Below are 115,343 nucleotides of genomic sequence, written 5' to 3'. Positions count from 1 at the left end.
AGAGCCTCCGGCGTCGGGGCATGAATTTTCAATGGAAGTTGATGCTTCGCATCGAAAATCCAGCCGGAGAAACGCTTTAATCAACGTTTCCCTGGAATCGGTTTCCCTAAGTGTTTCCAGGCCTTCGCCCGGATTCCTGTAACAACTGAATAGTTATTTCACGAGCGGAGACAATTCTCCGTCTGACAGGATGATAAGCTTCTCTGTAGCTCTCGACATGGCAGTGTAGAGTCTGTGTCTGAAGAGCTCTCCTTCAGGATAGTCTCGCTTCGTTACATCCGGAAGGATAACCGTGTCGAACTCAAGTCCCTTTGCAAGCTTAAGTTCCATGAGTACAACTCCCGACTTCGGAAGTGCTTCATAAGAGCGGACGGTGTGAGGGGCATCCTCACCAAGAACGCGGTTCAGCATGTTGAGTCCGGTCCAGTCTTCGCAGATGACGGCTGTGAGTCCCTCATCTCTTGTGTTCTCGGCGATAACTTGTCTTAGCTTTACTTCATAAGCCTCATGCGTATCACAGGCAAGAATTTCCGGTTCAATGCCCTCGCGCTGTACAGAATTGGTCTGGACTCTTATCTCCTTCGGCAGCAGGCTTGTGAAAAGACCTGTGATCTCAGGTGATGAACGGTAACTCGTCAGAAGGCTGAGATTGGTTACTTCCTTGCCGAGAGATGTGAACCATCTGTCAAGATCTCCGAAGGTAGCGGTTCCGCTGTGGATAGACTGGAACTCATCTCCCAGCATCATGAAGTGAGCATTTTTGAAATACTTTGTCATGAGCATGATCTGAGCCTCGGTGTAATCCTGAACCTCGTCCACTATGACATAACGTGTATTGTGGTCGCTGATACCGGTAAGTGAAAGCTTGAGATATGTATACTCAGCCGGAGTCAGGTCATCCTTTCCGAGGATGTGCTTTCCGATAGCATTTATGTCAAGCCAGTCAAGATTGCGTATTTTCTCGGCTGCGCCACCGAACTGGTTCACATCAGGATCCTGGTCGTCGAAATTGACGCTGTCCAGATCCAGTTCCTTGTTTTTCTTTTCCATCTTTCTGGCATTCTTTCTTGCCAGTTCCTGAAGCTCTTCCACCGCTGTCTGAATGATCCAGGAAGTTGAAGAGGTATTCTTGTACTTTCTGAGGACACCGGCAATCTGCTTTTTATCAAGAACCTTTGCGTGTTTCAGTGTGATGCCGTGAATATAACGCTCATCCAGTCTGAAACCAACCAGGCCCTCGTCTATCAGGTGAAGTGAGTCGGCTTCGGTAATGTCGGCCTCTCCGAGACTGTCAACTCCCATGGAATCAAGAAAATCCGACCATGTCATGGTGGTGGGATTGGCTTCACCCATCTCGGGAAGTACGTGATCTATGTACTGCTGGAATACCGGATTCAGTGTCACGAGGCATACCTGGTTGGGACGTAATGTATGGCGCCTTCTGTAGAACAGATATGCGATTCTCTGAAGCAGAACAGAAGTCTTTCCGCTTCCTGCGATACCCTGAACCAGAAGAACAGGTACGTCCGGATGTCTGATGATAGCATTCTGTTCCTTCTGGATAGTCTCGGTGATGGACTGCATCTTGTCGGTACGCTTTCTGGTAAGCGAATGAATCAGAAGCGGATCCTCAAGGGCAATCTTTGTATCGAAGTAAGCCTTCAGAACATTCCCTTCGATATCGAACTGTCTTCGGAGCTTAAGGTCTACAGGAATCTTTCGACCGTCGACCTCATAGGATGTCTCGCCCATCTGCTGATTGTAGTACACCTCTGCTATAGGGCTTCGCCAGTCAATGACAACAGGTTCGTGTTCCTCATTGGATACAGAAGTGGTTCCTATATAGTAGGACTCCTCTTCCGGTTCATCCGGGAACTGTACATTGATACGGGCAAAATACGGTCTGGGAAGAAGTCTGTTAACCTTGGAAAGGGCTGTACTTACGGTACGGCTGCTGATATTAAGCTCCTCTACAGCACGGCTCATGGTTTCAAACTCGATAAGAGTTTCCTGAGACTCTTCGATGCCCACAAAGTCGTATTGGAGATCGTCACTGACAGTATTCTTCTCTTCGCTTGCCTGATTCTGGAGGTCAATAAGTTCTGCCTCCATCTGTGTCTTCATATTGATGAGCCTGTCATAGAGCTCAGTGAGATGATTCTGTTCGTCTGTAAAAATATTATCCTGCATTATAAAAATCTTTCTTAAAAAATGTTTTGATCGTAACTGTTGTTTGATGTCAAATGCGTATATACGTACTATGGAAGAACAAATCAGTACCTGGGTACTGTGCATCATCAGTGAGTGGCAAATGCTTTTGAAACTCACTGCACCATATATTCCGGGGAATCCGTTATCCTATACTGTAACGGCTCCGGGGAAATAACCCGATATTATATTTTTATCGAGCTTTTCTCCGATGATTATAAGGACTTCCTGTGACGGTTTTTCGGTTGATCTGATGTTTAGTCCTTCTTTTGTGGCATTGACTTCCATGAAATGACCGGTTTTCATGATGTCTGAAATACTACGGTTCTCTCCGGGACTTTTTACGCCTGAGACGGTTTCGTCGAGAGTGTATTCAAGAGAAACACCTCCCGTGGATTCGGATAAAGCCACAAAGCCCTTTATTCTGATAATGTTTCCGGCGGAAGTATCTGACAGAAGTTCAGATATCCGCTGCCGGAGATCCGTTTCTGTGGTCCGGAAGTTTATGTAAAAAAGTGACTGAAAATCATCGCCATCGGTTAAAGGAAGCTTCACAATGGATGCGTGTTTATATCCTGCGCTTTTAATGGCCAGAAAATCCCGGTCAGTGAGTTCGTCCCAGCTTTTGGCGATGATGTCCTTCTCCAATAAAAAGCTTCGTTTACAACCGAAAAGCTCAAGTGACGAATTAAGATACTCTATGGTGGCTGAAATAGCATCATGCCGGGCGGTATCCGGACTATGCCTGTAATCACTGCTGTTATCAGTCAATGATCGAATGTCATCTTTCGCATGAAATGCATTTTCCATAGAGTCTATCCTGCTAAGAACTATCTTTCCGGCGCAGGCACTTTCCGATGCAAGCAGATATCTCGCCTTCTTGGAAAGACCTGTGTCTGTGTGTGCATCAACTATGGTGATAATTGAGCCTATCTCATACCATCTGTCCAAAGGACTTTCACACAGTGTATCGAAGAACTCGTCCATATCGTAGATTCCGCTTGGCTCGATAATGACTCTGGTGTAGCCAAGCATCCCCATACTGATGAGCTTGGTGCGAAATCTTCTCTGATGAGCTGCGGCACCGTCTCCGCCCACTACCATCTCAAGTTCGCAGTTAGGTCCCAAAAGATCATTGAGCAGTACCATGTCAATGTTTATGGCGCCGTAGTCATTCTCCAGGATACAGATTCGTTCCCCCTGAGATATGAGGTACTCAGCATATTTCTTTATAAAAGTGGTTTTTCCGGAACCTAAAAATCCGGTTATAAGGTCAATTTTGATCATAAGATTTTTCTTTTAATCCAGCTCTCTTCGAAGCTTCTTCAGAGCTCTGATTTCCCTTTGTCTTATGGCTTCAATGGAAACCTCGTTAAGTGTGGCAATTTCTTTCAGTGTATGCTGTTGTCCGTCGTAAAGTCCGTAACGGAGAACCAAAGTGTCGCGTTCATCGTCGCTTAGGACACTTAATGACCGGTAGAGCTCCTGATGAAGCTCCTGCTCCAGCACAGTGTCTTCGACATTGTCAGGCGATATCTCCATATCACCAAGCTCTGTGGAATCGTCATCATCAGAGCTGATCTTCTTGTTTAGTGAAGTGGTTCCCAAAACAATGTTGTTGAGACTCAGGCACCGGCGTACTTCCTCTTCGGAGAAGCCGGAATCCTTCATGATGGCGTGTATCATGTCCGTGCCCTCAAGATGCTCGAGATCGTACTTTCTCAGAATGGACTGCACCTTAAAGATACGTTCAAGCTGATGGTTGGACAGACGAATGCCGAAGCCTGCATTGTAGATTTCCTTTACGATACTGTCACGAATCCAGTAAACAGCATAGGTCGAGAACTTCACTCCGAATCCGGGATCGTAATTCTTGGCAGCTCGTATCAGGCCGATCTTTCCTACGCTTTCCAGATCTTCAGCGCTAAGTGTGTGGTTCGATATATTAACATAATTTCGTACGATCTGAATGATGAGCCCTTTGTTTTTGTCACAGAGTTCAGCTTCTGCATCAGAAGTTCCGGTGCTGTGCTGAATGAGTTCCACCAGTGCTCTGTTTTCTTTTTCAAGCGTTTCATAGTTTGCCGGTGATTTGTCCAAAATTCGCCTCCAAGACTCTTAACCTCAGATGATGAGCAGCACGCACACATTCGTGCGCATAAAGCCGGAATCCTTACAGATTCCTTTGAAGCGCTCAAATCAACGTGCAAGCACGTGATTCGGCACTTTTGACCCTTGTCATCAGATAAGTCTATCTATTGTAGCATTTTCGCAGGAACGGGTCAAAAGTATTTGCCAAACACTGACATAATCAGTGTTTCCTTAGATATTTTATGCAACGGTGCCACATGAGTTTATGCATGAACTGTGCTATGATGTCATGGATGAAAATTATTTTTACCGTAAATATGTTATATGTGTGTCGGAGCCGGAATTAAAGTACTCAAAGAAAGCGACATGCACAGTGACAGGATTGAATGGTAGTGATTAAAATCTGTATGAGATAAAAAGAATGATTTAGAAAAACGTTTTTAAGGAGACTTTATGAAATATAAGATGATAGCCCTGGACCTTGACGGTACACTTACAAATTCCAAAAAAGAGGTTTCAGAGAGAAATAAGGAAGCATTGAAAAAGGCGGCTGAAAAAGGTGTTAAGATAGCGCTTGCCTCAGGAAGACCTTTGGTGGGCATACTGCCGGTGGCAGAGATGGTTGATCTCAAAGAAATCGGAGGTTACATACTTGCCTACAACGGTTCTCATATCGTTGACGGGCGGACAGGTGAGACGATCATGCAGACAACATTACCTGAAGAATACTATGAAGATATCGTGAAATACGGCTCCATGTATGATGATGTGACTATAGTGACATATAACAGCAAGGGAGCTGTGGCACTGGATGATACAAATCCCTATGCCATACTCGAGGCCAAGATCAATAAGGTGCCGCTTCAGAAGGTAACTGATCTCTGCTCTTCTCTTGACGGTCCGGTGTGCAAGTTCCTTTGTGTGGGCGAACACAGTCATCTTCGTGAAATTGAAAAGCAGTTGAAGGAAAAGTATGGATCAAAGATCAATGTTTTCTTTTCGGAAACCTATTTCCTTGAAATCTGTCCTCTCGGGATTGAAAAAGCAGCCTCTCTCAGCAAACTGCTCGATAAGTTGGGACTTGACCGCGAAGAGCTCATAGCTTGCGGTGACGGATTTAATGATATCACAATGATCGATTTTGCGGGTCTTGGTGTAGCCATGGAAAATGCTCAGGATGCTCTGAGATCTCGTGCTGATTACATTACCGACACCAATGACAATGATGGCGTTGCGGAAGTGATAGATAAATTTATACTGATGTGATTGTAAATAAGTTGTTGCCAACTGTTAATCACTAATACAGCATCTTACAATCACCCTGACTGATTAATTTACGGTGTTTCAAGGTTACTTAGACAAGAACAAAATAACCTGCAGTAAGGAAGTACATCCCTTGCTGCAGGTTATTTTTGTAATACATTTTTATATACCGGTAAATACCGTTTATTTGTTATTTCTTCTTTCGTTAAGGCTGATTACATTGGAATCAGATGCTTCTGCAGGTGTTTTCTCCGGAGCCTGTGGCTGAGGTGCAGCAGGAGTCTGTGCCTTAGGAACCTGAGGTGCCTGAGGTGCCTGACCCTGAGGAGCGGCCGGTGCCTGTCGACGCTCGATAACCATGCCCTGACCCTGAGGGTTGATAACGATGCCGCTGTAGTTAGGCATGAATCTGTTAACTGCCTTGAAATCAGCGCGGATAGGTCTGAAGTTTGTCTCGCCGAAATTCTTTGAGAACTCAAAGATATCAGTGAAAACAGGAAGCATATTCTTGCCGTTAATATTTATAACAGGAAGCTGAACGCGGTGGTTGTTCTTCTGAGCGTCCGCTGTTGCTGTGTCAGCATCCTCTGTTTTTTCATTGGCTGCATTGGTATTTGCAGGTACGTCAGATGGATTGGCAGGTGCATCATTGGTTGTTTCATTGCTTTCTGCCTGCTTGCCCTCTTCTTCTGTACGGAGAGGTACTATGAATGTTGACTTGGGAACAAGCTGCATAATGCGGTTGAACTTGCCCTGAAGAATCTCCTGACGCTTGCCATAGTTTACAGGCCACTTGATCTCACCGACATAATCAATAAGTGCAAAGCTGAGTGCAGGGTTGTATGGAGGAATCTTCTCAGGATCCTCATTGATATAGAACGGAGCTGAAATCTCGCTTCTTCTGAGGAAACCCTTGTACCATCCGTTATCAACTATAACATTCTCAAGACCAAGGAAGAACATGAAGTCAAAGATCTTGAGCTGAATCTTTCCATCAGGTCTTTCTGCATTGACCGACATGCCCGGAACCTCGATGACACGGGTTCTGCGGAGCTGCTCATCATAGAGTCTGGCTGCAATGTTTGCATGCTCCTCGTCGAGATACATCTGTGCATATCCGCCGTCGAGAAGAGGATATCCTGTTCTCGCATCATAGATAACGTAAAGCTTCTCAGCCGCACGAACGAGATTGAGGAACTGATTACGTATCTTCTGGTGATTCTGCTCGTAGTTATCAAGGGCCTTCTGGCGATTGGCTGTTACAAGTGCCACCTCAAGGAAAAGAACTTCCTGAAGGCTTAAATCCTTAAGCATATCAGGCTTGATCTCCGGCTCGAATATGATCCTTCCAACTTCAGCCTTGCGCTCAGCTGAAAGAGGATCTTCGATCTGTGATGCAAACTTTAATGCTTCTGCCTCAGCTTCCTTCGCTTCAGCCTCAGATCCGCTTGTTTCAGCGGGCTTCACTGTCTCCGGTGCAGCAGCCTCTGTCTCAGACTCATCCTTGCCGGCGCTTCCGTTAACAACAGTAAGATGAGGCTTCTCCTCAGGCTTACGAACGAAAAGGTTGATAGGCATGATACCGGGCCACTGGAGATCCTTGTGCTCTTCTTCCTGTCGTTTTACCTGAAGATCATGCTGCTCCTGCTTCTGTTCCTCTATCTTCTGCTGCTCAGCTTCAGCTTTTTTCTTGTTTCCACCTAAAAAGTCAAATAATGCCATTTCATATGCTCCTGTAGATTTATTTTGCGGATGTCGTTGCATATCTCGTAAGGTGCAAGCATCTCATCCAGCATTTGTACTGTGTGAATAAGATTTACATATTTCCGAAGGTTGCCTTTGGTTATCCACCAGTCACGCTGCGCTTTTCTGCCTTCCGTTCGTCCTAAACGGATATACTCAAGATGCAGTTTTCCGGCTTCACGGCGCAGAGTTTCCAACTCCCGCTTCTTTCTGTCATAAAAATCTCTGGTCATCCTAACCTCACATAAGTCCCTATTATAGCAAAAAAGCCCAAAGCTTGCATTAACTTAATGAAAGCTTCAGGAAATATATGCTTCTGAGTGGTAACCGTATAGCGAAGCACGCGTTTTTAGCCGGAGCGTAGAATCAATACTCCAGCTGTATAACTTGATATAATCAGTGTTTCCTCAGATTAATCCAAGCTCCTTCATGGCGTATGCGATACCGTCGTCTTCCACGTTTTTGGTGATGAAAGGATCAAAGCGTTCCAGCTCCTTGGCGTGCTTTCCCATGGCGATATTGTTTTTGCAGGTGCTGAACATCTCGATATCGTTGGTGCTGTCGCCAAAACCGTAGGCGTCATCGGGTGTGAGTCCCAGGTACTGAAGCATACGGTCTACAGCATTACCCTTGCCGTGTCCTTTCGGGAACATCTCATAAAATCCTGAACCGCGGTCAATGATATGATACATTCCGGAAAAATGCTCCCGAAATCCCTCCATATCAGATGGATGATGGCTCGCAAACTCCGGGCCTTTTCCGTTGCCCTCTCCGTCATCAGTGTGAACGCAGAACTTGGAAATCTCAAAATCACTGTCGAAAGGCGCGGTGTCAAGACCTCCTTCGGAAACGATAAATCCTGACATATAGTCAAGATAGGCTTTGAACTGAGGATGATCCGCGAGAAGCTTTTCCGAAGGATTACAGTGCCATCCGTTCCGGCCTTCGAGGTAGACAAGCATTCCGTATCTGTCAGAAATCTCTTTTATGAGATCTGTCTGTTCCTTAGATATCCTGTAATAGTAAACCGGAGAACCATTATATATAAGCTCTGTCCCGCAGCCGCAAAGGAATCCGTCAACTTCGACTAGTGACATGATCTTTTTCAGCATTCCGGAGGTGCGTCCGGAATTGATAAAGACCTTATTGCCGAGTTCTCTGGTGCGTTTGATGGCGGAAAGTGCACTTTCCGGAATGATATGTGTTTTTTCGTCAAGGAGTGTGCCGTCTACGTCAAAAAATAATGCTTTCATTGGTGTCCTCATGTATATTGTTCAGCAGCAGAACTGCATATGTATATGTGCATGGCATGGAAAATGAGTGGTAAATGCATTGGAAACTCACATCAGTTATATGCCCTATATCTCTGGTGATGCCGCTTACGGCATGAATGTTAACAGTGTAGAACCGGGTGCAGCATAAAAACTGTACCCGGTTCATTTATAAATTTAAGTTTATCTTATGTCAATGTAAACTTTCCGGCTAAGATTTCACCTCTGCTATCTTTATGCAGCCATGTCGATTCTTCTTTGCTTCATACAGAGCTTTGTCTGCGCCCTGGAAGAAATCCCATTCTCTGTCGGAACCTGAGGGTGTCTTGATATACAGCCCCTGAGAAATGGTTATGGGAATCTCAAGTGAAAGAGCAGACCCGGCTATATGCTTTTCCAACAGGGTTTTTATCGTTTCAGTGTAACTCTTCATCTCCTTCGGATGCATGCCATAGTAAAGTATGAAGAATTCATCGCCGCCGAATCGTGAGATAATGATCTCTGAATCTTCAAGGAGCTGCGGTTTTTTGCCGGAGGATTCTTTGGTGCCGGCAGTTGCATTTTTGGCAGCAAACCGATCGGCCTTTCTTTGCGCATGAGTGATGATCAGTTCTTTCAAAGCCTTACCAAGAGTTTTCAAAACCATGTCTCCGGTCTGATGTCCATAGGTATCGTTGATATCTTTGAAGCGGTCAAAATCAAGCATTTCAACCCCAAGAGGTTTAAGGTTATAGGAAGATTCAAAATATTTGGTGAGCTTCTCTTCCATGACACGACGGTTGGGAATCTCTGTCAGGGTATCCATTCTGACTTCCAGCTCAAGGTACTTCTTTTCCTTACTGATTTTTGCAATCTGATTCATCGAGTCAAAATATGAAAGAAGCATTTTTCCGCTGGCTGCCTCTGCGAAACTCTGCAGTTTCCAGTAGCGTTTGAGTTCGGGCAGAAGCTTTTCCGTATCGCCATTCTCTTCGTAGTAGTTGATCCTTTTTCTGCAGATGTCCGTAAGATGCCAGTAATACCGGGTGTCCTTCAGGGTTCCTTCAAACATATCCGCAACCTTAAGCATGTTGTCATAATGCTTTATTTCGGAAAGCCGGTTCAGGAAATCGTTGATGATCATAAGGTACTCTCCTGCGTGATCAGCAACAGAGATGCAATTCTCAACGGCAATTCGCTCGGCAGTATATGCATCAGGTGCATTGGTCCAGTACTTCAGAAAAAACTTTGGAACATACTCGTATGGCGAATGCTTAAAGTTTGGCTTAAGACCAAGTGCTTTTTCGAAGGGAGCCAGATAGTTCTGAGCCTTTTCATATTCCTTCAGGCATGTCAGCGTCATGATAAGCGTTGCATAGTGTATAGGCATGGAATCAGTCTGGTTTACAAACTCCGGATACTTCTGAACTATCTCATCAGCCATGAGCGAATACTTTAAGGACTCTGAATAAAGATTCTTAAAGTACAGACATTGGGCAAAGTGCATGTAGCTTTTATAGATGGAAAGAGGAAGATTAAGACGCTCAGCTATCTCAAGCTCCTCAGAGTAAGCCGAAAGAGCATTCGCGGTATTGCCCTGATTCATGTAGGAAACACCGAGCATGGAGATGGCGTGACAAGCGAGATCATAGTCCTTGCAGTGGATGAGAAAATTCTTCGCGGTATTGAAACATCTGATGGTGTTGTCTGTATCAGACAGGATAAAGTAGGCATATCCAAGAGAGTAATATAACTGTCCCAGAACATCGTATTCATTATTCTGGTTTGCTTCTCTCACGATTTCAGAAATCAACTGTATGCATTTATTGGGATCTGAGCGGGAAATCTTTTTGATTTTAAGATATTTTTTTCTGAATGATTCTGAGTATTTTCCCGGGGTCATGGTTCACCTTCTAAAAAACATAAGGATTCAATGGCTTAAGTTGCAACATATCAAGAAGTCTATCTTTCGTTATTCTTTAATATTTCGACGAAAATGTATAAAAATAATAGTGTTTCGGGTAAAAATGAAAAAATTTTTCTGACTCATTTGTCGGGCGACTCATATGATGTTCAGCAGCACAACTGCCTTCGATTTTTAATCGAAGGAGCCACGCGGCTTTGAGCGCTTTAAAGGAATATGTAAGGATTCCTGCTCTATGCACACGAATGTGTGTTGGTGCTAATCAGTGAGTGGCAAATGCTTTTGGCACTCACATCATAAACAGAGATAACTTGTAACTGTAAGGCTCGAGGTATAAGGATTTTAGGACGGGCTTTAGGAAGGCCTTGAAAGAATGTTTCAGTTGATGTATGCACGGAATACGTGAATAACGTTAACAGGATTGAAGTAGAGCGAAAAATAACATTATAAAATATCCCGGAGGATGATCTGGCATATCACCCTCCGGGATTATAAAGGAAAAGATTTGTAAAAGCTTTGGTTTAACCGAAAAGCATATTCGGTATGAATAATGTGAGCCCGGGGAAGTAGGTGACTATCAAAAGCGCAACAAGCAGCGCTACGATAAATGCGATATCTTCCTTTACGAACTCAGGAATGGTACATTTTGTGATACTGCAAACGGTAAACATCATGGAACCGAAAGGCGGTGTCAGACCACCGATCATGATGTTGACGATGATGATAAGACCGAAATGTACAAGATCAACGCCCATGGTTGAAACTACGGGTATGAGCAGCGGTGCAAGGATAATCATGGCTGCTCCGCCCTCCATGAACATACCAACAACGAGAAGTATGCAGTTAATGATGAACAGCATAATGTATTTGTTGGAGGTGATGCCGAGAAGTGCTTTGGAAATGATTCCCGGGATGCCTTCCCATGTCATGTACTGGCCGAAAACATTGGCAGCAACGATGATAAGTACTACTCCGGCTGTACCCTCTACAGTCTCTTTGAGGATAGGAGCTATATGCTCCGGCTTAAGTTCTTTGTAGATAAATACTCCAACGATAATGCAGTAAAGAACTGCTACTGCTCCACACTCTGAAGGTGTGAAGATACCGATACGCATACCTCCGATGATTCCGAATGGGAAGAAAATAGCCCAGATGGAATCAAGTGCCTGATGACCTATCTCCTTCGCAGATGCCGGCTTCTCTCTTGTCGGTTTATAGCCTCTCTTTTTTGATATGATGTGTACCGTTATCATAAGGCATATCGCCATGAAGATGCCGGGAATGTATCCGGCCATGAACATCTTTCCTACTGAAACATTGGCGATAAGTGCGTAGATAATGAGGTTGATTCCGGGTGGAATGACAGGAGTAACAGCGGATGATGCGGCAGTGATGGCAGCGGCAAAGCCTCTGTCATAGCCACGGCGTTCCATCTCGGGAACAAGCATCTTCGCTTCCATGGCGGCATCTGCGTTGGCAGAACCTGAAACACCGCCCATGAGCATGCTGAGGAGTACGTTTACCTGAGCTAGAGCTCCCGGCATGTGTCCCGTGAGAACATCTGCAAAGGACATAAGTTTCTTACTGATACCTGCGTAGTTCATGATGGAGCCTGCCATAACGAAGAATGGAATGGCAAGAAGCGAAAATGACTGTGCGCTGGTGATGAACTTCTGAAGGATAAGATGTGGCGGTGAGCCGGTATTTTCAACTCCGAAGTAGTAAAGTGTTGCGCCAAAAAGTGCATAGGCGATGGGAATGCCGGTGAAGTATAGTATAAGCACTATAAAAAGCGGGATAAGTCCGGTCATTTCGTGGGTCTCCTTTCGGGTTACGTTAATAAAATGATGTAATGGTCAAAGGTATATACCGCCAACATCAGTCCGGGCGTTTTTTTGAAAAATCTCTGATCATATTTATAAGATGAAGTATGGTGTAAAGTGTGGTGAGTCCAAAGCCCACGATAAGTGAAGAACTTACCCAGGCTGAGGAAACACCCAGAACAGAGGTTGCAATCTTGTGTGTCTTGTCAACGTAAATGCATGCAAGATAAAGAATGTAGGCATTGACGATGAAAAGCACGATCTGTACCAGTATCTTCACGATCTTCTGGAGAATCTCCGGCAGCATGTTGACCAGAAGGTCGATGCCTAACTGTGTGTTATTCCGATATGCTCCGGCGCCTCCGATGAATATCGCCCATACAAAGCTGGTTGTGGCGACTTCTTCGCTCCAATAGATACCTTTGTTCAGAAAATATCGGAAAAATACATTGATGAGGACCAGTACGGTTGTAATGACTATCAGGAGAGCTGCAATGGCTTCCTCGGGATTCTTAAGTATGAACTTTTTCATGTGAGCTCCGATCCTGTTGTGTTTTGTGGATTTAATGCGATGAGGATCCGTCGGGATCCGTATATCATCGATAGAAGAACCACAGACGAGCAGGAGCTGTTAAACTCCTGCTCCGGGTTCATAAGTTTAGGTCTAAACATTAGCCCTGACTATTTCAGCAGCACAACTGCCTTCGATTTTTAATCGAAGGAGCCACGCGGCTTTGAGCGCTTCAAAGGAATCTGTAAGGATTCCTGCTCTATGCACACGAATGTGTGCGTTAGCGCTAATCCGTGAGTGGCAAATACTTCTGACACTCACGTCATTTCATGACATCACTTCATGTTCTTGATGTAATCCTGGAACTTGTCATAGAGACCCGGTGTAACACCCTTGTTCTCTTCCATGTCCTTGTAAAGAGGTGCGATCTTCTCCTGGAATGCAGCAGAATCAACTTCATTAAACTTGATTCCCTGATCCTTCTCGAGAGCTTCCATCTGAGACTTCTCGTTCTCTGTGATCTCCTTTACCATCTCAACTGCGCCCTTATCGAACTCCTCCTGGAGGATGGTGCGATACTCTTCAGGAATATTGTTGTATACGTCAACATTGATGTATGCGCCGCAAACACCGAGAAGGTGCTTTGTAAGAGCCATGTTCTTGGCAACTTCTGCAGAACCGTTTGAGCCGTAGGCATCGATGGTTCCTTCAAGGCCGTCAACTACGCCCTGCTGAACTGCGGAGATAGTATCTGCAAATCCCATAGGTGTTGCTGTAGCACCCATAGCATTGATTGTATTTACATAAAGCTCTGACTTCGGTGTACGGATCTTCATGCCAACCAGATCCTCAGGCTTTTCGATAACCTTGTTTGTCATCATGGAACGGAATCCGAAGATGTAGCCGAGGTTAAGGATCTTGATGCCCTGCTCCTCAAGCTTTGTCTCCATATCAAGCACCTCAGGTGTTGTGAGAAGGTACTGATACTGATCGTAGCTTGTAACAAGCATAGGTCCGGCAAGAACATTGAAATCCTTTACGTAGTCTGCCAGATAACTTGGATCTTCAACGGAAATGAAGTTTGCTCCCTGAGCAACCTGTGCAACACCGTCCTGGTATACAGGAAGCTGTGACTGAGGGAAGCACTGGATATCGATGGCGCCGTTTGTTCTCTCTCTTACATTGTCAGCAATCTTCTGCATGTTCTTTGTGAGAGCTTCGTTAGGTGCGAATACATGACTCAACTTTAATTCGAGATGATAGTCATCTGGTGCAGCCTCTGCGGCCTTGGTCTCCTCTGTTTTGGCGGCTTCTGTCTTTGCCTCTGCCTGAGTCTCGGTCTTGGCAGCTTCTGTTGATGCTCCGCCTGAACCTGAACTTGAACCGCCACAGCCGGCGATAGTAGCTGCTGTCATGGCTGCTGCCATGATAACTGCAAGTGCCTTGTTAAGTTTTCTCATAAAACCCTCCTTGAAAAATGTGGAACTTCAGCCTGCTTGATTTTCGCTTTGCGACAGGCTGATTCTACCAGGTGGCAGATTCCTGTTGGAACGGCCACATATTCTATACTCCAGGCCCCTTTAGGAGCCAAAGATTCGGAATTAATGTATAAATCCGGTAATATGCGGATCTATAGCCGTAAAAGCTGAAAAAACGAGAAAAATGTCTATAGGATTGCTTCAACAATGAAATCACCTAAACACGTTCTGATGCTGATGGTCACGTTTCGTCAGCACATCTCCTCACGGATCTTTGTGATTCTGTCAGGGAAGTTACCGATGATGGTATCAACGCCAACACGGATCATCTCTCTGATATCTTCTTCTCTGTTGACTGTCCAGGTATTGATCTCGATGCCCTCTTTCTTCACGCCCTCAACGATTTCCTTTGTGTTGTTGTAGAAAATCGGATGATAACATTCGAGACCGGCTGCCTTGACATACTTTCCGGCATCAAGGAGCCAGGATTCTGTCAGCAGTCCGCACTTCACTTCCGGACACAACTTCTTGGCACGGATGACACTGTAGTGATTGAAGGATGAGATGATGATTCTGTCCACCATGTCAAATTCACGAATCAGGTCGACAACCTTTTTCTCTATACCTTCATATACGAAGATGCCTGTTTTGAGCTCAATGTTGGTGATGAGTTTTGTTGGCTCCAAAAGTTCCAGATATTCACGGAGAGTCATGATCTGCTGGGGTTCCACCTCTCCTGCAAATCTGAAGGAAAGATCTGCGTGTCTTAGCTCGTCTAATGTATAGTCTTTTACGTAACCTTTCATGTTTACACAGGTTCTGTCCAAAAGTTCATCGTGGATGATAACAAGTTCGCCATCCTTTGTCAGATGAACATCCATCTCGATACCGTCACACCCCGGTGTTTCTATGGCTTTCTGAAAAGCCAGCTTTGTATTCTCCGGATACATTCCGGAAAAACCTCTATGCCCGAAATTTCTGACCATTGCTTACTCCGTTCCGCCGTATTTTCACGACCATTAAATGCGGTGTGCTGTGAAAGTGATTAAATCGAAAATTGTAATACAATCCATAATAATCGCAAAAAAATAACGCCGAACATAAAAATCACATGCATAGGCAGGTGACTATCAGCTGAACGTCTCATTTCTCCAACAACCGCAAAATATTTTGATGATGAGCTGCACGTTGCACATGAATGTGTGCGTTGGCGCTAATTGATGAGTGGCAAATACTTTTGACACTCACATCTTTTCATAGAACAATGATAACTCAAAAAGAGATATTTAACAACAAATAATTGTGCTAATTGCACAATAAAATCGAAGAATGTTAAAAATTAGACATGTAAAGTACACAACAGACAGTAGGCAGAATTTGTCTAAACTTGAGAATAATAGACAATGAGGTTTGGCGTATTTTGATGATATAAGCGTCAAAAGTATTTATCTCTTACATCATGGGATAAATAGATGTGCGGGGGGATGGTAAAAGGATGGGTAAAAATACGATAGAATAAACATATCTTTTGCCTTTGACAAAATCATGAAACTTATTTTTTATCATGTTTCGCCGATAGGATATTTGGGATGGATTACGATGAACACTTTGCAAAGGAAGGCGTACAGACATTTCTTCGGGAGGCTTTTCTGTGTGACACATATTGAAACATTTTTTCAGTGTTTCAAAAGATTCTCTTTGAAAGTCCGTGCTGTAAGCAGGTGTTTTATACCAAGGAAAGGAGACTTTTTATGACCGGGAATTTTATGAAAAAAACAGCTATCACACTTTCACTTAGTGTGGTGATGTGTATGATGTCACTGACTGCCTATGCCAAATTCAATATCTTTGGGCAAAATACCGGCGGCGGACAAATGACTGTTGGTGAAGTAAAGAATGATGTATATGAAAATGAATATTGCGGATATAGTGTGGGACTCCCAAAGGGATTTAAATATCTGGATGCCAAGGGCGTGGCTGAAATCGATGGAAGTTCCGAGGAATTCATTAAAGATAAAGATGCAGTGCTTAAGAGTATAGATAAAGGTAATACCGTTATTGTAGCCTATGCTGAGGATTCGGGCGGATACAATAATGTAAATATAGGACTGGCCAAGTATGGTACGAGTCTTGGAATCAGCGAAAAAGAATTATATGATGAAACGATAAGTGATATTAAGGCAGAGTTTGAGGAAATGGGGTTCACCATTACGGACATTGATGTTGTTAAAGCAACTATTGCCGGAGAAGAACATTACATCATAGACACAAAAGCAAAACTGAGTGGTTATAATATGTATCAGAAGCAGGCAATGCTTATGGGTGAAGACTATGCTATGTGTGTAACAGCAACAAGCTTCGACGATGACATAACTGATGATATGCTTGCAAAGATAGAAAAGATAAAGTAGATTCTGCGAGGCGGAATTCATTGATTGAATGATAGCTTATGAAGCGGGAATCAGGCTTATGATGCCAAAAGCGTAATACGTAAAATGAATCGGGCGGCAAAACATTTGCCGCCCGGTCAGTTTATGAAATCTTTCTGATATCCCTTGTTGCGATAACAGCGATGCCTGTGCCGGCCGCGTTCTCGATAAGTACATCTCCTATTTTGACAGGTGCCTTGCAGACTGCATGATTTATATCATGCATAACAGCAAAGATCTTGTCCTTTGGAATGTCGCTTGCGGTCTTGCAGGAAACTCTATCTTTATCGCCATCCTTTACAGCAATGGTTGAGGTAACGATCCTTGTGGGATTGGTAACCTCTTTTCTTGCGTATATATCTCCTCTCTTACAGGTGTTGCCTGAAACTGAGAGGACTTCTCCCTTATCCATCTCGACTGTGAGCTGGCAGCCCATAGGACAGCCGATACAGGTCAAATGTCTCTGCTCCATGATCTATTCTCCTTTTCAGTGGAAACTTTCTAACTTCTCTATACTATCCGGATGATCAGATTACCGTTAATGAAACACTGATTATATCAGCGTTTCCTTAAGCTTTTGTGCCATGAGTTGAATGTTAACATGACACAAAGATATCGGATTAAAAAGCTGATTTAACAGGTTATTCTCACGGTTACGCTTTTCTCGATCTTTATGGTTATGCTGTCAAGCTCAGGCCTTGCTAAAAGGTCTTCCTTTTTGACTATGATCTGTTCCATCTCGCCCGGAGCAAGTATCTGGCGCTTTCTGTGCTGAACCCTCTCTTCTCCGTAGTAAACACTTACGTAGGAATCTTTATAAACATCTCCTACGCGGAAACGAACTGTAAGGTTGTCATCCATACGACCGGGATCGATAGTTGAAGGAACTGTGTATCTTGCGCCGTCTGTGGCATTAAGTCGGATTATCTTTCCGGATGAGCTGTCATTCAGAAGTCCCTTTACGAACTTAACGGCATTATCTCCTGCACGGCCGGCTTCTTCTGAAACATAGTCAACGAGATCGTGAACGTGGAGAACATTACCACAGGCAAATATTCCCGGAATACTGGTCTCCAGACTCTCATTTACAACAGGACCTGAAGTGATTCGGCTCATTTCGATGCCGGCAGACTGTGAAAGCTCGTTCTCAGGGATAAGTCCGCAGGAAAGAAGCAGTGTGTCGCAGGTGTAGCGCTCTTCTGTTCCAGGAATAGGCTTACGGTCAGGACCAACCTCAGCGATGGTTACGGCACTGATATGCTCTCTTCCCTCGATATCGATGACAGTGTGTGAAAGCTTCAGCGGAATTCCGAAATCATCAAGACACTGAACGATGTTTCTCTTTAGACCGCCAGAGTAAGGCATGAGTTCGGCAACCACCTTGACCTTTGCTCCTTCCAGAGTCATACGACGTGCCATGATGAGGCCAATGTCTCCGGAACCAAGTATCACAACCTCGCGGCCGGGCATGTAACCCTCGATGTTAACAAGTCTCTGGGCTGTACCTGCGGAGAAGATTCCTGCCGGTCTGTAACCAGGGATATTGAGGGCGCCTCTCGGACGCTCCCGGCAGCCCATGGCGAGGATGACTGCCTTTGCCTGTATCCGGAACATACCGTCTTCGCGGTTCATGGCGGTGATGACTTTCTCAGGAGAAATGTCCATAACCATGGTGTTGAGCTTATACTCAATGTTAAGATCCAGCGCCTGCTGAATGAAACGGCCTGCGTACTCGGGGCCTGTAAGCTCTTCTTTGAATGTGTGGAGTCCGAAACCATTGTGAATGCACTGGTTGAGGATTCCGCCAAGCTCTCCGTCTCTCTCAAGGATGAGAATGCTGTCGCAGCCCGCCTTCTTTGCGGCTACTGCTGCGGCGAGACCTGCGGGGCCTCCACCGACTATAACGATATCTACTGAATTCATTCTGCTACCTCCTTGGAGTGTTCTAATACGATGTTTGATTTTCCGCCGCTCTTTGTGATCTCTGTAAGTGGAAGTCCAAGTTCTCTTGAAAGGATATCCATGACACGCGGACTGCAGAAACCTGACTGGCAGCGTCCCATTCCGGCTCTGGTTCTCCTCTTTACTCCGTCAAGTGAACGTGCGCCCAAAGGTCTTCTGATAGCATCAAGGATTTCGCCTTCCGTGACGGATTCGCAACGGCAGATGATCTGGCCGTAAGCGGGATTCTGTTTGATGAGTTCATTTCTTTCTTCAAGAGATAGTTTCTTTGGATCCAAAACGTCTTTTCTTGTTGAGATCCAGTTTTCCTTTGCTGTAAGACCCATCTTCTCACGGAGAAGTTCAGCGATATATTCTCCGATGGCAGGTGAACTTGTAAGTCCCGGAGACTCGATACCTGCGCAGTCGATAAATCCCGGTGCATCGGATACTTCACCAAGTATAAACTCGTGATGATCCTCATGGGCACGAAGGCCGGAGAAGGAAGTGATAACAGATCTAAGCGGCAGGTTCCTGACATTCTCGGAAGCCTTTGCTGTGATCTCATTCATACCGAGCTGGGTTGTATTGGTTGCGTCCTTGTCCTCCTGATCGATGGCTGTAGGACCAACAAGAAGATTGCCGTGTACTGTAGGTGCTACCAGAACTCCCTTTCCGTACTTTGTAGGCTGAGGAAAAATGGTATGACTTACGTGGTTTCCAACGGTTCTGTCCAAAAGATAATACTCTCCGCGACGTTCGATGATATTGATCTTCTGCTCACTTACCATGTTGTGAAGCACGTCTGCGTAAACTCCGGCAGCATTAACAACATAACGGGTCTTGTATTCTCCGTTGCAGGTGCGGATATGCCAGAGACCGTCTGCTTCCTTTGTGATCTTCTCAACGCGGGTGTTGAAACGGAAGTCAACGCCGTTTACATTGGCATTCTCTGCCATGGCGATGTTCAGCTTGAAAGGACAGATAATGCCGGCGGTTTCCGCGAAAAGCGCACCCTGAACATCGTCAGAAATGTTTGGCTCCATAGCAAGTGCCTCTTCTCTTGTGAGAAGCTTCATGCCGGGAACGCCATTTTTGATGCCTCTGTCGTAAAGCTCTTTAAGTCCCGGGAGTTCTTCCTTGTGTACGCATACAACCAGAGAACCGTTTCTCTTGAACGGAATATCAAGGTCCCTGCAAAGCTCATCCATCATTTCGTTTCCGCGGACATTCATCTTTGCCATGTTGGAGCCGGGTTCCGCATCATAACCTGCATGAATGATGGCACTGTTTGCCTTTGAAGTTCCGCAGCATACGTCCTCTTCTTTTTCAAGAACGCATACTTCAGTCTGATAGCGGGAAAGCTCTCTCGCAACGGCTGCACCGGTAACTCCGGCGCCGATTATTATCACATCGTAAGTCATATTCTGTACTCCTTGTTGGTTGGAAACGTCGGTCCGTTTGGATTTCGCTGTGCGAGGGGCTGACGCTGTATTGTCATATCTTGCGGCGAATCAGTCAGTGTAGATATATCATCCACTCACCGATTCTCTTTGATGCACACATTTATCGCTTAATCCCATTCATAGCTGAATGATGATCAACACATTTCTTTGTCCCATCCGAAGGTGGCTTTGACTGCCTGATTCCAGCCGCGGATTTCTTTCTCTCTGTCCACGTCTCTCATCTCGGAATGGAACTCTTTGTCTATCTGCCAGTTCTTTCTGACATCTTCTTTGCTCTCCCAGAAACCTGTAGCAAGGCCCGCAAGATATGCGGCACCCATGGCTGTGGTCTCAACGCATTTCGGACGATGCACCGGAGCATCAATGATATCCGACTGGAACTGCATCAGGAAATTGTTCTTGCAGGCTCCGCCGTCAACCTTAAGTGATGTAAGGTGGATGTTGGAATCCTTTTCCATGGCTCTGAGTACATCATTGGTCTGGAATGCAAGGGACTCAAGAGTTGCACGGATAATATGGTATTTATTGACACCTCTTGTAAGTCCTGTGATGACGCCTCTTGCAAACGGATCCCAGTACGGTGCCCCAAGTCCTGTGAAGGCGGGGACCACATAGCAGCCGTTTGTGTTTTTGACTCTTGTTGCAAAGTACTCTGAGTCGGCTGAACTGTCGATGACTCTAAGTTCGTCACGGAGCCACTGGATAGCTGCACCGGCAACATAAACTGACCCCTCAAGGGCGTAATTGACCTTTCCGTCGATGCCCCAGGCAATAGTGGTGAGAAGTCCGTTCTTTGAGAATACAGGCTTTTCTCCTGTGTTCATCAGCATGAAGCAGCCTGTTCCGTAAGTATTCTTGGCCTCGCCGGAATCAAAGCAGGTCTGTCCAAACAGTGCGCACTGCTGATCTCCGCCCGCACCTGCGATCTTGATAGGGCCGCCGAAAAACTCGGAATCGGATTCTCCGTAGATGTAGCTTGATGGCTTGACCTCCGGAAGCATGCACTTTGGAATATTCAGCTTCTTTAAGATATCTTCATCCCACTCAAGTGTATTGATGTTGAAGAGCATGGTTCTTGAAGCATTGGAATAATCGGTTACATGAACCTTTCCTTTGGTGAGTTTCCAGATGAGCCATGTATCTACTGTTCCGAAAAGAAGCTCGCCTTTTTCTGCTCTTTCCTGTGCATTAGGCATGTGGCGAAGTATCCACTGAAGCTTTGTGGCTGAGAAGTAAGGGTCAATGATGAGACCGGTCTTTTTCTGGAATGTTTCCTCCAGTCCTTCTTTCTTCAAAGCCTCTGCTTCATCAGCTGTTCTTCTGCACTGCCAGACTATGGCATGGCAGATGGGCTGACCTGTGAGTTTATCCCATACAATTGTGGTCTCACGCTGGTTTGTGATACCGATCGAAACGATATCTTCAAATGTAGCGCCGATCTTCTGCATAGCCTGACGGGCTACGGACAGCTGTGACTGCCATATCTCTGTGGCGTCATGCTCTACCCAGCCGGGCTGAGGGAAGAATTGAGTGAATTCTTTCTGGACTACAGAGCAGATGTTTCCTGCTCTGTCAAAAAGGATGCAGCGGTTGCTGGTTGTGCCTGCATCCAGGGCCATTACGTATTTAGACATATATGTAAATCCTCCGTATCACGTATCATTTTTATGACCAGCACGAATGTGTGTCACATTTCCCATATTTTCTGGTTGGTTGTTGAAATAGAAATAACTCCATTGTTCAAAGCATTTAGCACTTCTTCCTTGCTGCTTATGAGTCCGCTTGCCATGATGCGTACTCTTGATATCCTTCGGATCTTTTCGAAAAATTCCGGAAGAAGGATGCCGGGAAGCACTTCAATGATGTCAGGCTGAACATCTGAATGGCTCTGCTTTTCCACGTTTTGAAGAGCAATGGTATCCAACATAAAAAATCTCAGTATTGTATTCAGGCCAAGTTCCTTGGCGTGGCGTATGAGATTCGGCTTTGTGGTTATGATGCCGTCCGCATCGGTGTGGGCTTTGATGTAATCAAGGGAGATTTCCTTCGAAGAAAGACCGTTTATCAGATCTACGTGAACAACAACTGTCTTTCCCGCATCCTTGATGCGTTTCACAATGTCTGTGATACTGCACACATCGCCATACAGGACAAATATGACGCTTATATCGGTCTCGAGGCAACGCTCAAGTCCTGCGTCATCTTTGATGGCAGCGATAACCGGATTGCTTTCGATTTGTTCGATAAATTCCTGTCTTAGCATATTCAAATATCCTTAATCTAAAATCTGTTTCGCTGCCTTTACATGCTTTCCGATTTTAAGCATAAAAAAAGAGAGTACACGCAATAAGCAGCTTGATAAACTGCTCACTGCCATACTCTCTACTCTCTACGGCGCAATATTTATATGGTCATTTTAGCACTTGAAGATGGATAATACAACAAAAACAGTTTAAAAATGAATAAATAAATCACATTTATAATAGCTTATATGTGCAAAATCTCCAAGCGGACATTTTAAGACAACAATAAAAATCCATCAAGTTTAAGAATAGGGAGGACAAACTTGACGGATTCTTATCACGGATTGATGCCATTGGATTGGTCACATCAATCTTTGTTATCTTTGTGACTTCAGTATATCAGGTGATATATCACAATAGTGTCACAAACAAGGGCGTTTTTTGCATTTTGTTTAAGAAAATGACAAAATATTTACCTTGTGTTAATTATGTCGACAGATATGCTTGATGCATAAGCAGATACAGGGGCGAATTATGTCAGTAAGTCAGATTCTTTAGAGCCTCCGGCGTCGGGGCATGGATTTTCAAAAGAAGTTGATGATTTGCATCGATAACCCGTCCAGGGAAACGCTTTAATCAGCGTGTCCCTTAAGATTTATAAAACAGAAGCGAGGCAGTCACTAAGACTGCCCCGCTAAAGGTATATGAAAGCATATATGTTAGTTCTGTAGGCATTAAGCTGTTAAAGCTTGAACTTGTTGACTTCGGAATTGAGGATTCCTGCCTGTCTTGTAAGCTCCTGACTCGCTGCGGCACTCTCCTCTGCCGTTGCGGCATTGGTCTGTACAACGCTGGAGATCTGATCGATACCCTGCTTAACGTCATTGAGTGACTGCTGCTGGTGCTCGGTAGCCTGAGTGATCTCTGCAATAAGATCAACGGCCTTTTCTGTAGATTCCTGAGTGCTCTTCAGGTAGCTTGCGGTCTGTTCTGTGAGCTTATCACCATTCTGAACCGCAGCTATAGTCTCAGTGATGAGATTGGAGGTATCCAATGCAGCGGTTGAAGACTTACCTGCGAGGTTACGTACTTCATCTGCAACAACGGCAAATCCCTTACCTGCGGCGCCTGCACGTGCAGCCTCGACAGCGGCATTGAGTGCGAGGATGTTGGTCTGGAATGCGATATCATCGATGGTCTTGATGATGGATGATATACGCTGTGACTTATCGGTGATATCCTCCATTGCTTTTCGGAGGTCGATCATCTGGTCATTACTTGTATTGATCTGCTCTTCTGCACTGTGGATCTGCTGCTCAACAACCTTGGCATTTTCAGCCATTCGTATGGTTGCATCATTGATCTGGTTGATCTCTGCGGAAAGCTCTTCAATAGAACTTGCCTGCTCGGTAGCACCCTGTGCGAGGCCCTGAGCACCGGCAGAAATCTGATTTGCACCGCCTGCAACAAGCTTGGAGGAGTCCATGATGGAACCGATAACGCCATGGAGCTGGCTGATAAGGTTGTCCATGTTATCCTTCAGCTTTCTGAACTGACCTACATAATTTCTTTCGAGCTTGACATTGAGCTCACCCTGAGAGATATCGGAAAGTGCTTCTGAAATCTCATCGATATAACCCTGATAGTTCTGGAGTTGCTCGGTTGTCTTACTGAATGCAACTGCCAGCTGTCCGATCTCATTCTTTGACTCAGTAGGAAGAGATACATCGAAATCTCCGACGGAAATCTTCTCTGCGGCAACAGTAACCTTACGAAGAGGTACAGTGATGACTGTGCTGATAACCACAAGAAGTGCAACTACGATTATGACTATGATGATAACCATGATGATGTAGCAGATCTTCTGGAATGCTCTGAGGCTTGAAAGAACGCTGGCCTCGGATACTGTTGAGTAAAGAATCCAGTTGGTATTAGGAACCTCGGATGCAGCCACATAGTAGGTGTCTTTTCCGTATTTGATGGCTGTATGATGTCCCGGAGTCACAGTGGATACTGCCTCCTGAAGGAGATCATTGCCTGACTCTGCAACTGCCATGCCGTTCACTGAAGTATCGGGGTTACCAAGGATCATTCCGTCGGCAACGACAGCTGTCATACCGGTTCCCATAGGAGTAAGCGCGGCGGTTTCGGATGCTATCTCATCCAGGAATATATCAACACCGCAGGCACCATAGGAACCGTCTTTAAGTGTGATCTTTCTTATAAAGGAAACACAAAGCTTATTTGCAAGCGCATCTACGTATGGCGCAGTTCCTGTAAAGGTTTCATAGTTATTATTCAGTGCGTCATTATACCAGTCTCTTGATCTCGGGTCGTAACCTTCCGGAACCTCTGTATAGTCTGCGTAGTACATTTCACCGTCAGAGAATCCGGTATATATTCCCTTGTTATCCAGATCGCCCATCTTATTGGAAGCATTCATGAAGTCCTGATATGCTTTCCGGTCAGGGAAATCCGCTAATTCTGCCGATTTTGCAAATGATTCTGCTCTGGCAACAACATTGATGATTCTGGCGCCAAAGCGCTCTGCATTATAATCCGACTCAGACTGAAGAATACTGATGGAAAGCTCCTTGATCTGAGATTCGGCCTGTCCGCTCAGGAACAGGATGATGAATACAATGCTGAGTACAGTGATAGGTACGAGTATAAGAAGCAGGGTTGAACTTATGCTCTGCTTAGGGCCGTTTCGAGTGTTCGAGTCATTTTTGGGTTTAAAAATATTCATCTTATTTCTCCAATCTTTGCGTAGTTCTTATAGAAGATTTACACGATCCTTTTTGCACTAAGGTTATCTTCGGCAAGTTTTCTGTTTTTATAAAAATATATGTCGGAATTATTTTTAGTGAGGATTTTTAAGATGATGTGTGCGTTTGGCGCTAATCAGTGAGTGGCAAATACTTTTGACACTCACGTCTTACGATGATAGGGATTGGATACCTGATAGGGAAATATGAAAGGATTTTTTTGCGGGTTTTCAGCGCGGTTTAAGAATAATGGTCTAGTATATGCCCATCAGATGGGGCATGCATCATCCATCTGATACTCGCCTATATAGTGATGTTGATATCAAAACTACTCGCCAACTGTTTTGAACATACATCTTCATAATGAATGCAAAAAAGCCGGTGAATGTGATGTCACCGGCTCTCATCAAAAATCAATACCATCTGAACTCAGCCTTCATCCTGATATACCGTCCTTCCACTACAGATTGTGGTTTTGACTTTGCCGTACAGACTCATTCCGATGAAGGGAGAATTTGTCGCTTTTGAGTGGAAGTGATCTGGAACGGTCCACTGCTCTTCTGCATCAAAGATTACAATGTCGGCAGGGGCTCCGATTGACAGGGTTCCTGCATTAAGCTTATAAAGCTGTGCAGGATTCACGGTTAATGCCTTTATGATCTGTGAAAGTGTCAGATCCCCGGTACGTACCGTATGGGTAATAATGAGGCCGAGAGCTGTTTCAAGACCTATCATGCCGCTTGGGGCTTCAGATATGGGTTTGGCTTTTTCTTCTGCACTGTGAGGTGCATGATCGGTTGCTATCATATCTATGGTTCCGTCGGCGAGGCCACGGATAAGTGCCTTTCGGTCCTCTTCTGTACGGAGAGGAGGATTGACTCTGGCAAGGGATCCTTTAGATAGAACAAGATCCTCGGTTGAGGCAAGATGCTGCGGAGTTACTTCGCCGTATACCCTTATGCCCATCTTCTTCGCAGCTCTGAGCACATCCACAGTTACACCGCTTGAGATATGCTGGATATCGAGCTTTGCGCCTATCTTACGGTTAAGCATTATATCTCTTGCGGCCAGAACGTACTCGGCTTCGTCAGGAGCGCCACCCAGGTTGAGGGCTTCTGAAACCGCTCCTTTATTGACTCCTGCGCTTTGCATGAGAGCCGGATCTTCTTCGTGAAGAGAGATGGGGACATCAAGCTTCTTACAGGTTTTTAATGCATTGACCATGAGGCGCTCGTCAGAAATGGGAACACCGTCATCTGTGAAGCCCACGGCTCCGGCAGTGAGCAAAGATTTCATATCCGTGAGTTCTTTCCCCTGCATACCCATGGTGACATTGGCAGTCTGCAGGACGTGTACAGGTAACTGTTTTTCGCGGGAGACAAGTTCTTTGAGAGTTTCTGCGGAATCAACAGGAGGCTTGGTGTTTGCCATGCAGATAACTGTGGTGTAACCGCCCGCAGCAGCAGCTGAAGCGCCTGTTGTGATATCCTCTTTGTAAGTGAGACCGGGATCACGGAAATGTACATGAACGTCTACAAATCCCGGAGCCACGACTTTACCGGTGGCATCATAGATATAGTCATATTCTGTTTCGGTGCTGCTTTCAGCAATGTTTCCGATTTCCTTTATGTATCCATTATCATCGATAACAATATCTGCGATTTCGTCAATGTTGTTTGCCGGGTCGATGACTCTTCCGTGTTTTATGAGTTTCATGTGGGCCTCCGTGTAAGATGATTTTTATTTTGCTTATCATAACACAACTCACAGATGTCTGCGAGTTTGGGCGAACATAGTGTGATGGTAGAAAGAAAGCATTTCGATGAAAAATGATTTATGGCAAACAAAAAGAGGTAAGCCATTGTATTGGTCACTTACCTCTAACTTGCTGTAGGTTTCATAGCCTACCTCCACTGTCGAGACGTTAATCAGTAACACTTTTTCATGAAACTGACTAACACTAGATATCAAGTTTTTTTGGATTCTTAATACTATAATCTCGTAGGTTTTTGCTTAAATATAGTATAGATTATTGTGAGGGTTTTAGCAAGAATTTCGTAAGAAATAAGTTATAAAAAATATATATGGCGAGTATATATACTTTCGATTTGACTTTAAGGAGGATTTTGATGCTATGAAATTCCATGAAAGAGGCAATAAAAATAAGCAGGCAGATGATCTTCTGTCCGCTTATCATAAGTGCATTTATATATGATGCTTGAATGAAGCAAACTATGACGAATTCAGTGATTCTTCAGCTTGCAGATGCCTTGTGTCATGGTACCCATAGGGCAGAATGTACACCAGCTTCTCGGTTTAAAAAGAACCATAACGATAATGCCTATGAGAGTTGATGTAAGCATCAGGCTGTAAAAACCAAAGCTGAACTGTGCAATCCAGTCAAGGGTGGTTCCCTGTGTATAGGCCCAGCCCCATGGAACCTTGAATGTCCAAAACAGCTTTACTACTTCACGGAGACTGTTTGCTCCGGAAAAAACCAGATATGTCTGATAGATGATATTGGAAAACATGGTCAGGAAAAATATAAGGAATCCGTATCTGAACCACTTTGATACCATCCATTTAGGTGTTTTGTGGTTGGATGAGCACTTCAGGTCAGTACCAAGCTTGTTGAGAAGCTGTCCTCTTCCGCACATATTGTTGCAGAAAAATTTGTTGCCGCCGAATATTGCAAAGATCAGGGGCAGGAAAAAGTCTATCATTCCAAGCCAGGCAAAAAGTATATTAAAGAAGCCCAGGGCGAAATATATGATGGACCAGATCCAAAGATAGTCATACCATTGTTTTTTCAAAATGTTTCTCCTTTGCAGGTGGTGAGATTTGATGGTAAAAACATTGCCACTTACCCGGATATACGTAATGACAACATGAAGTGTAAAGTTATGAAGCCGGGTGGTGTTCAATGAACTGTATTCTATTATTTTAAACGGCAATGCGAGGGGTAATGCTGATGCAGTCTGCGGGACAGGTCCCGGCACACTTGCCGCACCCTACGCAAAGGTCTGCATTAACAAAAGAAAAACATCCGTTTTTGATGGAAATAGCCTGCCGAGGACACACCTTGGTGCAGGCGCCACAGGCAACACAAATGTCTTTGTCAACTGAAGCTACGTTTTTTGATGCCATGTTAATCTCCTGAAAAAATATTTCCGAAGGTGGCAAGACCTTCGGAAATGAAATAATCATGTGAAGTGAAACTCCTGTGGCTGTCCGAGTATGCTTTTGATACTCACGTCAACTTATGTGATATGTATGTCATGTTTTGTAAAGCAGAATCAAGGAGTACATCACTCTTTTGCGATATCGGTGCTGAGTCTATATCATCCGAGAAGGCCGTTAAGCTTCTCTTCAAGAGCCTCCTTGGGAAGTGCGCCGACAACATTGTCTACAACCTTGCCGCCCTTAATGAAGAAGAATGAAGGGATGCTGCGTACACCGAAAGTTGTTGCGAGTTCCATCTCCTCATCAGAGTTAACCTTACCGATCTTGATCTTTCCGTCGTACTCTTCTGCAAGAGCCTCAACGATAGGCATCATCATCTTGCAAGGTCCGCACCAGTCTGCATAAAAGTCAATCATTACAGGTACGTCGCTCTCTAAAACTTCCTTTGTGTAATTATCCTTTGTGAACTTGTATTCCATGTTTATATCCTCCGTTTTTTACTTTGATTATGATCCGGGAAAATATGCAGCACATTGCACACGAATGTGTGCGTTGGCGCTAATCGGTGAGTGGTTAATACTTTTGATACTCACGTCATAATATCATTTTACCCGGGAGTCTGTGTATAAATGTTAATGCGCTTTAGGTTGCGCACTATTTAATTGATAATCTTAGTATACACGGTATGAAAAACTTATCAAGTACGCAGTTAAAAAATATCAGGTAAGAAAAAACTGAGTTAATCAGTTTTTCATTAGAATGGTCTGGCCTAATGTCATGATTTCATCATCCAAAACGGCAAATAATAGGCTTCTCCGAGTACGTTTACACAAGAAAGATCGAGCATGCAAAGAAGATGCTTCTCTCCGATGATATGAAAGTCTATGAAGTGGCGGATGCTTTGGGGTTTGAATCAGCCTACTACTTCTCAAAGGTATTTAAAAAAGTGACCGGAGTTTCTCCCAGGGAATTTATTCAGGCGAAGACGGAAGGATAAAAAAGCTTTGACAGGATAGTTTCATAACAAAAACCTACCCGGGAATTTTCCCTTGGTAGGTTTTGTTAGATGGTGTAAAAATCACCCCTCTTTTATCAGAAGTTCCTTTCCTTCGAAAGCAAAGGCAAACTTTTTTATCTTGTTTTTTTCATAGCCGGCTGAAAGGAGCTCGCTCTCATACTTCTTATCATTAATCTGTTTCAATGCCATATCACAAAGCTCATCAAGTGATTCTTCTTTTTCGCTTCTGCGCTTTGACTTAAACTCAATGATGACAGCATTGTCTTTTTTATCCTTTGGACGGAGCATCACATCATATCGACCAAGACCGCTTTCACGGTTTGATTTTATTTCGTATCTGTCTCTTAGTTCAACCAGAAGACCTATCACAAGACCGTGGTAGAAATTTTCAGGAGCAGCTCTTCCGCTGCCATCAAAGGAACTGATCATATCCTCACAGATTTCTGACAGGGTATCCATCATGTCATCGATGTTGCCCTCAAGGAGACCTTTCACGAAATAACTGTAATTTGATCCCACATTTTCGAACCATCTTCTGACAAGCAAATCAAAGCTGTCCCGTACCTCGTGATTTGTGAGCTTAAGACAATACATGGCCTTGTTGCCTTCACCAACCACTGACAACGGCTTCAGATATCCGCTTGCAAACAGAAGACTCCATATAGCTTTTTCATTTCCTTCCATTTCTCCGTAAACAAGCTGCTCATCTATCTCTGTTTCTATATTTCCTCCCTGCAGCAGGTTCTCGAAGGATTTCTTTATCTCAACGCTTCCTTCTCTTACAAGTTTTGAGATCAGCGAGTTTGAACTGGTATTTGCCCAGTAAGAATCGTACTTACCTTCCTGAAGAAATGAGATGATGGACCAGGGATTATATATATCTTCGGTATTTCCGAACTTAAATCCGTCATACCATGCCTTTACTTTCTCTTTTTCTTCACCGTAGCCATAAGCGTCTAATGCTTCAAACACTTCTTCTTCCGTAAATCCAAAACAATCTGCATACTTTTCAGAAGAAATAGTAACCATTTTGAGGTTGTTTAAGTCTGAAAACAATGATTCACGGCTGACTCTTGTGATTCCCGTAAGCAGCGCTCTCCCAAGATATGGATTTGTTTTCAGGGTAGAATTGAACATATTCCTTATAAATCCAACCAGTTCATCCCAGTATCCGTTTACATAGGCTTCCTGCATGGGAGTGTCATATTCATCAATCAGGATAATGACCTTTTTACCGTAATAATCACTGAGCCACTTGCAAAAGTTATTTATGCAGTTTGCCGTAATATCGGCATCCATGTCTATAGATATTTTGTTATAAAAATCAAGGTCAGAAGCATCGAGACTCTCCTTAAGAAAAGACAGTTCCGAACGCATTTGATTGAACATAATGTTGAATTTTGTAACTGCGCTTTTATAGCTACCGGATTTAACACCGGCAAAGGTAATAAAGATCACCGGCCACTTGCCGCACTCTTTCATGAGCTCAGCATCATTGGAAATGTTTAATCCTTTAAAGAGTTCCTCATTGTCTTTCTTTCTTGCAGAGAAAAACTCCTCCACAGTACTAAGCATAAGGGTTTTTCCGAAGCGCCTGGGCCGGGTGATTAAAGTGACATCATCCTCGCTTCTCCACCATTCGGATATGAATTTAGTTTTATCAATATAAAAGGCATTTGCTCGTATAACCTTTTCAAAATTCTGTATACCTAATCCCACTGTTTTTAACATGTGAATATACCTCGTATCAGATCTTCGATATCTATGCTAATACTAGCATAATTCCCATGCCCTCACAACGCACCACGGAAGCAATAAAGGTTCGATACAATCAAACGCTCCCGGATCTTAAGCGGATCCGAGGGGAATATAGAAAAAATGCTAAGCGTAAAAACATCGATTTTCAATAGCCGTAATTGATATGATTTTTAATGTCATCGGTTATCCTGTGATATACGTTCACATTTTGGTATTCATCTGCCACAGTAATGGTGTCGTAACCATCAAATATCAGTGCGCGGGTAGATGAATATCCCTTGTAATATGAAGTAATATAAAACGGTGTATTTGCAGAAATCGTCTCAACACTTCCATTGGGAGAGCCTTTATAGCTTTCTGCTACCCAAACATCATAGGTGCCATAAATATTATTTGTTATTTCAACATAACCGGTTAAAGGGCCATCTCTGTCACCGGTAACCATATACACGCCCCCATCTTCGACATATATTCCGGCAGGATCTTTCATTGCTGAAACATTCTGACCATTTGCCGGGGCCAGGAGTTGTATATTATATTTCTCAGTTGCGGAAAGCACATTTTCATTGAAACTTGCCGGCTCAACGGTGCCTCTGTACCAGCTGCATTGATTAAAATGTTGTTGGAGTTCCGAATCGTTAAATTTTCTTCCGTGTCGGGCGTAGATTTCATTAACGGCAATACGTTTATCAGCATCACTCAAGAAACTAACATCGTCTTCGGATAGCTCTATTTGTGAACTATACCAGATGACATATTCGGAAGAAGCAAGGGCTTCTACAGGTTCCTCGATTAAAAGCAAATAGGGACCATTACCACTGGGATTTCCAGATTCATCCCACTCTTGTGCTAAACAATTAATATAATAATCATTGAATCTGGCATAAAAGCTATCTACTTCTTCTGGGGCACATAAATAGAGAAATCCTTTTTCATTTGAATACTCTACAATAGAGGCTTCCCCATCATTTTTGGGATCTTCGCCGAGACGGTAGGAGGTTAAGGTGCCGTCATTAAATTCGAGTCTGTCGTTATTAAAGGTACATGTCATTTCGGACCTAAAACCACTATTCCACCCGGAAGAACCGGATGATCTAACTATATAGAAATTCCCATTTTTTTCTATAGCTAGTTCATAGCGAAGTCCCCCATAACGGCCCCACACACCTATAAAGTTTGATGAATCAACGGCTGATAGAGAAGAATTCAAGCCATCTTTATGTGATATATTGTTTTTTAAATCCGAGGATTCTTCGTAATCCGCTAAGGGTGAATTATCATTATCAATGGTAGATTCCTGTATGCTATCCGCTATAGTATTTTTTGAGCGTGAAAAGCTGGAAGAAAACAATAAAAAAATAACAATCACCAGTAAAGAAAGTAAGATATAGACGAATGGACGATCACTAAGTCTTTTAATATGATTTTGTAGTTCATCAGATTGATGAATACGATTTGAATCAACTGTATTATTGGATTGGTGTGTCTTCTGATGAACCAGCTTTTCGCCACAATACTTACATTCAGTTGCATTTGGCTCATTAGGTGCACCACATTCAGGACATTTGTTTTCTGTCATGGCAAACTCCTTATTTAAATGCTGTATGATGAGAACATTATAATAAACAGCATATACCTGAATTATTCAGATGCGTGAATAATTCAGGTATATCTTTGTTGGTTATAATTAGTAAAAGTTACTAGAGGAACTTTTTACCACTACTCAATAATTCCAAAATACTTCGTTACATCAAACTTTACGGGATAATACCCTTCTCCGTAGGTATTATTTAGACCATATGTGAGTATGATATCATTACCTGATGAGAAACTTAGAGATTCCGGCCAGGCATATTGACTGTTTATAGAATTAACTCTGCTTAATGTAGTCCCGTCTGTGTTAAGTATGTAAAAATCAGGACCATACCATCCACTCATATAAAGTTTTCCGGATGAGCTGAATGTATATGCAGAACATGATCCTCCAAAATCAGAATTTTTAATTAGGATTGTTCCTGTCTGTGGGTCAAGAATATAAACCGAACCATCAAATACAGCGTATGCAAATCCATTATGTATGCCTAAATAAGTGCCGCTAGAAGCTTCAGTCATAGGAGCTGTTCCTAAATAGGTATTCCATAATACATTTCCAGTGTACTGATCAATTCCGGTTATGGAAGCATGCTCATAATACGCCTCGTCCCAAGTATTCATAGTGATGTAGGGGGTATTAGCCAAGGCAGTCATACTAAAAATAATAATGAATGCCGTCAGGCATAATATGTATTTTCTTAGTGCGTTCATAGTCTCCTCCATGTATTTCGGATATGCTTTAATCGAGGGTTATATATGATTTAATTCACTTATCCTATGACTTTTCCATAGAAAATATAGAAACAGACAAGACATAAGAAGCCAATATAATATCTTGAAGATTTTAATTAAGAGTTTCATTGTAACCTCACATGATGTTTCAACTGGAAGTTTTCATCATTTGAACACAGATATATTATTCCTTCGATTAAACTAATTATTCCGGGAATATAAGTCCAACAGAACAAAAGATAAAGTACCCCCATTCCTGTTTTTCCCAGATAAAATTTATGTGCGCCAAAACTGCCTAAGAATATAGCCAGTACACCTGCGGTGGTTTTACTCTTAATCGGCCAGTAGGGACTAATTCCACTCACATAGTTTGGTCTCATTTGTGGTTGTGGAATAGGTCTCTGATCAACTATATAAGTGGGTTGAGGTTGAGATTGTGATATCTGTTGATGAACCAGTTTCTCACCGCAATACTTGCATTCAGTGGCGCTTGGATCAATAGGTGCTCCACATTGTGGACATTTGTTTTCTGCCATGATAAGATTCCTTTCTTTAAAATGGTGAAATTATAAAATAAGGTTTATTCATACTCTCTTCCCGCATTGAGGACAGAATTTTGTTCCAGGTGCTAATGTATTACCACATTCACAGGTTGTTTGATTGTAACTGAAACCGCACTGAGGACAGAACCTGGAATTACCAGGGATTCTATTGCCGCATTGAACACATACTTTCGTATCACCTCTGCTAATAGGATTTCCAATTGTTTGTCCCATGGAAGCACCGAGATTCATTGCAGCGCCCAAACCTATTCCACCCGCGGCAAAAGCGCCCGCAACTCCATTTTTATTGTTTGCAGCGCCTTCATATACATCAAAGGATCTTTTAGTTACATACCTATCATCGCCCATAATTTCAAATTCAGCTTTATTTTCGAGAATCTTATTGATCTTTTCGAAATCTTCATCCGGGAAATTGATTGATTGAATAAAAAAGTTAGTAACTTTAAATCCATATTTTTCAAATTCGGGACTAAGTTGTTCTTTGACCTTTTCGGAAATCTCTTCCATTTTTGCTGAAATTTCCAATGCAGAAATACCATCGGAGATAATAGTATTAGCAATATAGGATTTAACTTTAAGTACCAAAATTCCTCTGAAGTATTCTTTGACCTTGTCAAATTTCACTATGTCAGCCTGTTGCATACCACCTATGACGGACCTGAAAAGATAGGGGGCATCGAAAACACTAAGTCCCATTTGACCAAATGATCTGATTCTGAGTTTTACATAGTATTTAGGATCAATAAGCTGGATAGGGTCAATAGTTCCCCAGGTTATATCGAGACGTACAGTTGTATTGATAAAGTAAACTTCTGCGCTGAAAGGAGTTCTTCCTCCAAAGGGTAAGTTTACAATTCCCTTCAATATAGGGAGATTTTCAGTGGTTAATGTATATGTTCCGGGATAAAACAAATCTCCCATTCGTCCGTGGTTGACAAATAAAGCAATTTGACCTTCCTGAACTATAAGTTGTGTTCCTAAAACCAACGATTCTGATGGATATTTGTAAATAAGCCAATCACGACTTCTTAAACCATCAAAACGAACAACATCTATTATTGCCATAATAACGCTCCTCATCTCCTATAAACGTATGATTACGTACGTTTATTTTTGAAATACAGATGTAAATCCAAACAGCTTTTTAAAAGCCTTTTTTATAATATTTTTTCATGCAAGTCGCTGATTTAAGTTTTCGTTAGTGTAAGACATAAATGAGAATGAACAAATAATATGTTATGAGAATAACATCGGCGATAACATATTAAATATAAGCCAAATGAGCATATCAATATATTATAATTTAAGTTTAAAATTCCTGTTAAAAGGAGTTCATATCATGGCAGGAATATCAATAACAAATAATAAACTTATTATAAAATCCAAAGCAAAGGCAAAGGGTGATGATGGTTATAAGGTTTTTTCGATTCGTTTGAGGGAAGAACTATATGAGAATCTGACTAAAATTTCAGACCAGGCAGGCTATAGCAGAAATGAGCTGATTTCCATGTTTTTGGAATATGCCTGTGCAAATTGTGAAATAGAAGAAAATTAAAAAATCTCCCTCTCCCTGCGGCCATTTTTTGGCACTATACGGTTGATATCTAACCGGGGCGAGGGGATTTTTTTTGAGTGTTTTATAGAAGCTTCCTCTGATTAATAGAAGTTTAGAAAAGGATATCGGGTTTCGTATAAACTCAATACCATGTATAATTTGAATTGTGGAAATAACGGAAATCTTTTATCGAGATTTTTTGCTTGCCCACAGGGCGGAGGTACCGGATATGTGTATAACAGAATTTAATGAAAAAACCTTTGTGAATGGAATAAAGGAGGAGGGACTTGAACTGGGTATTCTTAAGTCCATAAGAAAATTACTGGATAATGGTGGCACAGAGGAAATGGCCAGAAAACTCCTTGATGCTACAGACGAGCAACTGGAGATGGCCAAAAAGTTGAAAGTCTCGGAGTAAGAGGAAAATCAAAATATGAAAAAGAATTTACAAACCTTGGCACTGACAATGATTTTTGCAGCTACACTTGGGGCATGCGGTAATTCAACAGACATTCCGGAAGCCGTAACGGAACAGGCAGAAACAACAAAGCAGATTGAAAAAACAGAAGAAGCAGTAAAATCAGTTATCACGGAGACATCCGATCATTCTGAATCTGCGGAAAGTGAAGATAAAACCGGCCCTGCCGGAAACGAGCTTCAGAGTATCCCTGAGACCATCTTAGATGCTTCAAGCAAGTCCGGTACTGATGCTCCCGATGAAGGTGAACACATTCCCGTGGATGTTTCAGAATGTAAAACATTTGATCAGGTAATCTCTAAGCTTTCAAAGGATATGGGCTATGCAAATGTGAAGCTTGGAAATACGGATACTCTTTTAGTGGCATCAAAGACCATCAGCTTCGGGGAAAAAGAAACTGTGGAAGCTGTTGATGCTGATATTTACATGGCAGATGGGGATAAGATTCTGTACTGTGGTTATGTGACATCCGGGGGTTCGGCAAATCCCCTTGCTGTTTCAGAGGGATATCTCTATGCTGTTTCTCATCATTCAACAAAAAAGTATACCGTTACAGATGACGGAGTACTTGCGATTGATGAAGAAGTAACTGAAAAGTTTGATAAGGCTGGAAATGTTTCATACCATAGCTATTCGGATATTCATGTTCAGGATGCGTGTGAAAACGGTGTTGTGGAATATGATGCACCTTTACGGAGATTAAACAAAGAGTACTCAGATTCTGATGTTATTGAGTTTACTGTTGTGAAATAAAATAAACAGCAAAAAACCGGGCTTTGTGAGGCCCGGTTTTTTATTTTAGCGATATTTATATTTGAATCTCAGTGCATTTGTGAATGGTGATTTGGATTTAATTTATGTAATGGTGTCATCTATATTACTCAAACTACTACTATGTATTTAGTGGTTACTCATATTTTATAAGTATGTTTAGCTTTCGGTTAGGGGATTAAATATATACTGATGTTCAAATTTGCCTGCATTAAAACCTAAAACCATTTTTGTACCGCTGCAGGTTCCGCTGGCTATGAAGCTGTTGCATTTTGCCAGAAATCTTAGCGCATAGAAATAATTGACAGTAATGTCCTCGAGCGCCGCCTCATAAGCTTCTCCTGTCCTCTTTTCCTTTTCAAGATCTTTGATCAGATGTATATTTTTGAAATCCGATACTGAAAATCTCTCCTGTGCTATCACACGGACTTTATCTTTGCCAAATTCGGAGAATATGGCATCCAGAGCATCATTATCTTCGGTTGCGAGAAAAATCTTGTCAAAATGATACTCTTCCATGAATTCTCTGATCTTAGGGATCAGTATCTTTGCGGAAGCCTGCTTATGGTTTGCACCAACTTCCGTTAGCTTGTAATCAGTTCCTCGGATCAGAACACCCAGTACCTTATCATCACCAAACACCGCCTCATAGTATTCATCAATCTGATTATTGAATTCATCATCGATAACCGTTTCCTTTAACGGAATCTGCATCATTTGGAAGGTCGGTATGACATACAGCTTGATAAAGTCGGCACAAATACAGGTATTTTCCTCATTTGCATCTGACGGCCTTTTCTTAAGAACAAAATATCTGTTCAGCATCTCATCGCTGTATCTTGAACAATGCTCTTTCAGAAAGCATTCAATGCCGAATCCGGCAAGCAGTGCCTCAATCTTGTTATAGGTATCCAGGATTGCTCCAATGCCGATGATTTTATCGAACTCTATTTGGCAATACTTTATTTTTGACAGGTCTTTGCCATCTGCAAGTCCCTGCACGAAAAATATCTCGCTGAAAAGAGGAATGGAGTGATTTTTTTTCACATCTCCCATGTATATACCGATCACAAAATCCTTTGTGATGATCATAGAGTCCTCGCGGCCTGGAAGCTCTTCTACTATGTGTACATTGGCCATATCAGACATGAACAGGCTGATTCGGGAATCCGTTACGTAGACATGCATATCAAGCTTTAATGCTGCGAGCTTTGCGATCACAACCGAGTACTCAGTTAATTCCTCAATCTCAAGTGAACCAAAGCGTTTTATCAGTGACAGATTCAGGGTGCGGTCATCATTTTCGTCGTAATTGTTGAAGTTGAAAAACAGCTCGGAGAAACCATTGTCCTGAGCGCCTTTGCTGGTCTTTATCGTGTAATTATTGTCGATTTTTTGGAGATCGTACAGCGGCTGATCATCCTTGTACACATGGCAGTATTCCAGCTGCTTTCTCAGTGCTTCATGAAATACATCCTCACCATGGCTCAGTTTGTCTCCGGCTTTCTCGCTGTCAAATTCTGATACTTTGTACATCGTATCATTCCTTTCTGCCAATGTATCTCTAAGAGATACTGTATAACGTTATGATCTATATCGACGAAAGTGTCTAATACGATTAGTTTAGTATAGTACCGGGTTATAAAACTACAGGACATTCCTGCACAGTGACAGGCACCAATGGTTCCGGAACTGGCAATTCCTGTCTTCTCAACTATTTTCGCTCTGCTGATTCCCTTGTTTTCAGAGCTTAACGCTTCGATTATCTTTATATACTGATCCGGCTTTTTAAATAGTGCCCTGTATAGATTATTATATTCTTTTCGAAGTGGTGCATCTTCTGCAAAGAAAAGCTCATCTATATTTTGAGGAAGGCTCCGCCTTTTTCTTCCACAACATACCTTTTCGAAAGAGTTATGGAAATTTTATCTGGTGTGATCGTAGCACCAATGGAAGCTTCTTCTGGTCTTTCTTTATATAGTTTAAGTTAGATACAATTAACAGCCCCTTAGAGTTTTACTAATGACCGGCCTTATAAGAAGCAATACGTTTTGCTACGTTGTCCTTGATGTTGTTGTAATAGATTGTGTAGTCGTCTTCATGGAAGCTTTGAGGCCCGAAGAATTCAGCTGCTGCATACTGGTCATATCTGGTGTTCGTTACGACCACGCTGCGGTCGAGAACTATCTGTGCGTCAGCGCCTATGTCGGTAATCTCATATTCTCCTGTTTCTTCGTTCAGCATTAATGAGCCCAGGTTTTCGCTGGCCGGGGCATAGGTTTCATCCAGCTTCCAGTTCAAAGGGTTGATGCTGATGGCACCCGGAAGAACTACTACATTGTGGGCGTTCTCCTCCACGTTCTTCGGTCCCTCGGTATTCCAGCTCACGATGACACCCGTGTCGGTTTCGCCGGTGGCAAACTTCAGGTGAGGGTAGGTATCGAGGTCCTCTTGTGTGACAGAGAATCCGATGACGTAGGCTGTGACCATGCGCTCGTAGTACTCGGGATGCTCCGTGAAGTAGTGCGTCAGTACATACTTGACCATTGATGAACCCTGGCTATGTCCTGCGATAATGAAGGGACGACCTGCATTATAATTCTCAAAGGAGTAATCGAGAGCTGCCTTTATATCATCGTAGGATATACCGGAGAGTGCTGCGTCAATGTTTCCGGTCTTCCTGGAGACTTCCCATGCGTAGCGCATACCGGCTGACGATAAAATGGCACAAAAACGTTTGTGGAATCTTCGTACACACTTGCATTTGTCACGTATTCTCCTAATGCACCAGCGATCATCTCGGGGGTGTCGAGGGAAGCATAATCAGGTGCACCATCTTCAAAACTCGAATCAACGTAAACTGTCGAGTAAATGTAGAACGTATCGACATCCTTGGTGATCTCCGGAATCTGTAACCAGCAATCCTCCTGAGAATAGTCAGGTGCTTCAGCATTGCTCTCGCCGGAATCAGTTTCAGTTTCCGCTGCCGGTATCGTAATTTCGGGCACTGATAACTGAGAGTTACAGCCAGACATAAAGCTATAAGACCGGAGCTTATCAACGCTGTAATTATTTTTTCATCTATAGTCTCCTTTCATACATTAGTTGTCTTTATATCTATCGATTGCCAACTCACGATCGTAGTAAATCTTGTCTTCTGCAATAAATGTTACTGCTCCATCTTTAACATCAAGAATATTCACACAGCAATTATACGGTACATGTCCATGCCAGAAATCACATGGATTCTCATACAGGAAATTCAGCATCGCTCTAAGTGCACAGCCATGTGTAGATACCAGATAAGTCTTATCATCATCTTTGGCAATAAGATCTTTCAGAAACTCCTGTGTCCTTTCCATTACGTCATTGATGCTTTCTCCCTCGGGAAACCTGTAATCAAAAACCGGTTTCTTCAGGAAGCTGATAACATTTCCATTACTGATGTTCATTCCCTCAAAGCTTCCGAAGTTCATTTCTTTAATCCGGTCGTCAAATGAAACAGAAATGCTGTTTTCGGACTCTCTGAGTATGATCTCAGCTGTGTCTCTTGCTCTTTGCAAGGGACTTGATATGCAAAAGTCAAAATGGATGCCTTTCAGGGCACGCCCTGTGATTTCGGCAAGAATATGCCCGTTTTCATTTAACGGGTCATCTGTCCATCCTTGCGCATAACCTTTTTTGTTTGCATCTGTTTCTCCATGACGAACTATATAAATACGCATTCGGTTACATCCTTTTTCAACATTTTCTTTCCGTCAAATTACACATTTTTAAGCTTTTTTATCGGAAGTTCCTTCCTTCAAAAGCAAGCTTTATTATCCTGTCTTTGGTATATTCGGGCATAAACGCTTCACACAATCTCAATTTTTTATTAGGGCATTCTGTTTCCTTTATTTTTATCATCTTTGCTAATGATACTGATGGCTGTTATCACTATACCACCGGCCATAACAGCAAGCCAGCTATGATCCCAGTTGCCTTCAATGTAGCTCCAGATAAACATGATGAATACGGAGAACATCGCTATGACAGGTATCAGTTTTTTCTCCACTCTACAGTTACGTAGTATGGTTTTTTTATTCACGCTTTTTCGAAAATTGTATACGGAGCAGTATATTCTTGTTATCTGACATTTTCGTTTCCTCCATAAGTTTTTTTGAGTTCCTTTTTTGTTTCTTAGAATCTTCCATTGATTCCTTGTTCCGTTTCTTTATGGTTTGACTTTATCATGGCTTCATTGACGTTACAATGTTTCCTGCTTATTCGGTCGTTTTTCATGTCTGTTTGGTGTAGTGCGTAATGGCGCTGGAATTCCCGGGTGATTTTACGTATCCGGTAATCCGTAAAACAAAAATGAATTAATCATCTAATGCAACAGCTCCTTTTGTAATTGAAAAAATAAAAAGCATGAACTGCCAAATAACACAAAATCATCAGTCCACTTTCAGCATCCTGTAACCGATGCCTATGTGGGTCTGTATATAGTGGGGAGAATCGGGTGAAGATTCAAGTTTTTTTCTTAAGGTCACCATAAAGACCCTCAGGGAGGCGATGTCATTGTCCCAGCTCTTGCCCCAGATATTCTCTGTGATGAAGGTATGAGTCAGCACCTTTCCGGTATTTTTGGCAAGGAGGCAGAGGAGCTTGTATTCCATAGGAGTAAGCTTAAGCTCTTCTCCGTCAAGATAGGCGCAGCCTGCCGAATAATCTATCTTCAGCTTTCCGTTAGTGTATACAGAACTGTCCTGTAAGAAGTCATTTTTCATAAGGGCAAGACGTCTTACGGTAACGCGAAGTCTTGCCAGAAGTTCTTCCACAGAGAAGGGCTTTGTCAGATAGTCGTCTGCACCTGCGTCCAATGCTTCTATCTTATCGGCATCGTCGCTTCGGGCACTTATGACTATGATAGGCATGTTTGACCAGCTTCGTATCTGCTTTATGACTTCTATTCCATCCATATCAGGAAGTCCAAGATCCAGAAAAACAACGTCAGGATTGTGTGATGAGGCCATCATGACGGCCTCGTTTGCATTTTTTGCTGTTAAGAATCTGTAATCATGGGTCTTTAATGTTGTAATGATGAGATTTTGTATAGGGATATCATCTTCTACAACCAAAACAACAGGACTATTGGAATTATTCATTTGAACCTCTTTTGATGATTTTTCGTCTATTTTTTTAAATCCACAGTGTCAATCAGGATTACAGGTAAGTATATCATGAAGCTTTACCGGTGAAGGTTTAAAATGATGAACTTAAATTTCTTAAAGCAATACTTCATTATATCTCAATTTTTGCAGAATCACGGTCCATTGGCAATGCTATTTCAAACCAACAGCCGGTTGGTGTATTGTCTTTGAGGATAATCTTTCCGTTGTGAGCCTCGACTATGGATTTACAAAGCGCAAGTCCCAGGCCAAGTCCCCTGCGTCCGTCTGCCACCTTGGATTGTCCGGTATAGAACATCTCAAAAACGTGAGGTTTTACGGAATCCGGTATTCCGGGACCGTTATCAATGACACTGACTATAACAGCATCCTCCCGCTGTTCGCTGCGTATGATGATCTCGGAACCCGTCTGTGTATTTTTAATGGCATTGTTAATGAGATTAATCAGAACCTGCATGATGAGCCTTGCATCCATATTGACGAGAAGTATGTCATCGTTGTTTTGAACGCTTATGTGATGTTGACTGACATTTCTGTCTACATGCTTCAGTGCTTCATCGATGACGTCATTCAAAACATCCATGGACATATGCAGTTCCATCTGACCGTTTTCTATTCTGGAAATAGAAAGAAGGTTCTCAACCAGGTCTGCCAGCCACTCGGAATCGTCGTAAATATCAGAGAAAATCCGTTTCAGAGTAGCTGTGTCCAGCTGTTCATAGTGATTTAAGAGGTTGCTGGCATTTCCGGATATAGACGTAAGAGGGGTACGGATATCGTGAGAAATGGAACGGAGTAGGTTGGATCTAAGCTGCTCATTACGTACCATAATGGAAGCCTTTTCCTTTTCTGCAGCATTTCTCAGACTTTCAAGTGCCAGTGCACACTCTCCCAGTATAGACATGAAAACGCTGTTTTCAAAGGTCTCCAGCGGAATACCGTTCAGACGGATGGCAATTACGCCGTAGCAATAGTTATTGAGACAGATGGCATGATACTGGGCTCCGGCAGCACTGTATTTTTCAAGTCTGAGTCCGGCAGCCTGATGGTTATGGAAGACCCAGTCTGCTATTTCGCGTTCATTATCGTCAGAGAGTTCGTCCTCATCGGAGAAGCCTGAGGAATTGAAAGCTGCTTCCTTTCCGAGATGTCCTTTATCATCCCTTGGATATATAATTACATCTTTATCCAGAAGGGTAATGATCTGATGCGCCGTTATTCTGATGACGTCTTCTGAATTTTCCGCCTTCTGCAGGAGCTGGTTTGTGTCAAAAAGAACCTTGGCTCTGAAGGCTTCCCGGGCGGACTGCCGGGCGTTCTTCTTCAGCTTGTTGGCAAGAGAACCTGTGATCAGAGATGACAGCAGCATGATACCGAAAGTGACAACGTACTCGGTCTCGTATGTGTGGAAGCTGAATTTTGGCTCGATAAAGAACCAGTTAAAAAGCAGCACGCTTGCAAGGGACCCTGTAATACTGTAAAAAGGGCTTACGGTGATGACAGATATCACCAGAACTCCCAGTATGAATACGGTAATGATATTTGACTCTGTAAAACCGAACAATGTAAAAATCAGTCCCAGCCCGGTAGAGGCCATAAGTAAAATCAGTGTGATTATTGCATCTTTCAGTGTCGGACGGATCTGATCAGAGATATGAGCTTTTTCTTTCTGTTGTTTCAGGTCGGCAACTGAATCAGGGATGATGTAAACGTCCACGTCGGGAGCATTGAGAATGATCTGCTCCGTGAGTGACATCTTGCCGAACAGATGCCGGCGCCTGGCACCGCTGCGTCCCACCACGATTTTTGTGGTGTCGGAGATGTGGGCGTATTCTGCTATCTGGAGCGGTACATCATCACCGATTATGGTGGTGATGGAAGCGCCGTTCTCCTCCGCATATTTTATGTTGTTCCGGAGTCTTGCCTTATCTCTTTCGGGAAGGCTGTCGTAGTTCGCCGGTTTGATATATAGAGCTGTAAGTGTTGCGTGGAATGCTTCTGCCATTCTGGAAGCAGCTTTGATTACTTTAATGTTGGAGGGAGATGGTGATATACATACAAGTATATGCTCTCTCTTTTCTATGGTCTTGTCCATTATTCCGGTCCTTTTATATGCTGTTGTGTGGTCACATATGGAAGCATTTTTGGATGGATTTTTGTTCCCCCAGTACCAGCATGGTCTTTCCGCTGTTCAGGATCATCTCAGGTGTGACTGTCAGATTCATCTTGCCGTTTTCCTTTACTGCCATGATGTTAATGCCATATTTTTTTCTTATGTCAATGTTTCCGATGGACTTTCCTTCCCACTCTTTAGGTATGGGTACCTCAAATATAGCATAACTTTCGTCTAGTTTAATATAATCCAGAATATGATCAGAGGCATAACGTATGGCTGCCCACTCGGCTATCTGCTTTTCCGGACTGATGACTTCATCGGCGCCGTTCCTTAAGAGGAACTTTGCCTGCACCTCTCGATCAGCTCTGGATACCACAAGTTTCCCGCCCAGTTCCTTGAGAAGTGAGGTGGTCTCCAGTGAACTCTGAAAATCGCTTCCTATCGTTACGATACAGACGTCAAAATTGTTGATGCCGAGAGAATGTAGGAAAGCTTCGTTGGTACTGTCGCCTATCTGGGCATCCGTAACTATGGGGAGTACGTTGTTTATGCGTTCTTCATCTTTATCTACGGCCATGACTTCATGACCGAGTGAATGGAACTGTCTTGCAAGAAGTGAACCGAAGCGGTTAACGCCTATAAGTAATATTGATTTCATTGTAAAAAGCCTCCTGGTGTGGAGATATTTATCTGTTTCGATTTATCTGAATGTAAATATCTTGCGGTTTTAGTTTTGTGATTCTGTGTAGTTTTAATATGAGACGGGAATCCCGATGTGATAATGAGCATAGGAACTGTTACATGAAATATCAAAACATCCTGATGTTAGCATTAAGAATTTCTGTCTAACCTACATTTATCTTCTCTATGGGGCATCTTGAAACTTCCATGCCGGTACTGTTAACGGCTGCGAAAAGAAGTGTAAGTCCGCCTACTCTGCCGAAGAACATGAGAAGTATGAGTATCATATGTGAAAACATGCTGAGGTTCGGGGTAAGTCCGAGAGACAGTCCGACTGTACCTATGGCTGAAGCCGTTTCAAAGATGCAGGTCTCGATGGGAACATTGTCATAAACACTTATGAGGAAAGCTCCAACAAGGGTGAGATTTATATACATCATCATAAGAGTTGCTGCACTTTTGACGGTGGAATCTTCAATGCGGCGGTCAAACAGCTGAGGGCTCTTCTTTCTCTGTACTATGGCCATGAAATTGGAGCAGAGAACTCCAAGGGTTGTGGTTTTCATACCTCCTGCGGTGGATCCCGGTGAGCCGCCTATAAGCATCAGTATTACTATGAGAGCACGGCTTGCGCTGGACATAAGGGAAAGGTCAAAGGTATTGAAGCCCGCTGTACGTGGGGTTATGGCCTGGAAAAGTGAAAGGCACAGGCGGTGTTTCAACGGTAGCATGGAAAAATCGTAGAAGAAAAATATGGCTGTAGGAACGGTAATAAGCATGAAGGTGGTAGTCAGTATGACTTTGCTCTGCATCCTGTAGCGCTTGAAATTAAGTTTATTAACAGCCATATCATCCCATGTGAGGAAACCTATACCGCCCAAAACGATCAGAAGTGATATGGGAAGTATGATGGTGACATCATCACTTAGTGCTGTTAAGGATGAAAATGCTCCCGACTTGTTGCCCATGAGGTCAAAGCCCGCATTACAGAAGGCCGACACTGAATGGAAAACCGCCATCCAAATGCCCTTTATTCCGAATTTAGAGCAGAATGAAGGCAGCATCATGACAGCTCCTATGGCTTCTGTAAAAAAAGATACCTTAAATATGAAGGCGGTCATCTTAACTATGCCGCCTATATGGTGGGCGGAAATGCTGTCCTGCAGCATGCTCCTTTGAAGTAGAGATATCTTTTTTCCGGAAACAGTTGCTATAAATGCAGTTACGGAAATTATGCCGAGTCCCCCTATCTGTATAAGAAGCATGATAATAAGCTGTCCGAATGCTGACCAGTAGCTTGAGGTATCACGAATTACGAGGCCTGTTACGCAGACAGCTGAAGTTGAGGTAAAAAGAGCCTCTTCCGGTGATGTCCATTGCCCAAGAGCTGATGATACGGGCAGCATAAGAAGCAAGGCACCTATTAATATCACACTAAGAAAACCTATTATTATGATCTGGAAAGAAGTTAGTTTTTTCTCCAGTAACTCTATATTCATCATGATCCTCCGTTATCTTACTGTACTCATATGATACAAAGGATCTGACAAAGATGGTGTTAAGGATATGATAACTGATATTAAGATTGTATTAATGATTTCTCATGCCTTTTGGCAAGGCATGAGGAGAAATCAAAGAAAAAAGGATGTGCCATCTAATGCAACAGCCCCTTTAGACTTGATGCCTTGATATATTTGCAAAGATCTGATTTGCTGCTGTTTGATCCTTTATTCGCTGCGATGCCGTGTATGTGCTGTAGTACTTCGCTGTGGTGTCAACTTTCGCATGTCTAAGATTTCTGCTTACGGCTGATAGTTCCATTCCGTTGTCCATCAGGTATACGCCGTAACTGCCACGTAAGCTATGTGGATGCAAGTCTTTTTCTATACCGCATTCTTTGACCCACCTTTTAAATTTCCGCCTTGCATTGCCGGAGGAAAGAAGTTCGCCCAAAGTATTGGGAAAAATCAAGTCTTCCGGAGATTTTCCTTTTGTGTATCTGTTGAGAATTTGAGTCGCCTCGTCACACAGTATTAAAGAGGACTTACATAACTTTTACGTATCCGGTAATCCGTAAAACAAAAAAGGCCGGAAACCAACGTAAACACGTGGGTTTTCGACCTCAATCTGCATGGAAAAACAGGCAATAAAAAAAGCTGGTAACCGGAATCGGACCGGTGACCTCCGCACTACCAATGCGACGCACTACCGACTGTGCTATACCAGCATGCTCTCAACTGAGAACTTAATAAATCTAGCATAAGAATAGATCAAAGTCAATTGGTATTTTTTTTGCCCTTTATGGTCAGGATCACTCTAAAACAGACCGTAATTTTGTTATATGTTGAAATACTTCTCTTTTACCATCTCAACCGGCATCTTTTGCCCGGTCCAAAGTTCAAACGCAGCAGCGCCCTGATACAGAAGCATGTACATTCCGTTAAATGCTTTAAGTCCGCACTCTTCTGCCATCTCAAGAAGCTTTGTCTTTCGGGGATTATAGATGACATCCGCAACGGCCAGAGGATCTGTCGTTCCTTCGGCGCGGGTTGTAAGCCAGGACTTGTCTTTGATGAGATTTCCATCAACGTTCGGAGCCATGCCCACATTTGTGGCATTGATAAGAAGCACTGACGCTGAAATCTCTTTGCGGAGCACTTCGTCAGTATAATCATAGACTTTGACACTGCAGGATGTACGGTTGTTTAATGTTTCAACCACAGCTTTGGTTCTTTCGCTGAAGCGGCTTCCGGTTCGTTCAAAAACCGAGATTTCTTTTGCGCCGTCAAGGGCCAGCTGAACAAGGACCGCGATGCCTGCTCCGCCGGTGCCGAGAATGGCGACCTTTTTGCCTGTGAAATCAACGCCGGCCTGACGGGCTGATTCTGTGAAGCCTATACCGTCAGTGGTGTGCCCTGTTACGGTTCCGTCCTCTTCTATCACCACGGTATTAACCGATCCTGCGATTTCCGCAGCAGTACTCAGTCTGTCGCAGAGGGATACAGCTTCGGTCTTCAGCGGCATGGTGAGATTGAAACCGCGGACGCCCATCTTTTTAAAACTGTTGAGAATTCCTCCAAGTTCTCCTTCCTTAATGTCAAAGGCCATATAGCTGTAATCGAGATCCAACTGTCTGAAGCCTTCATTGTGCATGGCAGGTGAAAGGCTGTGAGCTACGGGACTGCCTAAAAGGCAGATGAGTCTGGTGTGTCCGGAAATATTCATAATTACTCCAATTAAAAACAATATCTGTACGGATTGTGAGAACAATGGCGTTGGTTTATATCAGTGGCCATGAGGAGTTACATAAAGCCTATCCTTTTCATAGGTTCTGTCTGCGTAGAGAAGCTTGACGAATACGACGAAAAGCACTACGCCGGCGCCCCATATGGAATGAAGTCCCAGGAACCTGCTGAGTAATGTTCCGACCAGAACTCCCATGAAGAAAAGCAGCATCATACTGCCATGCAGTTTCGCTTTTCTCTTGTAGGAATGGTCGTTGCTTCTCAGAAACTTGACCAGGAATGAACCGAACTGTCTCAGATGATTGGTGCAGAAAGTGGTTGCCATTCCGACACCTTCTGCCTGTCTGAAAGTATTGAACTGCATTGCACAGATGAAGTTGAGAGTTATCTGACAGATTTGGTCAGGCCATGATGCAGGCATAAGTCCTAACAAAATTACGGCAAATAGTTCAAAACCCACAAGCAGTGTGTCCCATCGAAGAAAGTGAAATCTTTTTATTTCCTTCGCCCAGATTTCAGACAGCATAGTGCCGCTAAGATATGCCGAAAAAGGAATGAGATAGTATGCGGCTTTGCTGAACTCTCCGTTCCCGATATGCATACTCATGAGTACAATGTTGGCGGTCTGTGCATTACAGAAAACGCCGCCCCTCAGGCAGTAGGTATAAGCACCATAGTATCCGCCGACAAATATGAGAGCCCAAAAGACCCATAATTTTTCACATTCCAGAAATATATCCTTCTCTGTTTTTGCTTCCATTTATTCTATATTCTCCCTAAATGAATGGTTGTCACGGGAAACGAACTAAGCCCTGTACGAAATATCAGGAGCATAGCATAAACTGATTAAAGCAATGTTTCCCTGAAAGTGCTGTTCCAATGCCGGTACGTCGAATCAATCGGCTATACACCGGTGTTCCCTTAGGATACGACTATTTTAAAAAAAAGAAAAGCCGGGTAATATACCCGACTTTCATATCTGCTATGATGTTCTTCATTTTGTGCAAAAGCTTTCATTCGATCGTGATAAAAGACTTGCGATGCTGAAGAAGGCGAATATCCCTGTCTTCAAATAATGATCAGCCGTTAAGTCGCTGTCTCACAATCTCATACGCCAGTACACCGCAGGCAACAGAGGCGTTCAGTGAGTCAATGTCTCCAAACATTGGAATGGATGCAACCATATCACACTTCTCTTTTACAAGACGTGATACACCCTCGCCTTCGTTTCCGATAACGAGACCGATGGCACCTTTAAGGTTGAGACGATACATACTCTCGCCACCCATATCTGCACATACGAACCAGAGACCTTCCTTCTTGAGCTCCTCGATGGTCTGACCGATATTGGTTACCTTGGCAACTCTTGTATGCTCAAGGGCACCTGCTGAAGTTTTGGCAACTGTTGAGGTAAGTCCTACAGCGCGACGCTCGCGAATGATAACGCCGTGAGCACCTGCAAGGTTGGCTGTACGTATCATAGCACCAAGGTTGTGAGGGTCTTCGATTCCGTCGAGAATGAACAGGAACGGACTCTCATTCTTTTCACGGGCATAATCAAGGATATCCTGTACAGTGCTGTAGTGGAATGCCGCAAGATATGCGATAACTCCCTGATGTGATCCCTGTCCGGCTATCTCATCAAGACGTTCTTTCTTTACAAACTCCGGCTTGATTCCGGCCTTCTTTGCTTCTCTTATGATGGTTGAAACAGGGCCATCATGTATTCCATCCTGAAGGAAAAGTCTGTCCACGGTCTTTCCTGCACGGAATGCTTCTATCACCGGATTACGTCCGATGACGGTAAACTGTTCATCTCTCATATGTTGAACCTTTCTATAAAACACAATTCTCCGGGCTGCTTATTTATGTATATTCAATCCGATGCGTCAGATGAATCTGATTGTTTAGCTGCTTTGATCTTTTCGGAAGCAATCTTGTTTTTCCTGGGATTAACATATCCCTGTGTATCCAAAAGCTCCTGAAGATGACCGATTCCGGCGGCTTCAAGCTCGATTAGTCTATCATACTGTTCTGTCAGATAAAGATATCCTAGAAGAGCCTCAAAACCTGTGGCTCGGCGATAATCCTGGATAGAACTGTTCTTACTGTGGGTGCTGGACTTGTGATTTCTTCCGCGTCTGTAAACAGACATCTCATCATCATTGAGTCTGTTCTGTCCTATAAGCCATCCCATGATCTCGGACTGCGCGTGGGCGCATACAAACTCGGTTTTTTTGTGGTTGATGGAATTGACGGAACCCGGGAAGTTTGTAGCCACGTATTCTCTCACTGCAAGGTCGTAAATGCCGTCACCTATATATGCAAGAATAAGCGGGGATGTGGTTTGCACATCCACCGCTTTGATATTCAGCATCTTCTTATAATGTTCAAAATTAGTATTTATCATGTTCTCAAATCTATGCCCGTAAGGTTGCATCAACCTCCGGGAAATCAAATCTGTATAAATGGAATCGCTAGATTTTATCCGGCATACGGATATTTGTCAAGCTCTGCTCCATTTAACACCCTCGCGGGTATCCTTAAGAACGATGCCCATCGCAAGAAGTTTGTCACGGATTTCATCTGCCTTTGCAAAATCCTTAGCTTTTCTTGCGGCCTGTCTCTCCTCGATAAGTTTCTCTACTTCTGAATCAAGATCGTCCTTTTCAACCACTGTTCTGATGCCGAGAACGCCCATGAGAACCTCAAGCTTTGAAAGTACATAGTCGACAAATGCCTTTGTGCTTGACTCATCGGCAGAAACATTGGCAATCTTTACAAGTTCAAAGATAGCTGTGATGGCATCTGCAGTATTGAGATCATCTTCCATCTTCTGGTTGAACATCTCCTGCTGAGCATCAACTGTCTTTGCAGCTTCCTTCTCTGCTTCGGTGAATTCTGTGCCCTGAGCCTTGACACTAAGCTCACGGAGTCTCTCAATGGCAGTCTGTATACGCTCAAGTGATGTCTTTGCGCTGTCCATAAGGTCTCTTGAGAAGTTCAGCGGATTACGGTAATGAGCGCTGAGCATGTAGAAACGGAGTACGCGGGGATCATACTGAGATGTGATGTCACGTACTGTGAAGAAATTGCCTAAGGACTTGGACATCTTCTGGTTGTTAATGTTTATAAATGCATTGTGCATCCAGTAGTTGGCAAACTTTTCGCCGTGAGCCATCTCGTACTGAGCGATCTCATTTTCATGGTGAGGGAAAATAAGATCCTCTCCTCCGGCGTGTATATCAAGGCGACCGCCGCAGTACTTTGGTGCCATAACGCAGCACTCGGTGTGCCAGCCCGGACGTCCCTCGCACCATGGTGACTCCCAGTAAGGCTCACCCGGCTTCTTTGGCTTCCAGAGAACGAAGTCAGTTGAAGTTCTCTTTCCGTCCTCACCGGAAACCTTCAGGTCACGGAAACCTGACTGAAGCTCGTCAATATTCTTGTGGCTGAGCTCGCCGTAGTTCCTGAATGCAGTTGTATCGAAATATACTGTTCCGTCCTGTGCCACATAGGCGCTGTTCTTGTCGATAAGCTCCTTGATGAGATCGATCATGCCCTGAATTTCTTCGGTTGCCTTAGGGTGAACAGCCTCCTCGATATTGAGGTCGGACATATCCTTCTCCACCTCGGCTATATATCTCCTGGTAATGTCGGAGCACTCAACGCCCTCTTCATTAGCCTCTTTGATGATCTTGTCATCTACGTCTGTGTAGTTTGAAACGTAGGTTACTTTGTATCCCTGATATTCCATGAATCGTCTGAAAGTATCAAATACGATCATCGGACGGGCGTTACCGATATGGATAAAATTGTATACCGTAGGACCACACACATACATGCGGATCTTTCCTGGCTCTATCGGTTTGAATTCTTCCTTCATGCGTGACATGGTATTAAATATCTTCATAATTATCTCCTCTGCTTTGGGAAGGCTTTATCATAAGGATATTTCCCAAGGCTACATGGACTTTATTGTAATATTTTAGAGTTTTACAGTCAATATAAGAACAAACAGCTTGAACATTCATGCAGGCGTAACAGCACAGCCGGGGGGCATTAGCTTCTTTTGCTTAACTGTAACGAAAGCAGTGCATATATGAAAAATGAGCCCGGACAATAGTCCGAACTCATTTTAGGTGATTATCTCTGGTACTGATTTATGAAATCCTGGAATGCCTTAAGAATATCATCCTGTGATAAACCATTGTTGCCATTATTCTGGTTTCCGGAATCACCGTTGTTTTCGTTGCTGTTGCCTGAGCCGTTGTTTCCGTCTGAACCATCATTTCTTGAGAAAGGATCATTGGCTGAGGAACCGTCCTTATCTGTAGAAGCTGAAGTGTCGGCCGAGCCGAGAACGACGTCGACATTAAGCTCATCGTACTTGTCTCCGTTAGGTCTCTGAACGGTTACTGTAACCTTCTCTCCTGCGCGGTACTTTGAAAGAACAGTTGAAAGTTCGTTGAAGTTTGTTACGCCCTGACCGTTAACTGCGGTAATGATGTCCTTTTCGTGAAGGTCGCTGTTCTGTGCATTCGATCCCTCTGTGTATTTATAAACGAATACACCCTGAGGCATACCGAAGCTTTCTGCTGTCTGTGCATCGATATTCTTAACCTTTACACCGAGATATCCGCGCTCTTCCTTTGGTACGTCTTCGCGGGTTTCAAGTGTTGACAGATTTTCAACTACTCTCTTTGCGAGTGATGAAGGGATGGAGTAACCCATGCCTTCAATGGATGTTGAAGTGTACTTGGCAACATTGATACCGATGACTTCACCCTTCATATTGAGGAGCGCACCGCCGGAGTTACCCGGGTTGATGGCTGCATCTGTCTGAAGAAGTCCTGAACGTGTACCCTTTGTGGTAGAGACATCTCTGTCCTTCGCGGAAATGATTCCGGTTGTAACTGACTGGCCATAACCGAGAGCATTACCGATTGCTACTACCTGATCACCTACTTCCATGGCATCACTGTCTCCGAGAGTTGCTATGGAGATGGATTCCAATGTCTTTGTCGGGATGTTCTCAAGCTTGATGGAAATGACGGCAAGGTCTGCGGCTGAATCAGTGCCCTTGATGGCTGCATCAACAGTCTCGGAATCGTTGAAGGTTACGGAAAGAGACTCTGAAGATGAAACCACATGGTTATTGGTGAGAATAAGAAGCTCTGTGTCGTTCTTTCCGATGATGACACCGGAACCGCTTGCCGGAACCTCTGTTTCATAACTCTGGAAATCTCCGAAAATGGAAAAACCGTTCTGTCTGTACTTGACCATATTGGTGATGGCAACTACGGAAGGCATGGCGTCCTTTGCTACTTTGGTAACACTGCTCATAGTTGCGGTCGGTTGTGACTGCTGAATTTTGGGAGTATTGTCAGTGCTTTCTGCCGCTGTGCTTTCCGGCTGGGTAAAAGTCTGTGTTTCGCTCTGTGACTGATTGTTCTTAGCAACAGACTGTTCATATAAGATACCGGCCTTCTGGGCGGCAACATTGACACCGACCATGGAAGCTCCGGCTACAACACCGAACAAAAGCGCTCCGGCTACAATTCCTGCTATTCGTTTCATTCTCGCTAACCCTCCTGAAACTAAATCCAATAATAACGCTATGTTTGTATCATACTTATATTCTGTGTTCAATTTGTGTCTAAGAAGATATTAATTCTGACATATTTAACAGTCTTTTTAGAAATAAAAAGAATTTTTGATGCTATACTCTGTTTGTTGAAACTTGGAGGTTAAATGTATTATTTCATCGTAAATCCGCAGTCGTCCAATGGCCGTGGACGCAAGATCTGGGATAAGGTTCTCAGACATTTGAACAAAACAAAAAACGCATCGAACTTTGAAGCATATATCACTGAGAAAAGCGGAGACGCGAGGGAATTTGCTCATCAATTATCTTTGAAATGTCAGGACGCAAAGACCATCACAGTTATCGGGGGTGAAGGAACCCTTAACGAAGTAGTTGATGGTATCAATATGGATAGCAACAGGATATCCATCGCATATATTCCTACAAAAACTGACAATGATATCGCCCGTTCATTCCGTAGAAAGTACAACCTGAAAGCGCAGTTGAAAAGACTTTTTACCGATTCGGATGAGATACTTCTGGATTATGGTGTTTTGAACTGCCCATCCATGAATCGAAGATTTGCCATCAGTTCCGGAGCGGGAATCGATGCAGCGATTTTTAACGATCTGTATGATGCAAAGTGCAGATCAGGTAAGCGGAGCAGACGCTTTTTTCAGCTTAGAAAACTTTTATATATAAAGACATTCATGAGGGAGTTCTTTAAAGTTAAGCCTACCAAAGGATATGTGGTGCTTGACGGGGAGAAAAAACACGAATTCAACAACATTCTCTTCATATCCGCTCATGTTCATCCTTATGAAGGTGGTTACAAGGTTTGTCCGGATGCCAGTGGTGAAGATGGATGTCTTGATGTATGCATCGTCAGCACCAGACACAAGTGGCGTCTTCTGTGGATCATGTTTTCCAGTGTTTACGGGCAGCATGTGACGAGAACCGGAGTGCATCTCTACAGATGTCGTGAGATCGAGGTTCATACCAACAAGCCGTTGCCGGTTCATGTGGATGGGGAGTCGGCCGGTAAGCAGAGCGATTTCACGCTTAATTGCATTCCGAAGAAGCTTAAACTGAGACTGTGATTTTAGTATTGAACTGAAGAAATAAAAAAAGAAAATGTATGATCGTTCAGCCGGTGATTGAGTAAGTTTGAACCAGAGGGTATCGATTAAAAAACGAGGCGCTTCGACAAAAAAATCTAAAACAGCTCCCCTATGAACCACTAGGTCCTCGGCAGTTTCTGAGTTTTCCTGAGGAAAACTCAGAATTGCCGAAGGAATCAAGGAAAAATATCCAAGTGATTCTAAGAGGAGCTGTTTTGATTTTTTAAGCCTTAGCTTAACGTTTTTTAATTGATGTCCTTTGGTTCTGACCAGAACTCAATCACCGGCTATATTGTTACGAAAATGTCACTGTTCGAAATTTTCGCTTTTTTTCAGTTCAGTAATGCTACGGCCTGAGAGCTGATTCCTTCACCTCTTCCTGTGAAGCCGAGGTGCTCTTCTGTTGTGGCTTTTATGGATACCTGATTGAGTTCAAGTCCCAAAGCGTTAGCAACATTTTTCCTCATCTCAGGAAGATAATTCATAAGCTTTGGCTTCTGAGCGATGATGGTAGAATCGATATTGCCGATCGTATAGCCTTCTTTCGCAAGTATCCTGCCGACTTCCTGTAAAAGTCTGATGGAGTCTGCCCCTTCATACTTCGGGTCATTGTCAGGGAAATGCTGCCCTATATCACCAAGAGCTGCTGCTCCTAAAAGCGCATCCATGATGGCATGAGTGATGACATCTGCATCACTGTGTCCGTCAAGGCCAAGCTCATAAGGAACTGTGACGCCGCCAAGGATAAGCTTGCGATTCGGAACTAATTTGTGTACGTCGTAGCCGGTACCTATTCTCATATAAAATCCTCCGTTTCACTTTTTACACTCACTGATGATGCTGAGCACGTACACATTTGGGTGTAATGTGCTCAGCATCATCATAATATAATAGATGAAAGTGCCAAATCAATAGCTTGCGCAATGATTTGACACTCCTTTAAAAATGCTGTTTTCTTCTGCTCCGGTTTTGCGGATTTCAAACCGCATGTCTCTGATAATCCGTACAGTGTCTTATATTAATGAACTTCTCCATCCAGAATCGATACAGCCTTCTGAAGCTGAACGTCGTCATTGAGAGAAACCATATATTCATCCGCAGTCTCTCCCATCTCTACTGTGACATCCGGTGTGATGCCGATCTTGTGAATGTTGAGACCGGAAGGAATGTAATAGTAATGGGTTGTGAACTCAACGGCAGAACCGTCCTGCAAAGTAGTGATGCTCTGGACTATTCCCTTACCGTAAGACTGTGTTCCAACAACCGTCGCTACACCGTAATCCTGAAGGCATCCTGAGAAAAGCTCTGATGCAGAAGCGGAATTCTGATTCTGAAGTATGACGATAGGAATGTTGATCTCGTGACCGTCACCTGCATACCACTCCTGTCCCTTTCCTAACTTGTTCCTTGTGTATGCGAACAATGTCTTGCCCTGCTGGAATTCACTCTTTCCGTCTGTGAAGTTAGTCAGATCGTCAGGAAGAATATAGTCAAGAAGAGATGCCGCAACTTCGATATCTCCGCCCGGATTGCCTCTCAGGTCAATGATAAGTGAACTGATGTGAGCATTGTTTATCAGGTCATCAAGCGCAGCTTTTGTCTGCTTGCCCTCTGCTGAGTAGAAATTGGCGAATGAGATATATCCTATCTCGTCGGCGTGTGTCGCATTGATTCCGAATTCTGAAAGAGTTCCGTAGGCCACGCGAGGAATCTCGACGTCAGCTCTTGTGATACGCATGGTCACTTCTTTGCCGTCACGTTTGACGACGCACTCAAAGGAAGTTCCCAGATCGCCCTGAATCAGATTCTCCACAACATAGGACAGTGTCATATCTGACACGTCAATGCCATTGATCTTGTACAGGACATCCCCGATCTGCATGCCTGCAGTTTCTGCAGGACTTCCGGGATAGATATTGATGACCAGTATCTCATTGGTATCTTCAAGCTGGTGAACACCGGCGCCTATACCATAGTAGGTTCCGTTTTGCTGAGACTTTCGCTCGTTCATCTCTTCTGCACTATAGTAGTGTGCATACGGATCCTCGTCCGTCAGGGATGCAAGGAAACCCTTGTAGATATAGGTTGCAGCCTTATCGGCATCTTCCGGGAAGAGGTAGTTCTGATCGATGAGAGTCTGAAGTATGCCAAGCTTTCTTGTTACTGCAGCCATTTTGAGAGAACCTGCAGTCTGTTCTGATACGGAATCTGCCTCTCCTGCGGCACCGTTTTCTGCAGTATGTCCGTTATCTCCCGCTTCCAGTTCAGAAATGCTTGCAAGGGACATGGATGCATTTCCCGTGCCGTGGTGAATTATGTAATCGTTAATGAACGGCGGGAACCCAAAGAAATATACATAGAATGTACTTCCTCCTATGACAAACATGATGATGAGTCCCAGGATAAAACCGTAAACGAAATCAAAATTACCAAATAGCGGCTTCTTAGGTTTGCTGTTTACTTTTTCGTTTGTTTCAGTTGGATTTATATCGTTATTTTCCATGATATCATTATATGTTGGATCTTTTATGGGATGCAATGGTCAAAATGCTTATAAATAATTGCCCGGATTCACATAAGTTCCGTCTTTTCTGATTCCGAAGTGAAGGTGTGGACCGGTCGAATAGCCTGTTGAACCTACAGCTCCGATGACATCGCCCTGAGAAACTTCGTCACCTTCCGAGACATTAAGCTTTGACATATGCATGTAAACGGTATAAGTGCTGCTGCCGTGGCTTATCATAATGTAGTTGCCGGCACTTGCGGAATAAGTTGCGATAACCACCTTTCCACCTGCAGCTGCGATGACATTGGAGCCGGTGGAAGCGGCAATGTCTATACCCTTGTGATAGGTGCTGGCACCCTCGGTGGGTGATTCTCTTGAACCGAATTCACTGGAAATTCTGCTGCTTGAAGGAACGGGCCAGGTGAAACCGCCGGTCATGGTCCGGGTTTTCTGTGAAGAGCCGGATTCCTTTGCTTTTTTGCGGGCTTCTTCCTCCTGCCTTTCAATCTCACGTTCCATGGCCTCGATATTGGCTTCCTGAGCACGAATGTCGGCATTTAGATCATCGATCTTATCCTGCTGCTCTGCTATTTCGCTCTGGGCTTTTGAAATCTTCCTGTTGTAGGCAGTGAGTTCTGCTGTTTTCTGGTCGAGAAGTGCCTGAATACTCTGCTGTTTTGCCAGCTCCTGAGCCTGAAGATCGGCCAGCTGGGCATTCTCTGCCTGAAGCTGGGTCTGTGTGTCGGTTACAAGCTGCTTTGTTTCTTCGAATTCGCTGAGCTTGGTGCGATCGTATTTTGTTATCTTGTGAATGTATTCGGCTTTGTTCAGAAGATCTGACCAGCTTGTGGCATTCAGTATCATGTCAATGAAATTGGTATCACCTTTTTCGTACATGAATTTGATGCGAAGTTTCATGCTGGCATACTGGTCTGATGCAGTCTGTGTTGCGGCGGCAAGCTGTTCCTGAGTGAACTGGATATCCAGCTGTTTTTGAGCGATTGAGGCATTGACGGCTATAAGTTCGTTGGTGATCTCCGTCATATTTTTGTCGAGAGCTGTGATGTAGGAAGCGGTATCTGCCTTAAGCTCTTTGAGTTCGTCAATCTTTTTGTTGACCTTTTTCTGCTCTTCTGCAAGAGCGTCTATTTTTTCCTTGTTTTCGTCTATTTTCTGTTTTGACGAATTTATGGATTGCTTCTCCTTCTCCGCCGAAAAGCCCGGAACAGAGGTCAGGGTGATGGTCAGCATCAATGCCGTCATCTTAAGTATTATTCTCTTATATCGTTTATGTTTCATATTCAGACTTTCAATGACTTTCTTATGGTGAAGAATGATACGACAAATCCCACGCCGACGCCGAGTCCCATCGCTACGGCAATCATGGCAGGAAAGATCGAGGCTATGGGTATGGGTGAGAAAAGTGTACTGATGCTGACGAAGCGCTCGTTAACGTAAGTCACTGCCTTCTCATAAATAAGATATATTCCGATAAGAGGAATGGCTGCACCGGTAAATCCAAGCACAACTCCTTCAACAAGGAAAGGAAGTCGTATCATGAAGTTTGTGGCACCTATTATCTTCATGATCTCATTTTCTCTGCGGCGGAACTGAGCTGCAACAGAAATGGTATTGGAGATCAGAAAAACGGAAACTGCCAGAAGAACACTTATTATCACGGCACTAAGTGATGAAATGATGCGGTTCAGGGAACTTAGGCCCTTTACGGCAGCATTGGAATAGTTCACCTGTCTTACGCCGTCAAGGCTGTAAAGCCAGTCAACTATACTTTGCTGGTCCCGGATATTGTTTAAGAATATCTCGTAACTCTGGGATCCGGAAAGAGGATTATCTTCTGCAAATGCCTGAGCCATAAGTTCATTGTTGTTAAAATAATCCGACTTGAATTCGTTCCATGCATCGTCAGCCGATGTGTAGTTTGCGCTTTTTATCTCCGGCTTTTCCGAGATGAGTTTTCCGATTTCTTCAACCTGTTCCTGAGCTATATCGTCATCAAAAAAAACAGTGATTCCAACTGTAGTCTCTGCTTTCTTTGCCATACTCTGAACATTGGTGACGATGGCGAAGAAAAGACAGAACAGGAAAATGCAGGCTGCGATAGTTGCTGTTGATGCAGCCGAAAACAGTTTGTTGTGAAGTATGTTTTTGAATCCGGAGCGAATGCAGTAGCTCCATGCGTTTCCTTTCATGATCATGCATTCTCCTTTCTGGATTTATGAGGCCGGCGATGATTTCCGCGAAGTCCCTTTGAAGGCTTTCTGACAGGTGCTTCTTCAATCCAGTCATCCATTGACCACTCAAGAGAAGTATTATCCTGTGCCGGACCTTCTGATGGTGCTGTGGCTGCTTGAGAAGTGGCTTTCCCGGATGATTCCTGTGTGTCATCTTCGACAGGCTCTTCGACAGGAGATTCAGGGCTTTCTGAGTCGGATTCATGAGATGGTTCAGGTTGTGCATGGTCATCAGGGAGCGGATCGTCAAAATAGTAGTCACTGTCCCCGGATATTTCGTCTGATACTATCTGTCCGAAAGAAATGCGTACAGTGCGCTTCCTCATGCGGGCAACCATCTCGCGGTCATGAGTGATTACAATGACAGTGGTGCCCTGTTCGTTTATACGCTCAAGCAGTTTCATGACTTCGGAAGCATTTTCGTGGTCAAGATTACCTGTGGGCTCATCGGCAATAAGGATCTCAGGACGATTTACCAGTGCGCGCGCAATAGCGGTTCTTTGTTGTTCACCTCCGCTTAACTGATGCGGATATGAGTTTCTCTTGGCGTCGATTCCTGTGAGATGCATGATCCTTGTGACGTTCTCACGGATTTCGTCATCGGTTTTTCCTATGATAAGTTGGGCAAAGCCAATGTTTTCGTACACTGTCCGGTCTTCAAGAAGTCTGAAATCCTGGAAAACAACGCCGAGACGCCGACGATAGCCGGGGATGTGGCGGCGACGGAGCTTCCCGAGATCGGTATCATTTACTGTGATACTGCCCTCGTCAGGATCCAGTTCCTTGGTCAGAAGACGTACAAGTGTGGACTTTCCTGAACCGCTTCGTCCTACGATGAAGCAGAATTCACCATCCTGTATGGTGAGATTTATATTTCGAAGTGCTGCAACTCCGGTGCTATATGTCTTGGAGACATTTTCGATTTTTATCATAAGGTAATGGTCTTTCTAATATGGGAAATGATGTGTGGACTTGTTACAAAGTCTATCTTTTGCTTTTGTCCAGGCACAGGCAGAAGATAGACTTTGTGACACTGTATCATAATACAAAAAAGCCGGCTAAGGTGTAAACACCAATAACCGACTTTTGATATTTCAATTCTCTTAAAAAGATGTAAGGGTTAAAGTGCTTTCTTAAGCATTGAACCGCACATCAATAATCGATAGACTCCATGTACTTCATGTATTTAACTACCATGAGTGCAATCTTGAAAGTGATGGCATCATCGAAAACTCTTAAATCAAGACCTGTTGATCTCTGAAGCTTATCCAGTCTGTAAACAAGAGTGTTTCTGTGGATGTAAAGCTGTCTTGAAGTCTCGGAAACGTTAAGGTTGTTCTCAAAGAACTTGTTGATGGTTGTAAGTGTTTCCTCATCGAACTCATCAGGGGAAATACTTGTGAAGATCTCCTTGATGAACATCTTGCAAAGAGGAAGCGGAAGCTGGTAGATCAGACGACCGATGCCGAGGCGGTTGTATGCGATGATGTTTCTGTCTTCATAGAAGATCTTGCCAACTTCAAGAGCCATTTTGGCTTCTTTGTATGACTTTGATACATCCTTGATTTCGTTTACAACTGTACCGAAACTTACACGAGCCTGAATCATAGCTTCTGTCTCAAGCATATCAAGGATGGTCTCGCCAACATGATAAAGCTCTTCTGCTGTCTCGTTTGGCTTGACTTCCTTGACTACGATGACATTCTTCTCGTCAACCGCAGTAACGAAATCCTTTGTCTTTGTGGCAAAAAGTGTCTTGAGAGCATCAAGAGCGCCGGAATCGTTAGTGCCCTTTTCGGTCTCGATGATATAAACGACACGCTTAACACCGATATCGATGTGAAGCTTCTTTGCACGATTGTAAATGTCAACAAGGAGGAGGTTGTCGAGAAGGAGATTCTTGATGAAGTTATCCTTATCGAACTTCTCCTTGTATGCAACAAGAAGTGTCTGAATCTGGAATGCTGCGAGTTTACCTACCATGTAAACATCGTCGGTGTCACCCTTTGCGATGAGAACATACTCAAGCTGATGCTCGTCGAAGATCTTGAAGAACTGATAGCCTCCTACTGCCTGGCTGTCTGCCTGTGAATCGGCAAATGAAGAAACCATGGACTCAGTGTACTGCTCATCTGAAAACGTTGATGCAAGAATCTTGCCATCGATATCAGCAATCGCAATATCAACTCGAGTGATGCCCTTGAGTGAGTCAATTGTGCTTTGTAAAACCTGATTTGATATCATAGTTGCTCCTATCTTATATTAACGGGAAAAAAGAAAATCCGCTGTTACCCATAATTAATGATATTTTACTAAAATGAACTTTTAAGTTCAAGGTTTCTTCATAGAATAAACGGATTATCCAAAAGATTCAAGATGTGTATCTATAAAAAATACATAAAAAAGCCCCGGAACAATTTGTTCCGGGGCTTGAAAGATCTATAAGCAGAGTCAATATCAGTTTGTGATAGTCTTCTCTGTCTCCTTGTCAAATACATGGATCTTTGACTCATCGATAGCAAATGTAACATTAGATCCTGTACGTGCAGTTGTCTTAGGATTAACTCTTGCAACCCATGAAGCATCTCCGAGATCGAAGTAAAGAAGTGTCTCTGCACCGAGCATCTCATAAACCTTGATCTCAGCCTGAAGTGTCTGCTTCTGATGTGCTGCTACGAAATCAGCCTCATCGTGAAGGTGCTCAGGTCTGATACCGAGTGTAACAGTCTTTCCGATGTAGCCGCCTTCCTTAAGCTTGGCAGCCTTGTCAGCGCTAAGAGCGATTGTATGACCTGCAAATGTAAGTGTTACGTCACCGTTTGACTCTCCGCACTCTGCATCGATCATATTCATCTGAGGTGAACCGATGAATCCGGCAACGAACTTGTTGCAAGGTGTATCGTAAAGGTTCTCAGGTGAATCTACCTGCTGGATGATACCGTCCTTGAGAACAACGATTCTTGTTCCGAGTGTCATAGCCTCTGTCTGGTCATGAGTAACGTAGATGATTGTTGTCTCAAGTGACTTATGAAGCTTTGCGATCTCTACACGCATCTGTGCTCTCAGCTTTGCATCGAGGTTTGAAAGCGGCTCGTCCATAAGGAATACCTTAGGTCTACGAACGATAGCACGTCCCATAGCAACACGCTGTCTCTGTCCACCAGAAAGTGCCTTTGGCTTTCTGTCGAGAAGGTGCTCAAGGTCAAGGATTCTTGCTGCCTCATGTACCTTCTGATCGATCTCGTCCTTAGGAACCTTACGGAGCTTAAGACCGAATGCCATGTTGTCATATACTGTCATATGTGGATACAGAGCGTAATTCTGGAATACCATCGCGATATCTCTGTCCTTTGGCTCCACATCGTTCATTCTCTTTCCATCGATCATAAGATCACCGCTTGAGATATCCTCAAGACCTGCGATCATACGAAGAGTTGTGGACTTACCACATCCTGATGGTCCGACGAAGATAATAAATTCCTGATCTTTAACATCAAGATTGAATTCCTTAACGGCAACAAATCCGTTAGGATACTTTTTTGTGACGTCTTTGAGTACTACACTTGCCATACTATATGTCTCCTTATCAGCTACGCGTTCTAGTAGAACCTGCGGTTTAAAACACATCCGCTTGTTTGAAACTATCGGTATAATACTCCAATAAAAAATCATTCTCTAGGGCACAGCTACCCAAAAAAGCACGTCAAATTTTAGACAAAGTGTCAACGGTAAAATGGCTTTTGTTTAATAAAGACAAAAAATCGAAGTTTTTGTAATCTTAATCTTTCCTTCTTTCAGCAATTTGCCCACAGCACGCTTGAATGCGGCTTTTGACATACCGAAATCCCTTTGAATTTCGTCAGGTTGTACAGTTTTATCAGTGTAAGGTACATGTCCGTCGAACTTTTCCTTCAGTATCTTAAGTACCTCATCGGCATTTTGCTCATAAAAATAGGTCTTAATTTCGTCGTTTTTAATAACGGTCGCGTCTTCATGCTTCTTTGTGAACATGGTTGCGGCTAAACGCTGGGAATGATCTACATAAAGATAAACTTCAACGGTATCTCCTTTTTTGATTTCATAGCGCATCTCGTGATATGGAAGAAGAACGTCTCTTTCAAGGCCGATGTCGACAAACGCACCTATGTTAGTGACATCCTTAACTACAACCTTTGAGATTTCGCCAACAGACATAAGAGGCTTTTTTGTGGTAGCGATGAGACGGTCACGGGAATCCTTATATACGAAAACTGTGAGTTCATCTCCTACGCTCTTTCCGTTGGGAACCTGTCTTTTCGGAAGAAGAACAGATGCTCCTGTTCCGTCTTCAAGGTAAACACCAAATTCCTTCTCTCTTGCTATTTTGAGTGTCTGTATCTTTCCTAATTCGATCATTTTGTTTCCTTTCTGTATTTCTCTTTCGGGATGAAAGAGCCGTACAACGCACGATTTTGTGCGCCGATGCCGGTGAGTGAATGAACCGGTTCTTATAAAACCTGTTTTACCCACACTAATAATTTATCGTACATAAATCGCCGGACATAAGCTGCGGGGCGAGTTTACTTCTGTATGTGTTAATGTTCCTGCCGTTTTACCGGACGTAAAAGTTCACGGTATTCCTGCATTTTCATACTTTATCTGAGAACTCTAAGTTGCAATAGACATCGCCGGTTTCAGATTGAAGACTTACAATCACAGAACCTTCAGGTGTCTTACCGTACATCGGAATCATGGTGTCACCAAGTACTGCGGCTTTTCTGTACTCCACACGGATTCTTCCGTGTGTGAAAGGTTGTGAGTTATCTCCGGATGCTGCTATCACATCGCTTGCAATCTGGATGTACTGAGCATTATTCACATGATGGTTTGTATCTATGTGATGCTGCTCCACCTTGATGGGCTGACCTTTGGTGAGATCTCCGGGTTCAATGATCTTTCTGTCGCTGACAGGCAGTTTGAGAACATCTTCGATGGTTCCAAAGGGCTCAATCATCTCGGGATCTATCTTTACGGGACGCATACGTTCTGTGTCAAAACAAAACCAGAGACTGTCTGCCCGGAGCATGAATGAACCGTTTACATCCTTTATCCAGAAATTACGATGTGCCAGTACTCCGCGGAATTCGTGAGGACTGGTACCGACTGTGATATTATCGCAAAGTTTAGGCATTCGTTCTATGCGTATATCCCAGTAGTTCAGGAGCCAGGCTCTGTGAATTGAGTTGAGATGGTCTACGGTGAGCCCTACGTCTGCAGAATGAAAGGTGCTGCAATCCTGAAGGTAGTTTACCAGTGATGTGATGGTGATGGATTGTGTCTCGTCCGTTTCCGAGTAGCGGACTCTTGCGTCAAATTCGTACATGTGACTCCTTTCCGATGGGGTATATCAGTTTTGTGATATAAAAAAGCAGGCTCTACGTTCCCGTAAAACCTGCTTATAAATCTGGCTTAAGGGTGTTCCGTGCTTTGGTGAATCTGTTATCTCGTCCAACAGAAGTAATGCCTGATGTAAATGAAGTCGCTCATAAACATCGTCGGTATATTAACCGTTAAGAAAGAAAAAATCAATAGTCAAATCAGAGAATATATTTCGGCAGGCACTACTCTTTAATGTTTGTTTTGGCGCCGGCCAATGAGTGTTGATGGCATATCACTCACGTTGTGATGTGACATTTAAGCATTTAGCTCGGCAGGATCAATCTTGAAACCCTCAAGCTTGGATGTGCAGTTAGGACATCTTGTGGCCTCAATCTTGATCTCTGACTTGCAGTATGGACACTCTTTGGTTGTTGCAGGTGCCGGAGCTTCTGCCTGCTGCTTTCTTAACTTGTTCATGGCTTTCACAAACATAAATACAACAAATGCCATGATGAGAAAAGAAAGGGCTTCGGTCAGGAACTTTCCGTAGGCAAAAACCGCGCCCTGCTCTACTGCTTCACTGTACACTTTGGTGGTCTGATCTGCCAAAGGTATAAACATATTGTTGAAATCAAGCTTTCCTGTGAATATAGACAGTACAGGCATAACGAGATCATCTACTACACTCTTTACGAGAGCGGTAAATGCTGAACCGATGATCATGCCGACTGCCAGATCGATCATATTACCTTTTACAGCAAACTCTTTAAACTCTTTCAAAAATCCTTTCATTGTTTTTATCCCCTTCTGCCCCTTGATAGGACATCATAAAAAATGACCCGGAGCGATGTATTTTTAATAAATACATTTTACTCCGAATCATTTGAAAATTCCATAGAAACACTGATTATATCAGTGTTTCCCAAGAGCCTCAGGCGTCGGGACACGGATTTTCAAAGGAAGTTGATGCTTCGCATCGAAAATCCGACCAGGGAAACTCTTTAATCAGTCTTTCCCTATGAAAAATCGGTGTTATACAGGTGCTTTAATACCTGTAAAAACAGGAATTTACAATGCTTTATCCCAGAATAAGTGCACCGTCAGCTCCTACTGTGTGAGTGCCGTATGCATCCTGTATAGTGGTGCTTACATCCATGAAACCGCTGCTGTTTATATGATAATACTTACCGCTTGAAGGTACCCATCTGTCCCTTACACACTGGCCGTTCTCGAGATATACCCAGCCAATGCCCCAGTTCTGCCATCCTGATGCAGGAGCTGTTGTTGCGGCTGCGGCTGAGTTATTCTGTGAGCTTGAAGCCGGTGCAGTTGTTGATCCTACTGTAGGTGAAACTCCGCTTGAGGAAGAACTTGAGGAGCTTGATGAACTTGAACTGCTTGATGTGGAAAGCTCCTTCAGGAAGTCTTTTGTAACTTCAAGAACATCCGATTCGGATGATGACTTCTCGCTGTCACCGGTACTCTTTTTGCTGGAAGTAATAACGAATGTATAATCACCGGTTTTGTTGATCTTCTTGATGTAGGAAGTCATCTCCTTCTTGCCGGCTGTTGTGGAAACTGATATACCGCCCTTTGCAGCTTCGCTTGTGCGGTTCTTGCCGTTTACATAGATGGTTATGGTTGCATTGGCCTTGTCCTCAGATTCTGTCCATGTGGCATAAACATGAGCCTTATCGTTTGAATCATAGGTGGTGTCCCATGCGGCATCGCTTACGGAATAGTCTTTGTCGTCATCGGTTGCGGCATAGGTTGTGAGCTGGCCGAGATAAGCTGCTGCCGGTGATGTGGCAGAAAGAGCCGCTGCCATCATAACTGCTGATAATTTGCGAAGTGCTATCTTGTTCTTCATACTATACTCCATTTCTCAATTCGAGTTTTTTCTTTTTTGCGCGATCGTATGACAGGGTGCTTTTTGAACAAATAATCCGGAAAATATATCCGGAAGTCCTGCCGTACCATATGACGTGAGTGTCAAAAGGATTTGCCATTCACCGATAGCGCCAACGCACACATTCTTGTGCATAGAGCAGGAATCCTTACAGATTCCTTTGAAGCGCTCAAAGCCGCGTGGCACCTTCGATTAAAAATCGAAGGCAGTTGCCCTTGCATCATCATATGGGTAAAAGAATCGTCGCATGATTCCCTCACACCATATTAGTACAGTTTATTAGTGTTGATAATAGGTTGAAGAATTTTGTTATAAAAATGTCATCACTTATATAAGTTATTAAGAAATGCATGTGAAATGTGCTGCATCATTTAATGTGTTTTTCGGAATTTTGAATCTCTCCAGTCTATGAATTTGTCAAGATCCATATCGCCTAAGTATTCATCCTCTGCGTCCTCTTTAAGAGATCCGTCATCGTCATAGTTCTTGTTTATTATGGGGTAAATGGTTACCTCACAGTACCTGCTTATGGTCTTAAGATCCTCTTCTGATAAAGGCGGAACTCTGTTGTAATTATAATAATTTAAAGAAGCGCTATCATTCCCTGTATTGTTGTAAACGCTGAGGCTTACGTTGGTATTCGGCATGTCTTTGCTGCTCTTATAAAAGTTTGTTACGGCATCGTTTCTCAGTGCTTCAAATTTGTCGATGAGACCGGCGTATTCAGCTGCTTTTTCGGACGGGATCGAGAGATCAAAGCTTATATATGCATAGTCATGATTATAGTCGGGAATCTGTTCTCCCAGATTGTCTATGGAGACATCTGCCGAGTAATTGTAGTGAAGATATCTTTCTGTGAACAACTCATGAGGAAGATGACTCAGACCAAATCCCTCTGTCATCCATCCGATCTTTGCAAATACAAGTGTGGCTAAACATGCAAATATGAAAAATGCTATCGGTCGCCATGTGATCCTGAGGGTTCTCTTATATACAAAGGATGCCACGATATAGATGAAAAACAGTAGGAGATAAAAGAACTCAAAGCCGTTTACGGAATCCGAAACCACTGACCATGCAAGTGAAAGAAGGATGAGTATAAGGTAGGCATTGATGATAAACGGGTATGAGAGTTTATCATCGGATATCTGGTCGGTGCGTTCTGCTTTACGATTTATGAAATGGTATCTCAGAAGTGCAATGGCGATAAGGCCGTATCCAAGCATCATAAGTATGTATAGTCTGCTGAACTTTTCCTGAGAGCTGTATTCCGGTTCCAGAAGGAAGTTAAGGTTGCTGAAGAACATGGATACCGGTGACAACAGAGTTCCTGTCTGCAATATGAAACTGTCGGAAGGAACGTTGTTGCCGGCTATCATGGAATACAGGAAGGTAAGCACTGAAAGCGCGACAACCCCGGGAAGTACTGAATATGCACCGATCATAACGATACCGTCAAATACAGAGTTTGCCAATGTATAAATAGCGGTATATACAAGCATCAGTACCAGAAGTGAAAAAGCGGTGAGTATCTGTACCGATATCCAGGTTTTGAAGGAAACGAGGCTGAATGTTTTTGTCACCCATATAAGTGTGGTTCCGATAAAGAAGGTTCCGTAGGCCATGATCCATGTCAGGAAAAAGGTTGTAAGAAGCTGCTCCTTTCTGGAAACCGGAAGTGCCAGATACAAATCCGCGCTGCTTTTTCTATGGATGTAGGAAAGGATAAAAACCGGCATGGCGATGCATAAAAGCATAGACATGGAGCCGCCTATGATGACACCCATATTGAAAGTGTCTGAAGGATAGCAGGCATCATAGTTTGTGAATGATATGAGCTGAAAGCCTATACAGATGAGAAAGAAAAACAGTAAGGATATCTTTCGGCTCTTTATAAGCCATTTGAAATAGTTTTTGTTCATGATCTATTGCCTCTGCTTTCTAATTCGTATATGAAAAGCTCTTCGAAATTAACCGGTAGCACATTTAAGAGGATAGGGTTCATGGCTCTGAGCTTCTCTTCTGTCTGAACGGCATCTCCGCGGATGACGAGTTTATAAACCTGACCTTCCTTTTCAAATCTGAGGATGTCAAGACCGGCGAAGTCGTTTTGACTGAGTTCTTCTCTGAAAGCCAGCTGAAACTTGTTGATATTGCTTTTCGACTCGGTCAGATCTCCTCCACTTACTATTCTGCCGTTTTCAAGCATTGCGAAGCTGTCGCAGATGTCTTCCAGTTCCTTTAAGCTGTGTGAAGAAATGACTACGGACACATCTTCGTCCTCAAGAAGGTCAGTGAGAGCGTTTTTGAAGTGCAGTCTCGCAAGAGGCTCCAGACCGTCATAGGCTTCGTCCAGCAGCAGAAGTTTCGGATGTATGGAAAGTGCAAACATGAGGGATACACGGCGCTTCATGCCCTTTGAAAAGGTGGATATGGAGGCCTTTGGATCCAGCTCGAAGGTTCTTAAGTATCTGCTGAAGGCTGACCTGTCGAAGTCGTACATGCATTCATAAAACAGTTTGAGACTGTCGATGGTGGATCCCATAGGAAAGTAGGCTTCATCGCTGACGAAAGCGATCTTCCGTTTGGTATCCATGTCATAATAGGTGCTTTTTCCGTCCAGCGTTATGCTTCCCTTTTCCGGTGCATATACTCCTGCTATGGAGCGCAGTAATGTTGACTTTCCTGCACCGTTTACACCAACCAGACCAACTATGGATTTGTCTTCGACAGTAAGACATAAATCCTTCAATACTTCTTTATTTTTGAAATTCTTGGATAAATTCCGGATGTCAAGCATTGTTATCCTCCCCGTAAAGCCGGTTTATGGCTGTGATGAGATCTTCTTTTGTGATCCCGTTTTCTTTGAGTGGTTTAAGCAGCGCTTCTATCTGAAGCATCTTTGAATTTTCCATACTTATCTCCGCTACATATACGCCCTTTTTGGGCAGATTATAAACATAGCCCTTCTGTTCAAGCTGTGCATAGGCTTTGGCAACTGTATTTGGATTAATGCCGTTTTCTGTAGCCAGCTGCCTGACAGAAGGAAGTTTGTCGTTGGGCTTAAGTACCCCGGCTTCGATGAAACTCAGTATCTGAGTCTGTATCTGCTCAAATATGGGCTCCTTACTTTGCAAGTTTAGAAGAAACATATCTATCTCCTGTTTGAGAATGAGTCATCCCGATGAGCGCGCACACTAAACAGGATGATGGTTGCAGATTCGTACAATCAGAATCTGTATCATTTGTATCAACTGTATTAACTGTACTACCTTTTGGGTGAAAAGCAATAGGGATTTTTAAATGTTAAGAAAATTTTGCGGGGGTGATACATAAAAAGAAATATCCGGAGGAAATACCGATACGTAACAAAAAACCGGAACAAAATCTGTTCCGGTTAATCTAGCAGCGCTACCAGGATTCGAACCTGGGAATGACGGAATCAGAATCCGTTGCCTTACCACTTGGCGACAGCGCTATATGAAATTGTTTACTTGTATATCTACAAGAGCAGCGCTACCAGGATTCGAACCTGGGAATGACGGAATCAGAATCCGTTGCCTTACCACTTGGCGACAGCGCTAAATTTGTGTCGCTTCAAGCGACTTGTATATACTACATGAAGGCGCAATTATTGTCAACAGATATTTGAAAAAAATTGTTGAACACCGGTATTTATAAAATCCATCCGGGGGCAGGATTTTCAGAAGAGCCATAGGGGATCCGTATAAGACCGTAAAGCAGAGGCGAGAAAAAATCAGAATTGGGTTCATTAGTGGCTTTTGGTTTCTTTTTTCATGGTTCCCTCGGCCAGTCAGAGATTTCATCAGGAAAACTCTGACATTACTGCCACGATTTGTTTTTTAATTGTGGGAGCCACGTGGCTTTGAGTGCTTCGAAAGAATCTGAAAGGATTCTTTCTTTGGCGAGGGACCGGAACAACTTAGGGCCACGATTCTTGATTTTTCCGCTTCGGCGTCTTGGTCTTATATGGATCCCGCCTGGCTAGGCTAAGTTTCTGCTCTCAGGTTGAAACATCACTCTTTTGTGAAATCTGCAAATCCGTCTGTATAGGTTTGTGTTCCGTCTGCGTCGATCCACATAACTTCGATCCGGCCTACTCTCTCACTCTTACCAAGAGAGCTTGTACCTTCGGATATGGACTTAACGAGTTTCTTTCCATCCTCTATGCTCATACAGAAAAGCGCAGTTGAAAGAGCATCTGCAAGAGCTGAATCATGTGTAAGGATGGTTACACTTCTGTGATAAGTGGCAGGATAAAGTGTATCAGGGTCGATGATATGATGATAACGCTTGCCGTCTACAACATAGTAACGCTCATAGTCACCTGAGGTAACGAGGGAAACATTATCAAGATAAGTGATGACTGAATACTGATCTCCTGTCTGATTGTCACGGAAGGTTGGATTCTCGACAGGACATACCCACTTTTCGGTATTGTTCTTGAGACCTATAGCACGCAGATTTCCACCCATATTCAACATGAAGCTGTCGGAACCCGCGGACTCGATGAGCTTTGCGGCATCCTCTGTGGCATAACCCTTGCCGATCCCTCCCACATCCAGACTCATCTCAGGGTCCTTCAGGAAAATGGTTCCGGCCTCTTCGTCAATGATTACATCATCGATGTTTGTATGCTTCGCTGCTTCTTTGAGTGCATTTTCATCGGGAAGCTCGCCCTTTGACGGGTCATTCATGCCGATCTCACGTTTGTCATGCCAGAGCTTCAGTACTGCGCCGTAGGCAATGTTTAACTTTCCGTCAGTCAGGGTATAAACTTCCTTGCCCCACTTGATCAGATCAATGAGCTCCTTATCTACCTTGACCGGCTGCTTTCCGGCATTATCATTGACCGTTTTTAAGTTGTTCATTCCCTCGTAGTCATTATAGATGTCGAAAAGCTGATGCTCCTTTAAAAGAAGTGTGTGTGAGTCTTCATATCTTTTCTTGAATGTATCTTCGTCAGCTTCATATCCGATCTCCATGGAGATGGTATCGAAAACATCCAAAAACTGGCTGGAATAACGGTTTTTCTGAACCGGAGCCTTGGCGCAACCGGTTGTTATCATGATGGATGCCACTGAGATAATGGCAACGGCATGGGTTATCTTATTAAGAATACTGTTTTTCAATTGGTACCTCGTGAAATAATTATTAGTAAAGCATAAATAAAGTATCCGGTAAATGAGCTGTTGTACGACGTATGGTCAGAGCATCATGTACTTATTTAATTGTGTCCGTTTCTGCAGCTTGCTGAAAACTCAGCAATTATATCACAGGATGAAATAATTAGTTAGAAAACTTATCTTGCAAAAAAATGAAGTGAGTGTCAAAAGTATTTGCCACTCACTGATTAGCGCCAACGCACACATTCGTGTGTATAGAGCATAAAGGCTCCGGAGGATCCGGCGGCGGCAGAAAGGCGCCAACGCACATATTCGTGTGTATAGAGCAGGAATCCTTACAGATTCCTTTGAAGCGCTCAAAGCCGCGTGGCTCCTTCAATTATAAGTCGAAGGCAGTTGTGCTGCCGAACACTCAAACGAGGGCCCTTTTGCTATGCAAAACGACTACGTTATTCGTGTTCGGGCGGGTCATAAAGTCTCAAATCAACGTGCAAGCACATGATTTGGTACTTTTGACCCTTGAATCAAAAAATAAAAAAGCTCAAAACCCAGGGAAAACAGTTTCCCGGTTTTGAGCTGAATAAACGGAGATGCAGGGATTTGAACCCTGGCGCCGTTTCCGACCTAGCGCATTTCGAGTGCGCCCCCTTCGGCCTCTTGGGTACATCTCCAAAAATTCGTACCCTAAGAATATAATACACCCGTGAATCAAAGTCAAACTTTAAGTGTATGGGGGCGTTAATTACTTATTCGGGATCATCTCCATGCCGGATCTAAGGAAACACTGATTAGAGCGTTTCTCTGATCATACCAGCTTTGTGGTCCACTTTGTGCAGTCCCAGATATCTGTAGCGATGTCTCTGTAAAATTCAGGCTCGTGGCAAACCATGAGTATGCTGCCCTTGTATTCAAGGAGCGCTTTCTTAAGTTCATCCTTTGCATCAGGGTCAAGATGGTTTGTAGGCTCGTCCAGAACAAGAATGTTTGACGGACGGTTCAGAAGCTTGCAAAGACGGACCTTGGCCTGCTCTCCTCCCGAAAGAACTCTGATCTTACTTTCAATATGCTGGCTTGTAAGTCCGCATTTGGCAAGGGCTGCGCGAACCTCAGACTGATTAAGTCCCGGGAACTCATCCCAGATTTCCTGAAGGCTGGTGTTGTCATTATCACCGGCTGTCTCCTGTTCAAAATATCCGATGTCAAGGTTGTCGCCAAGCTCTACTTTACCGGAAATCGGGTCTATAAGTCCAAGAAGGCTCTTGAGAAGAGTTGTCTTTCCTATACCGTTTGCTCCGGTCATGACGATGCGGCTTCCGCGCTCAAATTCAAGATTCAAAGTGCTTGAAAGGGGCTCATCATATCCGATGACGAGATCGTGTGTGGAAATGAGATATTTGCCCGGAGTTTTGGAGTAAAGGAAATGAAATTCCGGCTTCGGCTTTTCCTGGACCTTATCGATTCGCTCCATCTTATCCAGCTTTTTCTGACGTGACATGGCCATATTTCTTGTGGCAACACGGGCCTTGTTTCGCGCGACAAAGTCCTCAAGGTCTGCAATCTCCTGCTGCTGACGCTTGTATGCTGCATCCTGCTGAGCTTTCTGTGCGGCATAAACCTCTTCAAAGTGGTTGTAATCTCCCACATAACGGTTAAGCTGCCTGTTGTTCATGTGATAGATAATGTTTATGACGCTGTTCAGGAACGGGATGTCATGTGATATCAGAATAAAGGCATTTTCGTAGTCCTGAAGGTACTTCCTGAGCCAGGCAATATGCTCTTCATCAAGGTAATTGGTAGGCTCATCCAAAAGCAGGATCTCAGGCTTCTCAAGGAGAAGCTTTGCGAGAAGAACCTTGGTTCGCTGCCCGCCGGATAACTCTGTGACATCACGGTCGAGACCCAGATCCAGAAGTCCGAGTGCACGGGCTACTTCATTGACCTTCGAATCAATGAGATAGAAATCATGGGCCGTGAGAAGCTCCTGAAGTGTACCGGCTTCCTCCATGTATTCGTTCATCTGTGTCTCATCGGCAGTAGCCATCATGTTGTAAAGCTCATTGCATCGCTCATCCATCTTGTATAGCTCGTCAAATGCACTCTGAAGGACTGTTCCGATAGTCATACCTGCCTGAAGCACCGCGTGCTGGTCAAGATAACCAACTTTCACATGCTTTGACCACTCGATCTTTCCTTCGTCAGGCTGCAGTTTTCCTGTGATAATGCTCATGAATGTGGATTTGCCTTCGCCATTGGCGCCGACGAGGCCGATATGTTCTCCTTTCAGAAGACGGAAGGAAACGTCATCAAAGATGGCGCGGTCGCCAAAGCCATGTGTCAGGTGTTCAACATTTAAAATACTCATAAAATCTCCGTTAACAGGGAATGTCAGTCCGTTGCGAACTGAATAGTTGTTTGAAATAGAGCAGGAATCCTAACAGATTCCTTTGAAGCGTTCAAAGCCGCTTGACTCCCTCGATAAAATATCAAAGACAGTTGTGCTTGCATCCAATGATTGGCTTGTATATAGTGCAACAATCATTGGAAAACAGATTCTTGAATCGAAAAAGACCAGTACCAAGTAAACTTGATACTGGTCTATGCCGGTAGCCGGGGTCGAACCGGCACGCCCATCACTGGGCACGGGATTTTAAGTCCCGAGCGTCTGCCTATTCCGCCATACCGGCAGCACCAAATTATAGTACAAGAAAAACCTATGTTTGTCAATAGGAAGATTTGTTATGCTGCTCCGGGTCCGCCGCTGGGGCCTTCGGTATCTCCGGCAGGTAATCCACCGGGCCCTGCGGTTACAGGGCCTTCAGGGAAGCCGGAATTGTCTGAATTGCCGGAATTTCCCGGACCTTCAGGTGAGGGACCCACATTGTTTCCGGTATTTCCTGAATCTTCTGAGGCGTTGCTTTCCGGAGTTTTTTCTGTTTCTTCCGAGGTTTCCTTTTCTTCAGTGGATTCCTTGGTCTCTTCTTCTGTTTCTTCCTCAGTTGTTTTGTTTTCCTCTATGGTTTCAGCGGTTGTATCCTCTTCTTTTTCGCTAAGTCTGGTTTCCGCTTCGGTTGTTTCTTTTGAAGCATTGGTTTCCGCAGAAGATTTGGCGGTCTCCTTTGCAGCGGCGTTTGCGGCTTCGGTTTCCGCTGCCCTTGTCACACCGGTTCCGCCGCCGATCTTCGGGATATCGGCATTTTTAAGCTCGCCTATACCGGTCTTCTCCTGAATATGAGCGGAAATCTTACTTACTGTGTCATTTAATGTAAAACCTGCAGCGTCATCACCATAAAGGAAAGGATGGAGCTGAACAACATTTGAAGCAAGAGTTGCAGGTACAACAACATCCATCTTGCCTACATGGGTTGTGTCACGTGAGAACGGGAATCCTACGGCATTCTGTATATTGTAGTTTCTGACATTTTTCGCCATATCAAGTATGTCATCAAGTCCTATGCTGGTCTTCACATCTGACATTACCGTCATGGCAGTTGCTGCCAGGGTTTTCTTGTCTGCTGTCTTTGCCTTCTCGATAGCAAGCTGCAGAACTTTACGCTGTCTTGCAGTACGGTTAAAGTCTGTATCCATAAGTCTGAGTCTTCCGTAGGCAACAGCCTGAACTCCGTCAAGATGATTCATGCCGCTGTGTTCAAGCTGAACGGAGCCAAGTCCTGTGGAGTTGACTGTTTCGGTGATGAAAGCGTTGATGTACTTAAACTCTGAATCACTGATGTCAAGGTCTACGCCGCCAAGCATGGTTATGCCCTCTGCGACCGCTTTCCAGTTAAATGTCACGTAGTCGTCGATCTCAAGCTGCAGGTTACGTTCAAGAGCCGCGATAGCCTGCTCATATCCTCCCTTGAAATAAGCTTCATTTATTTTGTGGTAGTTTCCATCATCATCAATCTGCAGATATGTGTCTCTGTAGACGGAAGTCAGATTTACATCACCTGTTCTGCGGTTAATGCTTGCCACCATGATGACATCGCTGAGTGCACCTGCTCCCAGGTTTCCGTCTCTTGAGTCAACGCCAAATACCGCAACAGTCCAGTATTTTGGCTTCATGAGATTCTTTATCTGACTCCATGCAAAAAATCCGCCGACAAGTATCAGTGCGCAAATGAGCAGTGTTGCAATGAAGCGTTTTGGAGATTTTTGGTGTGTTCTTCCTGCTGAGGAAACCTTTTGAAAACGGGAAGCCTTCGATCTGTCCGGCCTTCTGCTGCCTGAATCTTTTATTATCGGAGCAAATGAAGTATCGCTGTCCAGACCGTAACGAAGCTCGTTTTCGGCTGCTTCTCTTTCGAGATTTGCCAGATTGTTGCTTACAGCTCTGCTTCCGTAGACATCATTTCTGATGTAACCGGTATCAATATTTCTTCTGCCGGATACATTTGCCTGCCGCCCGGTTCCCGCGGCTCTTTGATGATTATGTAAAGGTATGTCTATTGAGTCATCATATAGTTCATGAGGTTGACGTCGTCTTTCCGAACGACTGCGGATCTCCTCCAGACGTTCTTCGGAACCCCTGGATCTTGCTGTTCTTCTTGGGCGTCTTGAGGACTCATCGCCGTAAGTATTTCTCATACATTCTCCCTTTTAATATCTTTTTTGACAATAGGGCATTATAACAAAGGGAAAATATGAAAAAAAGACCTTTAAAACTATCGAAAGGTGAAATTTATGTGAATTTAATAATCAGAAGTTAAAAATGCCCCCGCATATGCGGAGGCATTGAAGGTTTCATGCCGGGCAAGAAGTATACCCGGTTGAAAGAACTTTTGAACAATGTGTTATGCGATTGTTGCTGTGTTAAGAAGCAGCATGCAGAATACCAGTGCGAAAAGAGCAACGGTCTCGATGACACCGATAACAACGAAGTAGTTAGCGGTACCCTTTCCGGTAGCGCCAAGAGCGTCAGCAGAAGCTGCTGCAGCCTTGCCCTGGAAGAATGCTGAGAAACCGATTGCGATTCCGCCGAAGATTCCGATTCCGAGTGAAAGTGCAGGATCGATTGTGCCTGCATTCCATGCACTTGCGATGAAGTTCATAAGAAGGAATCCGTAGATAGTCTGTGTAAGAGGAGCACCTGCAAATGCAGTCATGATGAATGGAGCCTGCTTACCTGCAGCGTAGCACTTCTTCCATGCTCCTACAGCAGCCTGACCGGCCATTCCGGCACCAAATGCTGAACCTAATGCAGACAAACCAAGTGCTGCTGCCATACCAATATAAGCGATATTCATAGTCTTTCTCCTTTAAATATGTGAATTTGAACTTAATTTTTTATTTTGTCGTTCATTTTAAATGGATCGTACGCGATACCCGTCCACTCGAGACCTACCTGTCCGGAGAACTCAAGTACGTTAAGACGTACACCATGTACAACTACTGAAAGGATACACATAACGATGTTGATTACGTGTCCGATTATCACAACGAGGGCTCCGGCAATAATGAGAGGTCCGCTGGACATACCGGCTGCCATGTTATTGAAGCTCTGTGATATTGCAAGACCTGCCATTCCGACTGCGAAGAGTCTGATGTAACTCATTACGTTACCGAAACAGCTTATGGTATTGAGGAAGCTTGTGAAAGCTCCGCCAAGACCGGCCTTTACTCCATCAGAGAAACTTATTCCGGGAGCCATACCGCTGAACAGAACTACAAGTACAAAGCCAATGGCAATTGCAACGAAAACAGGGCCGATAGCAACACTCTCGCCGATAACGAGATACAGTGATAAGAGGTACATACCAACGATGGTAAGCATCCATCCTATATCAGCCACGTAGCTGAGATCTTTTTCGCCCAGCTTCTTCTTTACTGCCAGTAAGCTTCCGATCTCCATCTGCATCGCACCAAGGGTGAATGAGAATTTCATGATGTTGTTCTGCTGTGTAGTAGCTTCAACATTGAAATACTGCGGATAGTTCGCAAATCCCGGAAGTACCATTGACTTCAGGAAAGGAACTTTCATCGCTGATTCCATACCGAACCAGGTGCCGGTTACAGCTCCCCAGACAACGGTTGAAATAGACAGAATCAACAGCAGGAAAACCGGAGTACTAAGCTGCTTGGTCTTTGCGATCAGGATCACTGCACCGATAAGGAAGATCATACCGTATCCTCCGTCACCGATGATCATTGCAAAGAATAATGCAAAGAATATCAGGAACCAAAGGGATATATCAGCCTCTCTGTAGCCCGGAAGAATTCCAAGCATATCGTAGAGCGGTGAAATAAGCTTTGTGAAACTGTTGTAGCGAAGCTTTGTGGGTATAGTTTCGTCTTCCGGCGAAACATCGGATACCGCATAAGCCCAGCAGTTCTTTTTTGCACTTTCCTTGAAAGTGAGGAGATCCACTTCCGGTATATAACCGGATATCCAGACAAGCTGTTCATCGTTTTCAGCCGTTTCGCTTGCTGAAGAGTAGTTTTCTTCATTTTGGGCCTTCAGAATCTGAGCCTGAAAGCTGTTTTCATATACGGCTGTGTTCTTCAGGATTTCGGTGCACTTGGCCTCTTCCGCTTTGCAGGCTTCAACGTCACGTCTAAGTTCGTCTATGCCCTTTTCGGGAAGCTGGAACTCTGTTGCCGGAATGTCCGGAGGAAGGGTTCCGATAACGGCCAGTGTATCGGTCTTTTCTACTGATGCGAGCCTGATGGATTTAATGCTTTCGTTCTGCATTATCTCTTCGCATTCGGTCTGACCAACACGATAAAAGTGAAGGTCTATACCCTGCTTTTTAAGCTCTCTCACATCAGAAGGGGAAAAACTGCCCCATGGCTCGAGTCTCTCGATCTCAGCCGTGGCAGCGGATAATTCCTGAGAAAGACTGTCCTTTTTCTTGAGTGCTTCCTTCGCACTCTTATACATTTTTTTAAATGCTTCATCAGAAAGAACCGGAGGAGGTGTTGTGGTTTCCTTTGATTTTTTGTCCGGCATATAGTCCTGAAGTCGTGAAAATGTCTTCGCAAGGTCATTGAACTTTTCGGTTGCGAAGTGATTTGCACTCTTCCGCTCTGCCAGATGCAGAAGACCTAAACTACGTAAGCCCTCCAGCATTTCATCTTTATGAGAAACAGTAGTAACGACGTGAATCATTTTCATTTTCTCTATCATCGCCCTGCCTCCACTAGTTTCTTCTTCGAAATCTTACCGCGTACAACTGCGGCCGTCTGCTGGTCACCTAGATAAACACCGATGACACGAATATTTTCCTTTGCCTCAGGTATCTTGACCTTTTCAAACAGATTTACTCTCTGGGAAGTTGTACGAAGCTCCTTGTCCAGGAGTTCAACCTGCTTGTTAAGAGTGGATACCAAAGCATCCAGACGGGCAATCTCACGCAGCTTTATCAGTGCAGTATCGACCCATAACGGATAGTCGTCAACGCTATACGAGATGTCCTTGAAGGTGAGTTCCTTGAAGGTCGGAAGTTTAACACCGGCAACATTCTCCGTTGCCACTATTACTTTATCCGGCTGCACCAGACTGTTGAGCTGCTTTGCTTCATCGAAATGTTCGTTTTCGGCGAAAACAGCGATCCAGTCATCAAGGTTTCCGATCATTTTCTCCCGTTCCTGTTCCTTCCTTTCCAGCTCGTTCTTGATCTGCATGATAACAGACTGAAGCTGCTGCTTTTTGAGCTGAAGGGTAGGCAGATAACGTTGGTACTGTTTCAGGTGATCCTTCTGCACTTTCTGTTCGTTTTTAGTGAGTTTGATCGCCATAAACTGCTCCTTTATTCAACTGATTTCTTTGGCCATCTTTCCTTAATGAGACTTGTCTTAAGACCTGTTTCGTTAGGCTCAAAGCAATCTGCAAGGATTTCCCAGCCGAGGTCAAGAGCAGATTCCAGCGGAATGTTTACACTGAGATCCATAAGCTTGGACTCGAACATTTCGCCGTACTTGAGAAGCTTGTCATCCCATGCACTCATGGTGAAGCCCATGGCCTTCTTCTCAAGACTTTCTTTATACTGTGCGTACAGCTTGATCATACCATCCATGAGAGCACGGTGGTCGTCACGGGTTGTTCCGTTTACATTCTGCTTAAGTCTGGACAGTGAACCGAATGGCTCGATGTGTCCGTTCTTTAAGTAGAACTGACCCTCTGTGATATATCCTGTGTTATCAGGAACAGGATGGGTTACGTCATCACCCGGCATGGTTGTTACACCGAGAATGGTGATAGAACCTGCGCCTTCGATGGCAACGGCCTTCTCGTAACGGGAAGCAAGCATACTGTAAAGGTCTCCCGGGTAACCACGGTTTGAAGGAACCTGCTCCATGGTGATTGCCAGCTCCTTCTGAGCGTCACAGTAGCTGGTCATATCTGTAAGAAGAACAAGTACTTTCTTGCCTTCAAGAGCGAACTGCTCTGCTACTGCGAGTGACATATCCGGAACAAGTGTACTCTCAACGGTAGGGTCTGCAGCAGTATGAATGAACATAACTGTGTGGCTCATTGCGCCTCCCTTCTCAAGAACGTCACGGAAAGCAAGATAATCATCATACTTTAAACCCATGCCGCCGAGAACGATGACATCAACCTCCGCCTGAAGAGCGATACGTGAAAGTAACTGGTTATAAGGCTCACCGGATACTGAGAAGATAGGAAGCTTCTGACTTTCTACCAGGGTATTGAAGAGGTCGATCATCGGGATACCGGTACGTATCATCTTCTTTGGAACGATACGCTTAGCCGGGTTGAAGGAAGGACCTCCGATATCGATCATATTGTCCTTAAGTGCAGGACCGTTGTCTCTTGGAACACCGGCACCGTTGAAGATACGGCCTAAAAGGTGCTCTGAGAAGGAAACCTGCATCGGACGACCGAGGAAACGAACCGGGTCATTGGTGCTGACACCCTGTGCGCCGGCAAAAACCTGAAGGGAAACGATATCTCCGTCAAGCTTTATAACATTGGCATAGCTGTCACCAACCAAAGCAAGGTCTCCGTTGCGGATACCATCGGCTTTGACGGTAACTACGTTGCCGACGATTGACTCAATTTTTGTATATACTTTCTGCATAAGACCTCCTAAGCTATTGCCTTCGATTTAAAGAAGTCCGCAATCTTTTTCTTCTGAGCTTCAAATTCCGGAGTCTCAAAGACTGTTCCGTGCCAGTCAAGGAATTCCTGTCTGAGCTGGTTGAAGAAAGAACGGATATCATCCTTATCCTCGAGGTCATAATTCTGCATCAATGCTTCATAAAGAACATCAAACTCGATACGCTGTCTCTCAGGAGGGCATGCGGCATCGATAGGATCGAAGGAGTTCTGCTGCAGATAAACGGCATCAAGAAGCTCACCCTTCTGGTAGGTGATGTAATCTTCTGCTGTTGTACCTTCCTCGCCGATAACCTTCATCATCTGATCGATCTCGATGCTTCTGCGGAGAATGCCGCGGGCTCTTTCTACACGGTCCATATCGATGATTCCGTTGTACTTTGACCAGGAATCCATAGGATGGATAGCCGGATACTTACGTGCATCCGAACGCTCACGTGAAAGTCCGTGGAATGCTCCTACAACCTTAAGGGTTGCCTGTGTAACAGGTTCCTCGAAGTTACCGCCGGCAGGTGATACTGTACCACCGATGGTTACTGAACCGATAGAACCGTCCTTGAGACGAACCTTACCGGCTCTCTCGTAGAAGTTGGCGATGGTTGACTCGAGATATGCAGGGAATGCTTCTTCTCCCGGAATCTCCTCGAGACGTCCGCTCATCTCTCTCATGGCCTGTGCCCAACGTGATGTTGAGTCGGCAAGAAGGAGTACGTTAAGTCCCATCTGTCTGTAGTACTCGGCGATAGTAACCGCTGTATAGCAGGATGCCTCTCTTGCTGCAACCGGCATGGAAGATGTGTTACAGATGATGATAGTTCTCTCCATGAGTGAACGTCCTGTACGTGGGTCGTCCAGCTCAGGGAACTCGGTAAGAACTTCAACTACCTCACCGGCACGCTCTCCGCAGGCTGCGATAACAACGATATCTGCTTCACCGTTCTTGGCCTCCATGTGCTGAAGAACGGTCTTTCCGGCTCCGAAAGGTCCCGGTACGCAGAAGGTTCCGCCCTTTGCTACAGGAAGGAATGTATCAACACAACGAAGCTTCATGATAAGAGGCTCGTCAGGTCTTAATCTCTCTTCGTAGCACTTGATAGGCTGCTTGATAGGTTGGGTGATGACCATGGATAATTCCTTCTCTTCACCTGCACCGTTTGCGATAACGCAAATAGTTGAACGGACATTGTATGTGCCCTGTTCCTTTATGGACTTAACAGTCCAGTCGGTTCCTTTAAGTGTAAAAGGAACCATGATATGGTGGGTGAAGACGCCCTCAGGAACTGTACCGATGGTATCTCCGGCAGAAACATTATCGCCTTCTTTAACTGTAGGTGTAAACTCCCAATCGCGGTTTGGAATAGCGTCGAGGTAAACACCTCTCTGCAGGAAGAAACCGCACTTCTCTGCAAGCTCCGGAAGGGGATTCTGAAGTCCGTCATAGATCTGTGTCAGAATTCCCGGTCCCAGATCAACACTCATCAGCTCTCCGGTGAATTCTACCGGGTCGCCGATCTTGATGCCGTTTGACATCTCATAAATCTGCATACTGGCTATGCCATTAGTAATACGAATAACCTCACCTTTCAGGCGCTTGTCGTCTACAAGGATATAACCTACCTCGTTTTTGCGGACAGAGCCCTCAAAGCTTACATTCGCCATGTTACTATTGATGCCAGTCACATGTCCTGTTACTGTTTCCATATAAGTCTCCCGATTAAATATGATACGATGTCATAATGCTTAAATCCGTTCGCATGAATGCGACGATTATCGCTTTAGACCGTGCATTATTACAAAGTGTAAACTCTCTGCTGCACCTCACCGAGTAACTGTCTGAATTCCGATTTACCTTTATCATGGTCAAAGCAGCCCTGACGCTCCAGTAATTTAAGCTTTACCGCATATCCGAACAAAACATAGTCGTCGAACATGTGCAAGCCGACAAGTTCGTCAAGCTGTTGGAATTCATAATCCAGCATGATCTTTTCTGCTTCGAGAGGATCCTTTGCTGCAAGTGCGGAACTGACAACCTGAACAGTTGTGAATTCCTTGTCTGCAGGATTGGGATAAGTCTTTCCAAGCTTCATGCTTCGCTGATAATTAAGTTCCTTAGTAAGCGAACCGTAAACACGGTTCCACTCGTTAACGAGAGGACCTTCGGTGGAGGAAAGTGTAAGCTCCTTGAGAAGCCTGAACTTATCCGGACTCACCTGTGATTCGCATAAATCTAAGAATTCTTTGTAACTGAGAGGCATCTCTCCGTCACTCTTGAGGTCAGGCAGGCTCGATATCAGATAATAATATGCTGCCATCTTCTCCACCTCCCGTTAGATATCGAGGTTTCTGAAGTAAGGCATGATCATATCGGCAATTTCGGCCTCTGTACAATCAAAATATCCGGAACCATCCTTTGCAGCAAGACGGAAGCCGGCCTTGACACCCTTAGTGGGCTTGATCTCGAGACCATTTTTAATCTCCTGTGCCAACTCGCTCTTCAAAGCGTCTGAAACCTCGGCTACCTCTGCAGTGAACGCAGATACGTCTTCGCCTGCTATTGCTGCACGAATGAGTTTTCCAAGTGAATCTCCGGTCAGTGATTTGCTGACATCGTTTTTAAGAATCTTTTCATATTCTTTCTGGACTTCTGTTTTAAATGCAAGCACGGCATCCCGTTTTGCCTGCTCAGCGCTGACAGAAGCACTCTCTTTCATGATTCCGATTTCTTTCTCTGCGGAGGCCTTTACACTCTCAGCCTCTGCCTTAGCATCGGAAACAATTGCATCAGCTTTTTTCTTTGCTTCAGCAATGATAGATTCTGCTTGTGCGTTGGCGGCATCGATTCCCTCTTTACGGATCGATGTGACCAAATCCTGAATCTGTAATTCCATAAGTTTCCTCCTAGTAAAAATCGACACGCTTTATTGATTATACTTTTTTCACGTTGCTATCAGGCATAATCAAATATGGTCTGCATCCTTTGTTGTGATCCTTAAGGAGCCGGAATCGCATAAACGCTGCAAGCTTAAACGATTCATGGGCAAGCCTTTCAGACAACCAAACGGCCATTTTGCTGCTGCACGCTCTCGTTCCGGGAAGGCGATGGCGCTGTACAGCTTACTAATGTATATTCGGCGGGTTTAAAAATAAAATTAGTTTTCACAATTTTAAAACATTATTTTTTTATAAGTGAAAAGAAAAATAATTTTGTAATCCCGATGTATACAATGTTAAATTTTACATCATTTTTTTTGTGATATCAACCACCGCCTTGGGGTTAATGCACAATTCTATATGTCTGATAATGTAAAATATTATGTACCGTTACTAAGATGTTGGTGAAGATGATTCAAATTCACTGACGTAAAGCTGTAAAAAAATAGAAATCAAGAGCTAAAAAACCAAAATTATATATAAAAGGGATTAAAATATAGTGCAAGATTGTTAAAAAATAAACTTTATAAATTCAAGAGTTTTGGATGACTAAATCTTTTTGATGAGGCATATAAATACTGCGCTGATGGGCAGTGTGCTCCGTGTGTTTTTTGATCCGACAATGATGTAGAACGCACGAATGTGAATAAAAAAGAAGAGCCCCACACCATACGGCGTGGGGCTCTTCTCCTTGGTCTATAGAAATTATTTTCTATTAGGCATTGGCAGGTGTTATATCTTTAGGCTGCTCTGCAGGCTTTTCTGCAGGAGCTGGTGCCGAAGCCTTGGCTTCAGTAGCGGCAGCTGCTGGTGCAGGAGCCTTTGGTGCTGCAGGCTTAACCGGACGCTTTCCGGTGATTGCGCCTGTAGGACACTTCTGGGCACAAATGCCGCAATCCTTACACTTGTCATTCATTACTGCAAGACCATCAATCACATGGATTGCATCGAAAGGACAATTCTTTTCGCACATTCCACATGCGATACATCCTACTGCACAGGCATCCTTTACGGCTTTACCTTTAAGATGATTCTGGCAGGAAACGATGTGCTTCTTCTTATAAGGAACGAAATCGATGATGTGCTTAGGACAAGCCTTAACGCAGGCTCCACAAGCAACACACTTCTCCTTATCAACCTTTGCTACTCCATTTACGATATGGATAGCATCGAACTTACAAGCCTTAACGCAGGTGCCGTATCCACAGCAGCTGTATGGGCATTCCTTTTCTGAACCGTTAGGAACAACAGCGAGGTCTCTGCAATCTGCGATACCGGTGTAGTGGAAAGCCTGCTTGGCTTTATCACAGTCACCCTGACATCTTACATAAGCCACCTTCTTATCAGCTGTTTCTCCTGAAGCATTGGTACCCATGATGGCAGCAATCTTCTCTGCTACAGGTGCGCCTCCGACAGGACACTGATTCACAGGTGCAGCACCTGTTGCGATAGCCTTTGCACAACCGTCACAACCCGGGAATCCGCAGGCACCACAGTTGTTGCCCGGGAGAGCTGCTCTAACCTTTGCTTCTGTTTCGTCTACTTCTACCTTGAACTTCTCAGATGCTACTCCGAGGAACATGCCAAGGATAAGTCCGGTCGCACCGACAAGTCCGGCAGCGACCAAAATAAATGTTACTATCACGTCGTTACCTCCTTATACAAGACCGGCAAAACCGAAGAATGCTATAGCCATGAGTCCGGCTGTGAGAAGAACGATAGGTGATCCCTGGAAAGACTTCGGGATGCTGTCATTGCCCTCGATAACGTTCTCTCTGATAAATGCCATCAGGATAAGCGCAAGAGCGAATCCAATGGAGATACCGAGACCATAAACGAGACATTCTGCGAAATTGTATCCATAAGTTACGTTATTCAGTGCAACACCGAGTACGGCACAGTTTGTGGTGATAAGAGGAAGGAATACACCGAGGGCATCATAGAGACCCTTCATATTCTTCTTCATGAACATCTCAACAAGCTGAACCAGTGCAGCGATAACAAGGATGAAAACGATGGTGGTGAGATACTCAAGACCATCCTTGAGTCCAAGTGCCTTGCACAGTGGTGATGTCGCAGCCATGAATACCACGTAGATAGCGTGGGAAACCAGGGATGCAAGTACAATAACGAAGATAACGGCTGCGCCCATACCCTTTGAAGAATCAACCTTCTTGGAAACACCGAGGAAAGCACAGATTCCAAGGAACTGGGACAGTACAACGTTTGATACAAGTGAATATTTAATTGCAATCAATAACAGATCTAACATGCTCACGCCTCCTTCTTAACGTCAGAAGCTGGAGCTTCTTCTCTTTTATTAAATGCGCCGAGAACATCGCCTGAAGTTACGAACTCAGGAACTTCCTGTCCGCCGTTTGTAGCTGATGGAAGCTTAAGCTTGTTCTGGATGGCTGCAAGGAATGCAAGCACGATAAATGCACCAGGAGCCAATGCAAAGATTCCGATGCTGAACTCTTCAGGGATAAGCTGGAATCCGAAGATAGCACCCTTACCGATGAGCTCACGTACTGCACCGAGAACTGTTAATGAGAATGTGAATCCGATACCCATGCCGAGACCGTCGCAGAAGGAAAGGACAGGAGTATTGAAAAGCGCATACGCTTCTGCTCTACCAAGGATGATACAGTTAACAACGATAAGAGGGATATAGATACCCAATGACTCGTATACTGCAGGTGTATATGCCTGCATGAGAAGCTGTACTATGGTAACGAGCGATGCGATAACAACGATCTCGCCCGGGAGACGCACTCTGTTAGGAATGATATTTCTCAGTGCGGAGATCACCATGTTTGAAAACATAAGTACGGCGGTAGTGGAAAGACCCATACCGATGGCATTGAATGCACTTGTTGTTGTAGCAAGTGTAGGACACATACCAAGCATAAGAATGAAGGTAGGATTTTCCTTGATGATGCCGTTATAAATTCTTTCAAGATACTTATTCATTTATCACGACCTCCTTCACTTTACGATATAGTTCTGTACAAACTCGGTTGCAGCATTTGTTGAGTTGACAACTGCTGTAGAAGTCATGGTTGCACCGGAGATTGCATCGATTTCGTTCTCTCCTGCTCCGCCGCCCTTCTTAACACTTAAGTTTGTTCCCTTGCCTGCGAACTGCTCGTAGAACTGAGGCTCAAGAGCTCTCTGTCCAAGACCTGCAGTCTCAGGAAGTGTCTCAGGGAAAGAAATACCGGTTACCTTGAGGCCTGAGTCAACACCGATAACAACTACAACGTTTCCGCCGTAACCTGCGGCCTGAGCCTTAACGATGTATCCGATCTCAGCGCCAGAGGCATCCTTTGCAGCAACTACTGAAAGAAGCTCAGCGCCGCCGTTGTCTGCGGATACGGTACCGTCGCTCTTTGCTGTATCAAGTGTATCAGCGTAGGTTTCATCATCATACTCTTCTGCTGCCATAACCTGCTGGTAAGAAGCGATTGTGGAAGCATTCTTGATTGAATCGATCTGTTCCTTAGTCATGCCGTAAACCGCACCAAGAAGTAATCCTGATACAAGTGTGATGGCTGTAAGGACGAGAGCGTCTTTTACAAAAGAATCTTTCTTCATTTCTTCTCGTCCTCCCTTCCGAATGCTCTTGGAATAGTCTTCTGATTGATAACAGGAACGATGATGTTTGTAAGGATGATCGCATAGGAAACGCCCTCTGCTGAACCACCGAACAGACGGAAAAGTCCTGTCATAACACCGAGGATTACGGCATAAACAATCTGTCCCTTAGGAGTAATAGGTGATGTAACATAATCGGTTGCCATGAAGAATGCACCGAAGATAAGTCCACCGCCGAGAATCTCGCACAAGAGATAGTTGATATCGAATCCGTGACCACCGAAAAGAAGTGTGAATACTGCTACTGTTCCGATATAAATAAGAGGAATCTTTGGAGATATAACCTTCTTTACAATGAGATAAGCTGCACCGATAAGGAGGCAAAGCTTTGAAACCTCACCGATAGTTCCGGGAACACGTCCGAGAAAAAGGTTCATAAGGCTTACATTAGCCATATCCCCGCCGGCCTTCATGTAGGCAAGAGGAGTAGCACCTGACATTGCATCGGCACCTACTGTTGTCCATCCTGTCATCTTTCCTGCGAAAGAGATGAGAAGGAAGCATCTTGCGCCCAGAGCCGGATTCATCCAGTTCTTTCCAAGTCCGCCGTAGAGCATCTTGATAACGATGATGGCGAAAATCGCGCCGACACATGGAATCCATACAGGGATATCAGGCGGGCAGTTAAGTGCAAGGATAAGACCTGTTACTGCTGCTGACCAGTCACCGATAGTGATGGACATCTTCATGAACTTCTCGTATGCATACTCTGCAAGTACTGCAAAAGCTACTGTGAGAAGAACAACCAGAGCGGCATTGAAGCCCCACTGGATAACACCGTAGATAGTTGTGGGAATCATGGCGATGACAACATCACGCATGATCTCTCCTGTAGTAACTTCGTCACGAATGTGAGGATTTGAGGAAAGATTTAACATCTTATTCATTTCTTCACCTCCTCGGTAGATTTTGTTTCTTTAGCAGCTTCTGCCTTTGCCTTTTCAGCCTGAGCTCTGCGCTCAGCATTTACAAGACGCTTCATCTGCTTGAAGCCTTGGGTAAGAGGTCTCTTTGCAGGGCAGACATAAGTACAGCAGCCACACTCGATACACTCCATTCCATCAAGAGAAGCATACTTTGCAGTATCCTTGTTGAGGGATGCTTTCATAAGCATGGTAGGAATAAGATTTTCAGGACATGCTTCAACGCAACGTCCGCAGCTGATACATGCTGTGGTAGGTTCGTTGGAAACCTGATCGTGTGCCAGTGCAAGAATAGATGATGAATTCTTTGCAACCGGAACCTCAAGCTTGAAAAGAGGTATACCCATCATAGGGCCGCCGCAGATGATCTTTTCGGGATCCTTTGAGAAACCGCCTGCCTGATCTACTATCTCCTGGTAGCTCATACCAAGAGGTACTTTGAAGTTACCCGGCTTTGCAACAGCATCACCTGTAACAGTTACGATCTTGCGTACAAGAGGCTTTGATTCGCATACAGCTTCATAGATTGAAACCATAGTGTCAGCATTGTCAACGATGCATCCGGCATCAGCTGGAAGCATGGAAGAATTGATCTTTCTGCCTGTGACAGCAAAAATGAGCTGGCGCTCTCCACCCTGTGGATACTTTGTCTTAAGAGAAACAACTTCGATATTGGACTCACCCTGAGCCTTCTCAGTGAGAAGCTTGATGGCTTCAGGCTTGTTATCCTCTATGCAGATAACACCCTTTGCCTTAGGGAAGATAGAGAGAACGACCTTGAGACCACCGATGATCTTTTCAGGAGTCTCCATCATATCTCTGTAATCAGAAGTAAGATATGGCTCACACTCAGCGCCGTTGACAAGGAAATAATCAATCTTGTCAGGGTCTTTAGGCATGAGTTTAACAGATGTCGGGAATCCGGCACCTCCAAGTCCAACGATTCCGGCCTCTTTTACAATGTTTACGATCTCATCACGGGAAAGCTTTGTATAATCTCTCTCCTGACCAAATCCTTCGATTGCATTGTATGCCTGATCGTTTTCAACAACAATTGCGTCTACCATGGCTCCACCGGCTGTGAGACGCTTCTCGATAGCCTTAACGGTACCTGAAACGGAACAAATAACCGGACTGGAAATAAACCCGCCTGCCTCAGCGATCTTCTGTCCTACAAGAACAGTATCTCCCTTGGCCACTAACGGCTTTGCAGGAGCACCAATGTGCTGAGAAAGCGGATAAACCATGAGTCCCTGCGGCTTAAGCTCTACTATAGCCTGATCTTTTGCAAGATCCTTGCCGTCGTAGGGATGGACGCCACCTTTAAAAGTGGTAACACCCATGTTCGTATACCTCCCAAAATAATTTCATAGACTGTTGATATTATAACGAATGTTTATATTCATAACAATAAAAAACCATGAAGTGTTCAATATTTAGTGCATATTTTCTACAAAAATATTGTTAATTTGTTGTCACTTTATACAAAAGTACAATGTAACAATCGTCGTAAATGCGTTGGAGGGATATTGTATACAATTCTTAAATTAAAATGGTTTATATGCAGTCTAAATCGTATTTTTATGCATTTGGAATTATGAGACTTAATATAACTTTTGTGACCGGAGAATGATCGGATAAAGAAAGAAATCCGGAAATAAAAAAATCCCTGACAGCAATGTGTCAGGGAAATGTACTTTAAAGTAAATATCCTTTGAATGTGATGCGGTGGTTGCTTTGGAAAGCGGCCATATCACTCTACTGTTACGGACTTTGCAAGGTTTCTTGGCTTATCAACGTCGAGACCCTTTGCCACGCTTACGTAGTAAGCAAGAAGCTGTAACGGGATAACGGCAAGTGATGTTGCAAAATACGGATTGGTGGTTGGTACATAGACTGTGAAGTCTGCAGTATCTTCAATGTTGTAATTGCCGTAGGTTGTAAGACCCATGAGGTATCCGCCTCTTGACTTGACTTCTACCATGTTGGATACAGTCTTCTCGAAAAGCTCAGGCTGTGTAAGAATTCCTACGATGAGTACACCCTTATCGATAAGGGAAATGGTGCCGTGCTTAAGCTCTCCCGCTGCATAAGCTTCTGAATGGATGTAGCTTATTTCCTTTAACTTGAGTGATCCCTCAAGACCGATGGCATAATCCACTCCTCTTCCTATAAAGAATACGTCCTGAGTGTTGGCCTGCTTTGAAGCAAACCACTGGATACGCTCCTTATCCTTGAGGATATCTTCGATCTTTGAAGGAAGTGTCTGGATTTCCTTAAGCAGACCATTATAGCAATCTTCGTCGATTGCACCGCGAACTTTTGCGAATTCCATTGCCAATGCATATCCTGCGATAAGCTGAGTGGAATATGCCTTTGTTGTGGCAACTGCTATCTCGGGTCCGGCAAGTGTGTAGAAAACATTATCGGCTTCACGGGCGATTGAAGAACCGATGACATTAACGATGCCAAGAGTCTTTATGCCTCTGTCCTTTGCCTCACGGAGTGCTGCAAGAGAATCTGCTGTTTCTCCTGACTGGCTGATGATGATAACAAGGCCGTTGGGATCAAGAATAGGATTTCTGTAACGGAACTCAGAGGCAAGTTCAACGCGAACCGGGATACGTGCGAGGCCTTCCAGTACATACTGGCAAACTACTCCTACATGATATGCAGAACCGCATGCCACGATGTAAATCTGGCTGATATTTCTTATCTCTTCATCTGAGAGACCTACATTACTTAAATCAAGTTTGCCGTCCTTAAGTACTGAATTGATAGTATCCTGAACTGCCTTTGGCTGCTCGTGGATCTCCTTCATCATGAAATGCTCGTAGCCGCCTTTTTCAGCTGCCTGAGCGTCCATCTTGATCTCAACAAGCTCCTTCTCAACAGGCTCCTGATCAAGGCTGAAGAACTCTGCCACTCCGGCAGTGAGCTTTGCAATCTCCTGATTGTCAATGTAATAAACATTCTTGCAGTACTTGAGGATCGCAGGAACGTCAGACGCGATATAGGTTGAACCATCCTGAACGCCGATGATCATCGGTGCATCCTTACGTGCAACATAAATCTCTCCGGGATAATCCGTGAACATGAACTCAAGGGCGTATGATCCGCGGATGCGAACCATGGCACGTGATATGGCATCGACAGGTCCCTGGCCGTACTTCTGATAATAGTAGTCAACCAGGTTTACAGCTACTTCTGTATCAGTCTCAGAGTGGAAAACATATCCTTTTTTCAGAAGTTTGTCCTTTATCTCCTGGAAGTTTTCGATGATACCGTTGTGAACGGCAACCACCTGATGATGGAAGCTGACATGAGGATGAGCGTTTGTCTCACTCGGCTCTCCGTGAGTGGCCCATCTGGTGTGACCTATACCGCACTCTCCCTTTAATGCTTTTCCGTCATCTGTTTTTTCTGAAAGATTCTTGAGGCGACCCTTGGCCTTGACTACTTCAATCTCTGATTTTTCATTTCTTACCGCGATACCGGCTGAGTCATAACCTCTGTACTCCAGTTTGCTGAGACCGTCCAAAAGAATAGGCGCTGCCTGCTTATTTCCTACAAAACCAACAATTCCACACATAAAAAAATCTCCTCTCTCATCGAACAAAAACAATATGTGAAGAGGATGCAACAAAAGAGATGTTGATATAGCGATGAAGAGCGATATACATCACTCATCATAAGCACAGGTTTCAGAACGGAAACGGAATAATCCGGAAATCCCAAAAAACAGCAAAGCGTCATCGCTCCGTAATGAAACCATGGATATCAACACATCATATATAGCAGTTCTTTCTAAGAAATATACGGGATAATGAGTCTGAATTCAGACAGAAACCTGTACCACAAAGAAAAAAACGATAAACAGGTCCGGTTCAAACACGCCAAAGAAAGAGGATGCTACAGCGTCTCTTCTACATATATATATGTCAGTGAGTGAGAAAATTTCTGTTACGGTTTTAATTCCGCTTTTTCCTTTTTCTCTTTCGATTCACAATTCCGTGACAGCATCCGCCGAGTCTTTCGATAACTGTCATCCTCGTCGACCGATTACGGTCCTGGCGCTAATGTGGACTGTTCCTCCAGTGTAGTTCCACATTTGCTGTGTAATATATCATAAAAATGAAAATACGGCAACCCGTGAGGGCTGCCGCAGGTTTTAGTCATTTTTGTACAAGGTTATAAGTACCAATCATCGTACTTCTTCCTTATCTTTTGCTTCGTCCTTCACAGGTTCCTGAGATGTGTCCGGATTTTCTGCAGGTGGATTTACAGGTGCCGGATTTCCGTTAAGGGTCTTATTCGGAGCAACTGCGTTTGGAGCAGTTCCGTTCGTAACATTACCCATGTTTCCGTTGGACTTCATATTTGCGGCCATCTTTTCTGCGTGCTTTGACGCTCTCTTCTTGAAAAATACGAGAATCTTTCTGATCACGAACCAGATTACAGCGATAAAGATTCCAAGTACTATGAATACAGGGAGGCTGGAAAGCAGCCAAACGAGGAAATCAGTTACCGCATCTGCAAGATCTTCGATATTGCTCTCCAGGTTTGAAAGCACACGTGCCCAGAATCCGGTCTTTTGTGTAGGGGTGTAAACAGAAGCTTCGGATACATCAACGTTGATGGTTGAGTAGTCCACCTGGTTGTCGAAAGTGCGGAGATCTGACTCAAAGTTATCGAGTTGATATCTGATGTCGGAAAGCCGCTCTTCTATGGCGATGATGGCATCCACGGACTCAGCTTTGGCTATGAGTTCAAGGAGTCTGTCGTACTCTTCCTGAAGTGCCTTCTTACGTGACTCGGTGTCATGGTATTTTAATGTTATATCCTGAGTATTCTCATATTTTCTTGTCAGGTTGGCTCCTTCAGATTCAGTGAATGTGAGGAAGTCATCTACCCGGGGCTTAGGGATACGAAGTGTAAAGTATGCGTTGCGTTTTGAACTTGTTTTTTCGCTGCCGCTAATGTCACTTGACTCGATGTAGCCGCCAAGCTCGGTAGTCTTTCTCTGTATGTCAGTCACGAACTTGTCGAATTCGGTGGTTTCAAAAGTGAGGCTGACATTTCTTATAAGCTTGCGGTCTTCAGGTATTTTTTCTGCTGCAACAGTATCGCCTGCATTTCCGGATGTGGTTGATCCTGAGTTCTCATTGAAATCATAGTCGTCGGCTTCCGCCATCTCCATCGGTTCGGAATCTGCCATTTTGGCAGAAAACATGCCCGGTGCCGCTGCATCTCCGGTTAAACCATAATCATCGTACGCTCCCGCGCTGTTGCTTTTGGCACTGGAGGCTGAAGATGAACCATGTCCGCAGGCGGTGACGGTTGCCATAACAAGTAAGGCTGCAGTTCCTATGGCTATAATCTGATGCCATGTCCTGATATGAAATGGTCTACGTGCTGTTTTTCTCATTCTATACTCCTTTCCCATAAAAGCCGAGTCCCATAATGATCACGAACCTTATGGTACCGGCTGTTTTTCCATGTATTGTCAGTATTACTTACTCAGGAAACTGCCTTCACAAGTTCAAGCATATCCTCTTCGGTAAAATGCTGTGTTTCATCTATATCAATGGCATATGTGTAATTACCCTCACACCACGTCACAACGTACACATCATTGCCATTACTCTTTATATTCACGGTCTTATCTTCAACTGAGGTACTCTTCTCTGATTCATACGAATTGTAATCGCCGCTTATATCGTCCGTTCCTGCGGATTTTCTTATGCGGAAAGCCTCATTTCCCTCTGAATCGGTATATATTATCTCAATTATATCATTCTTTATGGAGCGGTAACAGCTCGGAGCAAAATCTTTGAATCTATCAGGTATATTTACCTCGAATCCGGCATCTGCTTCAGCTTCTTTAAGTGTATCACTGTCCTTCCATGGATTGGCTGTCATCACTCTGCTATCGGTGCCGGCTTCAGGGCTTGCTGCATTTGACCTTGCATCAGCATCAACGTCAGAGTTTCCTGCAGTTTCTTCGCTTCCTATATAGAGCCTTGCTTCAGTGTCCGGTGCTGTCGCATCAGGTAATGCTTTCTTCATACCGGATTTGGCGGTGCCGTCATCGTTGCCTGAACCGGGCAGATCCGATGTGACACCTGCATTTTCCGACATACTATATTGTGCTCCTTCCGGTGCTTCCTTTTGAAGCATGATATCCTGTTCTCCTTCTGAGGCTTCCTCTTTTACCATTTCCGGTGCCATCTGTGTGCTGCCTTGATTGTTTACGGCAAGATATGCGCCGAAGCCAATGATTATGACCACTGCCGCGGCCACCGCGTAGTAGGGTTTCCATCTGCGTCCTGCTGCCATCCGTATCACCTTTTCCGGAGCAGCTTCTGCCACATATTTTTCATCGATATCTCCGATGGCTTTCATAAGTTCTTTTTCTTTTTTCATGTTATCTCCAATCTCAAGTATTATCCGGTACTATATGCAGATTCCGGCCTGTTCCAGTTCATTTTTCAGGGCAGTTCTCATGCGGCTCAATGTCATTTTTACTTTGCTTTCACTGAATCCGTATTCAGCAGCTATCTCGTTGACAGATGCAACATACCAGTATCTTCTGACGAAAATTTTCCTTGCATCTGTTGGCTGCTTTTCAAGAAATTGGTTGATACATTCTGTTAATGTCAATCTTTCTGCAACTGCCTCGGGCTGAGATACTTTTTCGTCCGCAAGGCACTCTGAAAGTTCATCCAGAACATAGCTGGTTTCACTTTTGCCGCGCTTTTTGGCATTTTGCTTCTCGTAAAGATTAAGAGCCAGATTTCTCGTGATTTTTCCGATAAATGTCTTCAGTATAGATGGCTTTGCTGGTGGTATGGCATTCCAGGTGTTAAGCCAGGTGTCATTGACACACTCCTTGCTGTCCTCGTCGTTGTAAAGTATATTCATGGCGATATAGTGGCAATAGCTGCCGTACTTTCTCTCTGTTTCTTCGATTGCTGATTCTGATCTTTTGAAATATAGCGCTATGATTTCCTGATCGGTCATTTGCTTCTCCTTGTTTTCCGGGACAAACTGTTCATTCTGTTATGGGTACTGATCCAGACTCACGGATCCATTGGGATGTGATGGCATCAGGTAAACCCGGTATTTTTGTCCTTCATCTATATACACAGAAAATGAAACAGGCAGGTCACATTTTTCTGAAAATAATTGTATCAAAAAAATCCGCATGTCCATATGGACATGCGGATCTTTAAAAACATATTGAGAATTAAGCACATTTCACACGGATATGTGTCAGTGATAAACGGTGAATGACAAATGCTTTGAGACTTACTTTATGTGTCCGGAACAATGGGACTATATCCGGACATCGTACAACATTGTCTTTAATTGAACTTCAATACGTCATAATTAAAAATGCTGTACCGGAACTGTGCCGATATCAACCCTTGTATGACTCGGGATCGAAGCCTGCGCTCTTAAGAGCTTCGGCAGCTGCATTCTTGATAGCATCAGATGTTACTGTAGCACCCGAAACAGAGTCAACGCTGATACTGTTCTTTGAAATAATCTCACCGGGAAGCTGCTCAAGTGCCATAGTTCCGATATTTGGAGTCTCCTTGTCGCCTGTTGCAACAACATTGTAGATCTTGTCTGCAGTAGCAGTGATCTCAACAGTAACAGGACCACCGAGACCCTGAGCCTCTCCTGTTGCTGTCACAGCATCAGCAGGGATGTCCTTTGGATCAACCTTGGATGCTGACTGACCACCCTTGTAAGAAGCGGCATCAAAACCTGCACTCTCAAGAGCCTTCCTGGCGGCTTCCTTGATAGCGTCGGAAGTTACTGTAGCACCCGATACTGCATCTACATCAACTGTGTTCGCGGAAATGATGTCACCCGGAAGCTGTTCGAGAGCCTTTGTACCGATACCAGGTGTTTCATTATCGCCTGTAGCAACAACATTGTAGATTCTGTCTGCAGTAGCAGTGATCTCAACAGTAACAGGACCACCGAGACCCTGAGCCTCACCTGTTGCTGTCACAGCATCAGCAGGGATGTCCTCAAGGTTAACTGTGACTTCCTTCTTCTCTTCCTTAGTGTAACCGAAGTTTGCAGGATCAAAACCGGCAGCTTCGATAGCCTGGGCAGCAGCATTCTTAATGGCTGTTGAAGTTACGGTTGCACCTGTAACCGCATCAACAGAAAGGCTGTTGGCCTCAAAGATACTTGCAGGAAGCTGATCTACGGCCATGGTACCGATATTAGGTGTTTCATTCTGCTCTGTGACATTGATGGAATAAATCTTATCTCTTGTAAGGATAAGTTCAACCTTGACATCACCGTCCATGCCCTGTGCTGTGCCTTCTACTGTCACTGCATCACCGGGAATCTGGCTCTTTGCAACACTGCTTGATGTTCCGAGGTTCCTTGACTGGTAACCTGTAACTACTGCGGCAACAACACCAACCGCAATCACTCCGAGAGCGATTATATTTTTCTGTTTCATTTTAGTCCCCCATTGACTTAAATATAAAAGACATAAATATGCCTATATGTCTTTTAAATATATCATATGTCAATGCGATTTTCATAGAGATTTCATTAAGATTGGCAATGAAACTTGTTGCCGGTGTAACAGTTCAGCCATGACAGGCGCCCGGACTCCTCTTTGGCTATTCTGAAAATCATGTCAGGCTGAACAGTTGTTGTCAGCCTGCCAGCATTATCATCATGCCATAGTGGCACATGGATCCTGCGATAACAAAGCAGTGGAATATCTCGTGATTTCCGAAATATCCAGGAAGGTGTTTGAATATCGGAAGCTTGAGAGCATAAATGACTCCGCCTATGGTGTAAATGACTCCACCTGCAAACAAAAGCCAGAATTCAGGGCCGGTCAATGCTGTTTTTATCTTGAATATGGCAAATATGCATGCCCAGCCAAGTGCGATGTAGATGATGGAATTAAGCCACTTTGGAGTATGAATGAATATGATATTCACAGTCATGCCAATGACGGAAAGTATCCATACTATTGCAAGAAGTCCCCATCCGGTACTGTCTCCCAGTGCGATGGCACATACCGGAGTGTAGCTGCCGGCAATCAGCATATATATCATCATATGGTCTATCTTCTTCAGAGTATCATTTACCTTCGGAGATATGTCGAAGAGATGATATGTTGCACTTGCGGCATACAGAAGCACGATGCTCAATGCAAATATTCCGAAAGCAAGGATGCGCTCGATGCTTGGATGCTGAGCTACTCTGTAAAACAGAGGAACTGCCGCGAATATCGACAGTATCATGGCTATATAATGAGTGAGAAAACTTCCGGGATCTTTTATCTTAAGCAGTAAAGAATTGTCTTTAAAATGCATAATGTACCTCCTCATAAGTATTGCAGGGTTAAGCGGTTATTTCTGGAGGAACACTGATTAATCAGTGTTTCCATAGAGCCTCCGGCGTCGGGGCACGGATTTATTATGGAAATTGATGCCTCGCATCGAAAATCCGGCCAGTGAAACGCTTTAATCAGCGTTCACTTAGCATAACGCACATCCGCATCGATCCAACCGTATGTAGTAATCAAAACTACATCTAATTATATCAATAAATTTAATTAATGCAATACCTTTGAGGGGTCAAGTTGGCGGATTCACATAATGAGTCTCCCGACAAATGAGTAAAATAGAGGAGTTTCGTGCTTCACACTCTCACTCGTCTCCCACATTCCGCACTTCCATGGAGTTTACGCTCCACTTCGTGCTCTTTGGGATAGGCCTTTGTCCCTTGGCTCACATAATAAAAATCCTCTCCACACAAGTGGAGAGGATACAATAATTATTCGAAGTATTCCTTTGCTGCCTTGAAAAGTCCCATATCGTAATTACCCGGAACATTCTTGTAGAGGCTGTGACCCCATCTCTCGGCATGTCCCATCTTACCAAGTACTCTTCCATCCGGTGAAGTGATACCCTCAACCGCATAGTAGGAACCGTTAGGATTGAACTGGATATCCATAGTCGGGTGACCATTGAGATCCACATACTGAGTTGCAATCTGACCGTTCTCAACAAGTTTCTTGAAAAGTTCAGGTTCGCAGATGAAACGTCCCTCACCGTGTGAAACCGGCACACTGTAGATTTCGCCCGGCTCGGAATCTGCAAGCCATGGAGACATATTGGAAGCGACTCTTATATTAACAATCTTTGACTGGTGACGGCTGATGGTGTTGAAGGTGAGAGTCGGGCAATGTTCATCTGTATCTCTTATCTCACCAAACGGTACAAGACCAAGCTTTATAAGTGCCTGGAAACCGTTACAGATACCAAGCATGAGACCATCACGCTTTGTGAGCATATCCATGGTTGCTGTCTTAACTGCCTCATTTCTGAAGAAAGAGGTAATGAATTTGGCTGAACCATCCGGCTCATCTCCACCTGAGAAACCGCCCGGGATAAAGATAAGCTGTGACTCTTCGATGTGCTTTGCAACCTCAGTGACAGACTCTGCGATATCCTGCTTTGTCATATTTCTGACTACAACTATCTCAGGCTCAAGACCTGCATCAGCCATAGCCTTTGCTGAATCGTATTCACAGTTGTTACCCGGGAATACAGGGATAAGAACCTTTGGCTTTGCAACCTGTACAGCCGGTGCCACCCAGTTCTCCTCGGAGTAATCGGCTATTGTAACATCAGACTCTTCCGGCGATGCATCCTTATCAAGGTTCATGTTGCACTTAAATACCTTCTCAAGCTTATCCTCGTAAGCTTCACAAAGATCTGAAAGCTTCAGAACCTCGTCATTGTAACGGATCTCTGCATCCTCTGTTGTCTCACCAAGGTCAGCGATGATGATGCCCTTATCCTTAAGCTCTGAGGCTGCGTAAATCTCATCAAGAGTTGCTCTGTCATTAAGCTCGAGGATGAAGCTTCCATACTGATATCCGAAGATATCCTGAACTGAAAGGCTTCCGGCAAATGCGAAGCCAAAATCATTACCCATGCACTGCTTGAGAACTGCCTCTGCTGCTCCGCCGTAAGTCGGTGTGTAAATAGAAGCAAGCTTTCCATCTGTCACGAGCTTATGAACGTAGTCGAAAAGTGTAAGGAGACTCTCCTTTGCGGGCAGCTCATTTCTGTACTCGGGCTTAAGCCACAGTACCTTGTGGTTTGCTCCCTTAAACTCAGGGCTTGTGATGTACTTCGCATCCTCTGTTGTGATGGCGAAGGAAACAAGGGTTGGAGGAACATCCAGTTTCTCGAAGGTTCCGGACATAGAATCCTTGCCGCCGATGGCAGCGATTCCGAGGTCAAGCTGTGCGTCAAAGGCACCGAGAAGCGCCTCAAGAGGCTGGCCCCAACGTGCGCTGTCGTGACCAGGCTTTCCGAAATACTCCTGGAAAGTAAGGTAAGTGTCCTCGAAGCCTGCACCTGTTGCGATAAGCTTTGCCGCAGACTCAACTACTGCAAGATATGCACCCTTGTAGCAGTTCTTCTCTGTGATGAAAGGATTGTAGCCGTAAGCCATAACGGAAGTGTCATCTGTGTGACCCTTCTCAACGGAAATCTTGGCAGCCATAGCCTGGATAGGTGTGCGCTGATTCTTTCCGCCGAATGGCATAAGTACTGTTCCGGCACCGATGGTGGAGTCGAAACGCTCACTGAGACCTCTCTTTGAGCAGACATTGAGATCCTCTGAAAGAGCTGTCATGTTCTCACTGAAGCTGCCCTTGACCTCGCGGTAAATGCTTTCGCCGGCAGAAGTTTTTACTGTGATGTGCTTCTCTGCTCCGTTTGAGTTAAGGAAGTCACGTGACAGATTGATAATGTCTTTGCCGTTCCAGTGTGCGATAAGTCTGTTTGTATCTGTTACTGTAGCCACATGTGTAGCCTCAAGGTTCTCCTCATGAGCGAGTTCCATGAAACGGTTCATATCCTTTTGTTCAACAACTACAGCCATTCTCTCCTGTGACTCTGAGATGGCAAGCTCTGTTCCGTCGAGACCTTCGTACTTCTTTGGAACCCTGTTGAGGTCAATGTCAAGACCGTCAGCCAGCTCGCCGATGGCAACGGAAACTCCGCCGGCACCGAAATCGTTGCAGCGCTTGATAAGCCTTGAAGCCTCTGCATTACGGAAAAGACGCTGAAGCTTACGCTCTTCGGGAGCATTACCCTTCTGAACCTCTGCGCCATCCTTCTCAAGAGACTCAACATTATGTGACTTGGAAGAACCTGTTGCACCGCCGATACCATCACGACCTGTACGTCCGCCCAGGAGAATGACTACATCCCCGGCAGCAGGCACTTCGCGGCGAACATTTTCAGCAGGAGCGGCAGCAACGACTGCACCGATCTCCATGCGCTTTGCAGCATAGCCCGGATGATAAAGCTCATCAACGAGACCTGTTGCAAGACCTATCTGGTTACCGTAGCTTGAGTATCCGTCGGCAGCTGTGGTAACAAGCTTTCGCTGAGGAAGCTTTCCTGTCATGGTGTCCTTAACAGAAACTGTCGGATCGGCAGCACCGGTCACACGCATTGCCTGATATACATAGGATCTTCCTGAAAGAGGATCACGGATAGCGCCGCCGATACATGTTGCGGCACCACCGAAAGGCTCGATTTCGGTAGGATGGTTGTGAGTCTCGTTCTTGAAAAGAAGAAGCCAGTCCTGAGATTCTCCGTCAACCGTCACCTTTATCTTAACTGTGCAGGCGTTGATCTCCTCTGACTCATCAAGCTTTGAAAGCTTACCTTCCTTCTTGAGAACCTTTGCCGCAAGAGTTCCTATATCCATAAGGTTGATCGGCTTTGTACGGTTAAGGTCCTTGCGGGAACTGATGTAACGATCCCAGGAAGCTTTAAGCTGCTCGTCTTCAAAGGAAACATCATCGATGGTTGTGAGGAAGGTTGTATGACGGCAATGATCTGACCAGTAGGTATCGATCATACGGATTTCTGTGATGGATGGATCACGATCCTCGCTCTTGAAGTAATTCTGACAGAACTTGAGATCGTCAAGATCCATGGCAAGACCCATATCCTTTAATATTGCCTGAAGATCATCCTCTGAAGCCTGAATGAAGCCCTTCAGAGTATCTACCTCTGTAGGGATATCGTACTTAACATCCAGAGTATCAAAGGTATCGAGGGAAGCCTCTCTTGCTTCTACAGGGTTGATAACGTACTTCTTGATATCGGATATCTCCTGCTCTGTGAGATCACCGTAAAGGAGATATACCTTTGCGGAACGAACCTTAGGACGGTCTCCTGTTGTAAGGATCTGGATACACTGAGCTGCTGAATCTGCACGCTGATCGAACTGTCCGGGAAGGAACTCTACTGCAAATACATATGCATCCTTGTGTTCAGGAAGTTCTGCGTAGACATTATCAAGCTGCGGCTCACTCAGGATGAGCTGTGTAGCTTTTTCAAATGTTTCTTTATCCAGTCCCTCAACATCGTAACGATTTAAAAGACGTACGTCTGTAAGGTTCTTAATGAGAAGTATGTGACGGATGTCATGACGAAGCCCCTGTGCCTCGTGACGAAGACCTTCCTTTTTCTCAACATAAACTCGATTTACCATTGGTTTCTCCTTATCAGTATTGTATTCCGGTCAGAAAATGCTCGAGCGCATGCGCCGGCTCACGAGATACAATGAGAAAATGCCATTTAAATGCGCTACGCGCAGGCATTTTCGGTTGATTTCGGCTTACGCCGAAACAGCCTCGCCGGCTGGTGGCATCAGCATTTCTTACGAAACGCTGATAAATCTCGCAAGCCTTGGCATATATCCCTCGCATTTTCTTCGGTTATTTCATTCTATCAATATAAAAAATCACTGTTATTGAAGTGCTTTGAGTGCTCGCTGGCCTATATCTTTTCTCATGTGCATATCCTGGAATGTAACCTTTGATGCACTCTCGTATGCCTTATCAATGGCTTCCTTAAGGGTAGGTGCTGTCTCAACCACTCCGAGGACTCTTCCGCCGTGGGTGTAGAGCTTTCCGTCCTTGAGATCGGCGCCTGCAACATAGACATTATCAACTTCATCCACACCGGTGATCTCATAGCCTGACTTGTAGGAAAGAGGATATCCGCCGGATGCCTCAACGATGCAGCAGGCAGAGCCTTTCTTCCATTTAACCTCAGTTTCTGCAAGCGTACCGTCTGTTGTAGCCTGCATGATGGTGAGGAGATCTGAATCAAGAAGCGGAAGTACAACCTGAGTTTCGGGATCTCCGAAACGGCAGTTGTATTCGATGACCTTGGGACCATCTTTTGTGATCATGAGACCAAAGTAGAGACAACCCTTAAATGTTCGTCCTTCTTTATTCATGGCCTCGATGGTTGGCTTGAATATTTTTTCCATACACTCAGCTGCTACATCTTCAGTGTAGTATGGGTTTGGTGCTATGGTACCCATGCCGCCGGTGTTGAGCCCCTCGTCGTTGTCGTTGATACGCTTGTGATCCATGGATGAGATCATGGGAACCACAACCTTGCCGTCTGTGAAGCTGAGAACAGAAACCTCAGGTCCCTCAAGGAATTCCTCGATAACTATCTGATCACCGGAAGCGCCGAACTTCTTATCTTCCATGATGGTCTTGATACCATCGAGAGCCTCTTCGCGCGTCTCTGCAATGATAACACCTTTACCAAGCGCAAGACCGTCAGCCTTTATAACTGTAGGAATCGGACAGGTCTTAACGTACTCTTCTGCCTTTTCGATGTCATTAAAGACCTCGTAAGCAGCAGTCGGTATGTTGTACTTCTTCATGAGGTTCTTGGAGAAAACCTTTGAACCTTCGATGATGGCAGCTTTTGCTTCAGGACCGAAAGCAGGTATGCCTGCCTCCTTGAGAGCATCAACAGTACCCGCGACAAGAGGATCATCCGGAGCAACCACCACGTAGTCGAGAGCCTTATCCTTGCAGAAATTTACAACAGCAGCAACATCGGTAGCCTTTATATCAGGAACGCACTCGGCGTCCTTTGCAATTCCTCCGTTACCCGGAATCGCATAAATCTTCTCGATAGAAGCATTCTTCTTTAATGTCTTAATGATGGCGTGCTCACGACCGCCGCCACCTACAACACCTATCTTCATAACTTACCTCCGAAAACATATACGAGTCTGTTTGACACGACAGGTATATGATTAATTACTAAACTATATTTCAGTATTTGAAATGTGAGAAAAAATGTCCGGGATGGGTGTCACCCGGGCATTTTCTCGACCCATTAAAAAATTATCGAGGTTATGCTTTCGCTTCCCGTATTTCCAGGCTCATCATCTCAGCGGCTTTCGGAAGCAGCTTCCACTCAGCCTGTTCCATAACACGCTTCTGAAGAACCTCCGGAGTATCACCGGGCTCAATGTCTACGGCCTTCTGAAGAAGGATACGTCCGCCATCGGGAATCTCATTAACAAGATGAACCGTGGCGCCGGTAACCTTAACACCCCTTGCAAGAGCCGCCTCGTGAGGCTTCAGCCCGTACATACCCTTTCCGCAAAAACTAGGGATAAGTGAAGGATGAATGTTAATGATTCTGTCAGCATACTTCTTTGTGAAATTCTCACTGAGAATAGTAAGGTATCCCGCAAGGATGATAAGCTCGATACCGTTGTCTTCAAGAACACTTATAAGCCTCTCCTCATCCTTCTCAACAACCTCATGCTTTATTCCTGCATTCTCAGCCCTCTCAAGAGCATAGATCCCGGGCCTTGAACCAATCACCAAGGTAATCTCTCCGTCAGGAATCTCCCCGCGTTTCTCTGCATCAATCAGCGCCTGCAGATTAGTACCGCCGCCACTGACCAACACCGCAATTTTCGTTTTATTATTCATAATTACTTTGCTTCTCCGTTTAATATCAGGTTGTTAGTTATTACCGAATTATCGGTATAAACTGTGTGAGAGAAAATGTACGGGATGGGAGCCAAGGCTTGCGAGTTGAGAGCACAGACTGCGAAGAAATGTACGTATCTGAACGCACTTATCAAAGTGCGTTCAGTACGAACATGACGAGCAGGATGTGATATCAATCGAGTGAGCCGGCGCCCGCCCGGGCATTTTCTCGGCCCATTTCACAATCAATGATGGAACAGTCTCATACCGGTGAAGCAAACCACCATATCATACTTATCCGCAGTATCTATTACATGATCATCTCTTATAGATCCGCCCGGCTCAGCCACATAGGAAACACCGGACTTACGTGCACGCTCGATATTGTCGCCAAACGGGAAGAATGCATCCGAACCAAGAGCTGTACCTGTGAGCTTAGAAAGATATGCCTTCTGCTCGGCTCTTGTGAAAGGTGCCGGCTGCTCAGTGAAGTACTGCTGCCATGCGCCATCAGCGAGAACATCATCACACTCCTCTGAGAGATAAACGTCGATAACATTGTCACGATCAGCTCTTCTCAGACCATCCTTGAAAGGAAGATCGAGAACTCTGTCACTCTGACGGAGATGCCAGTGGTCAGCCTTGTCGCCTGCGAGACGTGTGCAGTGGATTCTTGACTGCTGTCCGGCACCGACACCTATGGTTTGACCATCCTCGGCATAAGCTACTGAGTTTGACTGAGTATACTTAAGAGTGATAAGGGCGATAGTCATATTGAGACGGGCTTCTTCAGGGATGTCTTTATTCTTTGTTACGATATTTGCAAATGCCTCATCCGTAACCTTGTAGTCATTTCTGCCCTGTTCGAAGGTCACACCGAATACCTGCTTGTGCTCTGCGGCAGCAGGCTTGTATGAAGGATCGATCTTTATGACATTATAAGCGCCCTTCTTCTTTGACTTAAGAATCTCAAGGGCCTCATCTGTGTATCCCGGAGCGATAACACCGTCGGAAACCTCACGATGAATGATCCTTGCAGTTGTCGCATCGCAGATATCTGAAAGAGCGATGAAGTCACCGTAGGAAGACATTCTGTCAACACCGCGGGCTCTGGCATAAGCACATGCAAGAAGTGAATCATCAAGTCCCTCGATGTCATCCACGAAGCAGGCCTTCTTAAGCTTGTCTGAAAGCTTTCTGCCTATGGCAGAACCTGAAGGAGAAACGTGCTTGAAAGATGCAGCAGCCACATGACCTGTTGCTTCCTTAAGGTCTGAAACAAGCTGCCAGCTGTTTAGAGCATCCAGGAAATTAATGTAACCGGGACGACCGTTCAGGATTTCGATAGGAAGCTCTGATCCGTCATGCATGTAGATCTTTGCAGGCTTCTGATTTGGATTCATTCCATACTTTAATTCAAATTCTTTCATAGGTGTTCTCCTCTGTAAACTCAAGTTTTATCATTTAATTCTGACGTAAAGATGCCAATCTGATTTGATGCTGTCAATTGATCTTTTCAAACTTGTTAACCAGCTTGTTCTCGATGTTTCCGCCGGTAATGTCTATATAGCGAACGTAAAGAGAAATCTTGTTCTCTTCGTTAAGATTGTTCCAGATAAGCTGCTTAAGCTCTTCTGCTGTGTTCGGGATGGCTACGCGCTCTGGCTCACCCTCGAAGGTAGGGATAGGATTGCCATTCTCCTTGTAGGTGTGAATGAAATGGCCGAGACCATTCTGGAGCTTGTATGAGAATGTATATCTCGCACAATCAGTACCGTCAGCGTCCTGTGACTTAAGGATGGACATCTTGTAGCTCTCTGAATCATCGAGGGTAACTACACCGCTGATTCTGGGAGTCCAGTTTGGACCGTCCGGCTCAAACTCTCTTGTCTCGAGAGCCTCCTCAAAGGTATTGCCGTCCTTCATGAAATCATAGATGGTGTCAGTCTGGTCACCGTTTGTAACAATGAGATTGTCGCCTATCTTTCTTATCGGGCTGTATATGATTAGGCTTGGATCCTCAACCTTGCTGGAATCAGCAGGATAAATGGTCACTGTGTCACCATCCTCTGTGAATACACGGTTTCTTGAGTTCGCTGAACGACCCATGATGAAGTATGCGATGGCGATGGATCTTCCATCCTCTGACTTGCCAATCACGATTCCTCGGCCGGGATATTCATTGTTTTTAAGAAGATCACCGAGATTTGCTACGTCATATGTTGCCATAATTGTCCTCCGAAATTATAGATATGAAATGCATAAGAGAGTGTTCTTACTCATGCATATAAACATTGGAAAGTATAGTAATGAAATACTGATTACTCGAGAATTACCTTGTCCTCTGACTTTACGATCTCGCCGAGGTGATAAGCCTCTACACCGTTCTCTCTGAGAACCTTAAGTGCCGTTTCCTCATCTTCCTTTGAAACCACAACGCTCATTCCAACACCCATGTTGTAGGTATTGAACATATCACGTGTTGAGATGTCACCGGTCTTCTGGATGAGCCTGAATATAGGAAGGACCTTTACATCGTCCATCTTGATCTTTGCACCGAAGCCGTCAGGAATAGATCTTGGGATGTTTTCGTAGAAACCTCCGCCTGTGATATGGCTGATGCCCTTGACCTTAACACTCTCAAGAAGCTTGAGAACAGGCTTTACGTAGATTACTGTAGGTGTGAGAAGTGCCTCTCCAAGAGACTTGCCGTCAAGATCTGCAAGTGGCTTTGTAAGCTCTTCCTTGCTGATGTTATCGATATCAAAAACCTTTCTTACCAGTGAGAAACCATTGGAATGAACACCGGAGCTTGGAAGGGCGATAACGACATCACCTTCCTTCATTGAGTTGTTGTCGATTATATTGTCCTTATCAACGATACCAACGGAGAAACCTGCAAGGTCGAATTCGTCTTCAGGATAGAAACCTGGCATCTCTGCTGTCTCGCCACCTACGAGAGCGCTGTCACTCTGTACGCAGCCCTCGGCAACACCTTTGACGATGTCAGCGATCTTTTCAGGAACATTCTTACCGCATGCAATGTAGTCCAGGAAGAAAAGCGGTTTTGCACCACAGCAGATGACATCATTTACACACATGGCAACACAGTCGATACCAACAGTGTCATATTTCTCCATAAGAAATGAAATCTTAAGCTTTGTTCCTACACCGTCTGTGCCGGAAACAAGAACAGGGTGCTTATAGCCCTCAGGAAGCTCGAAGAGGCCACCGAAACCACCGAGACCTGAACAAACGCCTTCGGTCATGGTCTTTGCAACATACTGCTTCATAAGCTCAACGGACTTGTATCCTGCTGTGATATCAACACCTGCATCCTTGTATGCTTCGCTATAGCTCTTTGTATTCATGATTACTCCTTTATAAGAGGCGTCACTCTATGCATATTTTGATTATGAAAGGATGACGCCGTATTTAAGTTTGTAAAAAACGGATAATGTGAAAGACTCTATTGAAAAGATGATTTTGTCAGAGTTTTGTTATCAATCATCAAATTTCTCGATATACTCGCCGTCTGAAATATGCTCAGAAGACTTAATAGTATGCTGGTCTCTCCACTCCTTTGAGATCTTCTCTTCAAAGCGGTTCTTTGAAGTTACGGAAGGAATCTCAGTAGGATACTTTCCGTCGAAGCAGGCGGTACAGAAACCTTTCTGACCTGTAGGATCCGCTATCTTGATTACATTTTCAACCGAGATGTATCCGAGGGAGTCAGCACCGATAATCTTTGCTGTTTCTTCCACTGAATGATGACAGGCGATGAGATTGTCACGGGAATCAATATCTATGCCGTAATAGCATGGGTTCATAAACGGAGGTGCTGTTATTCGCATATGAACTTCCTTTGCGCCGGCTTCTCTTACTATACGTACCAGTCGTTCACTTGTTGTTCCGCGAACTATCGAATCATCTACAAGGATAACTCTCTTACCTTCTATCTCGGAACGAATGGCATTGAGCTTGATTCGTACGAGGTTTTCACGCTCGGTCTGGCCAGGAGCGATGAAGGTACGACCGATATATTTGTTCTTGAGAAGACCGATACCATAAGGAATGCCGGACTCACGTGAGTAACCGACTGCGGCGTCAAGGCCGGAATCGGGTACACCGATAACGACATCGGCATCAACAGGATGTTCCTGTGCGAGATAACGACCTGCCTGTACACGTGCTTCATGTACTGAAGCTCCGTCAAGAATGGAATCCGGACGGGCAAAGTAGATATATTCGAAAACGCACATCGAGCGCTTTACTTTATTGCAATGATCCTTGATCGAGCGGATTCCGTTGTGATCCACAACTATGATCTCGCCCGGTTCTACATCGCGAACCAGCTTTCCGCCTACCGCCTCGATAGCACAGGACTCGCTGGCAAAAACAACAGAACCGTCCTCAAGTTTTCCATAGCAGAGAGGATGGAAACCATGCTCATCTCTTGCTGCGATGAGCTTAGACGGAGACATGATTACAAGAGAATATGCTCCATGAAGCTTATCGAGAGCATTGTTAACCGCCTGTTCGATAGAACCGGTTTTGATACGTTCTCTTGTTATGATATATGAGATAGCTTCTGTATCTGTAGTTGACTGGAAGATACAGCCGTTCATTTCAAGCTCAGAACGAAGTTCATAAGAATTAACCAGATTGCCGTTGTGGCAAAGCGCCATACGGCCTTTAACATGATTAACAACTATAGGCTGAGTGTTGATACGATTGGTTATTCCGCTGGTGGCGTAGCGTACGTGACCTACCGCCATCTGACCGTTGCCGAGACGCTCTATCTCACTTGACGGCATAGCCTCACTAACGAGACCAAGTTCACGGCGGAAACGGAAAAGACCCTCATCGTTAACAACGATACCTGCAGATTCCTGACCTCTGTGCTGCAGAGCATAAAGTGCGTAGTATGTAAGACGTGCTAATGGCTTGGTGGTTCTTGAATAAATACCAAAAACACCGCACTCCTCATGAAGTTTACCCATAAATCTCCTTAATAAATAAATCAAAAAAATTAGTTGAACTGAGCTTCTATAGCCGCATTTTTCTCGATGATCTTCCTGTGATTTTCATCACGTTCAGCCTGCAGCTTGTTGGCAAGGCTCTCATCTTCCACAGCAAGGATTTCTATCGCAAGAAGCGCCGCATTCTTTGCTGTGTTGACACCAACTGTGGCAACAGGAATTCCGGGTGGCATCATAACTGTGGAAAGAAGTGCATCCATGCCATCCATCACCTTAGATGAACAAGGGATACCGATGACGGGAAGTGTTGTGTTGGCAGCGATGGCACCTGCAAGATGTGCAGCCATGCCGGCAGCAGCAATGATGACGCCAAATCCGTTCTTTCTTGCTGATTTTGAAAACTCAGCGGCTTCCTCAGGTGTTCTGTGTGCACTGTAAACATGCACCTCTACAGGAACGCCATAGTCCTTGAGTACAGAAATGCCTTTTTCTACAACAGGAAGATCAGAATCGCTTCCCATGATGACAGCAACTTTTCTCATAATTCTCCTTTTTCACATAACAGAAAAGGGGAACAGCATAAAGCTGTTCCCCTTAGGTTACACTATATTCTTGATTGCATTACGGCAGATTACACCATTTCCGATAGAAACATACGCAAAAACAGACGCGCAGAAAATCGCATGAAGAACATGCAGACCGGATGATATGAGGGCAGAAAATGCTTCGCAGTGAACAGTATCAGAAAATCCCATTCGCTTCATCCTCAAATCCCTTTCAACGTAATCCTATAATGGCAACACTCAGAATTATATTAAATGCAAATATCTCCGTCAAGTCTGTAAAAACGCTGTAATATTACAGAATTTAAGATGCTAATTTGGAATTATATTGCATTGACACAACAACAGGCCCGATAGTCATGGGATTGATATTTATTTGACATTTCCGGAGGGCATTTTAAGTAAAAGAAATCCGTACTGTTTCAGGGACTGGAGTCAGAAACAATACGGATTATAATTATAAATGTATTAACCGGCGTGTTATTCGGATTTACTCTGCCATCTTCAAAAGGATGTCATTTGATCTCTCAATGAACTTTGCCATCTCTTCAGCAGGAAGTGGTGACTGCTGGATTCTTGCAAGATCATACAGCTGCTCGGAAATGAGATCGATGGTCTCTTTCTTACCTGAATCCTCACCATTCTCCATAAGGAACTTAACAAGTGGATGTTCTGTGTTAAGGATGAGAGTTTCCTGAACAGGCATAGCGCCCATTCCCATACCCTGCATTGCATACATCTTCATCATGTCGTTCATACGACGGCCTTCCTCAGAGATTGAAAGCATGGCAGCAGTCTTATCCTGAGTCATCTTCTGAAGCTTGACAGTGAGGGATTCCTTCTTTGTAGCATTTCTGATCCCGGTTTCGAGAGTCTTTGACTTTTCATCAAGGTTCTTCTGCTCATCATCAGATATCTCTGCTTTGAACTCATCAGTGAGGTCTGCATCGATTCTTCTGAAGTGAACGCCCTGATTCTTAGCCTCAAGTTCAGAAATGAAAGGCTGGTCGATACGCTCTGGAAGAACTACGGCATCCTTACCTGCATTCTTGAACATTGCGATATACTGGCTCTGCTGAACCTCATCTGTAACGTAGTAGATGACCTTGTTCTTCTCCTCCTTAGCCTTATCAGAAGCATTATCCTCTGACTCAACTACAGTATCTGTGTTTTCCTCTGTCTTGGCATCAGCATTCTCACTTTCAGCAGTGTCCTTTTCAACATCTATTCTGTTTACTTCGAGGCACTCAGGAAGAGCCAGATACTTTCCGTTAATATCCTTGAAGAGGATGTAGTCAGTCATCTTCTGACAGAACTTGTCATCACGGAGGCAACCATACTTTATGAATGGAGCAATATCATCCCAATACTTTTCATAATTCTCACGGTCTACCTTGCACATGCCTGAAAGCTTGTCGGCAACCTTCTTTGTGATATAATCAGAAATCTTCTTCACAAAACCATCATTCTGAAGCTGAGATCTTGAAACATTAAGAGGAAGATCCGGACAATCGATAACACCCTTAAGGAGCATAAGATACTCAGGGATAACTTCCTTGATATTGTCAGCAACGAATACCTGATTGTTGTAGAGCTTGATGGTTCCCTCTGCTGACTCGTACTCCATGTTGATCTTAGGGAAATAAAGGATACCCTTTAAGTTGTATGGATAATCCATGTTGAGGTGAATCCAGAACAGAGGCTCCTTATAATCGTGGAATACCTTGTGGTAGAATTCAATATAGTCTTCCTTCTTGCATTCGCTTGGTGACTTTGTCCAAAGCGGATGTGTGTCATTGAGAAGTACAGGACGCTTTTCAATCTTTACCTGAGCTGGAGTCTTTGTCTCCTTGCCATCCTTGTCTGTCTCTGTCTTCTCAGGGATCTCCTCAAGAACAATATCGGAATCAAGCTTCCTGTCTGCATCGATAGTTTCAGAATCCTTAGGAAGCTTGGTGATGTATACCTCTACAGGCATGAAAGAACAATACTTATCAATAATCTCTCTCATTGCCCACTCATTATCATACTTGAGTGCGTCATCATTGAGATGAAGTGTAATCACTGTACCGATGTCTGTCTTACTGCTGTCTGTAATCTCAAAATCTGTTCCGCCGCTGCATGTCCAGTGAACTGCATTAGCACCTTCCTTATAGGAAAGAGTTTCAATCTCAACCTTGTCGGCAACCATGAATACGCTATAGAAACCAAGACCGAAGTGTCCGATGATCTGATCATCATTAGCCTTGTCTTTATATGTGTTAATGAAATCTGTTGCACCTGAAAAAGCGATCTGATTGATGTATTTATCAACCTCTTCCTCAGTCATTCCGATACCGTTATCCTTGAATGTAACGGTACGCTTATCTGAATCTACGATAACATCTACTCTTCCCTTGTAGTCGGAAGGCTTTGTCCACTCACCGATGAGACTAAGCTTGTCAAGCTTGGTGATGGCATCGCAGGCATTAGAAATTACTTCACGTACAAAAATATCCTGATCAGAATACATCCACTTCTTTATGATAGGAAAAATATTCTCAGAATTGATTGATAATGAACCCTTCTTAGACATTAAAAACACCTCTCTAATAATTGTTATGATGTACAGGATAATGTTTATGCCGGCACAACTTGAATTAGGTATCATGCATATACTTTGCAATAAGAGTTATGAATCTTCGCGGTTTTACAATGTATCACCAGACAGATACTTAATTATTTGATGTACCGATAATCTACATAATCCGGTACTTTTTGATAAGTTCCGGAAAATGTGATTCTAACCAATTCACATTTCTGTCAAACATCTTAGTTAGTATGATCAACGAAATGTAGTATAACACCGCTGTTAGCACTCTGCAAGAGATACTGCTAACAAAAGCCGGTTAGAAATCGTATATGAAGGTAAAATACATTTGTTTATGTATTTATTTAGAATTAAACAGTTTTATATTACCGGAACATTTTGTCGAAAAGAATTGTAGTAGTGGCAAAATGGCTTTTGAGAGGATTATGTCATTCAATGAAACAGATACAGACGATATATACGAATAAGGAAGAGCTCAGAGAAACCTTATTTGAATGGAAGAAAGAGCTTGAAAAAGATAATCATAAGGCTATTGCGCACATTTTTCAGAGATACGATGCTATGCCGGAATCATATCCTGTTTATCAGGAGATAACAGGGCTTTTCAGAGAAATACTCCCGGATGTGGCATTTGCCGTTTTTTCGGGTGCCGGTGTAATAGCAGATCAAAAGATAACAGAGAATTCCTTTACTGTAACACTAACAGTATTTGAAGATAAAAACAGTGATGCAGAGATAAGGCTTCTGTCTATGGAAGATCCGGAAACGACCAAAGAGATACTCCGAAAAGAAATATTTACGAAGCCAAATCTATGTGGTATAGAGGTAATCTCAGCATTAACCTGGGAAAAGATGTTTTCTCTTATGGATGTTTTGGATGAACTGCCGGAAAGCATTTCCATCTTCGGAGGTGTTGCGGTCAGTGATGACGGATGTCCGTCCTATGTTGCGTCCAGCGATGATCACTCCATGATAGATGCATTTCTTATTACAACTTATTGCGGAACGGATCTTCATATCATGACGAGTCGCGTCAACGGATGGAAACATATAGGTTTTCCAATAAAGGTGACTCATTCTGTTGAAGATGTGATATACACGCTTAATGATGAACCGGCCTACAATATCTACAAGCGATATCTGAAGATACCTAATGACAGGAATTTTTTCTACAATGCCCTGGAGTTTCCTTTTGAGATCACAGAACCTAATGGAGATACTTACATCCGTCATGCAAAAAGCAGTACAGAAAACGGAGCTATAGTTATGTCTTCTTTTGTGCCTGAAGGAAGCACAGTAAGATTTTCTTATGGAGATCCGGAGGCTATAAGACAGGATGTTCGGGCACAGGTTAAGGCAACTGCAGATTTCAGACCGGAAGTACTGATTATGTGCAATTGTCTTGGACGAAAGCTGTTTTGGGGTGAGGACGCAAGTATAGACATTTCTCCATTCTTTACAATTGCCCCTATGTCGGGAGCGTGTTTTCTTGGAGAGATACTAAGGTATCAGGGAAAGACGTATCTTAATAATCTTTCGTTGGTAGTTGTATCAATGAGAGAAGGTGAAATTACAAATCATCCTGAATGCGGGTATACTGATACAGATTCCGGTGTACTCTCTCTTGCAAGCCGTCTGGCGAGTTTTATCAATACCATGACCGGTGAACTACAGGATGCCAATGAACAGCTTACGATTCTGCTGAAACAGGCTACAACAGATGCGCTTACAGGTGTTTATAATCGTGGTGAAATAACCAGAAAGATTGATGAGTGTTTCCTGTCGAGCAAGTGCGGTAAAACATGGTCGCTGATAATGATGGATATTGATGATTTCAAGCAGATAAATGATGTTTACAGTCATGCTGAGGGTGATAATGTTTTGAAGACTGCGACTTATGTTATTCAAAGTACCATCGAACGTTTGCATCCTGCGGCATCTCTGGGACGCTGGGGAGGAGAAGAATTTATGATACTTCTTCCTGATATAAATGTTCAGGAGGCATCATCTTTTGCAGAAGTATTGCGTATTGCTGTTCAGGAAATGCAATTTAAAGAGAGTCGCCGGATTTCTATGAGTTTTGGAGTTACGGAGTATATCCCAAATGAAAAGATATATGATACGCTTATGCGTGTTGACAAGGCACTCTATATGGTGAAGAACAGTGGAAAGAATGCCGTAAAAGCGTTATAAGTTGAAAAGAACTAAACTTCAGTTTTCAGAATAAAAGATAACTCAGAAAAAGATGTTAAAATAAGCCGGAGTTGTTGGATTTTTTTCGACAGCTCCGGCTATATGTATTTCTGATTATTAGTGAGGCTCATGATAAATACAAAAAAAGAGATAATCAATAAAGATTATCTCTTAAATGGAACCGCGGGGACTCGAACCCTGGACCGATCGGTTATGAGCCGACTGCTCTAACCAACTGAGCTACGGTTCCATCATCTTGGATTTTCAAGATAAAGCCGGGATTCGGACTCGAACCGAAGACCTACTGATTACAAATCAGTTGCTCTACCAACTGAGCTATACCGGCACAACTCCTCCAGTTGGACTCGAACCAACGACACCGCGGTTAACAGCCGCGTGCTCTACCGACTGAGCTATGAAGGAATATGTTTTAATTTGTAGGAATCTTTCCGACTCCCTTTAACTGCCCAAAGCCGTGCGACTCTTTTAATCGAAGATCAAAAGAAGTATCGTGCCTTGAAAACTGCGTACCGAATGCAAATAACTTATTCTCAGTAATCCATCTGTTATCCAGCAACCAAACCACATTGGTCAAACCCTCGACCTATTAGTAACTATCACCTGAATGCTTTACAGCACTTACAGCTTAGCCCTATCTACCTCGTAGTCTTCAAGGGGTCTTACTCTTGCGATGGGATA

Annotated in this window: 96 protein-coding genes, 8 tRNA genes, 1 rRNA gene and 1 pseudogene; 9 read left to right on the top strand and 97 right to left on the bottom strand. The window is 44.1% G+C overall.

The genetic code is table 11. The features are described 5' to 3' along the window. Nucleotides 1-153: 153 nt before the first annotated feature. From BM294_RS09035 to BM294_RS09025, 3 genes are all read right to left on the bottom strand, one after another. Nucleotides 154-2,190: a HelD family protein gene (locus BM294_RS09035; protein WP_175494613.1), complete on the bottom strand. Its 2,037-nt coding sequence runs from the start codon at nt 2,188-2,190 to the stop codon at nt 154-156. Nucleotides 2,191-2,358: 168 nt separating this feature from the next. Beyond that, nucleotides 2,359-3,495 carry a GTP-binding protein gene (locus BM294_RS09030; RefSeq protein ID WP_091207167.1) on the bottom strand — a complete coding sequence of 379 codons (1,137 nt, stop codon included), beginning with the start codon at nt 3,493-3,495 and terminating at the stop codon, nt 2,359-2,361. A 12-nt stretch (nt 3,496-3,507) separates the two neighbouring features. After that, nucleotides 3,508-4,308 carry a sigma-70 family RNA polymerase sigma factor gene (locus BM294_RS09025; RefSeq protein WP_175494612.1) on the bottom strand — a complete coding sequence of 267 codons (801 nt, stop codon included), beginning with the start codon at nt 4,306-4,308 and terminating at the stop codon, nt 3,508-3,510. 444 nt (nt 4,309-4,752) lie between these two features. On the opposite strand from BM294_RS09025, the gene BM294_RS09020 reads away from it, so the two are divergent. Next, nucleotides 4,753-5,565, top strand: coding sequence for a Cof-type HAD-IIB family hydrolase (locus BM294_RS09020; protein ID WP_091207161.1), 813 nt, complete (start codon nt 4,753-4,755; stop codon nt 5,563-5,565). Nucleotides 5,566-5,745: 180 nt separating this feature from the next. On the opposite strand, the gene BM294_RS09015 is transcribed toward BM294_RS09020, so the two are convergent. The 8 genes from BM294_RS09015 to BM294_RS08980 all read right to left on the bottom strand — a co-directional run bounded on the left by BM294_RS09015 (nt 5,746) and on the right by BM294_RS08980 (nt 15,277). Then, nucleotides 5,746-7,284, bottom strand: a complete 1,539-nt coding sequence (locus BM294_RS09015; protein WP_175494611.1) for an SseB family protein — start codon at nt 7,282-7,284, stop codon at nt 5,746-5,748. Continuing rightward, nucleotides 7,263-7,538, bottom strand: a complete 276-nt coding sequence (locus BM294_RS09010) for a hypothetical protein (protein WP_091207155.1) — start codon at nt 7,536-7,538, stop codon at nt 7,263-7,265. The genes BM294_RS09015 and BM294_RS09010 overlap by 22 nt, the downstream gene beginning before the upstream one ends. A 174-nt stretch (nt 7,539-7,712) precedes the next feature. Next, nucleotides 7,713-8,558, bottom strand: coding sequence for an HAD-IIB family hydrolase (locus BM294_RS09005; RefSeq protein WP_175494610.1), 846 nt, complete (start codon nt 8,556-8,558; stop codon nt 7,713-7,715). Nucleotides 8,559-8,787: 229 nt separating this feature from the next. Continuing rightward, nucleotides 8,788-10,458: a GGDEF domain-containing protein gene (locus BM294_RS09000; protein WP_091207149.1), complete on the bottom strand. Its 1,671-nt coding sequence runs from the start codon at nt 10,456-10,458 to the stop codon at nt 8,788-8,790. 542 nt (nt 10,459-11,000) lie between these two features. After that, complete coding sequence (locus BM294_RS08995) at nt 11,001-12,290, bottom strand: TRAP transporter large permease (protein ID WP_091207147.1); 1,290 nt, start codon at nt 12,288-12,290, stop codon at nt 11,001-11,003. Nucleotides 12,291-12,357: 67 nt separating this feature from the next. Continuing rightward, nucleotides 12,358-12,834, bottom strand: a complete 477-nt coding sequence (locus tag BM294_RS08990) for a TRAP transporter small permease (RefSeq protein ID WP_091207144.1) — start codon at nt 12,832-12,834, stop codon at nt 12,358-12,360. Between the two features lie 314 nt (nt 12,835-13,148). Then, nucleotides 13,149-14,273 carry a C4-dicarboxylate TRAP transporter substrate-binding protein gene (locus tag BM294_RS08985; RefSeq protein ID WP_091207142.1) on the bottom strand — a complete coding sequence of 375 codons (1,125 nt, stop codon included), beginning with the start codon at nt 14,271-14,273 and terminating at the stop codon, nt 13,149-13,151. A 269-nt stretch (nt 14,274-14,542) separates the two neighbouring features. Then, nucleotides 14,543-15,277, bottom strand: coding sequence for a glycerophosphodiester phosphodiesterase (locus BM294_RS08980; protein ID WP_091207139.1), 735 nt, complete (start codon nt 15,275-15,277; stop codon nt 14,543-14,545). A 765-nt stretch (nt 15,278-16,042) separates the two neighbouring features. On the opposite strand from BM294_RS08980, the gene BM294_RS08975 reads away from it, so the two are divergent. After that, the gene (locus BM294_RS08975; RefSeq protein ID WP_091207136.1) at nt 16,043-16,702 is read left to right on the top strand and encodes a hypothetical protein; all 660 of its coding nucleotides are present in this window, start codon (nt 16,043-16,045) and stop codon (nt 16,700-16,702) included. A gap of 121 nt (nt 16,703-16,823) precedes the next feature. On the opposite strand, the gene BM294_RS08970 is transcribed toward BM294_RS08975, so the two are convergent. The 10 genes from BM294_RS08970 to trxA form a co-directional block, all read right to left on the bottom strand. Continuing rightward, entirely contained in the window at nt 16,824-17,192 is a 369-nt protein-coding gene (locus tag BM294_RS08970) for a DUF1667 domain-containing protein (protein ID WP_091207133.1), read from the bottom strand. Nucleotides 17,193-17,353: 161 nt separating this feature from the next. Then, a complete protein-coding gene (locus tag BM294_RS08965; protein WP_091207130.1) occupies nt 17,354-18,643 on the bottom strand; it encodes an NAD(P)/FAD-dependent oxidoreductase in 1,290 nt (429 codons plus the stop codon). After that, nucleotides 18,640-20,085, bottom strand: coding sequence for an NAD(P)/FAD-dependent oxidoreductase (locus BM294_RS08960; protein ID WP_091207128.1), 1,446 nt, complete (start codon nt 20,083-20,085; stop codon nt 18,640-18,642). The genes BM294_RS08965 and BM294_RS08960 overlap by 4 nt, the downstream gene beginning before the upstream one ends. Nucleotides 20,086-20,261: 176 nt before the next feature. Next, a complete protein-coding gene (gene glpK / locus BM294_RS08955) occupies nt 20,262-21,761 on the bottom strand; it encodes a glycerol kinase GlpK (protein ID WP_091207125.1) in 1,500 nt (499 codons plus the stop codon). A 53-nt stretch (nt 21,762-21,814) separates the two neighbouring features. Beyond that, nucleotides 21,815-22,390 carry a glycerol-3-phosphate responsive antiterminator gene (locus BM294_RS08950; RefSeq protein WP_091207123.1) on the bottom strand — a complete coding sequence of 192 codons (576 nt, stop codon included), beginning with the start codon at nt 22,388-22,390 and terminating at the stop codon, nt 21,815-21,817. 722 nt (nt 22,391-23,112) lie between these two features. Further along, nucleotides 23,113-25,119 carry a methyl-accepting chemotaxis protein gene (locus BM294_RS08945; RefSeq protein ID WP_091207120.1) on the bottom strand — a complete coding sequence of 669 codons (2,007 nt, stop codon included), beginning with the start codon at nt 25,117-25,119 and terminating at the stop codon, nt 23,113-23,115. Between the two features lie 448 nt (nt 25,120-25,567). After that, nucleotides 25,568-26,854, bottom strand: a complete 1,287-nt coding sequence (locus BM294_RS08940; RefSeq protein WP_091207117.1) for a dihydroorotase — start codon at nt 26,852-26,854, stop codon at nt 25,568-25,570. Between the two features lie 527 nt (nt 26,855-27,381). Beyond that, nucleotides 27,382-27,954 (bottom strand): 4Fe-4S binding protein, encoded by a 573-nt coding sequence (locus tag BM294_RS08935; protein WP_091207198.1) that lies wholly within the window; start codon nt 27,952-27,954, stop codon nt 27,382-27,384. 127 nt (nt 27,955-28,081) lie between these two features. Then, entirely contained in the window at nt 28,082-28,285 is a 204-nt protein-coding gene (locus BM294_RS08930; RefSeq protein WP_091207115.1) for a 4Fe-4S binding protein, read from the bottom strand. Between the two features lie 194 nt (nt 28,286-28,479). Next, on the bottom strand, nt 28,480-28,800 hold the full coding sequence (gene trxA, locus BM294_RS08925; RefSeq protein ID WP_091207112.1) for a thioredoxin: 321 nt from the start codon (nt 28,798-28,800) through the stop codon (nt 28,480-28,482). 323 nt (nt 28,801-29,123) lie between these two features. On the opposite strand from trxA, the gene BM294_RS08920 reads away from it, so the two are divergent. Further along, a complete protein-coding gene (locus BM294_RS08920; RefSeq protein WP_091207109.1) occupies nt 29,124-29,318 on the top strand; it encodes a helix-turn-helix domain-containing protein in 195 nt (64 codons plus the stop codon). An 81-nt stretch (nt 29,319-29,399) separates the two neighbouring features. Here BM294_RS08920 and BM294_RS08915 read toward each other — a convergent pair whose 3' ends face one another. The 5 genes from BM294_RS08915 to BM294_RS08895 form a co-directional block, all read right to left on the bottom strand. After that, nucleotides 29,400-31,070, bottom strand: coding sequence for an AAA family ATPase (locus BM294_RS08915; protein ID WP_091207107.1), 1,671 nt, complete (start codon nt 31,068-31,070; stop codon nt 29,400-29,402). 172 nt (nt 31,071-31,242) lie between these two features. Continuing rightward, entirely contained in the window at nt 31,243-32,676 is a 1,434-nt protein-coding gene (locus tag BM294_RS15890; protein ID WP_091207195.1) for a YARHG domain-containing protein, read from the bottom strand. 140 nt (nt 32,677-32,816) lie between these two features. Then, the gene (locus BM294_RS08905; protein WP_091207104.1) at nt 32,817-33,401 is read right to left on the bottom strand and encodes a PQQ-binding-like beta-propeller repeat protein; all 585 of its coding nucleotides are present in this window, start codon (nt 33,399-33,401) and stop codon (nt 32,817-32,819) included. A 146-nt stretch (nt 33,402-33,547) separates the two neighbouring features. After that, a complete protein-coding gene (locus BM294_RS08900) occupies nt 33,548-33,958 on the bottom strand; it encodes a TM2 domain-containing protein (protein WP_091207101.1) in 411 nt (136 codons plus the stop codon). Nucleotides 33,959-34,006: 48 nt separating this feature from the next. After that, nucleotides 34,007-35,050 carry an SPFH domain-containing protein gene (locus tag BM294_RS08895; protein WP_091207098.1) on the bottom strand — a complete coding sequence of 348 codons (1,044 nt, stop codon included), beginning with the start codon at nt 35,048-35,050 and terminating at the stop codon, nt 34,007-34,009. 274 nt (nt 35,051-35,324) lie between these two features. On the opposite strand from BM294_RS08895, the gene BM294_RS08890 reads away from it, so the two are divergent. The 3 genes from BM294_RS08890 to BM294_RS08880 all read left to right on the top strand — a co-directional run bounded on the left by BM294_RS08890 (nt 35,325) and on the right by BM294_RS08880 (nt 36,771). Next, nucleotides 35,325-35,540, top strand: coding sequence for a CopG family transcriptional regulator (locus tag BM294_RS08890; protein WP_242944491.1), 216 nt, complete (start codon nt 35,325-35,327; stop codon nt 35,538-35,540). Nucleotides 35,541-35,769: 229 nt separating this feature from the next. Then, nucleotides 35,770-35,958: a hypothetical protein gene (locus BM294_RS08885; protein ID WP_091207096.1), complete on the top strand. Its 189-nt coding sequence runs from the start codon at nt 35,770-35,772 to the stop codon at nt 35,956-35,958. A 15-nt stretch (nt 35,959-35,973) separates the two neighbouring features. Next, a complete protein-coding gene (locus tag BM294_RS08880) occupies nt 35,974-36,771 on the top strand; it encodes a hypothetical protein (RefSeq protein WP_091207093.1) in 798 nt (265 codons plus the stop codon). A 177-nt stretch (nt 36,772-36,948) separates the two neighbouring features. On the opposite strand, the gene BM294_RS08875 is transcribed toward BM294_RS08880, so the two are convergent. The 17 genes from BM294_RS08875 to BM294_RS08800 form a co-directional block, all read right to left on the bottom strand. Further along, the gene (locus tag BM294_RS08875; RefSeq protein ID WP_091207091.1) at nt 36,949-38,325 is read right to left on the bottom strand and encodes an O-fucosyltransferase family protein; all 1,377 of its coding nucleotides are present in this window, start codon (nt 38,323-38,325) and stop codon (nt 36,949-36,951) included. A 483-nt stretch (nt 38,326-38,808) separates the two neighbouring features. Beyond that, nucleotides 38,809-39,495: a DUF3089 domain-containing protein gene (locus BM294_RS08870; RefSeq protein ID WP_091207088.1), complete on the bottom strand. Its 687-nt coding sequence runs from the start codon at nt 39,493-39,495 to the stop codon at nt 38,809-38,811. Beyond that, nucleotides 39,417-39,824: a DUF3089 domain-containing protein gene (locus BM294_RS08865; RefSeq protein WP_091207190.1), complete on the bottom strand. Its 408-nt coding sequence runs from the start codon at nt 39,822-39,824 to the stop codon at nt 39,417-39,419. The genes BM294_RS08870 and BM294_RS08865 overlap by 79 nt, the downstream gene beginning before the upstream one ends. Before the next feature lie 66 nt (nt 39,825-39,890). Further along, nucleotides 39,891-40,514 carry a histidine phosphatase family protein gene (locus BM294_RS08860; RefSeq protein ID WP_091207085.1) on the bottom strand — a complete coding sequence of 208 codons (624 nt, stop codon included), beginning with the start codon at nt 40,512-40,514 and terminating at the stop codon, nt 39,891-39,893. Between the two features lie 149 nt (nt 40,515-40,663). Beyond that, complete coding sequence (locus BM294_RS15695) at nt 40,664-40,876, bottom strand: hypothetical protein (protein WP_139225866.1); 213 nt, start codon at nt 40,874-40,876, stop codon at nt 40,664-40,666. 349 nt (nt 40,877-41,225) lie between these two features. Then, nucleotides 41,226-41,936, bottom strand: coding sequence for a response regulator transcription factor (locus tag BM294_RS08855; RefSeq protein WP_091207083.1), 711 nt, complete (start codon nt 41,934-41,936; stop codon nt 41,226-41,228). A 136-nt stretch (nt 41,937-42,072) separates the two neighbouring features. Beyond that, the gene (locus BM294_RS08850) at nt 42,073-44,055 is read right to left on the bottom strand and encodes an ATP-binding protein (protein WP_091207080.1); all 1,983 of its coding nucleotides are present in this window, start codon (nt 44,053-44,055) and stop codon (nt 42,073-42,075) included. A gap of 31 nt (nt 44,056-44,086) precedes the next feature. Further along, on the bottom strand, nt 44,087-44,734 hold the full coding sequence (locus tag BM294_RS08845; protein ID WP_091207078.1) for a potassium channel family protein: 648 nt from the start codon (nt 44,732-44,734) through the stop codon (nt 44,087-44,089). Nucleotides 44,735-44,921: 187 nt separating this feature from the next. Beyond that, entirely contained in the window at nt 44,922-46,259 is a 1,338-nt protein-coding gene (locus BM294_RS08840; protein ID WP_442950776.1) for a TrkH family potassium uptake protein, read from the bottom strand. Nucleotides 46,260-46,428: 169 nt separating this feature from the next. Beyond that, entirely contained in the window at nt 46,429-46,788 is a 360-nt protein-coding gene (locus tag BM294_RS16825) for a tyrosine-type recombinase/integrase (RefSeq protein ID WP_442950777.1), read from the bottom strand. Between the two features lie 123 nt (nt 46,789-46,911). Further along, nucleotides 46,912-46,984 (bottom strand) — tRNA-Thr (locus tag BM294_RS08830). A gap of 110 nt (nt 46,985-47,094) precedes the next feature. After that, complete coding sequence (aroE, locus tag BM294_RS08825) at nt 47,095-47,982, bottom strand: shikimate dehydrogenase (RefSeq protein ID WP_175494609.1); 888 nt, start codon at nt 47,980-47,982, stop codon at nt 47,095-47,097. Between the two features lie 60 nt (nt 47,983-48,042). Next, nucleotides 48,043-48,762, bottom strand: a complete 720-nt coding sequence (locus tag BM294_RS08820; protein WP_091207070.1) for a YoaK family protein — start codon at nt 48,760-48,762, stop codon at nt 48,043-48,045. A 319-nt stretch (nt 48,763-49,081) separates the two neighbouring features. Next, a complete protein-coding gene (gene rlmB, locus BM294_RS08815) occupies nt 49,082-49,825 on the bottom strand; it encodes a 23S rRNA (guanosine(2251)-2'-O)-methyltransferase RlmB (RefSeq protein ID WP_091207067.1) in 744 nt (247 codons plus the stop codon). A 53-nt stretch (nt 49,826-49,878) separates the two neighbouring features. Continuing rightward, complete coding sequence (locus BM294_RS08810) at nt 49,879-50,442, bottom strand: Mini-ribonuclease 3 (protein ID WP_242944490.1); 564 nt, start codon at nt 50,440-50,442, stop codon at nt 49,879-49,881. A 66-nt stretch (nt 50,443-50,508) separates the two neighbouring features. Further along, nucleotides 50,509-51,915 carry a cysteine--tRNA ligase gene (gene cysS / locus BM294_RS08805; RefSeq protein ID WP_091207064.1) on the bottom strand — a complete coding sequence of 469 codons (1,407 nt, stop codon included), beginning with the start codon at nt 51,913-51,915 and terminating at the stop codon, nt 50,509-50,511. A gap of 233 nt (nt 51,916-52,148) precedes the next feature. Continuing rightward, nucleotides 52,149-53,582, bottom strand: coding sequence for a S1C family serine protease (locus BM294_RS08800; RefSeq protein ID WP_091207062.1), 1,434 nt, complete (start codon nt 53,580-53,582; stop codon nt 52,149-52,151). A gap of 174 nt (nt 53,583-53,756) precedes the next feature. Between BM294_RS08800 and BM294_RS08795 the strand changes: the two genes are divergently transcribed. Beyond that, on the top strand, nt 53,757-54,689 hold the full coding sequence (locus tag BM294_RS08795) for a diacylglycerol/lipid kinase family protein (protein WP_091207059.1): 933 nt from the start codon (nt 53,757-53,759) through the stop codon (nt 54,687-54,689). A 353-nt stretch (nt 54,690-55,042) separates the two neighbouring features. Here BM294_RS08795 and ispF read toward each other — a convergent pair whose 3' ends face one another. From ispF to BM294_RS08700, 19 genes and pseudogenes are all read right to left on the bottom strand, one after another. Then, nucleotides 55,043-55,510 carry a 2-C-methyl-D-erythritol 2,4-cyclodiphosphate synthase gene (gene ispF, locus BM294_RS08790; RefSeq protein WP_091207057.1) on the bottom strand — a complete coding sequence of 156 codons (468 nt, stop codon included), beginning with the start codon at nt 55,508-55,510 and terminating at the stop codon, nt 55,043-55,045. A 218-nt stretch (nt 55,511-55,728) separates the two neighbouring features. Further along, on the bottom strand, nt 55,729-57,213 hold the full coding sequence (locus BM294_RS08785; protein WP_139225865.1) for a S41 family peptidase: 1,485 nt from the start codon (nt 57,211-57,213) through the stop codon (nt 55,729-55,731). 48 nt (nt 57,214-57,261) lie between these two features. Further along, the gene (locus tag BM294_RS08780) at nt 57,262-58,515 is read right to left on the bottom strand and encodes a murein hydrolase activator EnvC family protein (protein ID WP_091207050.1); all 1,254 of its coding nucleotides are present in this window, start codon (nt 58,513-58,515) and stop codon (nt 57,262-57,264) included. Between the two features lie 2 nt (nt 58,516-58,517). Then, the gene (locus BM294_RS08775; protein ID WP_091207183.1) at nt 58,518-59,426 is read right to left on the bottom strand and encodes a cell division protein FtsX; all 909 of its coding nucleotides are present in this window, start codon (nt 59,424-59,426) and stop codon (nt 58,518-58,520) included. Between the two features lie 320 nt (nt 59,427-59,746). After that, nucleotides 59,747-60,400, bottom strand: a pseudogene (gene ftsE / locus BM294_RS08770) (cell division ATP-binding protein FtsE); the annotation flags it as partial. A 220-nt stretch (nt 60,401-60,620) separates the two neighbouring features. After that, the gene (locus tag BM294_RS08765) at nt 60,621-61,712 is read right to left on the bottom strand and encodes a PucR family transcriptional regulator (RefSeq protein ID WP_091207044.1); all 1,092 of its coding nucleotides are present in this window, start codon (nt 61,710-61,712) and stop codon (nt 60,621-60,623) included. Between the two features lie 213 nt (nt 61,713-61,925). Beyond that, nucleotides 61,926-63,038, bottom strand: a complete 1,113-nt coding sequence (locus BM294_RS08760) for an ABC transporter ATP-binding protein (RefSeq protein WP_091207041.1) — start codon at nt 63,036-63,038, stop codon at nt 61,926-61,928. Between the two features lie 174 nt (nt 63,039-63,212). Further along, complete coding sequence (locus BM294_RS08755) at nt 63,213-63,863, bottom strand: S1-like domain-containing RNA-binding protein (RefSeq protein ID WP_091207039.1); 651 nt, start codon at nt 63,861-63,863, stop codon at nt 63,213-63,215. A gap of 232 nt (nt 63,864-64,095) precedes the next feature. After that, a complete protein-coding gene (locus BM294_RS08750; protein WP_091207036.1) occupies nt 64,096-64,830 on the bottom strand; it encodes an acyl-[acyl-carrier-protein] thioesterase in 735 nt (244 codons plus the stop codon). A gap of 311 nt (nt 64,831-65,141) precedes the next feature. Next, the gene (gene mscL / locus BM294_RS08745) at nt 65,142-65,618 is read right to left on the bottom strand and encodes a large conductance mechanosensitive channel protein MscL (protein WP_091207033.1); all 477 of its coding nucleotides are present in this window, start codon (nt 65,616-65,618) and stop codon (nt 65,142-65,144) included. A 286-nt stretch (nt 65,619-65,904) separates the two neighbouring features. Next, nucleotides 65,905-66,696 (bottom strand): hypothetical protein, encoded by a 792-nt coding sequence (locus tag BM294_RS08740; protein WP_091207030.1) that lies wholly within the window; start codon nt 66,694-66,696, stop codon nt 65,905-65,907. Between the two features lie 410 nt (nt 66,697-67,106). Then, nucleotides 67,107-68,657 carry a hypothetical protein gene (locus BM294_RS08735; protein ID WP_091207027.1) on the bottom strand — a complete coding sequence of 517 codons (1,551 nt, stop codon included), beginning with the start codon at nt 68,655-68,657 and terminating at the stop codon, nt 67,107-67,109. Then, nucleotides 68,654-69,535, bottom strand: a complete 882-nt coding sequence (locus BM294_RS08730; protein ID WP_091207023.1) for an ABC transporter ATP-binding protein — start codon at nt 69,533-69,535, stop codon at nt 68,654-68,656. The genes BM294_RS08735 and BM294_RS08730 overlap by 4 nt, the downstream gene beginning before the upstream one ends. Beyond that, nucleotides 69,528-69,887 carry a GntR family transcriptional regulator gene (locus BM294_RS08725; protein WP_091207020.1) on the bottom strand — a complete coding sequence of 120 codons (360 nt, stop codon included), beginning with the start codon at nt 69,885-69,887 and terminating at the stop codon, nt 69,528-69,530. The genes BM294_RS08730 and BM294_RS08725 overlap by 8 nt, the downstream gene beginning before the upstream one ends. A 254-nt stretch (nt 69,888-70,141) precedes the next feature. Continuing rightward, nucleotides 70,142-70,213, bottom strand: a tRNA-Gln gene (locus BM294_RS08720). 33 nt (nt 70,214-70,246) lie between these two features. Further along, a tRNA-Gln gene (locus tag BM294_RS08715) sits at nt 70,247-70,318 on the bottom strand. A gap of 454 nt (nt 70,319-70,772) precedes the next feature. Further along, complete coding sequence (locus tag BM294_RS08710) at nt 70,773-71,888, bottom strand: FAD:protein FMN transferase (protein WP_091207017.1); 1,116 nt, start codon at nt 71,886-71,888, stop codon at nt 70,773-70,775. Between the two features lie 579 nt (nt 71,889-72,467). Continuing rightward, a tRNA-Ser gene (locus BM294_RS08705) sits at nt 72,468-72,553 on the bottom strand. Nucleotides 72,554-72,687: 134 nt separating this feature from the next. Beyond that, nucleotides 72,688-74,244, bottom strand: a complete 1,557-nt coding sequence (locus BM294_RS08700) for an ABC-F family ATP-binding cassette domain-containing protein (RefSeq protein WP_091207014.1) — start codon at nt 74,242-74,244, stop codon at nt 72,688-72,690. 82 nt (nt 74,245-74,326) lie between these two features. On the opposite strand from BM294_RS08700, the gene BM294_RS15885 reads away from it, so the two are divergent. Beyond that, nucleotides 74,327-74,464 carry a hypothetical protein gene (locus BM294_RS15885; protein WP_175494608.1) on the top strand — a complete coding sequence of 46 codons (138 nt, stop codon included), beginning with the start codon at nt 74,327-74,329 and terminating at the stop codon, nt 74,462-74,464. Nucleotides 74,465-74,480: 16 nt separating this feature from the next. On the opposite strand, the gene BM294_RS08695 is transcribed toward BM294_RS15885, so the two are convergent. The 31 genes from BM294_RS08695 to htpG form a co-directional block, all read right to left on the bottom strand. Then, nucleotides 74,481-74,566 (bottom strand) — tRNA-Leu (locus BM294_RS08695). 52 nt (nt 74,567-74,618) lie between these two features. Next, complete coding sequence (locus tag BM294_RS08690) at nt 74,619-76,466, bottom strand: LCP family protein (RefSeq protein WP_091207012.1); 1,848 nt, start codon at nt 76,464-76,466, stop codon at nt 74,619-74,621. Between the two features lie 206 nt (nt 76,467-76,672). Next, nucleotides 76,673-77,125 (bottom strand): V-type ATP synthase subunit K, encoded by a 453-nt coding sequence (locus BM294_RS08685; protein WP_091207010.1) that lies wholly within the window; start codon nt 77,123-77,125, stop codon nt 76,673-76,675. A gap of 32 nt (nt 77,126-77,157) precedes the next feature. Further along, a complete protein-coding gene (locus BM294_RS08680) occupies nt 77,158-79,005 on the bottom strand; it encodes a V-type ATP synthase subunit I (RefSeq protein ID WP_091207007.1) in 1,848 nt (615 codons plus the stop codon). Beyond that, nucleotides 79,002-79,616 (bottom strand): V-type ATP synthase subunit D, encoded by a 615-nt coding sequence (locus BM294_RS08675; protein ID WP_091207005.1) that lies wholly within the window; start codon nt 79,614-79,616, stop codon nt 79,002-79,004. Before BM294_RS08675 ends, BM294_RS08680 begins: the two co-directional genes overlap by 4 nt. 11 nt (nt 79,617-79,627) lie before the next feature. Next, nucleotides 79,628-80,920 carry a V-type ATP synthase subunit B gene (locus tag BM294_RS08670; protein ID WP_091207002.1) on the bottom strand — a complete coding sequence of 431 codons (1,293 nt, stop codon included), beginning with the start codon at nt 80,918-80,920 and terminating at the stop codon, nt 79,628-79,630. A gap of 8 nt (nt 80,921-80,928) precedes the next feature. Continuing rightward, complete coding sequence (locus BM294_RS08665) at nt 80,929-82,659, bottom strand: V-type ATP synthase subunit A (protein ID WP_091206998.1); 1,731 nt, start codon at nt 82,657-82,659, stop codon at nt 80,929-80,931. Between the two features lie 89 nt (nt 82,660-82,748). Then, nucleotides 82,749-83,270: a DUF2764 family protein gene (locus tag BM294_RS08660; protein WP_091206996.1), complete on the bottom strand. Its 522-nt coding sequence runs from the start codon at nt 83,268-83,270 to the stop codon at nt 82,749-82,751. 15 nt (nt 83,271-83,285) lie between these two features. After that, entirely contained in the window at nt 83,286-83,846 is a 561-nt protein-coding gene (locus BM294_RS08655; protein ID WP_091206993.1) for a hypothetical protein, read from the bottom strand. A gap of 758 nt (nt 83,847-84,604) precedes the next feature. Next, entirely contained in the window at nt 84,605-85,531 is a 927-nt protein-coding gene (locus BM294_RS08650) for an RnfABCDGE type electron transport complex subunit B (RefSeq protein WP_091207180.1), read from the bottom strand. Nucleotides 85,532-85,546: 15 nt separating this feature from the next. Then, nucleotides 85,547-86,161: an electron transport complex protein RnfA gene (locus BM294_RS08645; protein ID WP_091206990.1), complete on the bottom strand. Its 615-nt coding sequence runs from the start codon at nt 86,159-86,161 to the stop codon at nt 85,547-85,549. Between the two features lie 2 nt (nt 86,162-86,163). Further along, on the bottom strand, nt 86,164-86,862 hold the full coding sequence (rsxE, locus tag BM294_RS08640; RefSeq protein ID WP_091206987.1) for an electron transport complex subunit RsxE: 699 nt from the start codon (nt 86,860-86,862) through the stop codon (nt 86,164-86,166). A 15-nt stretch (nt 86,863-86,877) separates the two neighbouring features. Continuing rightward, nucleotides 86,878-87,486, bottom strand: a complete 609-nt coding sequence (locus BM294_RS08635) for an RnfABCDGE type electron transport complex subunit G (RefSeq protein ID WP_091206985.1) — start codon at nt 87,484-87,486, stop codon at nt 86,878-86,880. Next, nucleotides 87,483-88,433: an RnfABCDGE type electron transport complex subunit D gene (locus BM294_RS08630; RefSeq protein WP_091206982.1), complete on the bottom strand. Its 951-nt coding sequence runs from the start codon at nt 88,431-88,433 to the stop codon at nt 87,483-87,485. The genes BM294_RS08635 and BM294_RS08630 overlap by 4 nt, the downstream gene beginning before the upstream one ends. Next, nucleotides 88,430-89,812, bottom strand: a complete 1,383-nt coding sequence (gene rsxC / locus BM294_RS08625; RefSeq protein WP_091206980.1) for an electron transport complex subunit RsxC — start codon at nt 89,810-89,812, stop codon at nt 88,430-88,432. Before rsxC ends, BM294_RS08630 begins: the two co-directional genes overlap by 4 nt. A 410-nt stretch (nt 89,813-90,222) precedes the next feature. After that, entirely contained in the window at nt 90,223-92,061 is a 1,839-nt protein-coding gene (glmS, locus tag BM294_RS08620) for a glutamine--fructose-6-phosphate transaminase (isomerizing) (protein ID WP_091206977.1), read from the bottom strand. Nucleotides 92,062-92,673: 612 nt separating this feature from the next. Further along, complete coding sequence (locus tag BM294_RS08615) at nt 92,674-93,897, bottom strand: DUF4349 domain-containing protein (protein WP_175494607.1); 1,224 nt, start codon at nt 93,895-93,897, stop codon at nt 92,674-92,676. 92 nt (nt 93,898-93,989) lie between these two features. After that, nucleotides 93,990-94,895 (bottom strand): hypothetical protein, encoded by a 906-nt coding sequence (locus BM294_RS08610; RefSeq protein ID WP_091206971.1) that lies wholly within the window; start codon nt 94,893-94,895, stop codon nt 93,990-93,992. A 30-nt stretch (nt 94,896-94,925) separates the two neighbouring features. Next, a complete protein-coding gene (locus BM294_RS08605) occupies nt 94,926-95,492 on the bottom strand; it encodes an RNA polymerase sigma factor (RefSeq protein ID WP_091206969.1) in 567 nt (188 codons plus the stop codon). A 400-nt stretch (nt 95,493-95,892) separates the two neighbouring features. Then, the gene (locus BM294_RS08600) at nt 95,893-96,960 is read right to left on the bottom strand and encodes an FMN-binding protein (RefSeq protein WP_091206966.1); all 1,068 of its coding nucleotides are present in this window, start codon (nt 96,958-96,960) and stop codon (nt 95,893-95,895) included. 202 nt (nt 96,961-97,162) lie between these two features. Then, entirely contained in the window at nt 97,163-97,834 is a 672-nt protein-coding gene (gene trhA, locus BM294_RS08595; RefSeq protein WP_091206964.1) for a PAQR family membrane homeostasis protein TrhA, read from the bottom strand. 463 nt (nt 97,835-98,297) lie between these two features. After that, entirely contained in the window at nt 98,298-102,050 is a 3,753-nt protein-coding gene (locus tag BM294_RS08590) for a phosphoribosylformylglycinamidine synthase (RefSeq protein WP_091206961.1), read from the bottom strand. A 258-nt stretch (nt 102,051-102,308) separates the two neighbouring features. Continuing rightward, entirely contained in the window at nt 102,309-103,574 is a 1,266-nt protein-coding gene (gene purD / locus BM294_RS08585) for a phosphoribosylamine--glycine ligase (protein ID WP_091206959.1), read from the bottom strand. A 151-nt stretch (nt 103,575-103,725) separates the two neighbouring features. Beyond that, nucleotides 103,726-104,316, bottom strand: a complete 591-nt coding sequence (purN, locus tag BM294_RS08580; protein ID WP_091206958.1) for a phosphoribosylglycinamide formyltransferase — start codon at nt 104,314-104,316, stop codon at nt 103,726-103,728. A gap of 245 nt (nt 104,317-104,561) precedes the next feature. After that, nucleotides 104,562-105,746: a phosphoribosylaminoimidazolecarboxamide formyltransferase gene (locus tag BM294_RS08575; RefSeq protein ID WP_091206956.1), complete on the bottom strand. Its 1,185-nt coding sequence runs from the start codon at nt 105,744-105,746 to the stop codon at nt 104,562-104,564. 73 nt (nt 105,747-105,819) lie between these two features. Next, on the bottom strand, nt 105,820-106,545 hold the full coding sequence (locus BM294_RS08570; protein WP_091206954.1) for an IMP cyclohydrolase: 726 nt from the start codon (nt 106,543-106,545) through the stop codon (nt 105,820-105,822). 92 nt (nt 106,546-106,637) lie between these two features. Then, nucleotides 106,638-107,687, bottom strand: coding sequence for a phosphoribosylformylglycinamidine cyclo-ligase (purM, locus tag BM294_RS08565; protein ID WP_091206952.1), 1,050 nt, complete (start codon nt 107,685-107,687; stop codon nt 106,638-106,640). 132 nt (nt 107,688-107,819) lie between these two features. After that, complete coding sequence (purF, locus tag BM294_RS08560) at nt 107,820-109,319, bottom strand: amidophosphoribosyltransferase (protein ID WP_091206949.1); 1,500 nt, start codon at nt 109,317-109,319, stop codon at nt 107,820-107,822. A gap of 29 nt (nt 109,320-109,348) precedes the next feature. Beyond that, nucleotides 109,349-109,840 carry a 5-(carboxyamino)imidazole ribonucleotide mutase gene (gene purE / locus BM294_RS08555; protein WP_091206947.1) on the bottom strand — a complete coding sequence of 164 codons (492 nt, stop codon included), beginning with the start codon at nt 109,838-109,840 and terminating at the stop codon, nt 109,349-109,351. A 57-nt stretch (nt 109,841-109,897) separates the two neighbouring features. Next, complete coding sequence (locus tag BM294_RS15880; protein WP_175494606.1) at nt 109,898-110,053, bottom strand: hypothetical protein; 156 nt, start codon at nt 110,051-110,053, stop codon at nt 109,898-109,900. Between the two features lie 298 nt (nt 110,054-110,351). Next, complete coding sequence (htpG, locus tag BM294_RS08550) at nt 110,352-112,436, bottom strand: molecular chaperone HtpG (protein WP_091206945.1); 2,085 nt, start codon at nt 112,434-112,436, stop codon at nt 110,352-110,354. A gap of 450 nt (nt 112,437-112,886) precedes the next feature. Between htpG and BM294_RS08545 the strand changes: the two genes are divergently transcribed. Beyond that, nucleotides 112,887-114,644 carry a sensor domain-containing diguanylate cyclase gene (locus BM294_RS08545; protein ID WP_091206944.1) on the top strand — a complete coding sequence of 586 codons (1,758 nt, stop codon included), beginning with the start codon at nt 112,887-112,889 and terminating at the stop codon, nt 114,642-114,644. Nucleotides 114,645-114,820: 176 nt separating this feature from the next. On the opposite strand, the gene BM294_RS08540 is transcribed toward BM294_RS08545, so the two are convergent. From BM294_RS08540 to BM294_RS08525, 4 genes are all read right to left on the bottom strand, one after another. After that, a tRNA-Ile gene (locus BM294_RS08540) sits at nt 114,821-114,894 on the bottom strand. 23 nt (nt 114,895-114,917) lie between these two features. Beyond that, nucleotides 114,918-114,990: transfer RNA gene (locus BM294_RS08535), tRNA-Thr, on the bottom strand. A 4-nt stretch (nt 114,991-114,994) separates the two neighbouring features. Further along, nucleotides 114,995-115,067, bottom strand: a tRNA-Asn gene (locus tag BM294_RS08530). A gap of 164 nt (nt 115,068-115,231) precedes the next feature. Then, nucleotides 115,232-115,343, bottom strand: a 23S ribosomal RNA gene (locus tag BM294_RS08525); the annotation flags it as partial.

Origin of the sequence: Oribacterium sp. WCC10, from assembly GCF_900113415.1 — a bacterium.
Lineage (GTDB): Bacteria > Bacillota > Clostridia > Lachnospirales > Lachnospiraceae > Oribacterium.
This window is presented reverse-complemented; position numbering and strand designations above follow the sequence as displayed.

What these genes read in the sequence shown, in the direction of transcription:
- BM294_RS08660 (WP_091206996.1), bottom strand. Translation starts at nt 83,270, where the DNA reads ATGGCAGCATATTATTATCTGATATCGAGCCTGCCTGACCTCAAGAGT.
- BM294_RS08875 (WP_091207091.1), bottom strand. Translation starts at nt 38,325, where the DNA reads ATGTACAAAGTATCAGAATTTGACAGCGAGAAAGCCGGAGACAAACTG.
- BM294_RS08905 (WP_091207104.1), bottom strand. Translation starts at nt 33,401, where the DNA reads ATGAACGCACTAAGAAAATACATATTATGCCTGACGGCATTCATTATT.
- BM294_RS09000 (WP_091207149.1), bottom strand. Translation starts at nt 10,458, where the DNA reads ATGACCCCGGGAAAATACTCAGAATCATTCAGAAAAAAATATCTTAAA.
- BM294_RS08740 (WP_091207030.1), bottom strand. Translation starts at nt 66,696, where the DNA reads ATGAAGAACAAGATAGCACTTCGCAAATTATCAGCAGTTATGATGGCA.
- BM294_RS08760 (WP_091207041.1), bottom strand. Translation starts at nt 63,038, where the DNA reads ATGGCAAGTGTAGTACTCAAAGACGTCACAAAAAAGTATCCTAACGGA.
- BM294_RS08845 (WP_091207078.1), bottom strand. Translation starts at nt 44,734, where the DNA reads ATGAAATCAATATTACTTATAGGCGTTAACCGCTTCGGTTCACTTCTT.
- BM294_RS08610 (WP_091206971.1), bottom strand. Translation starts at nt 94,895, where the DNA reads ATGAAAAAAGAAAAAGAACTTATGAAAGCCATCGGAGATATCGATGAA.
- BM294_RS08990 (WP_091207144.1), bottom strand. Translation starts at nt 12,834, where the DNA reads ATGAAAAAGTTCATACTTAAGAATCCCGAGGAAGCCATTGCAGCTCTC.
- BM294_RS08630 (WP_091206982.1), bottom strand. Translation starts at nt 88,433, where the DNA reads ATGAATAAGATGTTAAATCTTTCCTCAAATCCTCACATTCGTGACGAA.
- BM294_RS08960 (WP_091207128.1), bottom strand. Translation starts at nt 20,085, where the DNA reads ATGACTTACGATGTGATAATAATCGGCGCCGGAGTTACCGGTGCAGCC.
- BM294_RS08680 (WP_091207007.1), bottom strand. Translation starts at nt 79,005, where the DNA reads ATGATAGAGAAAATGAAAATGATTCACGTCGTTACTACTGTTTCTCAT.
- BM294_RS08600 (WP_091206966.1), bottom strand. Translation starts at nt 96,960, where the DNA reads ATGAAACAGAAAAATATAATCGCTCTCGGAGTGATTGCGGTTGGTGTT.
- BM294_RS09035 (WP_175494613.1), bottom strand. Translation starts at nt 2,190, where the DNA reads ATGCAGGATAATATTTTTACAGACGAACAGAATCATCTCACTGAGCTC.
- BM294_RS08700 (WP_091207014.1), bottom strand. Translation starts at nt 74,244, where the DNA reads ATGAGTATTTTAAATGTTGAACACCTGACACATGGCTTTGGCGACCGC.
- BM294_RS08880 (WP_091207093.1), top strand. Translation starts at nt 35,974, where the DNA reads ATGAAAAAGAATTTACAAACCTTGGCACTGACAATGATTTTTGCAGCT.
- BM294_RS08570 (WP_091206954.1), bottom strand. Translation starts at nt 106,545, where the DNA reads ATGGCAACATATGACGTAGCAAATCTCGGTGATCTTCTTAAAAACAAT.
- BM294_RS08785 (WP_139225865.1), bottom strand. Translation starts at nt 57,213, where the DNA reads ATGGAAAATAACGATATAAATCCAACTGAAACAAACGAAAAAGTAAAC.
- BM294_RS08870 (WP_091207088.1), bottom strand. Translation starts at nt 39,495, where the DNA reads ATGCGCTACGCATGGGAAGTCTCCAGGAAGACCGGAAACATTGACGCA.
- BM294_RS08885 (WP_091207096.1), top strand. Translation starts at nt 35,770, where the DNA reads ATGTGTATAACAGAATTTAATGAAAAAACCTTTGTGAATGGAATAAAG.
- BM294_RS08545 (WP_091206944.1), top strand. Translation starts at nt 112,887, where the DNA reads ATGAAACAGATACAGACGATATATACGAATAAGGAAGAGCTCAGAGAA.
- BM294_RS08735 (WP_091207027.1), bottom strand. Translation starts at nt 68,657, where the DNA reads ATGAACAAAAACTATTTCAAATGGCTTATAAAGAGCCGAAAGATATCC.
- purN (WP_091206958.1), bottom strand. Translation starts at nt 104,316, where the DNA reads ATGAATAATAAAACGAAAATTGCGGTGTTGGTCAGTGGCGGCGGTACT.
- rsxC (WP_091206980.1), bottom strand. Translation starts at nt 89,812, where the DNA reads ATGGGTGTTACCACTTTTAAAGGTGGCGTCCATCCCTACGACGGCAAG.
- BM294_RS08765 (WP_091207044.1), bottom strand. Translation starts at nt 61,712, where the DNA reads ATGATATCAAATCAGGTTTTACAAAGCACAATTGACTCACTCAAGGGC.
- BM294_RS08685 (WP_091207010.1), bottom strand. Translation starts at nt 77,125, where the DNA reads ATGAATATCGCTTATATTGGTATGGCAGCAGCACTTGGTTTGTCTGCA.
- BM294_RS08810 (WP_242944490.1), bottom strand. Translation starts at nt 50,442, where the DNA reads ATGCAACCTTACGGGCATAGATTTGAGAACATGATAAATACTAATTTT.
- BM294_RS08795 (WP_091207059.1), top strand. Translation starts at nt 53,757, where the DNA reads ATGTATTATTTCATCGTAAATCCGCAGTCGTCCAATGGCCGTGGACGC.
- rlmB (WP_091207067.1), bottom strand. Translation starts at nt 49,825, where the DNA reads ATGAGAGATGAACAGTTTACCGTCATCGGACGTAATCCGGTGATAGAA.
- BM294_RS15890 (WP_091207195.1), bottom strand. Translation starts at nt 32,676, where the DNA reads ATGACAGAAAACAAATGTCCTGAATGTGGTGCACCTAATGAGCCAAAT.
- BM294_RS08940 (WP_091207117.1), bottom strand. Translation starts at nt 26,854, where the DNA reads ATGAAACTCATAAAACACGGAAGAGTCATCGACCCGGCAAACAACATT.
- BM294_RS08655 (WP_091206993.1), bottom strand. Translation starts at nt 83,846, where the DNA reads ATGGAATTACAGATTCAGGATTTGGTCACATCGATCCGTAAAGAGGGA.
- BM294_RS08670 (WP_091207002.1), bottom strand. Translation starts at nt 80,920, where the DNA reads ATGCAGAAAGTATATACAAAAATTGAGTCAATCGTCGGCAACGTAGTT.
- BM294_RS08725 (WP_091207020.1), bottom strand. Translation starts at nt 69,887, where the DNA reads ATGTTTCTTCTAAACTTGCAAAGTAAGGAGCCCATATTTGAGCAGATA.
- BM294_RS08900 (WP_091207101.1), bottom strand. Translation starts at nt 33,958, where the DNA reads ATGGCAGAAAACAAATGTCCACAATGTGGAGCACCTATTGATCCAAGC.
- BM294_RS08645 (WP_091206990.1), bottom strand. Translation starts at nt 86,161, where the DNA reads ATGTTAGATCTGTTATTGATTGCAATTAAATATTCACTTGTATCAAAC.
- BM294_RS08755 (WP_091207039.1), bottom strand. Translation starts at nt 63,863, where the DNA reads ATGATCGAATTAGGAAAGATACAGACACTCAAAATAGCAAGAGAGAAG.
- BM294_RS08635 (WP_091206985.1), bottom strand. Translation starts at nt 87,486, where the DNA reads ATGAAGAAAGATTCTTTTGTAAAAGACGCTCTCGTCCTTACAGCCATC.
- BM294_RS08775 (WP_091207183.1), bottom strand. Translation starts at nt 59,426, where the DNA reads ATGAAAGGAAACGCATGGAGCTACTGCATTCGCTCCGGATTCAAAAAC.
- trxA (WP_091207112.1), bottom strand. Translation starts at nt 28,800, where the DNA reads ATGGAATACAAGTTCACAAAGGATAATTACACAAAGGAAGTTTTAGAG.
- glmS (WP_091206977.1), bottom strand. Translation starts at nt 92,061, where the DNA reads ATGTGTGGAATTGTTGGTTTTGTAGGAAATAAGCAGGCAGCGCCTATT.
- BM294_RS08750 (WP_091207036.1), bottom strand. Translation starts at nt 64,830, where the DNA reads ATGTACGAATTTGACGCAAGAGTCCGCTACTCGGAAACGGACGAGACA.
- purF (WP_091206949.1), bottom strand. Translation starts at nt 109,319, where the DNA reads ATGGGTAAACTTCATGAGGAGTGCGGTGTTTTTGGTATTTATTCAAGA.
- purM (WP_091206952.1), bottom strand. Translation starts at nt 107,687, where the DNA reads ATGAATACAAAGAGCTATAGCGAAGCATACAAGGATGCAGGTGTTGAT.
- BM294_RS08890 (WP_242944491.1), top strand. Translation starts at nt 35,325, where the DNA reads ATGGCAGGAATATCAATAACAAATAATAAACTTATTATAAAATCCAAA.
- BM294_RS08860 (WP_091207085.1), bottom strand. Translation starts at nt 40,514, where the DNA reads ATGCGTATTTATATAGTTCGTCATGGAGAAACAGATGCAAACAAAAAA.
- BM294_RS08995 (WP_091207147.1), bottom strand. Translation starts at nt 12,290, where the DNA reads ATGACCGGACTTATCCCGCTTTTTATAGTGCTTATACTATACTTCACC.
- BM294_RS08730 (WP_091207023.1), bottom strand. Translation starts at nt 69,535, where the DNA reads ATGCTTGACATCCGGAATTTATCCAAGAATTTCAAAAATAAAGAAGTA.
- trhA (WP_091206964.1), bottom strand. Translation starts at nt 97,834, where the DNA reads ATGCATTTTAAAGACAATTCTTTACTGCTTAAGATAAAAGATCCCGGA.
- BM294_RS15880 (WP_175494606.1), bottom strand. Translation starts at nt 110,053, where the DNA reads ATGGGATTTTCTGATACTGTTCACTGCGAAGCATTTTCTGCCCTCATA.
- BM294_RS08930 (WP_091207115.1), bottom strand. Translation starts at nt 28,285, where the DNA reads ATGGCATCAAAAAACGTAGCTTCAGTTGACAAAGACATTTGTGTTGCC.
- ispF (WP_091207057.1), bottom strand. Translation starts at nt 55,510, where the DNA reads ATGAGAATAGGTACCGGCTACGACGTACACAAATTAGTTCCGAATCGC.
- BM294_RS08855 (WP_091207083.1), bottom strand. Translation starts at nt 41,936, where the DNA reads ATGAATAATTCCAATAGTCCTGTTGTTTTGGTTGTAGAAGATGATATC.
- BM294_RS08820 (WP_091207070.1), bottom strand. Translation starts at nt 48,762, where the DNA reads ATGGAAGCAAAAACAGAGAAGGATATATTTCTGGAATGTGAAAAATTA.
- BM294_RS09020 (WP_091207161.1), top strand. Translation starts at nt 4,753, where the DNA reads ATGAAATATAAGATGATAGCCCTGGACCTTGACGGTACACTTACAAAT.
- BM294_RS08895 (WP_091207098.1), bottom strand. Translation starts at nt 35,050, where the DNA reads ATGGCAATAATAGATGTTGTTCGTTTTGATGGTTTAAGAAGTCGTGAT.
- cysS (WP_091207064.1), bottom strand. Translation starts at nt 51,915, where the DNA reads ATGAAGATATTTAATACCATGTCACGCATGAAGGAAGAATTCAAACCG.
- glpK (WP_091207125.1), bottom strand. Translation starts at nt 21,761, where the DNA reads ATGTCTAAATACGTAATGGCCCTGGATGCAGGCACAACCAGCAACCGC.
- BM294_RS08865 (WP_091207190.1), bottom strand. Translation starts at nt 39,824, where the DNA reads ATGTCTGGCTGTAACTCTCAGTTATCAGTGCCCGAAATTACGATACCG.
- BM294_RS08945 (WP_091207120.1), bottom strand. Translation starts at nt 25,119, where the DNA reads ATGAATATTTTTAAACCCAAAAATGACTCGAACACTCGAAACGGCCCT.
- BM294_RS08965 (WP_091207130.1), bottom strand. Translation starts at nt 18,643, where the DNA reads ATGAATTCAGTAGATATCGTTATAGTCGGTGGAGGCCCCGCAGGTCTC.
- BM294_RS08615 (WP_175494607.1), bottom strand. Translation starts at nt 93,897, where the DNA reads ATGAGAAAAACAGCACGTAGACCATTTCATATCAGGACATGGCATCAG.
- BM294_RS08850 (WP_091207080.1), bottom strand. Translation starts at nt 44,055, where the DNA reads ATGGACAAGACCATAGAAAAGAGAGAGCATATACTTGTATGTATATCA.
- BM294_RS08690 (WP_091207012.1), bottom strand. Translation starts at nt 76,466, where the DNA reads ATGAGAAATACTTACGGCGATGAGTCCTCAAGACGCCCAAGAAGAACA.
- BM294_RS08950 (WP_091207123.1), bottom strand. Translation starts at nt 22,390, where the DNA reads ATGCTAAGACAGGAATTTATCGAACAAATCGAAAGCAATCCGGTTATC.
- BM294_RS08980 (WP_091207139.1), bottom strand. Translation starts at nt 15,277, where the DNA reads ATGGTCAGAAATTTCGGGCATAGAGGTTTTTCCGGAATGTATCCGGAG.
- BM294_RS09010 (WP_091207155.1), bottom strand. Translation starts at nt 7,538, where the DNA reads ATGACCAGAGATTTTTATGACAGAAAGAAGCGGGAGTTGGAAACTCTG.
- BM294_RS08985 (WP_091207142.1), bottom strand. Translation starts at nt 14,273, where the DNA reads ATGAGAAAACTTAACAAGGCACTTGCAGTTATCATGGCAGCAGCCATG.
- BM294_RS08575 (WP_091206956.1), bottom strand. Translation starts at nt 105,746, where the DNA reads ATGAAAGAATTTGAATTAAAGTATGGAATGAATCCAAATCAGAAGCCT.
- BM294_RS08975 (WP_091207136.1), top strand. Translation starts at nt 16,043, where the DNA reads ATGACCGGGAATTTTATGAAAAAAACAGCTATCACACTTTCACTTAGT.
- BM294_RS09030 (WP_091207167.1), bottom strand. Translation starts at nt 3,495, where the DNA reads ATGATCAAAATTGACCTTATAACCGGATTTTTAGGTTCCGGAAAAACC.
- BM294_RS08780 (WP_091207050.1), bottom strand. Translation starts at nt 58,515, where the DNA reads ATGAAACATAAACGATATAAGAGAATAATACTTAAGATGACGGCATTG.
- mscL (WP_091207033.1), bottom strand. Translation starts at nt 65,618, where the DNA reads ATGAAAGGATTTTTGAAAGAGTTTAAAGAGTTTGCTGTAAAAGGTAAT.
- BM294_RS08675 (WP_091207005.1), bottom strand. Translation starts at nt 79,616, where the DNA reads ATGGCGATCAAACTCACTAAAAACGAACAGAAAGTGCAGAAGGATCAC.
- rsxE (WP_091206987.1), bottom strand. Translation starts at nt 86,862, where the DNA reads ATGAATAAGTATCTTGAAAGAATTTATAACGGCATCATCAAGGAAAAT.
- htpG (WP_091206945.1), bottom strand. Translation starts at nt 112,436, where the DNA reads ATGTCTAAGAAGGGTTCATTATCAATCAATTCTGAGAATATTTTTCCT.
- BM294_RS08665 (WP_091206998.1), bottom strand. Translation starts at nt 82,659, where the DNA reads ATGGAAACAGTAACAGGACATGTGACTGGCATCAATAGTAACATGGCG.
- BM294_RS09005 (WP_175494610.1), bottom strand. Translation starts at nt 8,558, where the DNA reads ATGAAAGCATTATTTTTTGACGTAGACGGCACACTCCTTGACGAAAAA.
- BM294_RS08970 (WP_091207133.1), bottom strand. Translation starts at nt 17,192, where the DNA reads ATGGAGCAGAGACATTTGACCTGTATCGGCTGTCCTATGGGCTGCCAG.
- BM294_RS08590 (WP_091206961.1), bottom strand. Translation starts at nt 102,050, where the DNA reads ATGGTAAATCGAGTTTATGTTGAGAAAAAGGAAGGTCTTCGTCACGAG.
- aroE (WP_175494609.1), bottom strand. Translation starts at nt 47,982, where the DNA reads ATGAATATTTCCGGACACACCAGACTCATCTGCCTTTTAGGCAGTCCC.
- purE (WP_091206947.1), bottom strand. Translation starts at nt 109,840, where the DNA reads ATGAGAAAAGTTGCTGTCATCATGGGAAGCGATTCTGATCTTCCTGTT.
- BM294_RS09015 (WP_175494611.1), bottom strand. Translation starts at nt 7,284, where the DNA reads ATGGCATTATTTGACTTTTTAGGTGGAAACAAGAAAAAAGCTGAAGCT.
- BM294_RS08840 (WP_442950776.1), bottom strand. Translation starts at nt 46,259, where the DNA reads ATGATGAATATAGAGTTACTGGAGAAAAAACTAACTTCTTTCCAGATC.
- BM294_RS08800 (WP_091207062.1), bottom strand. Translation starts at nt 53,582, where the DNA reads ATGAAACGAATAGCAGGAATTGTAGCCGGAGCGCTTTTGTTCGGTGTT.
- BM294_RS08605 (WP_091206969.1), bottom strand. Translation starts at nt 95,492, where the DNA reads ATGACCGATCAGGAAATCATAGCGCTATATTTCAAAAGATCAGAATCA.
- BM294_RS08915 (WP_091207107.1), bottom strand. Translation starts at nt 31,070, where the DNA reads ATGTTAAAAACAGTGGGATTAGGTATACAGAATTTTGAAAAGGTTATA.
- purD (WP_091206959.1), bottom strand. Translation starts at nt 103,574, where the DNA reads ATGAAGATAGGTGTTGTAGGTGGCGGCGGTCGTGAGCACGCCATCATT.